Origin of the sequence: Streptomyces sp. NPDC090106 (assembly GCF_044747265.1) — a bacterium.
In the GTDB taxonomy this organism is placed as follows: Bacteria; Actinomycetota; Actinomycetes; order Streptomycetales; family Streptomycetaceae; genus Streptomyces.
This window is the reverse complement of sequence record NZ_JBIVDS010000020.1, coordinates 56,823-140,256: the sequence shown is the minus strand read 5'-3', so window position 1 is coordinate 140,256 and position 83,434 is coordinate 56,823. Positions and strand designations below refer to the sequence as shown.

At 71.6% G+C, this 83,434-nt stretch carries 80 protein-coding genes, 1 rRNA gene and 1 riboswitch (1 of these 82 running past the window's edge); of the genes, 51 read left to right on the top strand and 30 right to left on the bottom strand.

Translation table 11 applies throughout. The features are described 5' to 3' along the window. The 11 genes from rrf to ACIPSE_RS42920 form a co-directional block, all read left to right on the top strand. Window positions 1-95 (top strand): 5S ribosomal RNA (gene rrf, locus ACIPSE_RS42970); the annotation flags it as partial. 107 nt (window positions 96-202) lie between these two features. Continuing rightward, on the top strand, window positions 203-811 hold the full coding sequence (locus tag ACIPSE_RS42965) for a CDP-alcohol phosphatidyltransferase family protein (RefSeq protein WP_401674585.1): 609 nt from the start codon (window positions 203-205) through the stop codon (window positions 809-811). Window positions 812-925: 114 nt separating this feature from the next. Further along, window positions 926-3,421, top strand: coding sequence for a sugar phosphate nucleotidyltransferase (locus tag ACIPSE_RS42960; protein ID WP_401674582.1), 2,496 nt, complete (start codon window positions 926-928; stop codon window positions 3,419-3,421). Between the two features lie 107 nt (window positions 3,422-3,528). Beyond that, entirely contained in the window at window positions 3,529-4,434 is a 906-nt protein-coding gene (locus ACIPSE_RS42955; RefSeq protein ID WP_401674579.1) for a DUF881 domain-containing protein, read from the top strand. Further along, entirely contained in the window at window positions 4,431-4,763 is a 333-nt protein-coding gene (locus tag ACIPSE_RS42950; RefSeq protein WP_003988855.1) for a small basic family protein, read from the top strand. The genes ACIPSE_RS42955 and ACIPSE_RS42950 overlap by 4 nt, the downstream gene beginning before the upstream one ends. A gap of 5 nt (window positions 4,764-4,768) precedes the next feature. Further along, the gene (locus ACIPSE_RS42945) at window positions 4,769-5,602 is read left to right on the top strand and encodes a DUF881 domain-containing protein (RefSeq protein ID WP_401674576.1); all 834 of its coding nucleotides are present in this window, start codon (window positions 4,769-4,771) and stop codon (window positions 5,600-5,602) included. A gap of 61 nt (window positions 5,603-5,663) precedes the next feature. Then, window positions 5,664-6,542 (top strand): FHA domain-containing protein, encoded by an 879-nt coding sequence (locus ACIPSE_RS42940; protein WP_401674575.1) that lies wholly within the window; start codon window positions 5,664-5,666, stop codon window positions 6,540-6,542. An 18-nt stretch (window positions 6,543-6,560) separates the two neighbouring features. Next, on the top strand, window positions 6,561-7,298 hold the full coding sequence (locus ACIPSE_RS42935) for a MerR family transcriptional regulator (RefSeq protein ID WP_401674572.1): 738 nt from the start codon (window positions 6,561-6,563) through the stop codon (window positions 7,296-7,298). 77 nt (window positions 7,299-7,375) lie between these two features. Beyond that, window positions 7,376-7,849, top strand: a complete 474-nt coding sequence (locus ACIPSE_RS42930) for a bifunctional nuclease family protein (protein ID WP_004002801.1) — start codon at window positions 7,376-7,378, stop codon at window positions 7,847-7,849. Between the two features lie 230 nt (window positions 7,850-8,079). Further along, window positions 8,080-8,742, top strand: coding sequence for a MerR family transcriptional regulator (locus ACIPSE_RS42925; RefSeq protein WP_401674569.1), 663 nt, complete (start codon window positions 8,080-8,082; stop codon window positions 8,740-8,742). Between the two features lie 70 nt (window positions 8,743-8,812). After that, complete coding sequence (locus tag ACIPSE_RS42920; protein ID WP_401674566.1) at window positions 8,813-10,195, top strand: DNA polymerase IV; 1,383 nt, start codon at window positions 8,813-8,815, stop codon at window positions 10,193-10,195. A gap of 70 nt (window positions 10,196-10,265) precedes the next feature. Here ACIPSE_RS42920 and ACIPSE_RS42915 read toward each other — a convergent pair whose 3' ends face one another. After that, on the bottom strand, window positions 10,266-10,637 hold the full coding sequence (locus ACIPSE_RS42915; RefSeq protein ID WP_401674563.1) for a PRC-barrel domain-containing protein: 372 nt from the start codon (window positions 10,635-10,637) through the stop codon (window positions 10,266-10,268). A 126-nt stretch (window positions 10,638-10,763) separates the two neighbouring features. Then, window positions 10,764-10,859, top strand: a riboswitch (glycine riboswitch). A gap of 177 nt (window positions 10,860-11,036) precedes the next feature. Here ACIPSE_RS42915 and gcvP point away from each other — a divergent pair. Beyond that, a complete protein-coding gene (gene gcvP / locus ACIPSE_RS42910; RefSeq protein WP_401674560.1) occupies window positions 11,037-13,922 on the top strand; it encodes an aminomethyl-transferring glycine dehydrogenase in 2,886 nt (961 codons plus the stop codon). Between the two features lie 98 nt (window positions 13,923-14,020). Here the strand turns inward: gcvP and ACIPSE_RS42905 are convergent, their stop codons facing one another. The 3 genes from ACIPSE_RS42905 to ACIPSE_RS42895 form a co-directional block, all read right to left on the bottom strand. Continuing rightward, window positions 14,021-14,443, bottom strand: a complete 423-nt coding sequence (locus ACIPSE_RS42905) for a TOBE domain-containing protein (protein WP_401674557.1) — start codon at window positions 14,441-14,443, stop codon at window positions 14,021-14,023. Window positions 14,444-14,508: 65 nt separating this feature from the next. Beyond that, complete coding sequence (locus tag ACIPSE_RS42900; RefSeq protein ID WP_401674554.1) at window positions 14,509-15,024, bottom strand: hypothetical protein; 516 nt, start codon at window positions 15,022-15,024, stop codon at window positions 14,509-14,511. A gap of 1,164 nt (window positions 15,025-16,188) precedes the next feature. Continuing rightward, complete coding sequence (locus ACIPSE_RS42895) at window positions 16,189-18,201, bottom strand: amino acid transporter (RefSeq protein ID WP_401674551.1); 2,013 nt, start codon at window positions 18,199-18,201, stop codon at window positions 16,189-16,191. A gap of 507 nt (window positions 18,202-18,708) precedes the next feature. On the opposite strand from ACIPSE_RS42895, the gene kdpF reads away from it, so the two are divergent. The 6 genes from kdpF to ACIPSE_RS42865 are packed head-to-tail and all read left to right on the top strand — an operon-like array spanning window position 18,709 to window position 26,478. Beyond that, window positions 18,709-18,798: a K(+)-transporting ATPase subunit F gene (gene kdpF, locus ACIPSE_RS42890; RefSeq protein WP_016434100.1), complete on the top strand. Its 90-nt coding sequence runs from the start codon at window positions 18,709-18,711 to the stop codon at window positions 18,796-18,798. A 32-nt stretch (window positions 18,799-18,830) separates the two neighbouring features. Next, on the top strand, window positions 18,831-20,495 hold the full coding sequence (gene kdpA, locus ACIPSE_RS42885; protein WP_401674597.1) for a potassium-transporting ATPase subunit KdpA: 1,665 nt from the start codon (window positions 18,831-18,833) through the stop codon (window positions 20,493-20,495). Then, a complete protein-coding gene (kdpB, locus tag ACIPSE_RS42880) occupies window positions 20,492-22,618 on the top strand; it encodes a potassium-transporting ATPase subunit KdpB (protein WP_401674548.1) in 2,127 nt (708 codons plus the stop codon). Before kdpA ends, kdpB begins: the two co-directional genes overlap by 4 nt. A 5-nt stretch (window positions 22,619-22,623) precedes the next feature. Continuing rightward, on the top strand, window positions 22,624-23,256 hold the full coding sequence (locus ACIPSE_RS42875; RefSeq protein ID WP_401674545.1) for a potassium-transporting ATPase subunit C: 633 nt from the start codon (window positions 22,624-22,626) through the stop codon (window positions 23,254-23,256). Window positions 23,257-23,260: 4 nt separating this feature from the next. Continuing rightward, the gene (locus ACIPSE_RS42870) at window positions 23,261-23,944 is read left to right on the top strand and encodes a response regulator (protein ID WP_401674542.1); all 684 of its coding nucleotides are present in this window, start codon (window positions 23,261-23,263) and stop codon (window positions 23,942-23,944) included. 2 nt (window positions 23,945-23,946) lie between these two features. After that, window positions 23,947-26,478, top strand: a complete 2,532-nt coding sequence (locus ACIPSE_RS42865; RefSeq protein WP_401674539.1) for a DUF4118 domain-containing protein — start codon at window positions 23,947-23,949, stop codon at window positions 26,476-26,478. Between the two features lie 144 nt (window positions 26,479-26,622). Here ACIPSE_RS42865 and ACIPSE_RS42860 read toward each other — a convergent pair whose 3' ends face one another. Then, entirely contained in the window at window positions 26,623-27,234 is a 612-nt protein-coding gene (locus ACIPSE_RS42860) for a universal stress protein (protein WP_401674537.1), read from the bottom strand. Window positions 27,235-27,498: 264 nt separating this feature from the next. Between ACIPSE_RS42860 and ACIPSE_RS42855 the strand changes: the two genes are divergently transcribed. The 6 genes from ACIPSE_RS42855 to ACIPSE_RS42830 all read left to right on the top strand — a co-directional run bounded on the left by ACIPSE_RS42855 (window position 27,499) and on the right by ACIPSE_RS42830 (window position 33,671). Then, on the top strand, window positions 27,499-27,834 hold the full coding sequence (locus ACIPSE_RS42855; protein ID WP_401674534.1) for an SAV_915 family protein: 336 nt from the start codon (window positions 27,499-27,501) through the stop codon (window positions 27,832-27,834). Beyond that, on the top strand, window positions 27,831-29,153 hold the full coding sequence (gene lysA / locus ACIPSE_RS42850) for a diaminopimelate decarboxylase (RefSeq protein WP_401674531.1): 1,323 nt from the start codon (window positions 27,831-27,833) through the stop codon (window positions 29,151-29,153). Before ACIPSE_RS42855 ends, lysA begins: the two co-directional genes overlap by 4 nt. 306 nt (window positions 29,154-29,459) lie before the next feature. After that, entirely contained in the window at window positions 29,460-30,758 is a 1,299-nt protein-coding gene (locus ACIPSE_RS42845; RefSeq protein WP_401674594.1) for an extracellular solute-binding protein, read from the top strand. 6 nt (window positions 30,759-30,764) lie between these two features. Further along, the gene (locus tag ACIPSE_RS42840) at window positions 30,765-31,763 is read left to right on the top strand and encodes a carbohydrate ABC transporter permease (protein WP_401674529.1); all 999 of its coding nucleotides are present in this window, start codon (window positions 30,765-30,767) and stop codon (window positions 31,761-31,763) included. After that, window positions 31,760-32,587: a carbohydrate ABC transporter permease gene (locus ACIPSE_RS42835; RefSeq protein ID WP_401674526.1), complete on the top strand. Its 828-nt coding sequence runs from the start codon at window positions 31,760-31,762 to the stop codon at window positions 32,585-32,587. The genes ACIPSE_RS42840 and ACIPSE_RS42835 overlap by 4 nt, the downstream gene beginning before the upstream one ends. A gap of 49 nt (window positions 32,588-32,636) precedes the next feature. Next, the gene (locus tag ACIPSE_RS42830) at window positions 32,637-33,671 is read left to right on the top strand and encodes an endo-1,4-beta-xylanase (protein WP_401674524.1); all 1,035 of its coding nucleotides are present in this window, start codon (window positions 32,637-32,639) and stop codon (window positions 33,669-33,671) included. 99 nt (window positions 33,672-33,770) lie between these two features. Here the strand turns inward: ACIPSE_RS42830 and ACIPSE_RS42825 are convergent, their stop codons facing one another. The 3 genes from ACIPSE_RS42825 to ACIPSE_RS42815 form a co-directional block, all read right to left on the bottom strand. Further along, window positions 33,771-34,850, bottom strand: a complete 1,080-nt coding sequence (locus ACIPSE_RS42825; RefSeq protein WP_401674523.1) for a LacI family DNA-binding transcriptional regulator — start codon at window positions 34,848-34,850, stop codon at window positions 33,771-33,773. A 207-nt stretch (window positions 34,851-35,057) separates the two neighbouring features. Beyond that, window positions 35,058-35,264: a DUF5999 family protein gene (locus ACIPSE_RS42820; protein ID WP_388377161.1), complete on the bottom strand. Its 207-nt coding sequence runs from the start codon at window positions 35,262-35,264 to the stop codon at window positions 35,058-35,060. Window positions 35,265-35,598: 334 nt separating this feature from the next. Further along, window positions 35,599-36,183, bottom strand: coding sequence for a hypothetical protein (locus ACIPSE_RS42815; RefSeq protein ID WP_401674519.1), 585 nt, complete (start codon window positions 36,181-36,183; stop codon window positions 35,599-35,601). Window positions 36,184-36,745: 562 nt separating this feature from the next. Here ACIPSE_RS42815 and ACIPSE_RS42810 point away from each other — a divergent pair. Beyond that, entirely contained in the window at window positions 36,746-38,263 is a 1,518-nt protein-coding gene (locus tag ACIPSE_RS42810; RefSeq protein WP_401674517.1) for a glutamate--cysteine ligase, read from the top strand. Window positions 38,264-38,266: 3 nt separating this feature from the next. Here ACIPSE_RS42810 and ACIPSE_RS42805 read toward each other — a convergent pair whose 3' ends face one another. Further along, entirely contained in the window at window positions 38,267-40,039 is a 1,773-nt protein-coding gene (locus ACIPSE_RS42805) for a substrate-binding and VWA domain-containing protein (protein WP_401674514.1), read from the bottom strand. A gap of 186 nt (window positions 40,040-40,225) precedes the next feature. On the opposite strand from ACIPSE_RS42805, the gene ACIPSE_RS42800 reads away from it, so the two are divergent. Then, window positions 40,226-41,026, top strand: a complete 801-nt coding sequence (locus ACIPSE_RS42800; protein ID WP_401674511.1) for a CPBP family intramembrane glutamic endopeptidase — start codon at window positions 40,226-40,228, stop codon at window positions 41,024-41,026. A gap of 15 nt (window positions 41,027-41,041) precedes the next feature. On the opposite strand, the gene ACIPSE_RS42795 is transcribed toward ACIPSE_RS42800, so the two are convergent. After that, window positions 41,042-41,851: a PhzF family phenazine biosynthesis protein gene (locus tag ACIPSE_RS42795; RefSeq protein WP_401674508.1), complete on the bottom strand. Its 810-nt coding sequence runs from the start codon at window positions 41,849-41,851 to the stop codon at window positions 41,042-41,044. Window positions 41,852-42,004: 153 nt separating this feature from the next. Here ACIPSE_RS42795 and ACIPSE_RS42790 point away from each other — a divergent pair, with 153 nt between their 5' ends. The 3 genes from ACIPSE_RS42790 (at window position 42,005) to ACIPSE_RS42780 (ending at window position 45,158) form a co-directional block, all read left to right on the top strand. After that, window positions 42,005-42,781, top strand: coding sequence for a cyclase family protein (locus tag ACIPSE_RS42790; RefSeq protein ID WP_401674506.1), 777 nt, complete (start codon window positions 42,005-42,007; stop codon window positions 42,779-42,781). After that, the gene (locus ACIPSE_RS42785; protein WP_401674503.1) at window positions 42,778-44,406 is read left to right on the top strand and encodes a thiamine pyrophosphate-binding protein; all 1,629 of its coding nucleotides are present in this window, start codon (window positions 42,778-42,780) and stop codon (window positions 44,404-44,406) included. The genes ACIPSE_RS42790 and ACIPSE_RS42785 overlap by 4 nt, the downstream gene beginning before the upstream one ends. Window positions 44,407-44,534: 128 nt before the next feature. Next, the gene (locus tag ACIPSE_RS42780; protein ID WP_401674501.1) at window positions 44,535-45,158 is read left to right on the top strand and encodes a PadR family transcriptional regulator; all 624 of its coding nucleotides are present in this window, start codon (window positions 44,535-44,537) and stop codon (window positions 45,156-45,158) included. Between the two features lie 91 nt (window positions 45,159-45,249). Here ACIPSE_RS42780 and ACIPSE_RS42775 read toward each other — a convergent pair whose 3' ends face one another. Then, window positions 45,250-45,678, bottom strand: coding sequence for an SRPBCC family protein (locus ACIPSE_RS42775; protein ID WP_401674498.1), 429 nt, complete (start codon window positions 45,676-45,678; stop codon window positions 45,250-45,252). A gap of 114 nt (window positions 45,679-45,792) precedes the next feature. Then, window positions 45,793-45,981, bottom strand: coding sequence for a hypothetical protein (locus ACIPSE_RS42770; protein ID WP_401674600.1), 189 nt, complete (start codon window positions 45,979-45,981; stop codon window positions 45,793-45,795). Window positions 45,982-46,144: 163 nt separating this feature from the next. Here ACIPSE_RS42770 and ACIPSE_RS42765 point away from each other — a divergent pair, with 163 nt between their 5' ends. Next, on the top strand, window positions 46,145-46,711 hold the full coding sequence (locus tag ACIPSE_RS42765) for a Clp protease N-terminal domain-containing protein (RefSeq protein WP_401674495.1): 567 nt from the start codon (window positions 46,145-46,147) through the stop codon (window positions 46,709-46,711). Window positions 46,712-46,804: 93 nt separating this feature from the next. Continuing rightward, window positions 46,805-47,809, top strand: coding sequence for an EamA family transporter (locus ACIPSE_RS42760; protein WP_401674492.1), 1,005 nt, complete (start codon window positions 46,805-46,807; stop codon window positions 47,807-47,809). 9 nt (window positions 47,810-47,818) lie between these two features. On the opposite strand, the gene ACIPSE_RS42755 is transcribed toward ACIPSE_RS42760, so the two are convergent. Together ACIPSE_RS42755 and ACIPSE_RS42750 are read right to left on the bottom strand one after the other, a co-directional pair. Further along, the gene (locus tag ACIPSE_RS42755) at window positions 47,819-48,451 is read right to left on the bottom strand and encodes an FMN-binding negative transcriptional regulator (protein ID WP_401674491.1); all 633 of its coding nucleotides are present in this window, start codon (window positions 48,449-48,451) and stop codon (window positions 47,819-47,821) included. Then, entirely contained in the window at window positions 48,451-49,125 is a 675-nt protein-coding gene (locus ACIPSE_RS42750) for a pyridoxamine 5'-phosphate oxidase family protein (RefSeq protein ID WP_401674488.1), read from the bottom strand. Before ACIPSE_RS42750 ends, ACIPSE_RS42755 begins: the two co-directional genes overlap by 1 nt. Before the next feature lie 52 nt (window positions 49,126-49,177). Here ACIPSE_RS42750 and ACIPSE_RS42745 point away from each other — a divergent pair, with 52 nt between their 5' ends. Next, window positions 49,178-50,509, top strand: coding sequence for an aminotransferase class I/II-fold pyridoxal phosphate-dependent enzyme (locus ACIPSE_RS42745; RefSeq protein ID WP_401674486.1), 1,332 nt, complete (start codon window positions 49,178-49,180; stop codon window positions 50,507-50,509). A gap of 128 nt (window positions 50,510-50,637) precedes the next feature. Here ACIPSE_RS42745 and ACIPSE_RS42740 read toward each other — a convergent pair whose 3' ends face one another. Beyond that, the gene (locus ACIPSE_RS42740) at window positions 50,638-51,645 is read right to left on the bottom strand and encodes a DMT family transporter (protein WP_401674484.1); all 1,008 of its coding nucleotides are present in this window, start codon (window positions 51,643-51,645) and stop codon (window positions 50,638-50,640) included. A 74-nt stretch (window positions 51,646-51,719) separates the two neighbouring features. Here ACIPSE_RS42740 and ACIPSE_RS42735 point away from each other — a divergent pair, with 74 nt between their 5' ends. Continuing rightward, the gene (locus ACIPSE_RS42735; RefSeq protein WP_401674482.1) at window positions 51,720-52,622 is read left to right on the top strand and encodes a LysR family transcriptional regulator; all 903 of its coding nucleotides are present in this window, start codon (window positions 51,720-51,722) and stop codon (window positions 52,620-52,622) included. Window positions 52,623-52,656: 34 nt separating this feature from the next. Here the strand turns inward: ACIPSE_RS42735 and ACIPSE_RS42730 are convergent, their stop codons facing one another. Continuing rightward, the gene (locus ACIPSE_RS42730) at window positions 52,657-53,124 is read right to left on the bottom strand and encodes a pyridoxamine 5'-phosphate oxidase family protein (RefSeq protein ID WP_401674480.1); all 468 of its coding nucleotides are present in this window, start codon (window positions 53,122-53,124) and stop codon (window positions 52,657-52,659) included. Window positions 53,125-53,278: 154 nt separating this feature from the next. Here ACIPSE_RS42730 and ACIPSE_RS42725 point away from each other — a divergent pair, with 154 nt between their 5' ends. Beyond that, entirely contained in the window at window positions 53,279-53,929 is a 651-nt protein-coding gene (locus ACIPSE_RS42725; protein WP_401674478.1) for a cysteine hydrolase, read from the top strand. Here ACIPSE_RS42725 and ACIPSE_RS42720 read toward each other — a convergent pair. Next, window positions 53,916-54,392, bottom strand: a complete 477-nt coding sequence (locus ACIPSE_RS42720; RefSeq protein WP_401674475.1) for a Rieske (2Fe-2S) protein — start codon at window positions 54,390-54,392, stop codon at window positions 53,916-53,918. The genes ACIPSE_RS42725 and ACIPSE_RS42720 overlap by 14 nt on opposite strands. Before the next feature lie 220 nt (window positions 54,393-54,612). Here ACIPSE_RS42720 and ACIPSE_RS42715 point away from each other — a divergent pair, with 220 nt between their 5' ends. The 7 genes from ACIPSE_RS42715 to ACIPSE_RS42685 all read left to right on the top strand — a co-directional run bounded on the left by ACIPSE_RS42715 (window position 54,613) and on the right by ACIPSE_RS42685 (window position 60,698). Next, window positions 54,613-55,368, top strand: a complete 756-nt coding sequence (locus ACIPSE_RS42715; protein WP_401674473.1) for a HipA family kinase — start codon at window positions 54,613-54,615, stop codon at window positions 55,366-55,368. Continuing rightward, window positions 55,365-55,814 carry a DUF3037 domain-containing protein gene (locus ACIPSE_RS42710; RefSeq protein ID WP_401674470.1) on the top strand — a complete coding sequence of 150 codons (450 nt, stop codon included), beginning with the start codon at window positions 55,365-55,367 and terminating at the stop codon, window positions 55,812-55,814. The genes ACIPSE_RS42715 and ACIPSE_RS42710 overlap by 4 nt, the downstream gene beginning before the upstream one ends. 150 nt (window positions 55,815-55,964) lie before the next feature. Then, window positions 55,965-56,726, top strand: coding sequence for a 3-oxoacyl-ACP reductase FabG (fabG, locus tag ACIPSE_RS42705; protein ID WP_401674467.1), 762 nt, complete (start codon window positions 55,965-55,967; stop codon window positions 56,724-56,726). A 30-nt stretch (window positions 56,727-56,756) separates the two neighbouring features. Next, window positions 56,757-57,524, top strand: coding sequence for an SDR family oxidoreductase (locus ACIPSE_RS42700; protein ID WP_401674465.1), 768 nt, complete (start codon window positions 56,757-56,759; stop codon window positions 57,522-57,524). Window positions 57,525-57,713: 189 nt separating this feature from the next. Continuing rightward, window positions 57,714-59,294, top strand: coding sequence for an ABC transporter substrate-binding protein (locus ACIPSE_RS42695; RefSeq protein WP_401674463.1), 1,581 nt, complete (start codon window positions 57,714-57,716; stop codon window positions 59,292-59,294). 90 nt (window positions 59,295-59,384) lie between these two features. After that, window positions 59,385-60,068, top strand: coding sequence for a uracil-DNA glycosylase (locus ACIPSE_RS42690; RefSeq protein ID WP_401674460.1), 684 nt, complete (start codon window positions 59,385-59,387; stop codon window positions 60,066-60,068). A 105-nt stretch (window positions 60,069-60,173) separates the two neighbouring features. Further along, window positions 60,174-60,698 (top strand): hypothetical protein, encoded by a 525-nt coding sequence (locus tag ACIPSE_RS42685; RefSeq protein ID WP_401674457.1) that lies wholly within the window; start codon window positions 60,174-60,176, stop codon window positions 60,696-60,698. A 37-nt stretch (window positions 60,699-60,735) separates the two neighbouring features. Here ACIPSE_RS42685 and ACIPSE_RS42680 read toward each other — a convergent pair whose 3' ends face one another. Next, the gene (locus ACIPSE_RS42680) at window positions 60,736-61,227 is read right to left on the bottom strand and encodes a hypothetical protein (protein WP_401674455.1); all 492 of its coding nucleotides are present in this window, start codon (window positions 61,225-61,227) and stop codon (window positions 60,736-60,738) included. A gap of 112 nt (window positions 61,228-61,339) precedes the next feature. Then, window positions 61,340-61,852, bottom strand: coding sequence for a DinB family protein (locus tag ACIPSE_RS42675; RefSeq protein ID WP_401674452.1), 513 nt, complete (start codon window positions 61,850-61,852; stop codon window positions 61,340-61,342). A 172-nt stretch (window positions 61,853-62,024) separates the two neighbouring features. On the opposite strand from ACIPSE_RS42675, the gene ACIPSE_RS42670 reads away from it, so the two are divergent. Further along, the gene (locus tag ACIPSE_RS42670) at window positions 62,025-62,930 is read left to right on the top strand and encodes a Gfo/Idh/MocA family protein (RefSeq protein ID WP_401674449.1); all 906 of its coding nucleotides are present in this window, start codon (window positions 62,025-62,027) and stop codon (window positions 62,928-62,930) included. Here the strand turns inward: ACIPSE_RS42670 and lnt are convergent. The 5 genes from lnt to ACIPSE_RS42645 form a co-directional block, all read right to left on the bottom strand. Then, window positions 62,854-64,419 (bottom strand): apolipoprotein N-acyltransferase, encoded by a 1,566-nt coding sequence (gene lnt, locus ACIPSE_RS42665; RefSeq protein WP_401674447.1) that lies wholly within the window; start codon window positions 64,417-64,419, stop codon window positions 62,854-62,856. The two genes, ACIPSE_RS42670 and lnt, sit on opposite strands and share 77 nt — an antisense overlap. Window positions 64,420-64,491: 72 nt before the next feature. Next, window positions 64,492-64,977: a nuclear transport factor 2 family protein gene (locus ACIPSE_RS42660; RefSeq protein WP_401674444.1), complete on the bottom strand. Its 486-nt coding sequence runs from the start codon at window positions 64,975-64,977 to the stop codon at window positions 64,492-64,494. A gap of 63 nt (window positions 64,978-65,040) precedes the next feature. Further along, window positions 65,041-66,210, bottom strand: a complete 1,170-nt coding sequence (locus ACIPSE_RS42655; protein WP_401674442.1) for an FAD-dependent oxidoreductase — start codon at window positions 66,208-66,210, stop codon at window positions 65,041-65,043. A 134-nt stretch (window positions 66,211-66,344) separates the two neighbouring features. Beyond that, window positions 66,345-68,003: a serine/threonine-protein kinase gene (locus ACIPSE_RS42650; protein WP_401674440.1), complete on the bottom strand. Its 1,659-nt coding sequence runs from the start codon at window positions 68,001-68,003 to the stop codon at window positions 66,345-66,347. Window positions 68,004-68,368: 365 nt separating this feature from the next. Then, window positions 68,369-68,548 carry a hypothetical protein gene (locus ACIPSE_RS42645; RefSeq protein WP_401674438.1) on the bottom strand — a complete coding sequence of 60 codons (180 nt, stop codon included), beginning with the start codon at window positions 68,546-68,548 and terminating at the stop codon, window positions 68,369-68,371. A 325-nt stretch (window positions 68,549-68,873) separates the two neighbouring features. On the opposite strand from ACIPSE_RS42645, the gene ACIPSE_RS42640 reads away from it, so the two are divergent. Beyond that, window positions 68,874-69,398 (top strand): hypothetical protein, encoded by a 525-nt coding sequence (locus tag ACIPSE_RS42640; protein WP_401674435.1) that lies wholly within the window; start codon window positions 68,874-68,876, stop codon window positions 69,396-69,398. A gap of 178 nt (window positions 69,399-69,576) precedes the next feature. On the opposite strand, the gene ACIPSE_RS42635 is transcribed toward ACIPSE_RS42640, so the two are convergent. Further along, the gene (locus ACIPSE_RS42635; RefSeq protein ID WP_401674433.1) at window positions 69,577-70,452 is read right to left on the bottom strand and encodes an undecaprenyl-diphosphate phosphatase; all 876 of its coding nucleotides are present in this window, start codon (window positions 70,450-70,452) and stop codon (window positions 69,577-69,579) included. A gap of 279 nt (window positions 70,453-70,731) precedes the next feature. Here ACIPSE_RS42635 and ACIPSE_RS42630 point away from each other — a divergent pair, with 279 nt between their 5' ends. The 3 genes from ACIPSE_RS42630 to ACIPSE_RS42620 are packed head-to-tail and all read left to right on the top strand — an operon-like array spanning window position 70,732 to window position 73,615. Next, window positions 70,732-71,898, top strand: coding sequence for a Gfo/Idh/MocA family protein (locus tag ACIPSE_RS42630; RefSeq protein WP_401674431.1), 1,167 nt, complete (start codon window positions 70,732-70,734; stop codon window positions 71,896-71,898). Next, the gene (locus ACIPSE_RS42625) at window positions 71,895-72,821 is read left to right on the top strand and encodes a PmoA family protein (RefSeq protein ID WP_401674429.1); all 927 of its coding nucleotides are present in this window, start codon (window positions 71,895-71,897) and stop codon (window positions 72,819-72,821) included. The genes ACIPSE_RS42630 and ACIPSE_RS42625 overlap by 4 nt, the downstream gene beginning before the upstream one ends. A 20-nt stretch (window positions 72,822-72,841) precedes the next feature. Then, window positions 72,842-73,615: an alpha/beta fold hydrolase gene (locus ACIPSE_RS42620; RefSeq protein WP_401674426.1), complete on the top strand. Its 774-nt coding sequence runs from the start codon at window positions 72,842-72,844 to the stop codon at window positions 73,613-73,615. Here ACIPSE_RS42620 and ACIPSE_RS42615 read toward each other — a convergent pair whose 3' ends face one another. Then, a complete protein-coding gene (locus ACIPSE_RS42615) occupies window positions 73,616-74,086 on the bottom strand; it encodes a winged helix-turn-helix transcriptional regulator (protein ID WP_401674424.1) in 471 nt (156 codons plus the stop codon). It abuts the gene before it with no gap. Window positions 74,087-74,230: 144 nt separating this feature from the next. Here ACIPSE_RS42615 and ACIPSE_RS42610 point away from each other — a divergent pair, with 144 nt between their 5' ends. Beyond that, window positions 74,231-75,403 (top strand): thiolase family protein, encoded by a 1,173-nt coding sequence (locus tag ACIPSE_RS42610; RefSeq protein ID WP_401674422.1) that lies wholly within the window; start codon window positions 74,231-74,233, stop codon window positions 75,401-75,403. 19 nt (window positions 75,404-75,422) lie between these two features. Here ACIPSE_RS42610 and ACIPSE_RS42605 read toward each other — a convergent pair whose 3' ends face one another. Then, window positions 75,423-76,196: a TVP38/TMEM64 family protein gene (locus tag ACIPSE_RS42605; RefSeq protein WP_401674420.1), complete on the bottom strand. Its 774-nt coding sequence runs from the start codon at window positions 76,194-76,196 to the stop codon at window positions 75,423-75,425. Between the two features lie 49 nt (window positions 76,197-76,245). Between ACIPSE_RS42605 and ACIPSE_RS42600 the strand changes: the two genes are divergently transcribed. From ACIPSE_RS42600 to ACIPSE_RS42590, 3 genes are all read left to right on the top strand, one after another. Next, a complete protein-coding gene (locus tag ACIPSE_RS42600; RefSeq protein ID WP_401674417.1) occupies window positions 76,246-76,968 on the top strand; it encodes a DNA alkylation repair protein in 723 nt (240 codons plus the stop codon). A gap of 284 nt (window positions 76,969-77,252) precedes the next feature. Then, window positions 77,253-78,422 carry an elongation factor Tu gene (tuf, locus tag ACIPSE_RS42595; RefSeq protein ID WP_401674414.1) on the top strand — a complete coding sequence of 390 codons (1,170 nt, stop codon included), beginning with the start codon at window positions 77,253-77,255 and terminating at the stop codon, window positions 78,420-78,422. Between the two features lie 65 nt (window positions 78,423-78,487). Next, complete coding sequence (locus ACIPSE_RS42590; protein ID WP_401674412.1) at window positions 78,488-79,333, top strand: spermidine synthase; 846 nt, start codon at window positions 78,488-78,490, stop codon at window positions 79,331-79,333. On the opposite strand, the gene ACIPSE_RS42585 is transcribed toward ACIPSE_RS42590, so the two are convergent. From ACIPSE_RS42585 to ACIPSE_RS42575, 3 genes are all read right to left on the bottom strand, one after another. Next, entirely contained in the window at window positions 79,295-80,599 is a 1,305-nt protein-coding gene (locus tag ACIPSE_RS42585) for an MFS transporter (RefSeq protein WP_401674409.1), read from the bottom strand. The two genes, ACIPSE_RS42590 and ACIPSE_RS42585, sit on opposite strands and share 39 nt — an antisense overlap. A gap of 53 nt (window positions 80,600-80,652) precedes the next feature. Next, entirely contained in the window at window positions 80,653-81,639 is a 987-nt protein-coding gene (locus ACIPSE_RS42580; RefSeq protein ID WP_401674406.1) for a hypothetical protein, read from the bottom strand. Between the two features lie 118 nt (window positions 81,640-81,757). After that, window positions 81,758-82,765, bottom strand: a complete 1,008-nt coding sequence (locus ACIPSE_RS42575; RefSeq protein ID WP_401674404.1) for a hypothetical protein — start codon at window positions 82,763-82,765, stop codon at window positions 81,758-81,760. Between the two features lie 232 nt (window positions 82,766-82,997). Between ACIPSE_RS42575 and ACIPSE_RS42570 the strand changes: the two genes are divergently transcribed. Further along, on the top strand, window positions 82,998-83,434 hold the 5' portion of the coding sequence (locus ACIPSE_RS42570) for a DUF4442 domain-containing protein (RefSeq protein WP_401674591.1). 1 nt of this gene lie beyond the right edge of the window; 437 of the gene's 438 nt are visible here — the first part of the coding sequence; the start codon lies at window positions 82,998-83,000; the stop codon is cut by the window's right edge — 2 of its three bases fall inside, at window positions 83,433-83,434.

Genomic DNA, 83,434 nt, shown 5'->3' with positions numbered 1-83,434 from the left:
AAACGCCCGGTTACATTCCGAACCCGGAAGCTAAGCCTCACAGCGCCGATGGTACTGCAGGGGGGACCCTGTGGGAGAGTAGGACACCGCCGAACTCCTTTTATAGCTCCGGCTCTTGGGCACACTGCCCGAGAGCCGGAGCTTTTTTGCGTTGATGTAAGGTCAGGGGGCATCGTAGGCACGTTTCACAGGAGGCCCCCGGGTGGAGGTCCAGGAGACTCGGGTTCAGACGGATCGGGTTCTCACCATCCCCAACATCCTCAGCATGGCGCGGCTCGTTGGTGTGCCGCTCTTCCTGTGGCTCATCCTCAGGCCCGAGTTCGGCGGCCCCAAGAGTGACGGCTGGGCCCTGCTGGTGCTCATGCTGAGCGGGATCAGTGACTACCTGGACGGCAAGCTCGCCCGGAGCTGGAACCAGATCAGCAGCCTGGGCCGGCTGCTGGACCCCGCTGCGGACCGGCTCTACATTCTCTCGACATTGGTCGGACTGACATGGCGCGAGATTCTGCCCATCTGGCTGACCGCGGCGCTGCTGGCGCGTGAGCTGGTCCTGCTGGTGATGGTGTGGATCCTCAGGCGCCACGGCTATCCGCCCCCGCAGGTGAACTTCCTCGGCAAGGCCGCCACCTTCAACCTGATGTACGCGTTCCCGCTGCTGTTGCTCAGTGACGGAAGTGGATGGCTCCCCTCACTCGCTGCTATTTTCGGATGGGCGTTCGCAGGGTGGGGTACAACGCTGTACTGGTGGGCAGGAGTGCTGTACGTGGTCCAAGTCCGCCGGCTGATCCGGACGGACGCCATGGCCGATTGAACTCGCCGATTGATGCGGTGAAGTGGCCCGATGGCCCGCTGCGGAAAAGTGCGGGACAATCTGGACGGGTGAAGTCGGCTAGACCGTCGTCTCTTAGAGGAGGACGCTTCCGACATGAAGGCCGTCGTGATGGCCGGAGGTGAAGGCACTCGCCTTCGCCCGATGACCTCAAGCATGCCCAAGCCGCTCCTGCCTGTGGCCAACCGCCCGATCATGGAGCACGTGCTACGGCTGCTCAAAAGGCATGGGCTCAACGAGACCGTCGTCACCGTCCAGTTCCTGGCCTCTCTGGTCAAGAACTACTTCGGTGACGGCGAAGAGCTCGGGATGGAGCTCTCTTATGCCAACGAGGAGAAGCCACTCGGTACCGCCGGAAGCGTCAAGAACGCGGAAGAGGCGTTGAAGGACGATGCCTTCCTCGTCATCTCCGGTGATGCGCTGACCGACTTCGATCTCACCGAGCTGGTGAACTTCCACAAGGAGAAGGGCGCGCTCGTCACCGTCTGTCTGACGCGTGTGCCGAATCCCCTGGAATTCGGAATCACCATTGTCGACGAAGAGGGAAAGGTCGAACGTTTCCTTGAGAAGCCGACCTGGGGGCAGGTCTTCTCGGACACGGTGAACACCGGTATCTATGTGATGGAGCCCGAGGTCTTCGACTACGTCGAGCCCGATGTGCCCGTCGACTGGTCCGGCGATGTCTTCCCGCAGCTGATGAAGGAAGGCAAGCCGATCTACGGCTATGTCGCCGAAGGGTACTGGGAGGACGTCGGTACCCATGAAAGCTATGTGAAGGCGCAGGCCGACGTCCTGGAGGGCAAGGTCGACGTCGAGATAGACGGCTTCGAGCTGTCGCCCGGGGTGTGGGTGGCGGAAGGCGCCGAGGTGCATCCCGACGCCGTGCTGCGCGGTCCCCTCTACATCGGGGACTACGCCAAGGTCGAGGCCGGCGCCGAAATTCGTGAGCACACGGTCGTGGGCTCCAACGTCGTCGTGAAGAGCGGGGCCTTTCTCCACAAGGCCGTCGTGCACGACAACGTGTATGTCGGGCCGCACAGCAATCTCCGTGGCTGTGTCGTCGGCAAGAACACCGACATCATGCGGGCGGCGCGGATCGAGGACGGCGCGGTCATCGGTGACGAGTGCCTGATCGGTGAAGAATCGATCGTTCAGGGCAACGTGCGGGTCTACCCGTTCAAGACCATCGAGGCCGGCGCCTTCGTCAACACCTCGGTCATCTGGGAGTCCAGAGGGCAGGCGCATCTCTTCGGAGCCCGTGGCGTCTCCGGCATCCTGAACGTGGAGATCACCCCCGAGCTGGCCGTGCGCCTCGCCGGTGCCTATGCGACCACGCTCAAGAAGGGGTCCACCGTCACCACTGCCCGTGACCACTCCCGTGGTGCGCGTGCGCTGAAGCGGGCGGTGATCTCCGCGCTCCAGGCCAGCGCCATCGACGTACGGGATCTGGAGAACGTGCCGTTGCCGGTGGCTCGGCAGCAGACGGCTCGGGGCAGTGCCGGTGGGATCATGATCCGGACGACGCCCGGGGTGCCGGACTCCGTGGACATCATGTTCTTCGACGGGCGGGGAGCCGACCTGTCGCAGGGCAGTCAGCGGAAGCTGGACCGGGTGTTCGCGCGGCAGGAGTACCGGCGGGCGTTCCCCGGGGAGATCGGGGATCTGCACTTCCCGTCCAGCGTGTTCGATTCGTATACCGGATCACTGCTGAGGAACGTCGACACGACCGGGATCGCCGAGTCCGGGCTGAAGGTCGTCGTCGACGCCTCCAACGGCAGCGCGGGGCTCGTGCTCCCCAGCCTGCTCGGCAAGCTCGGTGTGGACTCGTTGACGATCAACCCGGGGCTCGACGAGTCGCGGCCGACCGAGACCGGCGATGTGCGCCGGTCCGGGCTGGTGCGGCTCGGCGAGATCGTGGCGTCGTCGCGGGCCGCGTTCGGTGTGAGGTTCGACCCCGTCGGTGAGCGGTTGTCGCTCGTCGACGAGAAGGGGCGGATCGTCGAGGACGACCGGGCGCTGCTGGTCATGCTCGACCTGGTGGCCGCCGAGCGGCGCAGCGGGCGGGTCGCGCTGCCCGTCACCACCACCCGGATCGCCGAGCAGGTGGCGGCGTACCACGGGACGCAGGTCGAGTGGACGACCACGTCGCCCGACGACCTCACGCGGGTCGGACGGGACGACTCGACCATCTTCGGCGGCGACGGCAAGGCCGGCTTCATCGTCCCCGAGTTCAGCAGCGTGTTCGACGGTACGGCCGCCTTCGTACGGCTCATCGGGCTGGTGGCGCGGACGCAGCTCACGCTCAGCCAGATCGACGCGCGGATCCCGCGGGCGCACGTCCTCAAGCGGGACCTGGCGACTCCGTGGGCCGTGAAGGGGCTGGTCATGCGGCGGGTCGTGGAGGCGGCCGGGGACCGGTTCGTCGACACGACCGACGGGGTGCGGGTCGTCGAGACGGACGGGCGTTGGGTGATGGTGCTGCCCGATCCCGCCGAGGCCGTCACCCATCTGTGGGCCGAAGGGCCTGACGACGCCTCCGCGCAGGCCCTCCTCGACGAGTGGTCGGCCGTCGTGGACAGCGCCGGACGCTGAGAATCGCTCCACGCGCGCGTGCCGGACAAGTGTCCCCAAGGGGGCCTGTCCGGCACGCCGGTGGGGCCATTCGGAGGTAGTGGTCGCGACGTGCGACGATGTGCGGCATGCCGCAGCAGCCCCCCGTTCGGAGCACACCTACGCGCCCCCGGCGCCCGGACGCCTCCATGTCGCTGCTCACCAACGTCATGGACCACAGCCTCGACGACGGGTACGCCGAAGCGGCCGCACGCAAGAAGGCCGCGGGCGACGGCGGCATGCCGAAGACGCTGCGGGCGAAGCTCGGCCTGGCGGCCGGGCTGGTGCTCGCCGCCCTGGTCGTGACCGTCGGCGCGGCGCAGGCGCGCGTGGCGGCCCCCGTGGTGGCCAAGGAGCGCGAGGAACTGATCGACCGCATCGACGAGGAGACCGACGCGGCCGACAAGCTGGAGAAGTCCGTCGACCAGATCCGGGACGACGTCAGCGCCATGCAGCGCGAGGCGCTCCGGGACAGCGGCGGCAGCGGTCAGGCGGACCTGGTGGGTCTGCTCTCGGGGGCGACCGCCGTGCACGGCCCCGGGGTCAAGCTCGTCGTGAACGACGCCAAGGAGTCCACCACCGGGGGTGACGGCGACCCACGCGAGACCTCCGGGTTCTCCGACACCGGACGGGTGCGTGACCGGGACATGCAGCGGGTGGTGAACGGGCTGTGGGAGTCGGGCGCCGAAGCCATCTCGATCAACGGGCAGCGGCTGACGGCGCTCTCGGCGATCAGGGCCGCCGGTGACGCGATACTGGTCGACAACAGGCCGCTGGTGCCGCCGTACACGGTGCTGGCGGTGGGGGACGGGCAGAAGTTGAGCACGAGGTTCCAGAACAGTGCGGACGGGCTGTATCTCAACGCCCTCCAGGAGAACTACGGCATCAGGACGGCCATCTCCGTGGAGGGGGAGCTCCGGCTGCCCGCCGCAACGAGTGTGATCGTACGCACAGCACAGCCAAGCACCGAGAAATCCGAGAAGGGCACATCGTGATCGCCGTACTGGGCCTCGTCGTGGGAGTCGTGGCCGGCCTGTTGGTCCGGCCCGAGGTTCCGGCGGTCGTCGAGCCGTATCTGCCGATCGCCGTCGTGGCGGCGCTGGACGCCGTCTTCGGTGGTCTGCGGGCCATGCTCGACGGCATCTTCGACGACAAGGTCTTCGTGGTGTCGTTCCTGTCGAACGTCGTCGTCGCCGCGCTGATCGTGTTCCTGGGCGACAAGCTGGGCGTGGGTGCCCAGTTGTCCACCGGTGTGGTCGTCGTCCTCGGCATCCGCATCTTCTCGAACGCCGCGGCGATCCGCCGGCACGTCTTCCGGGCGTGAGGCCGATGAGCAACCAGGACGAGACGCCGGAGTACAGGCTGCGCCGGGAGCTGCCCGAGGAGGTGCCGGCGAAGGCTCCCGAGGTCCCGGCACCCCCGGTGGCCGCGGAGCCGGGCCTCACCGGCCGTCAGCGGCTGGCCCAGGGCCTGTGGCCGCCGCGGGTCAGCCGGGCCCAACTCATCGTCGCCCTGCTGCTGTTCGGCCTCGGATTCGGGCTGGCCGTCCAGGTCGCGTCCAACAGTGAGGGCGACAGCGCGCTGCGCGGGGCACGTCAGGAAGATCTTGTCCGCATCCTCGATGAACTGGATGACCGAACTCAGCGTCTAGAGGACGAGAAGGCGGGACTCGAGAAGCAGCGGGACGAGCTGGAGAACAGCTCCGACCAGGCCGAGGAGGCCCGCAAGCAGACGCTGGAGAAGGAGCGGCAACTGGGCATCCTGGCGGGCACGGTGGCCGCCCAGGGGCCCGGCATCACGATGACGATCGAGGACACGAAGGGGACGGTCGAGGCGGACATGCTGCTCGACGCGATCCAGGAGCTGCGCGCGGCCGGTGCCGAGGCGATCCAGGTGAACGGCGTACGGGTCGTCGCCAGCACCTACCTGACCGGCTCCGGCCAGAGTGTCAGCGTCGACGGGAACAAGATCGACGCGCCGTTTCGTTTCAAGGTCATCGGGAAGCCGCAGGATCTCGAACCGGCCCTCAACATCCCTGGAGGCGTGGTGCAGACTCTTGAGAAGGAGCAGGCCACCGTGACCGTCGAGCGGTCGACCAAGATCGTCGTGGACGCCTTGCGAGCGGCGAAGCAGCCTGACTACGCTCGGTCGTCCTCGGAGTGAACCGCGGGTGCATGGGCGACCTCCGCCCAGGGCATGAGGTTGCGGGGGGTCGGCGCACCGATTGGGTGGTGCGTGGTGGAAACTGTCTGGTGGATACGGACGTTGTGAGGATGTCGGTGTCGGCCGCTGTGTGCAGTCAGGGTTCGTCCTGCCCCACGGGCGGGTCTGTTTCGGTCAAGGGGAATCGCCCGTGAAGTTGTTTTCGAAGTTGTTCGGCAAGAGCGCGCGAGAGGGTAGCGACAACGCGAACGCGACCGCTCGTCATCGCGCACAGCCCGACGCGGAGGGCCAGCGCCCGTTGTTCCGGGACCAGGTTTCCGGTGGTCAGGGCGCGCCGTCTGTTGACCCTGCGCAGTCCGGCGGCATAGGTTTCGGGCAACCGTCAACCTCAACTACGGGTGGAGAGTTCATGTCGGCCCTGGTCTGTACGAGGTGCGGTAACCGCAACGCGGAGAACAGCCGCTTCTGCTCCAACTGCGGTGCTCCGCTGCGCGCCACGGCCGAGCGGCCCTCGGAGACGACCTCGACCATCTCGATCTCCGGGATCGAGGCGTACGACGCCGAGGTCACCGGCCAGACGCAGGTGCCCACGCTCTCCCCGGAGGCGCAGGCGGCCGTCGACGCGCTGCCGCTGGGCTCCGCTCTCCTGGTCGTGCGCCGCGGCCCGAACTCGGGCAGCCGCTTCCTGCTGGACGGCGACCTGACCACGGCCGGGCGTCATCCGCAGAGCGACATCTTCCTCGACGACGTGACGGTGTCGCGTCGGCATGTGGAGTTCCGTCGCCAGCCGGACGGCTCGTTCACCGTCGCGGACGTCGGCAGCCTCAACGGCACGTACGTGAACCGCGAGCGCATCGACTCGGTGCCGCTGAACAACGGGGACGAGGTTCAGATCGGCAAGTACCGGCTGGTCTTCTACGCGAGCCAGCGGGGCTACTGACCCCGTCAGGGAAGGTCCATGCTTCAAACACCCAGCGGCGGTGCCGGACACGGTACCGCCGCGGCGGACAGTGGACTCATGAGTATCGGCGCGGTGCTGAACCTGCTGCGCGACGAATTTCCCGAAGTCACCATCTCCAAGATCCGCTTCCTGGAGTCGGAGGGGCTCATCGAGCCGCGGCGGACCCCGTCGGGGTACCGCAAGTTCGGCGCGCAGGACCTCGAGCGCCTGAGCCACGTCCTGCGGATGCAGCGGGACCACTACCTGCCGCTCAAGGTCATCCGCGAGCATCTCGACGCCATGGCCCGCGGTGAGGCCGTCCCCCTGCCCCTGGTGGGACGCCAGCGGGACGGCGAGGGCCCGCCCGAGTACTTCGAGGCTCCCGCCGCGGCCCGGATCGGCCGCTCCGAGCTGCTGGCCGCCGCCGAGATCGACGAACGGGAGCTCGCGGAGTGGGAGTCCTACGGGCTCATCGCGCCGCTCCCGGACGGGGCGTACGACGCCGAGGTGGTCACCGTGGCGGCGCTCGTCACCGAGCTGGGGCGGTTCGGGATCGAGCCGCGGCACCTGCGGGCGATGAAGGCCTCCGCGGACCGTGAGGCGGGCCTCGTGGACCAGGTCGTGGCCCCGCTCAAGCGCCACCGCAACCCGCAGACCAGGGCGCACGCCGAGGCCCGTACGAAGGAACTGGCGGGGCTCACGGTACGGCTGCACGCGGCCCTGGTGCAGACCGCCCTGGGCGTACGGCTGCCCTGACGTTCGCGGACCGCGGATCGGGCGCCCGTTTCCGGCCCGACTACCCAAACGTCCCGGGCACGGCCTAGGGTTGCTGTGTGAACGAGCTCGATGTCGTAGGTGTCCGGGTCGAAATGCCCTCCAACCAACCGATCGTGCTCCTGCGTGAAGTGGGAGGCGACCGCTACCTCCCCATCTGGATCGGGCCGGGGGAGGCGACGGCGATCGCTTTCGCCCAGCAGGGCATGGCCCCCGCGCGACCGCTGACCCACGACCTGTTCAAGGACGTGCTGGAGGCCGTCGGTCAGGAGCTGACCGAGGTGCGCATCACCGATCTGCGGGAGGGCGTCTTCTACGCCGAGCTGGTCTTCGCCAGCGGCGTCGAGGTCAGCGCCCGTCCGTCCGACGCCATAGCGCTGGCCCTGCGCACCGGGACGCCGATCTACGGCAGCGACGGTGTGCTCGACGACGCGGGCATCGCGATCCCGGACGAGCAGGAGGACGAGGTGGAGAAGTTCCGCGAGTTCCTCGACCAGATCTCACCCGAGGACTTCGGTACCAGCAGTCAGTGACCCGGCCGGCTCGACAGGGGGTTCAGGCCGCCAAATGCAGGCATTTGCCAGCGGCGATTGAGAGCGTCCTGCGGCCCGCCCCGAGCGCATTCGGCTAGCCTTTCCCCGCGGATGGGTACGGCAAACCACTCCTAGGGTGATTATCACTCGGCTCGCCGAGTGTGGCGATCGTTGACGCACCCCGGGTGACTGCCTACCGTCGAGAAGGCAGGTCAAGGACGGAGGTCGGCGTGAGCAGCAGCGGCGACGGTACGGCTGGGGGTGCCCCCGGACGCAGTCTCGGGGCGAGTGGCCCGTACCCGCTTTACGGCAGCCCGTCGCAGGGCGGCCCGGCCGGTCATGCTCCGCAGCGACCGACGGCCGTGCCGAGCAGCGGCGGAGGGGCGGCGTCCATGGCGACCGAGGAGATCGGCTACCGCGGGCCCACGGCCTGCGCGGCGGCCGGCATCACCTATCGGCAACTCGACTACTGGGCGCGCACCGGGCTCGTCGAGCCGAGTGTGCGCTCCGCCCAGGGGTCCGGCACACAGCGGCTGTACAGCTTCCGGGACGTCGTCGTCCTGAAGGTCGTCAAGCGGTTCCTCGACACCGGGGTCTCGCTCCAGAACATCCGCACCGCCGTGCAGCATCTGCGCGAGCGCGGGTTCCAGGACCTGGAGCGGATGACGCTGATGAGCGACGGCGCCACGGTCTACGAGTGCACCTCGCCCGACGAGGTGCACGCGCTGCTCCAGGGCGGCCAGGGCATCTTCGGGATCGCCGTGGGCGTCGTGTGGCGGGACGTCGAGAGCGCGCTGTCGCAGTTGCACGGGGAGCGCGTCGACACCGGGGAGACGCTCGTCGGGCACAACCCCTCGGACGAGCTGGCGCGGCGCCGCAACCGGGCCGTCTGAACCGCTCCGGGGGTGACCCCGGGGTGCTGCGGGCGGGGCGTTGTCAGTGGTGTAGGGCAGCATCGGAGATGTGAGAACCGCACCCACGATCCTGCATCTCGACATGGATGCCTTCTTCGCCTCGGTGGAGCAGGCGTCCAAGCCGAGCCTGCGCGGGAAGGCCGTCGTGGTGGGTGGGCTGGGGCCGCGCGGGGTGGTGGCCACGGCGTCGTACGAGGCGCGGGTCTTCGGGGTGCATTCGGCGATGCCCATGGCGCAGGCGCGGCGGCTGGCGCCCAACGCCGCCTACCTCGTGCCGCGCTTCGGGCTCTACCGCACGATCAGCGAGCAGGTGATGGGGCTCCTGCGGGAGCTGTCGCCGCTCGTGGAGCCGTTGAGTCTGGACGAGGCGTTCGTCGATCTGGAGGCCGGTGGGACGGCATTCGACGAGGCGTCGGCGCGGGCGGCCGGGGAGAAGCTGCGCGGCGACATACGGGCCGTCACGGGGCTCACGGGGTCGGTGGGGCTGGCCGCGTCCAAGATGCTCGCGAAGATCGCGTCCGAGCAGGCCAAGCCGGACGGGCTGGTGCTGATCGACCCCGGAACCGAGCGGGCCATGCTCGGGCCGATGTCGGTGCGGATCCTGCCCGGGGTGGGGCCGGCCACGGGCGACCATCTTCGGCGGGCCGGGATCCACACCGTCGAGGAGATCGTGGAGGCGGGCGAGGACGAGCTCGTACGGCTGCTGGGCAAGGCGCACGGGCACGGGCTGTACGCGATGGCCATGGCGTACGACGAGCGGCCCGTCGTCGCCGAGCGGGAGACCAAGTCGGTGTCCGTCGAGGACACGTACGACGTGGACATCCATGACCGGACGCGGGTCGGCCTGGAGGTGCAGCGGCTGGCCGACCGCTGTGTGCGGCGGCTTCGGGGGGCCGGGCTGTCGGGGCGGACCATCGTGCTGAAGGTGCGGCGGTACGACTTCTCCACGCTGACGCGGTCGGAGACGCTGCGGGGGCCCACGGACGATCCGGCGGTGGTGCGGGAGGCCGCCGCGCGGCTGCTGGAGGCCGTGGACACGACGGGTGGGGTGCGGCTGCTGGGGGTCGGAGTGTCGGGGCTCGCCGACTACACGCAGGAGGATCTCTTCGCCCAGGCCGCGGAAGGGGTGGAGCTGGGGGAGGAGGACGCCGGGGAGGTCGTCGAGGACGGGGGTGAGGTCGCCGTCGAGCGGGTGTGGGTCGCGGGGCACGACGTGCGGCACGAGGAGTTCGGGCACGGGTGGGTGCAGGGGAGCGGGCTGGGGCGGGTGACCGTGCGGTTCGAGACGCCGGAGTCGGAGGTGGGGCGGGTCCGGACGTTCCGGGTCGATGACGTGGCGTTGGGGGTGGCCGAGCCGTTGCCGCTCGTGGCGGTCGAGTGCGGGGCGTCCGGCCTTCGGCCGGATCCGGGTTCTGCTCCGCATCACCCGTGACGGTGTTCGGGTGCGTGTGGTGAGTGGTCCCCTGCGGGCCCTCGAAGTCGGAGGCGGCCCCGGTCCGGGGCTACGGCTCGTCCGTGCCCGCCAGCCTGCCGAAGTCCCGGTCCGGGAAGGGCGGAGGCTCGGTCGTGTCCAGGCCGTAGTGGTGGTAGAGCTGGAGCTCCTGGTCGGGGGAGAGGTGGCGGCCCACGCCGAAGTCGGGGGCGTCCTTGATCAGGGCGCGCTCGAAGGGGACGTGGAGCGTGCCCTCGACCAGCTCGCTGGGCTCCAGGGGGACGAAGGCGTCCCGCGAGAAGAGCCCGGTGCGTATCGCGGCCCACTCGGGTACGCCGGTGGCGTCGTCGAGGTAGATCTCGTCGATCGTGCCGATCTTGGTGCCGTCGCGGTCGAACGCCTTGCGGCCGATCAGGTTGCGTGGATCGATGTCGGTCTGCACGGTCCCTCCACTCCAGTGGCTCTCGACTCGCTGCACATCCCCCAGCACTACAAAAGAGCAAATTGGATAAGGCGGCCACTCGAAGGCTTGTGCGTGAGGCTCGCTGGTAGGCTGGCAAGCGGCTGTCGACCCTGTGCGGGAGAGTCCTCCAGACTTCATCGGAGGCGCCGAAGGAGCAACTCCTCCCCGGAATCTCTCAGGCTCACGTACCGCACGGACGAGGTCACTCTGGAAAGCAGGGCGGGTGTCGTTGACCTCCGCCCTCACCGACGGTGAAAGCCGGTCACCCTCGGGCGACCGGTGAAGCTCTCAGGTCGAGATGACAGAGGGGGAGGCCGTTCGGGTACCAGCTCCGTGGTGCCCTTCGAAGGTCGCGTCAGACCAGGAGGCCTCCGCACTATGACCGCCGATCGCATTCCGCTCTCCCAGCTCGAGACCGGCATCCCCTTCGAACAGCGCCACATCGGGCCCGACCCGGAGGCGCGGGCCAAGATGCTCGCGCACGTCGGCTACGGCTCCCTCGACGAGCTCACCGCCGCCGCGGTGCCGGACGTCATCAAGAGCGCCGACGCCCTCGAGCTTCCCGGTGCCCGTACCGAGGCCGAGGTGCTCGCCGAGCTGCGGTCGCTGGCCGACCGGAACCAGGTGCTCGGCTCGATGATCGGGCTCGGCTACTACGGGACCTTCACCCCGCCCGTGATCCTGCGGAACGTCATGGAGAACCCCGCCTGGTACACGGCGTACACGCCCTACCAGCCCGAGATCTCCCAGGGGCGCCTCGAAGCGCTGCTGAACTTCCAGACCGTGGTCGCCGAGCTCACCGGGCTGCCCACCTCCGGTGCCTCCCTCCTCGACGAGGGCACGGCCGCCGCCGAGGCCATGGCCCTGTCCCGGCGCATGGGGAAGAACAAGAAGGGCCTCTTCCTCATCGACGCGGACACGCTGCCGCAGACCGTCGCCGTGATCGAGACCCGCGCCGAGCCGACCGGCGTCGAGGTCGTCGTCGCCGACCTCAGCGACGGCATCCCGGCCGACATCGCCGCCCGCGAGATCAACGGCGTCCTGGTCCAGTACCCCGGCGCCTCCGGTGCCGTACGGGACATCAAGGCCGTCATCGAGCAGGCGCACGGGCTCGGCGCGCTGGTGACCGTCGCCGCCGACCTCCTCGCGTTGACGCTGCTGCGGTCGCCGGGCGAGCTCGGCGCGGACATCGCCGTCGGCACGACCCAGCGGTTCGGTGTCCCGATGGGCTTCGGCGGGCCGCACGCCGGTTACATGGCCGTCCACGAGAAGTTCGCGCGGAGCCTGCCCGGGCGGCTCGTCGGCGTGTCCGTCGACGCCGACGGGAACAAGGCGTACCGGCTGGCGCTCCAGACGCGTGAGCAGCACATCCGGCGCGAGAAGGCCACCAGCAACATCTGCACGGCGCAGGTCCTGCTGGCCGTCATGGCCGGCATGTACGCCGTCTACCACGGGCCCGAGGGCCTCAAGGGCATCGCGCGGCGGACGCACCGCTACGCCACGCTCCTCGCCGCCGGGCTCACCGCCGGCGGGGTCGAGGTCGTGCACGGCGCCTACTTCGACACCCTGACCGCGCGCGTGCCCGGCCGGGCCGCGGCCGTCGTCGCCGCCGCGCGCGAGAACGGCGTCAACCTGCACCTCGTCGACGCCGACCAGGTCTCGATGGCCTGCGACGAGACGACCACGCGGGCGCAGCTGGCCTCCGTGTGGGCGGCGTTCGGCGTCGAGGGCGACATCGAGGCGCTGGACGCGGCGACCGGGGACGTCCTGTCCGGCGAACTGCTGCGCGAGGACGAGTTCCTCACCCACCCCGTCTTCCACCAGTACCGTTCCGAGACCGCGATGCTGCGCTACCTGCGCCGGCTCGCCGACCGGGACTACGCGCTGGACCGGGGCATGATCCCGCTGGGCTCCTGCACGATGAAGCTCAACGCGACCACCGAGATGGAGCCGGTCACCTGGCCCGAGTTCGGGCAGCTGCACCCCTTCGCCCCCGCCGAGCAGGCGCAGGGCTACCTCACGCTCATCCGCGAGCTGGAGGAGCGGCTCGCCGAGGTCACCGGGTACGACAACGTCTCCCTCCAGCCCAACGCCGGGTCGCAGGGCGAGCTGGCCGGTCTGCTCGCCGTCCGCGGGTACCACCGGGCCAACGGGGACGAGCAGCGGACCGTGTGTCTGATCCCGTCGTCCGCGCACGGGACCAACGCCGCGAGCGCCGTGATGGCGGGCATGAAGGTCGTCGTCGTGAAGACCGCCGAGGACGGCGAGATCGACGTCGAGGACCTGCGGGCGAAGATCGAGCAGTACCGGGACGAGCTGTCGGTGCTGATGATCACCTACCCGTCGACGCACGGTGTGTTCGAGGAGCACGTCGCCGACATCTGCGCGCAGGTGCACGACGCGGGCGGTCAGGTGTACGTCGACGGCGCCAACCTGAACGCGCTGGTGGGGCTGGCCAAGCCCGGCCACTTCGGCGGGGACGTCTCGCACCTGAACCTGCACAAGACCTTCTGCATCCCGCACGGCGGCGGCGGTCCGGGCGTCGGGCCGGTCGGGGTGCGCGCGCACCTCGCGCCGTATCTGCCGAACCATCCGCTGCAGCCCGCGGCCGGTCCCGAGACGGGTGTCGGGCCGATCTCTGCCGCGCCGTGGGGATCCGCCGGGATCCTGCCCATCTCCTGGGCCTACGTCCGGCTGATGGGCGGCGAGGGGCTCAAGCGGGCCACGCAGGTGGCCGTGCTGAGCGCCAACTACATCGCCAAGCGGCTGGAGCCGCACTACCCGGTGCTCTACACCGGGCCCGGCGGGCTCGTCGCCCACGAGTGCATCATCGACCTGCGTCCGCTGACCAAGGCGACCGGTGTGAGCGTCGACGACATCGCCAAGCGGCTCATCGACTACGGGTTCCACGCGCCGACCATGTCGTTCCCGGTCGCCGGGACGCTGATGATCGAGCCGACCGAGTCCGAGGACCTCGGTGAGCTGGACCGGTTCTGCGACGCGCTGATCGCGATCCGGGCGGAGATCGAGAAGGTCGGGTCCGGCGACTGGCCGGCCGAGGACAACCCGCTGCGCAACGCTCCGCACACCGCGGCGGCGCTGGGCGGGGACTGGGAGCACGCGTACACGCGTGAGGAGGCCGTCTTCCCGGAGGGGGTCTCGCCCGCCGACAAGTACTGGCCGCCGGTGCGACGCATCGACCAGGCGTTCGGTGACCGGAACCTGGTGTGCTCCTGCCCGCCGCTGGACGCCTACGACGACTGAGGCCGCCTCGTTTTCCAGGCTGGCCGGGGTTTCCGGGGTTTCCCGGTTTTCTGAGGTGCTGTGAGAAGGGCCCCGCTGCGGCGGGGCCCTTTCGCGTGTCAGGACGTGGCGAGGGAGACCTCGGTCGACTTGATCAGGGCGACGACCGGGGTGCCGGCCGCGAGGGAGAGGTCCGCGGCGGCGTCCTTGGTGATGGCCGCGGTCAGTTCGGTGCCCTCCACCGCGACCTTGACGGCCGCCATCGCGGCGCCGGTGGCCACCCTCGTCACCGTGCCGGGGATCTGGTTGCGGATGGAGAGGCCCCGCACCTGGCCGGTGGCCAGGGAGACCTCCGTCGACTTCACCAGCGCGCGCACGGCCGTCCCCGGGGCCAGACCGAGGTCGGTCACGGCCTCCAGGGTGATGGCCGCCACGAGGGTCTGGCCGCCGGCGAGACGGACGTTGACGGTCGCCATGACCTCGCCGGGCGTCACGGCGATGACGGTGCCGGGGAGTTGGTTGCGGATGCTCAGGCTGCTCATGGGCACCAACGGTAGGGCGCGGTGCCTGTTGTGTCGGGTATGCGGGTGAATGCGTCGCGTCGGCGTCAGGAGATGCCGGACGCCTTGAGCACGGAGAGCGCGGTCTCGTCGTCGATCTCGTGCCGGAGCTCTCGGAGTACGTCGGTGCCCTGGTCGAGGGTGCCGTCCGCGAGGGAGTGGCGGGCGCCCGTGTCCAGTTCGTGCCAGAGGAGGGGGTTGGCGAGCAGGACGTGGAGGTCCAGGCGGAGGCGGTTGCCGTCGGTGTCCCTGAGGAGCAGGTGCGTGGAGACGGTGCCCGACAGGTGGACGGCGACCAGGGCGTCCGTGTGGACCCGGTGGTGGGTCACCAGGCCGTCGACGGCCAGCCAGCCGGGGCCCGCGGTGACGCGGAGGGGGAGCAGGACGGCGCAGAGGACCGCGGACAGGGTGAGCCAGAGGAGGGCGCGGGTGGTGGTGAGGGTGCCGGCGTTCCAGTCGACGAGCAGGGCGGCGGAGGCGAAGACGAGAGCGCAGGTTGCCGCCAGGTGGGCGCCGCTGAGCCAGTGGCGGTCACCGATGGGGGTTCGGCCGGTCGGTCCCATGACGTGAAGGTAGGACCGGGCCGGGGCGACGGCAGGCGGGTTGACACGCTTCTGGCGCCGGGGGGATGGAAATTGGCGCGGTTCTTACGGGGTGGGGGCGGAGCGGGGACGCGGCGCGTGCACCGGGTTGGTGGGCGGGCGTGGGGGTCTTGAGGGAGGGGCGACGTGTGGGTGGGGTGGGGTCACTGGGTGGGGACGGGTGCGGGCGGGCGTGTGGGTGGCGTGCCTAGGTGGGGGAGAGGGACGGGTGCGAGGTGTGTGGGGCGCGGGCGCCTTGGCTGAGGAGGAGGTGTGTGGGCCGGGGGTTGTGGCGGGTGAGTGGGTGAGGGGGCGTGGCGAAGGAGGGGTGGGGGATGGTGCGTGGGGTGCCTTGGTTGGGGGTGGGGCGTGGTGCGTTGGGTGCCCCTGAGCGGGAGGGGTGTGGGCGGATGGCTGTGGGGGGGGCTTGGTGGGACGGGAGCGTGGGCGTGCAGGTGCCCCTGTGAGGTGAGGGTGAGGTGCGGCGTGGGTGCGTGGGTGCCCTGTAGGGGAGCGCGAGGTACACCCTCGCGGAGGTACACCCCCGCGTGGGAAGGGCTGGGCAGATGGCCGGGCGCGCGGGGTGGCTTCGTGGGGCGGGGAAGAGGCGTGGATGGGCGCGTGGGGTGTGCCTCGGTGAGGCGAGGGCTGGGCGCCTTGGTTGGTGCGTGGGGGCCTTGGAGGGGTGTGAGTTGTTCCGGTGCGGGCGGGGCGTGGGTAGGTGGTCGGGTGCTTGGTTTGGTGGGGCAGTGTGGGCGGGTGTGGGGTGTTCTGACGCAGGCGGGGCCGGGATCAGGTGCCTGCGGCCTTGGCGTGGGTGGCGGTGTGGGGTGCCTGAGTGAGACGGGGGCTGGGCGCCTTGGAGGGCCGTGAGTTGTTCCTGCGTGGGCGGCGCCTGGGCAGATGGGGTGCGCGGGTGGCTTCGGGGGACGGTGGCGCAGGCGTGGGGGTGGGGCCATGGCGTGCGTGGGTGCCTTGGAGGGGGAGCGTGGGGTGCTCCGGCGTGGGCAGACGGCCCGGTGTGGGGTGGCATGGCGGGGACGGGACGCGGGCGCGTGGGTGGGTCTCGGTGACCTGGGGCGTCGGCGCGCGGGTGGGGGCCTTGGGGGTGCAGGGGAGGGCAGGCGGCGGCCAGGTTGGGTGGGGTCAGGCTGTGTGGACCTTTGGGCGGTTCGCGCGGTCGGGTTCCGCTTCTCGGAGGACCTCTCGGGTGACCGGGGCGACCTCGCCCTGGCCGAAGAGGAAGAAGCGGAGGAAGTGGGCGAAGGGGCTGCCCTCGGTCCACTCCAAGTAGATGTGCGGGATGCGGTTCGTGGTGTCGCGGACGTGGAGGAGGAGCGCCGCGAGGGCGTTGGGGACGGAGGAGGACTCGACGGTCAGGACGCGGTAGCGCTGGTGCAGGACCTCGCCCCGGACCGTCAGACCGGCCTCGAACTCGGAGGGGTCGGTGACCGTGACCTCGACGAAGACGAAGTCGTCCTGCTCGGTCAGGTCGTTGTCCTGGCGGATCTGCTCGATCTTTTCGCGGTACTCGGCCCGGTCGCGGTTGTCGGGCTCGTTGGCGATGAAGCGGATCTTGCGGCTCGCCATGTCCCGGATGAAGCGGTCGGCCATCGGGTCGAGGGTCACGCTCGTCACGCGGAGTTCGAAGGCGCGGGCCAGCCGGGACAGGAGGGAGACCAGGATGATGCCCGCGATGAAGCAGGCGCCGATCTTGACGCCGTCGGGGCGCTCGATGACGTTGACGACCGTCGTGTAGAGGAACACCACCGAGATGACCGCGAAGCCGATCGTCCAGCCGCGCTGCCCCGCCTTGCGGGCCGCGATGGTCACCGCGATCGCCGCCGAGCTGATCAGCACCAGCACGCCGGTGGCGTACGCGCCGCCCTGGGCGTCGACGTCGGCGTCGAAGATCCAGGTCACGAGGAAGGCGACCAGGGTGAAGACGATCACCATCGGGCGGACCGCGCGGGCCCAGTGGGGGGCCATGCCGTAGCGGGGGAGGTAGCGGGGCATGAGGTTCAGCAGGCCCGCCATGGCCGAGGCGCCGGCGAACCAGAGGATGGCGATGGTCGAGATGTCGTAGACCGTGCCGAAGGCGCCGCCCAGGTACTCGTGCGCGAGGAAGGCGAGCGCGCGGCCGTTGGCCTGGCCGCCGGACTCGAACTCCTTCTCCGGGATGAGGAGGGTGGTGATGAAGCTGGTCGCGATCAGGAACGCGCTCATGATGAGCGCGGCCGTGGTGAGCAGCTTCTTGGTGTCCCGGATGCGGCCCGCCGGGTTCTCCTCCGTCTCGCCCGGGTCGCCCTTGACGTGCGGCATGACCGCCACACCCGTCTCGAACCCGGAGAGGCCGAGGGCGAGCTTCGGGAAGACGACGAGGGCGAGGCCGATCATCACGAAGACGTTGCCGTGCTCGGCGGTCAGGGCGGTCGACCAGTCGGTGACGACATGGCCCGCGGTGACGACGTGCCACAGGCCGACGGCCACGACGACGACGTTGAGCGCGAGATAGAGGCCCACCAGGGCCACGGCCACGCCGATCGCCTCCAGGAAGCCCTTGAGGAACACCGCGCCGAGCAGGGCGACCAGGACCAGGGTGATGAGCATCTGCTGGTCGTGCAGGGCGCTGTTCAGGTGGGGGTTCTCGACCAGGTGGGTCGAGGCGTCCGCCGCGGAGAGGGTGATCGTGATCAGGAAGTCCGTCGCCGCGAAGCCCAGCAGGGTCAGGACGAAGAGCTTGCCCTTCCAGAAGGTGAGGAGCCGCTCCAGCATCGCGATGGAGCCCTGGCCGTGCGGGCTCTCCTCCGCCACCCTCCGGTACACGGGGAGCGCGCCGGCGAGGGTGACGACGACGAGGACGATCGTCGCGATCGGGGACAGGAGGCCGGCGGCCAGGGCGGCGATGCCCGGCTGGTAGCCGAGGGTGGAGAAGTAGTCGACGCCGGTCAGGCACATGACCCGGTACCAGCGCTGGCCCTCGTGCTCCGGTGCCGTCCCCTTCTTCGCCTCCGGCTGTCCGTTCCCGTTGCCTTCGGGCGGCTCGTCGTTCCGCGGAGGCCGCCGGGTCTGCTGGTTCTGGCCCTTGGCCATGTCGGACAGGCCCTCCAGCATCCAGGCGCGCAGGCGACTGGGAGGAGGGTGTTCGGTGGTGGCCATCGGGGGCTCCAGAGGTGCGGGCGATCGGCGGTTCCGGTCGTCACTCGAACGGCCGGATCAGCGTAAGCAGAGAGTGATGTCAGGGCCCATGGATCCGAGGGGGTGTGGGCGTCAAGCTTCCGTTAAGACTCTGCCCGGGAGCGCCCGAACGTGCCTCCCGGGCGGCGAGAGCCGAGGTGACGGGCCTTTCGGCAGCGGGAGAGGCGTTCCGCCGGGCGGGTCGGGGCGCGTCGCCGGGGCGGACACCCAGCGTCATGGACAAGGGATTCCCGGGTGGGGCGGGGGTCTGTCGGGGCCTTCGCGTAAGAGCCGCGTCAAAGGGGCGCGGGGCGGCGTCAGGGAGCCGTCAACGGCGGCCGGATCCGGTCGCCGGCGTTGTTTCCTCGAAGCGTCCCTGTTCCACCGAACCTCACTCCAGGAGTTCACGATGGCCGATCTGGCCTTCGTCATCACCACGATCGCGTGCTTCGCGCTGGTGGCTCTCGTCGCCAAGGGGGTGACGAAGCTGTGACCGCCGAGAACATCGTCGGCCTCGTCGTGGCCGTCGCCCTGCTGGGCTATCTCGTCCTCGCCCTGATCTTCCCGGAGAGGTTCTGACCGTGACATCAGCTGCTGCCGCAGCGGGCGACATGGGTCCCGTACTCGCAGGCGTCCTGCAACTGCTCGCCCTGATGGGCGCGCTCGCGCTCGCCTACATACCCCTCGGCACCTACATGGCCGGCGTCTACTCCTCCGACAAGCACTGGCGCGTCGAGAAGTGGATCTACAAGGGCATCGGTGCCGACCCCGACACGGAGATGCGCTGGACCGCGTATCTGCGGGGTGTCCTCGCCTTCTCCGCGGTCGGGGTCCTCTTCCTCTACCTGCTCCAGCGGCTCCAGGGCGTGCTGCCCGGCTCGCTGGGCTTCGCCTCGATCGACCCGGACCAGGCGTTCAACACCGCCGTGTCCTTCGTGACCAACACCAACTGGCAGTCGTACTACGGCGAGCAGGCCATGGGTCACGTCGTGCAGACCGCCGGGCTCGCCGTCCAGAACTTCGTCTCCGCGGCTGTCGGCATCGCCGTCGCCGTGGCGCTGGTGCGCGGGTTCGCCCGCTCCCGGACCGGTGAACTGGGCAACTTCTGGGCCGACCTGGTACGAGGTGTCGTCCGCGTCCTGGTGCCGCTGGCGTTCGTCGCGGCGCTCGTGCTCGTCGCCTGCGGCGCGATCCAGAACTTCTCCGGCATCCACGAGGTCGGGCAGTTCATGGGCGGTTCGCAACAGTGGAACGGCGGCGCGGTCGCCTCGCAGGAGGCCATCAAGGAGCTCGGCACCAACGGCGGCGGGTACTTCAACGCCAACTCCGCCCACCCGTTCGAGAATCCGACGCCGTTCACCAACCTCTTCGAGATCTTCCTCATCCTCGTCATCCCCTTCGCGCTGACCCGCACCTTCGGCCTCATGGTCGGCTCGGTGAAGCAGGGGTACGCGATCCTCGCGACGATGGCCACCATCTGGATCGGCTTCACCGCCCTGATGATGTGGACCGAATTCGCCCACCACGGACCGGCGTTCGACCTCGCGGGCGGCGCCTACGAGGGCAAGGAGGTGCGGTTCGGGGTCGGCGGCTCGTCGATCTTCGCCACCGCGACCACCCTCACCTCGACCGGCGCCGTCGACTCCTTCCACTCCTCCTTCACCGGGCTCGGCGGCGGCATCACCATGCTCGGCATGATGCTCGGCGAGATCGCGCCCGGCGGCACCGGCTCCGGCCTCTACGGCATGCTGATCATGGCGGTCATCGCGGTGTTCATCGCCGGACTGATGGTCGGCCGGACCCCCGAGTACCTGGGCAAGAAGATCGGCGCCCGCGAGATGAAGCTCGCCGCCTGCTACATCCTGGTCACCCCGGCGCTGGTGCTCGTCTTCACCGCCTTCGCCATGGCCCTGCCCACCCCGGGCGACTCGATGACCAACAGCGGGGCGCACGGGTTCTCCGAGATCCTCTACGCCTACACGTCCGCCTCCAACAACAACGGCTCGGCGTTCGCCGGTCTGAACGCGGACACGCAGTGGTTCAACTCGACGCTCGGCCTGTGCATGCTCTTCGGCCGCTTCCTGCCCATGGTGTTCGTCCTGGCGCTCGCCGGTTCGCTCGCCGAGCAGAAGCCGGTGCCGGTCACCGCGGGCACCCTGCGGACCGAGAAGCCGCTGTTCACCGGCCTGCTGGTGGGCGCGATCCTCATCATCACCGGTCTCACCTACTTCCCCGCCCTGGCGCTGGGACCGCTGGCCGAAGGGCTGGCGTCATGACCACCGACATCACGCGTCACGACGTCGACGCAGAGAAGCGGGACCCCATGTCCACCTCCACCCTCGCGCCCCACCAGGACGCGCCCACCGGGCACACCGCCCCCGAGGGCCGTGTCGGAGCGGGCCTCTTCGACCCCAGGCAGCTGCTCAGGTCGCTGCCGGAGGCCTTCCGCAAGCTCGACCCGAGGGTGATGGTCAAGTCGCCCGTGATGTTCGTGGTGTGGATCGGGTCGGTGCTGACCACGGCCTTCTCCTTCACGGACCCGGGCGACTGGTTCGGCTGGACCATCAGCGCCTGGCTGTGGCTGACCGTGCTCTTCGCCAACCTCGCCGAGGCCGTCGCCGAGGGCCGCGGCAAGGCCCAGGCCGACACCCTGCGCAAGGCCAAGACCGACACCGTGGCCCGCAAGGTCGACGGGACCGTCGTCGCCGGCACCGAGCTGAGGATCGGCGACCTGGTCGTCTGCGAGGCCGGTGACGTCATCCCCGGCGACGGTGACGTCGTCGAGGGCGTCGCCTCCGTCGACGAGTCGGCCATCACCGGCGAGTCCGCCCCGGTCATCCGGGAGTCCGGCGGCGACCGCTCGGCCGTCACCGGCGGCACGAAGGTCCTCTCCGACCGGATCGTCGTCAAGATCACGACGAAGCCCGGCGAGACCTTCATCGACCGGATGATCAACCTCGTCGAGGGCGCGGCCCGGCAGAAGACGCCGAACGAGATCGCCCTGAACATCCTGCTGGCCTCGCTGACGATCGTCTTCCTGCTGGCCTGCGCCACCCTCCCGCCGCTCGCCGGCTACGCGGGCACGCACCTGACGCTGGTCGTGCTCGTCGCGCTCCTGGTGTGTCTGATCCCCACGACCATCGGCGCCCTGCTCTCCGCGATCGGGATCGCCGGCATGGACCGGCTGGTGCAGCGCAATGTGCTCGCCATGTCCGGCCGCGCGGTCGAGGCCGCCGGTGACGTCTCCACGCTGCTCCTCGACAAGACCGGCACCATCACGCTCGGCAACCGCAGGGCCGCCGAGTTCGTGCCGGTGCGCGGGACGACCGAGGCGCAGCTCGCGGACGCCGCCCAGCTGTCGTCGCTGGCCGACGAGACCCCCGAGGGCCGCTCCGTCGTCGTCCTGGCCAAGGAGAGGTACGGGCTGCGCGAGCGGGAGCTGGTGGGCGCGGAGTGGATCGAGTTCACCGCGCAGACCCGGATGTCCGGCGTGGACGTCGACGGGCGCCGCATCCGCAAGGGCGCGGCCGGTTCGGTCATCGCCTGGGTCCGGGAACGCGGCGGCGCCGTCGCCGAGGACGCGGACACGGCCGCGACCCGTATCTCCGAGGCCGGCGGCACCCCGCTGCTGGTCGCTGTGGAGGACGCGGACGGCGCCCGGGTGCTGGGTGTCATCCACCTCAAGGACGTCGTCAAGGAGGGCATGCGGGAGAGGTTCGAGGAACTGCGCCGCATGGGCATCAAGACCGTCATGATCACCGGCGACAACCCGCTGACCGCCAAGGCGATCGCCGAGGAGGCCGGGGTCGACGACTTCCTCGCGGAGGCCACCCCCGAGGACAAGATGGCCCTCATCAAGCGGGAGCAGGCCGGCGGCAAGCTCGTCGCGATGACCGGTGACGGCACCAACGACGCCCCCGCGCTCGCCCAGGCGGACGTCGGTGTCGCGATGAACACCGGCACGTCGGCCGCCAAGGAGGCTGGCAACATGGTCGACCTCGACTCCGACCCGACCAAGCTCATCGAGATCGTCGAGATCGGCAAGCAACTCCTCATCACCCGGGGCGCGTTGACGACGTTCTCCATCGCCAACGACGTCGCGAAGTACTTCGCGATCATCCCCGCGCTGTTCGCCGCCGTCTACCCGGGCCTGGACAAGCTCAACATCATGGGCCTGTCCTCGCCCGACTCCGCGATCCTCTCCGCGGTGATCTTCAACGCGCTGATCATCGTCGCGCTGGTGCCGCTGTCCCTGCGGGGCGTGCGCTACCGGCCGGTCAGCGCCGACCGGATGCTCCGCCGCAACCTCACGGTCTACGGCCTCGGCGGCCTGATCGCGCCGTTCATCGGCATCAAGATCATCGACCTGCTCCTCTCCCTCGTCCCCGGGATCGGCTGACCGTCATGAACAACTCCGTATCGAACACCGGCCGGTTGCTGTGGGCGGGGCTGCGCGCCCTGCTGGTACTCACCCTGGTGACCGGTGTCGTCTACCCGCTCGCCGTCACCGGCGTCGCCCAGGCCGCGTTCCACGGCAAGGCGAACGGCTCCGAGGTCACGGCGGACGGCAAGGTCGTCGGCTCCTCGCTGATCGGCCAACAGGGCTACAGCCTCCGGTACTTCCAGCCCCGGCCGGCCAACGGGCTCGGCGAGAACTCGGTCAACACCCAGTACAAGCTGATCCTCTCCGGCGCCACCAACCGCTCGGGCGACAACCCCGAACTGCTCCAGTGGGTCAAGGAGGCGAAGGCCGCGGTCGTCAAGGAGAACTCCACCGCCGACTACACGGTCGAGCCCTCGCAGGTCCCCGCCGACGCCGTCACGTCCTCCGGCTCCGGCCTCGACCCGGACATCTCCCCGGCCTACGCCGACCTCCAGGTCCACCGGGTCGCCGAGCGGAACGGACTGACCGTCGCCCAGGTGGAGAAGCTCGTGGCGGACCACACCACGGGCCGCACGCTCGGCTTCATCGGGGAGCCCCGGGTCAACGTCCTGGAGCTCAACATCGCGCTCAAGGCGCTGGCCGAGGGCGACTGAACCGATGACCCGCGTGCTGGTCGTGGAGGACGACCCCCAGCTGGTCAGGGCACTCGTGATCACCATGCGGGCACGCCGGTACGGAGTGGACGCGGCGCCCGACGGCGCCACGGCCCTCCGGCTGGCGGCCACGCGCCCGCCGGACGTGGTGATGCTCGACCTGGGACTGCCCGACATGGACGGCGTCGACGTCATCAGGGCCCTGCGCGGCCGGTCCCGGGTCCCGATCCTGGTGCTGTCCGCCCGGCACGCCGCCGGCGACAAGGTGGCCGCGCTCGACGCGGGCGCCGACGACTACGTCACCAAGCCGTTCGGTACGGACGAGCTCATGGCCCGGCTGCGGGCCGCGGTCCGCCGCACCGAGGACACCCCGCTCGCCCTCGGCACGACCCGGGTCGAGACGGCCGGGTTCACGATCGACCTGCTCGCCAAGAAGGCGGTGCGCCAAGGGCACGACGTACGGCTCACGCCGACCGAGTGGCAGCTGCTGGAACTGCTGGTCACCCGCCCCGGGCACCTGGTCACCCAGCGGTACCTGCTCCAGGAGGTCTGGGGCGCGTCCCGCAGCGGCCACACCAACTACCTGCGCGTCTACATGGCCCAACTGCGCCGCAAGCTGGAGCCCGACCCCGCGCACCCCCGCTATCTCATCACCGAACCCGGCATGGGTTACCGCTTCGAAGGGTGAACATGGCACGCGGCACGCTCCGCATCCATCTGGGCGCGGCACCGGGCGTCGGCAAGACGTACGCGATGCTGTCCGAGGCCCACCGGCGGGTCGAGCGCGGCACGGACTGCGTGGTCGCCCTCGTCGAGCACCACGGCAGGCCCCGCACCGAGGTGTTGCTGCACGGCCTGGAACAACTCCCGCTCAGGGAAGTGGAGTACCGGGGCACGTCCTTCACGGAGATGGACGTCGACGCGGTCCTCGCCCGCCGGCCCCAGGTCGCGCTCGTCGACGAACTCGCCCACACCAACGTCCCCGGTTCCCGCAACGCCAAGCGCTGGCAGGACGTCGAGGAACTGCTCGCGGCCGGGATCGACGTCGTGTCGACCGTCAACATCCAGCACCTGGAGTCCCTCGGCGACGTCGTCGAGTCGATCACCGGTGTCCGGCAGCAGGAGACCGTGCCCGACGAGGTGGTCCGCCGCGCCGACCAGATCGAACTCGTCGACATGTCGCCGCAGGCGCTGCGCCGCCGCATGGCGCACGGCAACGTCTACCGCCCCGACAAGGTCGACGCGGCCCTGTCCAACTACTTCCGGCCCGGGAACCTCACCGCCCTCCGGGAGTTGGCCCTGCTCTGGGTCGCCGACCGGGTCGACGAGTACCTCAACGCCTACCGCAGCGAACACGAGGTCGCGGCGATCTGGGGATCGCGGGAACGGATCGTCGTCGGACTGACCGGCGGCTCCGAGGGCCGGACGTTGATACGGCGGGCCGTGCGGCTCGCCGAGAAGGGCGCCGGCGGCGAGGTGCTCGCCGTGTACATCGCCCGCAGCGACGGCCTGACCTCCGCCTCCCCGAAGGAACTCGCCCTGCAACGGGCCCTGGTGGAGGATCTCGGCGGCACCTTCCACCATGTCGTCGGCGACGACGTGCCCGCGGCCCTCCTCGACTTCGCGCGCGGGGTGAACGCCACCCAGATCGTCCTCGGTGTCTCCCGGCGCAAGGCCTGGCAGTACGTCCTGGGGCCCGGCGTGGGGGCGACCGTCGCCCGGGAGTCGGGGCCCGACCTCGACGTCCATCTGATCACCCACGGCCAGGTCGGCAAGGGCCGGGGACTGCCGGTGGCCCGGGGCGCCCGGCTCGGCCGGGCACGGATCCTGTGGGGCTGGGCGACCGGCGTGCTCGGACCGGTCGCCCTGACCGCGCTGCTCGCCGGGGCCGCGCCCGAAGTCGGCCTCGCCAACGACATGTTGCTCTACCTCACGCTGACGGTCGCGGCGGCGCTCCTCGGCGGCCTGGCGCCGGCGCTGGCCTCCGCCGTGGTCGGCTCGCTGCTGCTGAACTGGTACTTCACCCCGCCCGTGCACACGCTGACCATCGCCGACCCGCAGAACGTCGTGGCCATCGCGATATTCGTCGGAGTGGCCGTGGCCGTCGCGTCCGTGGTGGACCTCGCGGCCCGCCGCACCCATCAGGCGGCGCGGCTGCGGGCCGAGTCGGAGATCCTGTCCTTCCTCGCGGGCAACGTGCTGCGCGGCGAGACCAGCCTCGAGGCGCTGCTCGAACGGGTCCGGGAGACCTTCGGGATGCGGTCGGTGGCGCTGCTGGAGCGGGCGGGCGACGTCGACCCGTGGACCTGCGCGGGCAGCGTCGGGCCGCGGCCGTGCCAGGACCCGGACGACGCCGACGTGGACGTCCCCGTCGGCGACCACATGGCGCTCGCGCTCACCGGACGGGTGCTGCCCGCCGAGGACCGCCGGGTGCTGGCCGCGTTCGCCGCGCAGTCCGTCGTCGTCCTGGACCGGCGCCGGCTCCGCGAAGAGGCCGACCGCGCCGCGGAGCTGGCGGAGGGCAACCGCATCCGCACCGCCCTGCTGGCCGCCGTCAGCCACGACCTGCGCACCCCTCTCGCCGGGATCAAGGCGTCCGTCTCCTCCCTGCGCTCCGACGACGTGGCCTGGTCCGAGGAGGACGAGGGCGAACTGCTCGCGGCGATCGAGGAGGGCGCGGACCGGCTCGACCTCCTGGTGGGGAACCTCCTCGACATGTCCCGCCTCCAGACCGGCACCGTCACCCCGCTCATCCGGGACACCGACCTCGACGAGGTGGTGCCGATGGCGCTCGGCGGGGTTCCCGAGGACAGCGTCGTGCTCGACATCCCGGAGACGCTGCCCATGGTCGCCGTCGACAAGGGGCTGCTGGAGCGGGCCGTCGCCAACGTCGTGGAGAACGCCGTCAAGTACAGCCCGGACGGCGAACCCGTCCTGGTCGCCGCGAGCGCCCTCGCCGGGCGGGTCGAGGTACGGGTCGTCGACCGGGGGCCGGGCGTGCCGGACGACGCCAAGGAACGCATCTTCGAGCCCTTCCAGCGCTACGGCGACGCCCCGCGCGGGGCGGGCGTCGGGCTCGGCCTCGCCGTCGCACGCGGTTTCGCGGAGGCGATGGGAGGCACCCTCACGGCCGAGGACACACCCGGGGGAGGGCTGACGATGGTGCTCGCCCTGCGGGGAGGGGAGGGACGCGAAGGGGTGTCGGCGGCGGAGGTCCCGTAGCCCGCTGGGCGGTGCCGAGTCCTCCCGGCACGCACACGGGCCCCGCCCGCGGTGCGGGCCTTCGGCCATCCGCCCCGGCCCCACGCCTCGGTGCCGCGGTCCAGCCTTCGGCCATCCGCACGGGCGGACCTTCGGGCGCACGCCCTAGCGGACCTTCGGCCACCAGCCCTGGCCCCTCGCCCCGGTGCCGCGGTCCAGCTCCCGGGTGTCCAGGCGCAGATGCCAGGTGTTGCGGCGGTGCGCGGTCGTCAGGTGCTGCTCCAGGGGGGACGGGGGCACCGCGAGGACCGGGCAGGCGGCGTGGGAGAGGCAGTAGCGGGTCACCGAGCGGTGGCAGGCGCGGTGCCAGGGGCTGCGCCGGCCCGCGCCGACGACCAGCACGTCGTTCTCGCGGTCGGCGACCTCCACCAGGGCGAGCCCGGGGGTGCCGTGCGCGACCAGGGCGCACATGCCCACGCCCGGGCCGGCGTTCCCGAACACGTCCGCGAGGATGCCGAGCAGCCGCTCCCGGGCCAGCCGCTGCCACACGTCGTGCGGCGCGGCCGGTGCCGGAGCGCGCCGGGCGACCAGGTCGCCGCCGCCGGGCGGCTGCCAGGCCAGTACCGGCCACAGCTCGGCCCGCCGGGCACGCGCCTCCTCGGCTGCCCGGGACAGGGCGGTGAGGCTGCCGGGAGAGCCGCTGACCCCCACCACGATCCGCGCACCGCGGGAGCCGGACGAGCCGGCTGCGCCTGGGGTAACGGGTGAGTCGGACATGTGTCCCGCCGTTCTGCGTGCGGGCCCGCGGGCGTTCCCGCGGGCGGCTACCGGACGGGTCCCATCCCACCTCCGGTGCCGGGCCCCCGGCCAGCCCGGGCGTCACTTCCTGGCGCTTCCCTGACGCCCCGCGTCAGCAACGCGTCAGAGCGCGGGGCGGCGGCGTCAGCGTCGCGTCAGGGGCCGGTCCGGACCCCGCAGGGGCGGGCATAGCGTCGAGGGCACGCCCTGGTGGGCGGCCCGCACCGACCTTCGGAGGAATCCATGACCGGCATCCTGTGCGACGACGACCCCGAACCCCTTGATCGGTCCCCGGCCGGAGCCCTGTTCGTTCCGGTCCGGCCGGGACCCTCGGGACACGTCGCGCGGCTGTTCCGCACCCCCCTCGGCGACCGTACGGCCGTCGGCTTCACCTCCGAGCGGCGGCTGGTCGCCACGCTCGGCGCCCGGCAGCCCTGGATCAGGCTCGCCGAGCCCGCGCTGCGGGCACTGACCGCGCCCCTCGGCGCCGTCATCCTCACCCTGGACCCCCCGTTCTCCGCGCCTGCGCCCACACCGGTCGAGTCCGTTCCCGCCGTGCGAGTCGAGGCCGTGCGATGACCGTCGTGCAGGAAACGGGCGTCGGCGCCCTCACCGTGTGGCCCGCCTCCACCACCGAACCCCGCCCCGGCGACCTGCGGGTCGAGGGCGTGGCCCTGGCCGAGGTCGCCGACCGCTTCGGCACCCCCGTCTACGTCCTGGACGAGGACGAGGTCCGCGACCGCTGCCGCACCTACCGGGACGCCTTCCCGGACGCCGAAGTCCTCTACGCCGCCAAGGCGTTCCTGTGCCGGGCGATGGTCCACTGGGTGGAGGAGGAGGGCCTCGGGCTCGACGTGTGCTCGGCCGGCGAACTCGAACTCGCCGTCACCGCGGGCTTCCCGGCCGAGCGGATCGTGCTGCACGGCAACGCCAAGAGCCCGCGCGATCTGGAGACCGCGCTGCGCCTGGGCGTCGGGCGGATCGTCATCGACAGCCCGTCCGAGATCGCCCGGCTGGCCGCCGCCGTGGGACCCGGCGGGCAGCAGAAGGTCATGGTCCGGGTCGTGCCCGGGATCAGCGCGGGCGGCCACGACAAGATCCGTACCGGCACCGAGGACCAGAAGTTCGGGCTCAGCATCTGCGACGGGTACGCCCAGCACGCCATCGCCCGCATCCTGGACCAGCCGCAGCTGCGCCTCACCGGTCTGCACTGCCACCTGGGCTCGCAGATCACCAGCGTCAAGCCGTATCTCGCCGCCGTGCGCCGGATGGTCGGGCTGATGGCCCGGCTGCACGAGCAGCACGGCCTCGTCCTGCCCGAACTCGACCTCGGCGGCGGCCACGGGATCGCCTACCGCCCGGGTGAACCGGCCCTGGATCTCACCTCGTTGGCCCGCAGGGTGCGCGCGGAGCTGGCGGACGCCTGCGCCTCGGCGGAGCTGCCGGTGCCCCGGCTCCTCATCGAACCCGGGCGGGCCGTCGTCGGGCCCGCCGGTGTCGTCGTCTACCGCGTCCTCGCCGTCAAGCGCACCGGATCGCACACCTACGTCGCCGTCGACGGCGGCATGAGCGACAACCCCCGCCCCGCGCTGTACGGCGTGCGGTACGCGCCCCGGCTGGCCGGGCGGCACAGTGCCGCGGCGCCCGCGCGGGTGACCGTCGTGGGGCGGCACTGCGAGGCGGGCGACGTCGTGGCCGCCGACGTCGAACTCCCCGGCGACCTGCGCCCGGGCGATCTGCTCGCCGTGCCGGTCGCGGGCGCCTACCACCTGTCGATGGCCTCCGGCTACAACATGGTCGGCCGTCCTCCGGTGGCCGCCGTGCGTGACGGGCAGGCGCGGCTGCTCGTGCGGCGCGAGTCCCTGGAGGACATCCGCGGCAGGGACGTCGGCCTCTGATCCCACCGGCTCCTCCCCACCGTGTCCCCGGCATCGGAAGCCGATGCCGGGGACACGGTCTTTTGTGCGGTTCTGCGCTCCGTAATGTTCGTTGCTGAAGCCGAATGTTTCGCTGCCCTGGGTGCCGGGCTGAACTCGGCTCACCTCCCTTGCGTGCGAAGAAGAAAGGGATTCGCCGTGTACGAGGGCTTGCCTCCCCTTGGGAGCTGTCTCTAGGGTGCGGCAGCAACGAAGCTTTCAGGATCAGTTCCGAAACTTTCGACGAGGACGGACGTGGACGCCGTCCCGTACCCCGAGGAGCGCATGATGGGCGACCCGGCACTGTCCCGCCGCGGCTTCCTGGCGGCGTCCGCCGCGGCCGGTCTGACGATGACCGCGGTGAGCGGCTGCGGTGGTGACGACTCCGACGGCGGGTCGTCCGACGGAACGACCACCGTCGAGTGGTGGAACATCTCCACCACCGAACCGGCCAAGGGCGTCTGGGCAAGCCTCGCCAAGAAGTTCGAGGCGCAGAACCCCAAGGTCAGGATAAAGATCGTCCAGTTGGAGAACGACGCCTACAAATCCAAGATGACGGCGCTGATCGCCTCGGGGAAGCTCCCCGACATCTTCCACACCTGGGGCGGCGGCGTGCTCAAGCAGCAGGTCGACGCCGGACTCGTCGAGGACCTCACCGACAGGACCAAGCCGTGGGCCGACGGCCTGCTGAAGGTCGCCAAGGAGCCGTACCTCCTCGACGACAAGGTGTACGGCATCCCGTTCGACATCGGCATGATCGGCTTCTGGTACAACAAGGCGCTCTTCCAGCAGGCCGGGATCGCCGAACCCCCCACCACCTGGGGCGCGTTCCTGGAAGCAGTCAGCAAGCTCAAGTCGAAGCAGATCACCCCGCTCGCCCTGGCCGGCAAGGAGAAGTGGCCCGGCATGTACTACTGGGCCTACCTCGCCATGCGCACCGCGGGCGCCGGCGCCCTCCAGAAGGCCTACGACGACCAGGACTTCACCGGCGCCGAGTTCGTCGAGGCCGGCACCCACCTCAAGACCCTCGTCGATCTCCAGCCGTTCCAGAAGGGCTTCCTCAACGCGGCCTACTCCACCCCCACCGGCCAGGCCGCCAGCGTCGGCAACGGCAAGGCGGCCATGGAGCTCATGGGCCAGTGGGCGCCCGCCGTGGAGGCCGACGCGGGCAAGGGACTCGGCAAGGACCTCGGCTTCTTCCCGTTCCCCGCGGTCGAGGGCGGAAAGGGCTCCCTCACCGAGGTGTTCGGCGGAGGCGGCGGACACGCCCTGCGCCGCGGAGCCCCCCAGGCGGCCGTCGACTTCCTGAAGTTCTTCGCCTCCGAGGCCACCGACCTCGAACTCGTCAAGAAGACCGGCGTGCTGCCCGTCGTCCCCGACGCCGAGAGCGCCATCACCGACCCCAACATCAAGGCCGTACAGACCCAGTTGAACGGCGCCACCGGCTTCCAGCTCTACCTCGACCAGGCGTACGCGCCCGCCGTCGGCCAGGAGGTCAACGACAGCGTCGCCGCGCTCATCGCCGGTTCCAAGTCCCCCGAACAGGTCGCCCAGTCGATCACGAAGGCCGCGAAGGAAGAGCAGTAGCACGCGATGACCTCCACGTTCCTCGCAGACAAGCGCAGCGGCCCCGACGCCGGTCCGCCGCCCCCGGACGCCGACGCGCGCCGGGGGCGGGCCCGGCGCCGCCTGCTCGACTGGCTGACGGCGATGGGGTTCCAGGTCCCCGCCCTGGTGCTGTTCACCGGGCTCGTGCTGCTGCCGATGCTGTTCGCGCTGTACGCCGCGTTCTTCCGCTGGGGCGGCTTCGGGATGCCCGAGGACTACGTCGGCGTCGACAACTTCACCGACCTCTTCCACAACCCCGTGTTCCTGGGCGACCTGTGGCGCTGCCTCGTCCTGGTCCTGCTCTCCCTCGCGATCCAGCTCCCCTTCGCGCTCGCCATGGCCGTCCTCCTCAACCAGCGGCTGCGCGGCCGGGCCGTCTACCGGATGCTGTTCTTCGCGCCCTACGTGCTCTCCGAGGCCATCACCGGCGTCCTGTTCAGCATGGTGTTCGCCCCGGACGACGGTCTCGCCGACCATCTCCTCGGCGGCATCGGCCTGGACGGCGTCGGCGGCGAGTGGTTCGCCGACCCCTCGTACGTCATGGCGACGCTCTTCATCGTCATGACGTGGAAGTACTTCGGCTTCCATATGATGCTCTACCTGGCCGGACTCCAGTCCGTGCCCAAGGAGTTGACCGAGGCGGCGCTGATCGACGGGGCCGGCCCCTGGCAGCGGTTCCGCAGCGTCACCCTGCCGCTGCTCGCGCCGACGATCCGGATCAGCGTGTTCCTGTCCGTCATCGGGTCGATCCAGCTCTTCGACCTCGTGTGGGTGGTCACCCAGGGCGGACCCGACCACCACTCCGAGACCATGGCCGTCACGATGTTCCAGTACGGCTTCAAGCGCTACCAGGTCGGCTACGCCAGCGCGATCAGTGTCGTCATGTTCGGCATCTGCCTCGTCTTCGCCCTCGCCTACCAGCGGTTCGTGCTCCGCCGCGACCTCGAAGGGGCCACCACGACGATGAGGGGGGCCGGGAAATGAGCCGCCGGAACACACGGTCACTGCCGTTGCACGGCATCCTCGTCCTCGTCGGCGCCCTCATGGTCGTCCCGCTCGTCTACGCCGTCCTGTCCGGCTTCAAGTCCACCGACGAGCTGTCCCGCAACCCCTTCGGGCTGCCCGAGCACTGGCTGACCGGGAACTACACGGACATCCTCGGCTCGGGCGACTTCTGGAAGCTGCTCGGCAACAGCACGCTGATCGCGATCGCCACGACCGTGCTCGTCGTCGCCGTGTCGGCGCTCGCCGCGTTCTCCTTCGCGCGGTTCGCGTTCCGGGGGCGGGAGGTGCTGTTCACCTTCTTCACGATGGGGCTGATGTTCCCCTTCGCGGTGGCCGCCCTGCCGCTGTTCCTGCTGCTGCGCCAACTGGGGCTGCTGGACAACCCGTTGGGGGTGATCCTGCCGCAGGCCGCGTTCGGGCTGCCGATGACCATCATCATCCTGCGGGCCTTCTTCCGCGAGATCCCGGGGGAGTTGGAGGAGGCGGCCACCCTCGACGGCTGCGGACCGCTCGGGTTCATGTGGCGGGTGCTGCTGCCGATGGCGCGGCCCGCGCTCGGCACGGTCTCGGTGCTCGCCGTCGTCACGAGCTGGAACAACTTCATGCTGCCGCTGCTGGTGTTCACCGACAACACCTGGTGGACGCTGCCCATCGGCGTCCAGCAGTTCCAGGGCCAGTACTCCGCCGAGTACGCGCGCGTCTTCGCCTATCTCGTCCTCGCGATGGTCCCCGCCCTCGCCTTCTACTCGGTCGCCGAACGCCAGCTCGTCGGCGGCCTCACCGCCGGAGCCACCAAAGGCTGACGGCCCACCCCGTACGGCTCACCCACCCCCGCACGTGAGGAGTCGCACCATGCGCACCCACCGTCTGAGACTCGCCGGCGTCGTCGCCGCGGTCCTGGTGGCGGTCACCGCCCCCACCGCCCAGGCCGGTCACCGGGACCCCACCCTCGCCGACCTCGCCCAGCGCCACGGCCGCTACTTCGGCAGCGCCACCGACAACCCCGAACTCGTCGACGAGCCCTACAAGGCCGTGCTGGGCTCCGAGTTCGACCAGATCACCCCCGGCAACGGCATGAAGTGGTACGCCACCGAACCCCAGCAGGGCGTCTTCGACTTCACCAAGGGCGACGAGATCGTCGACTTCGCCCGCGCCCACCACCAGAAGGTGCGTGGCCACACCCTGGTCTGGCACAGCCAGCTCCCCGGCTGGCTCACCGGCAAGGAGTGGACGGCCGACGAACTGCGGGCCGTCCTGAAGAACCACATCCAGACCGAGGTGCGCCACTACCGCGGCAAGGTCTTCGCCTGGGACGTCGTCAACGAGGCGTTCAACGAGGACGGCACCTGGCGCGACACCGTCTTCTACCGCACCCTCGGCCCCGGTTACATCGCCGACGCCCTGCGCTGGGCCCGCCAGGCCGACCCCAAGGTCAAGCTCTACCTCAACGACTACAACATCGAGACGGTCGGCGCGAAGAGCGACGCCTACTACGCCCTCGCCAAGGAGCTGAAGGCCCAGGGCGTCCCCCTCGACGGCATCGGCCTCCAGGCCCATCTGGCCCTCCAGTACGGCTATCCCACCTCGCTGGAGGAGAACCTGCGCCGTTTCGCGAAGCTCGGTCTGGACACCGCGCTCACCGAGGTCGACATCCGCATGATCCTGCCCGCGACCGAGGAGAAGCTCGCCCAGCAGGCCCAGTGGTACGCCGACCTGACCGACGCCTGCCTCGCGGTGCGGCGCTGCGTCGGCATCACCGTCTGGGACTACACGGACAAGTACAGCTGGATCCCCGCGTTCTTCGAGGGCCAGGGCGCCGCCCTGCCCTGGGACGAGCAACTCCTGCCCAAGCCCGCGTACTTCGCGATCCGGGACGCGCTGAGGTAGCCGTCCCGCGGTGAGACGCCCGGCGGCTGGGCAAGGAGGGGAGTCCGCCGGGACGCGACCCGGCCCGGCGGTGTGGCCCACCACCGGGCCGGAGTCGTGTCACAGAGCGCCGTACCGGCCCGAGGGCACCTGAGGGCCGGACTCCCGTGGGTCACAGGGGGCCGTGCTGGCCCGCACCACCAGCTCCGTGCCGAGTTCCACCCTCGGCGCGTCCGGCCGTTCCGCGCGCGCGAGCCCGAGCACGGTGCGCACGGCGAGCTTGCCCATCTCGGCGAGCGGCTGCCGTACGGTCGTCAACGGCGGCGCGGACCAACGGACTTCCGGAAGGTCGTCGAAGCCGACCAGGCTCATGTCCTGCGGCACCCGCAGCCCGCGCTGCCGCAGCGCCTCGATCGCGCCGAGCGCCATCTGGTCGCTCGCCGCGAAGACCGCGGTCGGCGGCCGGGGCAGGTCGAGCAGCGCGGAGCAGCCGGTGAACCCGGACTCGGGGCGGAAGTCGCCGGGGACGACGAGCTCGTCGTCGACGGTGAGCCCCGCGCCCTCCAGGGCCGCGCGGTAGCCGTCGAACCGGGCCCGGGAGCAGAGCAGCCGGGGCGGGCCCGCGATCATCGCGATCCTGCGGTGGCCGAGCGAGAGCAGATGCCGGGTGGCCGCCATGCCGCCGGACCAGTTCGCGGCACCGATCGTCGGGGCGTCGAGGGTGGGCGAACCCGCCGGGTCGACGACGACCAGCGGGACACCGAGGACGCGCAACTCCTCGTGCAGCAGGGGGTCCAGGTCCGAGGTGACCAGGATGACGCCGTCGGAGGCGCGGGCCCGCAGATTGCGCATCCACTCCCGGGCGTCCCCGGAACGGCCGTGGATCGCCGAGACCACCGTGCCCACCCCGGCCGCGTGCGCGACCTCCTCGACCCCTCGGATGATCTCCACCGCCCAGGGGCTGTCCAGGTCGTTGAAGACCAGGTCGAGCAGGGCGGCACCGGGTCCGGCGGCGGGGCGCCGGCGGTAGTCGTGCCGCCGCAGCAGCTCCTCGACCAGGGCCCGGGTGCGGGGCGAGACATCGGAACGGCCGTTGACGACCCGGGACACCGTGGGCACCGAGACCCCGGCCTGCCGGGCGATCTCGGCGATCGTGACGCGGCCGGCCGGCCCGGCGGTGCCGCCCTCGTCTGCTGCCAACTCCCCACCTCCGTCGACGGAGTGAAACTTCCAGAAGTGTTCCGGAAAACGACCGGGGAGGGGAGGGGATCGCGGCGGATCAGCGTACGGCGCCCGCGGCGCTACGCGCAGTGACCGGACCCGGACATGCGTCGGGGCCGGTTCGCGGCAGGGTGTCCGCGTCCGGCCCCTCTCGGTCTCCGGGCGGCCGTGGCCGTCCGGTGCGCCTCAGGCGGCGGTCATCACCTGTTCGGTGCCCAGTGGGCGGTGCGGGGCGATGATCTGTCCGTCGGGCAGGAGCTCACCGGTGTCCTCGAAGAGCAGAACGCCGTTGCACAGCAGGCTCCATCCCTGCTCCGGGTGGTGCGCCACAAGGCGGGCGGACTCCCGGTCGGCGGACTCTGCGGTGGGGCACGGTGGCTGGTGCTGGCACATGGGTGGGATCTTTCGCTTTGTCGTGGGTTTCATGGCCGCCCCCGTTGTGATAAGTCGGTCGGAACCAGTGTTGCCCCACGGGCGTCGATCCGCAGGGATTTGGCAGCACCGCTCCTCACAGGTTCATGACGCATCACCCGCGCGGACGGTTCATTCCAACTGAGCTGTCGCTTCGGGTGGTTCGCGATGGCCGGATAGAACTAGTCCGGATGGGTCGCAGGCGCTGAGAAGGCTCGTACGAGCCAGAGAAAGCTCGTACGAGCCATGGTCCCAGACGGGGGTCGACGTTCGATCGAGCGCGGCTCGTGCGCCGTTCGGGGTCCGGCCCGCGATCTCAGACGGGCTGGCCGAGGAGGCGCGCGGGCGTCACGCGGTGGGTGAGCACCGGGAGGAGTTCGGCGACGCGGTGCGGCCGGTGGGCGGCGATACCGGGTGGGGCGGGCGCGAGCGGCACGAGCAGATCGGTGGCGGCGGGGTGGCCGGCGGCGCCGTCCGCCGTGAGGTCGCCGTGCAGCCAGAGGGTCAGCATGTACAGGCCCGGCACCGACAGCAGGCGGGGCTGGTATGGCTGTTGCATCGTCTCCGCCTGGCGCAGCGCGCGTTCGGTGGAGGCGATGTAGGGGCCCTCGAAGAAGTGCGAGAAGGCCCAGCCGTCCGGGGTCGTGCGGGTGTCGGCCGCGGCCACCGCGCGCTCTCCGCAACGGATCAGGAACCGCCACCCGGCGAGACGGGTGGCGGACACCCCCGCGGCGGTGATGTCGTCCAGGACGTGCAGCGGCAGGGGGAGTTCGGGTGTGACCGGGCCCTGGGCGGTCCGCAGGGACGGGGTCCGGGCCTCGCGGACGGCGGTGGGCGAACCCAGTGCGGTGAGAACGGAGCGAAGGGCGGGCGCGGGGACCGGGGGCACATGCAGCGGCATGGTGGGTCGCCTCTCATTCGACAGGCACGGTGGCGCGAGGGCGTGGGCGGACGGCGCTGTCAGCTCGCGGGTGGTAGAGAGGCGGGGTCCGGGTCGGGGTGCGCGTGCTGGAGGAGCCGGGGGATGGGGTCTGCCGCACGTCACCTGACGGCAGGATCACTACGACCGTGGGCGCCAACCTTCTGCCTCGTTCGCGGAGTTTATACGACGCGTGTTCAGACGCTGTTTCGTCTAGCCGCTTCCGGGCTGTCGGGCAAGGGTTCTATCAGTCGGCGATACGCGGGAATCATCCCGAATCCGAGTCGGCCCCACGGCCGTGACCTCGATGAATGCGAAGAGTGCGGTCGGCCAATTGTCGTCGGCGTTTTTCACGAGATGTTCAGGGAACTCGGATCCGCACACCGACCCATGCCCGGTGAATGTGCCCCAGGTCACTTCCACCAGCGTAGCGGGCATGGGGTCGGCGCGGGACGTTATCGATCGCTTCCGCTGGGCATCATCCCACCTGACCCGGACACGGCGACCGATCTTCGGGGGTCGCCCTTCGAGGAGGGACGCTTCGATGGGGGAGAAGGTCGTGGCAGGTCGTTTCGACCTGTCGGATCGCCAGCACTACCGGGACAAGCTCCAGAAGTGTCTGACGGGTCTGGAGCGGCTGCTGGCCCAGAAGCGGTTCGACCGCCCGAGGAACCTCATGGGGCTGGAGATCGAACTGAATCTCACCGGCGCCGACGGGATGCCGAAAATGTTGAACGGGCAGGTACTGGAAAGGATCGCCAGCCGGGATTTCCAAACAGAACTCGCCATGTTCAATCTGGAAGTCAACATAGCCCCACACCCTTTGGGGGGCCGGGTATTCGACCGGCTCGCCGAGGAAATACGGACGGCGTTGGCATATGCCCACCGGAAAGCGGGTGAACTCGACGCGGGGATCGTGATGATCGGCATTCTGCCGACCCTCGACCGGGACGACCTGGTCTCCTCCAACCTCTCCGAGGTCGACCGCTACCGGCTCCTCAACGACCAGATCGTCGCCGCCCGGGGCGAGGACTTCACCCTCGACATCGACGGCGTCGAACACCTCGTCTGCACCTCGAAGTCCATCGCCCCCGAGGCCGCCTGCACCTCCGTGCAACTGCACCTCCAGGTCACCCCGGGCCGCTTCGCCGACGTGTGGAACGCCGCCCAGGCCGTGGCCGCCGTCCAGGTCGCCATCGGCGCCAACTCCCCGTTCCTGTTCGGGCGTGAGCTGTGGCCCGAGTCCCGGCCTCCGCTCTTCCAGCAGTCCACCGACACCCGCCCGCCCGAACTCCAGGCCCAGGGCGTACGGCCGCGTACCTGGTTCGGCGAGCGGTGGATCTCCTCCGCGCACGAGCTCTTCGAGGAGAACCTGCGCTACTTCCCGGCCCTCCTGCCGATCTGCGACGAGGAGGAACCCCTCGACGTGCTCGACGCCGGCGGTGTCCCCTCCCTCGCCGAACTCGTCCTGCACAACGGCACGGTGTACCGCTGGAACCGCCCCGTGTACGGCATCGCCGACGGCGTGCCCCACCTGCGCGTCGAGAACCGCGTCCTGCCCGCGGGCCCCACCGTCACCGACGTCATCGCCAACGCCGCCTTCTACTACGGCGTCGTCCGCGCCCTCGCCGAGGAGTCCCGGCCGGTCTGGACCCGGCTGCCCTTCGAGACGGCCGCCGCCAACTTCGACGCCGCCTGCCGGCACGGCATCGACGCCCGCCTCGACTGGCCCCGGCGCGGTCGCTACGGCGCCCCGGTCACGGTCGACGCCGTCACCCTCGTACGCGACGAACTGCTGCCGCTCGCCGAGGCCGGGCTGGACGCGTGGGGGGTGGATCCGGCGGACCGGGACCACTACCTCGGGGTCATCGACGAGCGGTGCAGGCGCCGTACCAACGGCGCGGCGTGGCAGTCGGCCACCTTCCACCGGGCGCTGGAGTCGGGGCTCGACCGGGGGGCCGCGCTGGCCGCGACGACCCGCAGATACAGCGAGCTGATGCATCTCGGGGAGCCGGTGCACACCTGGCCGGTGGGCCTGCCCGAGCCGGTGCCCCTCGGGTGAGGATCAGCGCCGGGCGCCGCCCTGGGCGCCCGCCGTCACGATCGCCTTGAGGATCACCTCGTGGATCTGCGCCGGGTCGTTGACCTGCTCGCCGGTCCCGCCGGTGATCCGGGCGATCTGGTCGGCCTCCTCGCGGTCCGCGTCCGGACCGACCGCGATCATGATCAGCGGCACCGGACGTTCGGGATCGACCAGCTCCTCCAGCCGGTCGAGCAGCGCGCCGCGTGTGATGCTGCCCGGGTCCTGGTTGACCCCGTCGGTCAGGACGACCAGAGCGTTGAACCTGCCCTCGGCGTACGAGGCGACGGCGTCCTTGTAGGCGGCGAGCGTCGTGTCGTACAGGCCCGTCGCCCCGCCGGGGACCGGGGCCAGGTCGCCGAACGCGGCGGAGAGCCGGTCGCGCTGGGTGCCGGAGCCCTTGGAGTCGCCCAGCCGGTCCGTGGGGACGAGGACGCGGTAGTCCTTGTCCCCGTCGAGCTTCGTGGAGAACTCCCACAGCCCGATCTCGTCCTCCGGGGTGAACGTCGCCAGCGCCTGGAGGAGGGACGCCTTCGTCACCTCCATCCGGGACCGGCCCGTGCCCGGCACCTGCTCGGACATCGACGACGACGCGTCCACCACCGTCGTGACCCGCGCGCTCTGCACGGTGATCGTCCAGGTGCCGAGCGCCTCCTGGAGCTCCGCCTCGGACGCCGGTTCCGCGGCCTCCCGCGCGTACGGCTGGGGCTTGTCGCCGCCCGCGCCCGTCACGAGCGTGCGCGGCACCTCGTCCCCGGAGGTGCGGAAACCGTGCTCGTGCAGCAGCTTCTGCTGCTCCGGCTTGCCCAGGTAGTTGACGAACCTGAGGGCCGCCCGGCTCTCGTCCGTGGTCAGCGCCGCCTGGTCGACGAGCGTGTACGGGAAGTCGAGGCGGGGCGAGCCGTCCTTCGGGTAGAAGAGGTCGAGGCCGTCCCCGTCCCCCGAGGCGTTGTACGCGAACGCCGCCTGCTCGCTCAGGATCAGCGCCTGGTTGCGCTTGGGGTTGCCCTGCTCGGTGCCCGAGGAGTCACGTGGCAGTGTGTCGACGACCTGCGTGTCGCTGTCGGAGGTGCGCTGCGAGAGGGTCTTCATCATCGCCGCGGCCTGGGTGTCCCCGCCCTCCAGCTGCCCGGCGGCCGAGGTGAGCCGACTCAGCGCCAGCAGCCCCGTCGCACTGCGCGCGGGATCGGCCGCGCCCAGCTTCAGCGAGTCGTCCGCCAGGGCCGCGCCCGCCAGCTCGATCCACGAGTACGTCTTCTCCGGCCAGCCCAGCGACTGCGCGGCCTGCGGCACCATCGCCACCCCGACCGGCGAGGAGGCGAAGCTGCCGACCGGCGTCACCTCGGTGGCCTTCGTGTCCGCCGCGACCCGGTCGACCCACAGCTCCGAGTCCGGCACCCACACCTGCGCGTCCGGCTTGCGGCCCGCGAGCAGGGTGTCCGCGACCTTGTATGCGTCGCTCGCCGTCACCGACACGTCCACACAGCGCCCGTCGGAGGTGAGGGCGTCGTCCCGGGCCCGGTCCGCCGCAGCGCTCAGGGCCGGGGCCATGTCGGGGGAGGCCGCGAACCGGAGCTTCACCGCGTCCTCGCGGCAGGAGGAACCGAAGGAGAGCAGTCCGCTCTGCACGGCCGCCGCGGCGCCGCCCGCGACGGTCAGGACGAGCACCGTCGCGACCGCCACCGAGCGGCGGCGGGCACGTGGACGGGGGTCGCTGCCGCCCGCCCCATACTGATCGGGCAAGCTGTGACGTCCCATGACGGTGGTGCCCCTCCCTGTCGGACCTGCTGGCGATCAGCCGGCCGTATGGCACGCGGTGGGAGGCACGCTCCGTACGGTGTCCGTCCCCCGACGGCCTGTCACGCACGATCTTCGTAAGTTCTTTCGAGGACCCTAGCGGGGCCGCACGGGGCATGGGACGGGATTACTGAATTGGAGTCAGGTGTGCAGGCAGAGACGGGTGCGGTGGCTGATTCCCTTCCGCCGGAGCGGTCCTCGCGGCGGATCCTCCGTGACGAGACACTGCTCGTTCTGGGGCTTTCGCTCGGTGCGAGCGGAGTGTCCGCCCTGATCAGTTTTGTCGGATCGGTCACCAAACCGGGCGGCCTCAAGGACCAGGCGGCGACCCTCAACGCCTCGGCCGCACCGGGCCGTCCCTGGCTCGATCTCGCCTGGCAGCTGTTCGGGATCGCCTCCTCCCTCGTGCCCGTCCTGCTCGTCGCGCACCTGCTGCTGCGCGAGGGCGGCAGCCTGCGCACCCTCGGCTTCGACCGCACCAGGCCGTGGTTCGACCTCGCCCGCGGCGCCGGGATCGCGGCGGTCATCGGCAGCACCGGCATCGCCTTCTACCTGGCCGCACGCGGTCTCGGCTTCAACCTCACGGTGGTGCCCGAGGCGCTGCCCGACGTGTGGTGGAAGTACCCCGTGCTGATCCTCTCGGCCCTCCAGAACGCGATCCTCGAAGAGGTCATCGTCGTCGGCTATCTGCTGCGCAGACTGGGCCAGCTCGGCTGGACCCCCGGCACGGCCCTGGTGGCCAGTTCCGTACTGCGGGGGTCCTACCACCTCTACCAGGGCATCGGCGGGTTCATCGGCAACATGGTGATGGGCGTGGTCTTCGTCTACCTGTACCGCAGGTGGGGCCGGGTGGGTCCCCTGGTGGTGGCGCATTCCCTGCTCGACATCGGAGCCTTCGTCGGCTATGCGCTGCTCGCGGGCCACGTTTCCTGGCTCCCCACGGCGTGATCCGTCCGCTCGGCCCTAGACCAGGAGTTCGCCCTCGATCGTCGTGACCGCCCGGCCCGTCAGGAGGGTGCGGGAGCCCTGGAGGGTGGTGCGGACCCGGCCGGAGCGCGGGGAGGCCTGGAGGCCGGTCAGGTCGTCGCGGCCGAGGCGGGCCGACCAGTGCGGGGCCAGCGCCGTGTGGGCGCTGCCGGTGACCGGGTCCTCGTCGATGCCGACGTTGGGGAAGAAGCACCGCGACACGAAGTCGTAGCCCAGCTCCGGGTTCTCCGCCCGGGCCGTGGCGATGATCCCGCGCGCGGAGAACGCGCCGAGCGCCTTGTGGTCGGGCCGCAGGGCGTGCACGGTCTTCTCGTCGGCCAGCTCGATCAGCAGGTCCCCGACGTCGGGCCCCGTGTAGAACGCGGCCAGCGGCTCCGCGCCCAGCGCCTCGGCGACCCCCTCCGGCAGCGCCACCGGGGTCAGCGGCGCCGTCGGGAAGTCGAGGGTGATCCAGCCGTCGTCGCCCGGCGTCGCGATGAGCACGCCGCTGCGGGTCGCGAACCGCACCGGACCCGTGTGCGCGCTGGTGCTGTGCAGGACGTGCGCCGTGGCCAGGGTCGCGTGCCCGCACATGTTCACCTCGGCGACCGGGGTGAACCAGCGCAGCGCCCAGTCGGCCTCGCCGCCCGCGGGCAGCCGGTGGGCGAACGCCGTCTCGGCGTGGTTGACCTCCAGGGCCACGCTCTGCAACCAGTTGTCGTCCGGGAAGGCGTCCAGGAGCAGGACCCCGGCCGGGTTGCCGGCGAACGGGCGGTCGGTGAACGCGTCGACGATTCGGATTCGCATGCCGTCGACGCTAGAGGCGCCGCGCGCCGCGGGCCAAGGCCAATTCGCGAGTCCTGGACCGATTTCCGGGCCGCGCCGGGATGCTGGACGCGCCCTGCGGCGGGTGCGAGGGTCGTCAACGCGTTCCGCGCCCACGACAGTCCGGAGGCCGTCATGTCCGTGCTCCAAGCCCTGTTGACCGCCCTGCGCGGCGGCTTTGTGGAGGTCGTCGACCTCACCGCGCCGCTCTCCGCCGAGACCCCCGTGATCCAGCTCCCCGAACCCTTCGGCCAGACACAGGTCTTCGCACTGGAGGAGATCAGCCGCTACGACGACCGCGGCCCCGCCTGGTACTGGAACAACATCCGCACGGGCGAACACACCGGCACCCACTTCGACGCCCCCAACCACTGGGTCACCGGCAAGGACCTCGCCGACGTGGCCTCCGTCCCGGTGAGCAGGCTGATCGCCCCCGCCGCCGTCCTCGACTTCTCCGAGCAGGCGGCGAAGGACCCCGACTTCCTCGTCGAGGTCGACCACATCAAGGCGTGGGAGGCCGAGCACGGACCCCTGCCCGACGGAGGCTGGCTGCTGCTGCGCACCGGCTGGGACGCCCGCTCCGACTCCCAGCGGGACTTCCTCAACGCCGACGGTGACGGCCCCCACACGCCCGGCCTGTCCCCGGAGTGCGCGCGCTGGGTCGCCGAGGAGTCCCCGGTGATCGGCCTCGGCACGGAGACCGTCGGCACGGACGCGGGCGCCGCCCACTCCTTCGAGCCCGCCTTCCCCTGCCACTCCCATCTCATGGGCAACGACAAGTACGGCCTGACCCAGCTCCGCAACCTTGCCGCGCTCCCCGCCACCGGAGCCCTCGTCCTCGCCGGACCGCTGCCGATCGTCACCGGCTCCGGCTCGCCCGCCCGCGTGCTCGCCCTGGTGGAGCGCTCGTGAAGGCCGCCGAGGCCGTCGGCCGCGCGCTGACCGCCGCCGGGGTCCACCAGGTGTTCGGTGTCGTCGGCTCCGGCAACTTCCACGTCACCAACGCGATGCTGGCCGCCGGTTCCCGGTTCGTCGCCGCCCGCCACGAGGGCGGCGCCGCCACCATGGCCGACGCCTACGCCCGTGTCAGCGGCACCGTGGCCGGGCTCAGCGTCCATCAGGGGCCCGGCCTGACCAACGCCCTGACCGGCATCGCCGAGGCCGCCAAGAGCCGCACCCCGCTCCTGGTCCTCGCCGCCGAGGCCACCCAGCCCTCCTCCAACTTCCATGTCGACCAGGAGGCGCTCGCGGTGGCCGTCGGCGCGGTGAGCGAACGGGTCACGTTCCCGCACTCGGCGGTCGACGTGGCCTGCGCCGCCGTCCGCCGGGCCCTGCACGAGCGCCGTACCGTGCTGCTCAACCTTCCGCTGGACGTGCAGGCCATGGAGGTGCCGGACACCGCCGCGATCGCGGCGGCCCCGCCCCCGCCGCGGGCCGCCGTGGAACCCGCGGAGGCGGACGTGACGGCCCTGGCCGCCGCCCTGGACCGGGCCCGCCGCCCGGTCTTCGTCGCCGGACGCGGCGCCCGCGACTCCGGCGAGGCCCTCGCCGCGCTCGCCGGCCGCCACGGCGCGCTGCTCGCGACCTCGGCCGTCGCCCACGGGCTGTTCCACGGCGACCCGTGGTCCCTCGGCATCTCCGGCGGCTTCGCCACCGACCTGGCCGCCGAGCTGATCCAGGGCGCCGACCTGATCGTCGGCTGGGGCTGCTCCCTGAACATGTGGACCATGCGGCACGGCCGTCTCATCGGCGACGACGCCACCGTCGTACAGGTCGACGACGACGCGTCCGCGCTCGGTGCCCACCGGGACGTCCACCTGGGGGTGACGGGGGACGTCGGGCGCACCGCGCGGCGGCTGCTGGAGCTGGCCGGGGAGCGGCGGCAGGGACTGCGCACGGACGAGGTCGCGCGGGCCCTCGCCGCCCGCGGCCGGTGGCGGGACGTGCCGCACGAGGACGAGAGCACCCGCGACCGGATCGATCCGCGCACCCTGAGCGTCGCCCTGGACGACATCCTCCCGGCCGAGCGGGTCGTCGGCGTCGACTCGGGCAACTTCATGGGCTACCCGAGCGCCTATCTCTCCGTCCCCGACCAGCACGGCTTCTGCTTCACTCAGGCCTTCCAGTCCATCGGCCTCGGCCTCGCCACCACGATCGGCGCCGCCCTCGCCCGCCCGGACCGGCTCCCGGTGGCCGCGCTCGGCGACGGGGGCGCGCTGATGGGCGTCGCCGAACTGGACACCGTGCGCCGGCTGGGCCTGCCGATGGTGGTCGTGGTCTACGACGACGAGGCCTACGGAGCCGAGGTCCACCACTTCGACGGCTTCCCCCTCGACACGGTCACCTTCCCGCCCACCGACCTCGCCGCCCTCGCCCGCGGCCACGGCTTCGAGGCGGTCACCGTGCGCGGGTCCGCCGACCTCAAGGCCGTCGAGGACTGGGTACGGGGACCGCGCTCCGCGCCGCTGCTGGTCGACGCGAAGGTCACCCGGGAGCGGGGCGCCTGGTGGCTGGAGGAGGCGTTCCGGGGCCACTGAGCCTCCATGAGGGCAGTCTCCGGCCGCTGCCGCCGAGCAAGGCTCCTGACCTGGGGCCTTGCCATGCGACACGTTCCGATATATCGTTGACGCATCGCGACAGATCAACGATGGATGGAGTGATGGCGATGCGTTCCCATGGATTCGAACGAGGACACCGTGGACCCGGCCCGCGTGGCGGCCGGGGTGGATTCGACGGCGCGCGTGGCGCCTTCGGGCCGTTCGGGCCCGGCGGCGGTCCGGGCGGCTTCGGGGGACCGGGCTTCGGTCCGGGGCCCTGGGGGCCGCGAGGGCGCGGAGGTCCGAGGGGGAGGGCGCGGCGCGGCGATGTACGCGCCTCGATCCTCGCCCTGCTCAGGGACCGGCCCATGCACGGCTACGAGATGATCCAGGAGATCGCCGAGCGCAGCGGCGGGGCGTGGAAGCCCAGTCCCGGCTCGGTGTACCCGACCCTCCAGCTGCTGGAGGACGAGGGCCTGATCACCAGTGAGAGCGAGGGCGGCAAGAAGCTGTACTCGCTCACCGACGCCGGCCGCACCGCGGCCGAGGAGGGCCCCGACGCACCCTGGGAGGAAGCCTCCCGAGGGGTGGACTTCGAGGCGCTCGGCGAGATCCGGCAGGCCGGCTTCGGTCTGATGGAGGCCTTCGGGCAGGTCTGGAAGACCGGCAGCAAGGAGCAGCGCGAGAAGGCGCTCGGCGTCATCAACGAGGCCCGCAAGAAGCTGTACCTGATCCTCGCCGACGAGGACTGACGTACCGCCGCAGGCCGGCGCACCACCCGGGAAGGGTGTCCCGCGGAACGCTCCGCGGGGCACCCTTCCCGTTCGTGTGTCTCCGTCCGCCTCAGCTCACCAGTCCCGAGAGCTTCTTCAGCGACTCGTTCAGGGCCGCGGTCCCCGAGTCCTTCAGCTTGCCCGCCATGAGCGACACCGCGGCGCCCGTGAACTCGCCGTCGATCCGCACCGTGGTGGCGTCCCCGTCGGGTGTGAGCGTGTAGCGCGTGGCCACCGTCACCGCCATCGGGCCCTTGCCCCTGATGGCGAAGGTCCGCGCGGGCTCCACCTCCTCGATGGTCCACTCGACCTCGGCCGGGAAGCCCATCAGCTTCATGTTCTCCTGGAAGGTCCCGCCCGCCTCCAGGGCCGCCGGACCGCCCTGCGGGAAGCTGGTGTGGGTGGCGTTCCATTCACCGTGGGAGGACCAGTCGGTGAGCTGGGTCCACACCTTCTCGGCGGGCGCCTCGATCCGTGCCTCCGCGCTGATCTCGGGCATGCGACCACCTCTTCGTCTCGGCCTGTGGTGTCGCGGAACGTAGCCGCAGGGATCGCAATACTCAATACTGATGAACCGTCAGAAAGTGTGGAGGGGCCGGGCGCGGATCGGCCCTCAGCCCACCAGCCGTATCAGCGCCGCGTCGAAGAGGTCCCACGCGCGCGGGAACGCGCTCTCGTCGTGGCAGTGCCACGCCTCCCAGAACAGGTCGGCGAGCAGCGCGTCCTCCGGGGCGTAGACCCGGTAGACGTACTGTCTCCCGTCGATGGCCGGCAGCGCCACCAGCCAGAACCTGCTCTCCATACCCGTCAGTGACGAACCCGGGGGGCACGGCGGTTGCCGGTGGGGCGTGAATACAGGCGGCGCGCGCCCCCGTGGGGGATACGGCGTGATCTCATCCGTAAGGAGGAGATTCCGGCCGGGGCCGTCCACTCTGCGTGGGACGCGAAGATGGTTCCCCTCGGGGATGCCCGGCGGCCGGGCGGCTGATGGGGTGGGGGATGTGCACTTCCCCATCCCCCGGCAGTCCGTGACCGAGCCGGGCGGCCACCGCGCGGACAACGATGCCAGGCTCGGCGAGGAGCTGGCAGCGGTCGTCTCCGGCGCCCGCCGGCGAGCGGTACGGGACGGCGACCGGCAGATCGACACCGCCCACCTGCTGCACTCCCTCCTGGAACACGACTCCGAGGCGCGCGCCGTCTTCGAGGACGGGCCGCAGCTCGCCCGGCTGCTCGCCTATCTCGTGCAGCGCAGCATCGGCTACGGCCTGCGCTGGCAGGGCAGCGTCGAGGACTCCGGCGCCGTGCCCGTGGTGGCCGTCACGGACGGCTTCTCGCCGCTGGCGGCCGGTGCCATGGAGTACGCCGTCGAGCGCGCGGTGGGCCGGGGCGGCGAGCGCGCCCACGGCGTCGACCTGCTCGCGGCCCTCGTCATGGACCCCGAGGCACGTGCCGTCGAGGTCCTCACGCACGCCGGTATCGACGTCAAGACGGTGCTCGGCGGGATCGAGCGGCGGCTGCCGGACGCCTGGTAGCGGCGCGGGCCCGTGGTGGCGGACCCGGTCGCGCGTCCACGCCCTGAGACAGGTGTCATAGGGGATGACGCTCATGTCGTCCCCTGTCATCATGTGCCGGTGCAGACGAAAGACAGCGGCGACGGCCACCAGGGACGAGGCGTCGGGCTCGGGCTCGCGCTCGTCTCGGCGGTCGCCTTCGGAGGTTCGGGAGTCGCGGCCAAGCCGCTGATCGAGGCGGGGCTCGACCCGCTCCACGTGGTGTGGCTGCGGGTCGCGGGCGCCGCGCTGGTGATGCTGCCGCTCGCCGTGCGCCACCGCGCGCTGGTGCGCAGCCGCCCCGCCCTGCTCGCCGGGTTCGGACTGCTCGGCGTCGCGGGCGTGCAGGCCTTCTACTTCGCCTCCATCTCCCGGATACCGGTCGGCGTCGCCCTGCTCCTGGAGTATCTGGCGCCCGCGCTCGTCCTCGGCTGGGTGCGGTTCGTGCAGCGACGGCCGGTGACCCGGGCCGCCGCGCTCGGTGTGGTCCTCGCCGTCGGCGGGCTCGCCTGTGTCGTCGAGGTGTGGGCCGGGCTGAGCGTCGACGCCCTCGGGCTGCTCCTCGCCCTCGGTGCGGCCTGCTGCCAGGTCGGCTACTTCGTCCTGTCCGACCAGGGAAGCGACTCCGGCACCGGCGCCCCCGACCCGCTCGGCGTCATCGCGTACGGCCTGCTGGTCGGCGCCGTCGTGCTCACCGTGGTGGCCCGCCCCTGGACGATGGACTGGTCCGTGCTCGGCGGCACCGCCGACATGAACGGCACCGACGTCACCGCCGCGCTGCTGCTCTCCTGGATCGTCCTGATCGCCACCGTCCTCGCCTACGTCACCGGCGTGGTCTCCGTGCGCCGCCTCTCCCCGCAGGTCGCCGGGGTCGTGGCCTGCCTCGAAGCGGTCATCGCGACGGTGCTGGCCTGGGTCCTGCTCGGCGAGCACCTGTCCGCGCCGCAGATCGCGGGCGGCGCGATCGTCCTCGCGGGCGCCTTCATCGCCCAGTCCTCCACCCCGGCCAGGACCACCCTGGAACCGATCGTGAGCGGCGGACCGGAGAAGGAGCTGTCCACCCCGTCGAGCGCCGCCTGAGCGGAGCGTTCAGCCGGTGCGGCGGCGCAGCAGGTGCTCGCGTGCCGCCGCGTCGCGCGGACCGGACCGGTCGGCGAGCCGGTCCGCGATCAGCCCCTGGATCTCCGGTGTGCGCCGCCCGCCGAACTTGAACTTGGCCCGCACCCCCGTGACGTCGAGGCGCAGCCCGCGAATGCCCGCCAGCAGACGCCCGTACGGCACCTCGCCGACCGCGGCCTCGGCCGAGCCTCCCCGCGGCTGATGGTGGCCGAGCTGCCGGTTGAGCAGCGCGGCCTTCAGCGCCGGGTCGTCCACCACATGCACCCGGCAGCGGAGCTGGACGGCCGCGTAGAAGCTGGTCGGCGTTCCGTGCTCGGACGGCTCGTCCGGGGCCGCCTGCCAGGGCCCCGGCACGTACACGTAGTCGTCGACCACGCTCAGCACGGCCACCGGGTGCGCCAGCAGCGCGGGCCACACCGGGTTCGGACGCGCGAGGTGGGTGACCGCCTCGCCGCGCCCGGCGTCGTAGGCGAAGTGCAGCGGCTGGACGAAGGGCGGTTCGCCGTCGAGGCCGTTGACGGCGAGCTGGCCGAAGTCCCTCTCCGCCAGCCAGTGCTGCCATTCGGCGTCGTCGCGGGGCGCGTCCCAGGGGTGGATCAGCATCAGCGGTCCGCGAGGTAGCCGGGGAGCGGGGTGCCGGGGGCCAGGTCCGGGTCGCCGACCGGGGCCTCGTACCCCGTGCGCAGCGGGACGACGCCGGCCCAGTGGGGCAGGGCGAGGTCCTCGGGCTCGTCGTTCACCCCGCCGGTGCGGCACTTCGCGGAGACCTCGTCCAGGTCGAGACGGATGACGGCGGTGGCGGCCAGCTCCTTCTTGTTGGCCGGCCGGGAGTCCCGCGACCGGCCCGCCACGACGTGGTCCACGAGCGCGTCCAGGGCCATCAGCTTCTCCTGCGGGTCCGTCACGTCGTACGCCGTGCCGTGCACCACCACGGAGCGGTAGTTGATCGAGTGGTGGAACGCGGAACGGGCGAGGATCAGCGCGTCGACATGCGTGACCGTCACGCACACCGGCAGCCCAGGGTCGGCCTGGCCGGTCATCCGCAGCGGGCGCGAACCCGTCGACCCGTGCAGGTAGAGCCGCTCGCCGACCCGGCCGTAGAGCGTCGGCAGGACGACCGGCGCGCCGTCGCGCACGAAGCCGAGATGACAGACGTAGGCCGCGTCGAGTATCGCGTGCACGAGCTCCTTGTCGTACGCGGCCCGGTCCGCGGAGCGGGTGGGGACGGTGCGGTCGGTGGGCGTGTAGGCGGTCCGGTCGGACGCGGTCCCCTGCATGGCGGTCTCCGTCGAGTTGCGCGGCATATTGCACTAGTGCATAATCTGGTTTGTGCTAGAAGGATATCGGATCGAAGGCCGCCGCGCAGCCGACATCGCGGCGAGCGTCGAGCGCGCGGTGGGTACCGGAGAGCTGGAACCGGGACAACTGCTGCCGCCGATGCGGGAGTTGGCGGGCGAGCTGGGCGTGAATCCCAACACGGTCGCCGCCGCGTACCGCACCCTGCGCGAGCGCGGGGTCATCGAGACCTCGGGGCGCCGCGGCAGCCGGGTGCGGCCCAAGCCGGCCACGACGGCCCGCGAGTACATCCGGGTGGACGTGCCCGAGGGGGTGCGGGACGTCGCCGACGGCAACCCCGACCCCGCGCTGCTGCCCCGGCTGGGACCCGCGTTCGCGGCGGCGGCCGAACACAACGACCGGGAACCCGTGCTGTACGGGGAGGCCGCCGTGGAGCCGGAGCTGGCGCGACTCGCGCGGGCCGCGCTGGACGCCGACGGGGTACCGCAGGGGCCGCTGGCCGTGGCCTCCGGTTCGCTCGACGCGATCGAGCGCGTGCTCGCCGTCCATCTCAAACCGGGGGACACCGTCGCCGTCGAGGACCCGGGGTGGGGCAGTCTCCTCGACCTGGTCCCGGCCGTCGGGCTGCGCGTCGCGCCCGTCGGCGTCGACGACGAGGGGCCGCTGCCCGACGACGTGCGCCGGGTGCTGGAGGCTGGCGCCCGCGCCCTGATCGTCACCGACCGCGCGCAGAACCCGACCGGCGCGGCCGTCGGCGCGGAGCGCGCGCGGGCGCTGCGCGCCGTGCTGGCCGACCACCCCGAGGTGCTGCTCGTCGAGGACGACCACGGGCACGGCATCGTCGACCTGCCGCTGCACCCGCTGGCCGGTGCCACGCGGCACTGGGCGTTCGTGCGGTCCGCCGCCAAGGCGTACGGGCCCGATCTGCGGCTCGCCGTGTTCACCGGGGACGCGGTCACCGTGGACCGGGTGCGGGGGCGGCAGCGGCTCGGGCCCGGGTGGGTCAGCCGGATCGGGCAGCGGGCGCTGGCGGAGCTGTGGGCGCGAGGGGCCGTCGATCCCGTGCGGGTCGCGGCGGCCTACGCCCGGCGGCGGGACGCGTTGATCTCGGCGCTGGCCGAGCGGGGGGTCGCCGCGCGCGGGCGCAGCGGGCTGAACGTGTGGGTGCCGGTGCCGGACGAGACGGGGGCCGTGGCCCGGCTGCTGCACGCCGGATGGGCGGTGGCGCCGGGGGCGCGGTTCCGGATGGGGGCGGGGCCGGGCATCCGGGTCACCGTGGCCACGTTGCAGGAGGGCGAGGCGGGGGCGCTGGCCGCGGCGATCGCGGAGGCGGTCGGGCCGGGGGGTGGACGGGGACATGTGTAGGTGAACCTGTGGACCGGTGGGCCTGTGGGTGCGGGGCGTCAGGGGTTCGCCCCCGCCGCCCCTGCCCCGTCCTATCCCCGAGGGCTGCCGCCCTGGACCTCCGCTTCGGCCCTGAAGGGGCCTCCTCCTCAAACGCCCGACGGGCTGGGAGGGGTCGCCTCTTGGCGGGGCCCCGTCCTCGGGCTCCGGACGGGCTGGGGAGCCGCAACCTGCTGGACGGGCTGATGAGCCGTGACCTGTCCGCGGGGCGCCGGCTGTCGCAGCTGGGTCAGTGCCGCCCCCGCCAGCACGATCACCGCGCCCACCGGTGTCGACCAGCTCAGTGACTCGTCCAGCAGGGCGACCCCCGCCGCCGTGGCGATCACCGGGATGAAGTACGTGACCATCTGGGCCGTGGTGGGGCCCACTTCGGCGACCAGGCCGTACTGGACCAGCACGGCCAGGCCGGTGCCGAGGGCGCCCAGGGCCGCGATCGCGAGGAGGGGGCCCGTCGCGAAGCGGGTCGGGAGGTCCGTGAACAGCGGGGTGACCAGACCCAGTTGGAGGGTCGCCAGCAGCAACTGGGCTCCCGTGAGGGAGAGGTGGGAGTGGCGGGAGCCCGCCAGGGTGCGGCGGACGTAGATCCAGCCGATCGGGTAGCTGAGGGAGGCGAGCAGTGCCATCGCGGTGCCCCGGGCGTCGAGGCCGTCGAAGCCCTGCCAGGCGCCCAGCACCGTCAGGACGCCGAGGAAGCCCAGGCCGAGACCGGCGACCCGCACCCGCGTAGGGCGGTCCTCCGACAGGGCGACCAGGGACAGGGTCATGCCCCACAGCGGGGACGTGGCGTTGCAGATGCCCGCGAGCGTGGACGGGATGGTCAGTTCGGCGTAGGAGAAGAGGGAGAACGGGAGGGCGTTGAGGAGGGAGGCCGCGACCGTCAGATGGGCCCAGGTCCGCGCGCCCCGGGGCAGCCGCTGCCGCTTCACCGCCATCGCGACCACCAGCACCGCCGTACCGAACAGGAGCCGTCCGAGGGTCACCTGGAACGGGGCGTACGCGTGGGTGCCGACCTTGATGAGCAGGAAGCTGAAACCCCAGATCAGGGCCAGGGCGGCGAAGCGGAGGCGCCAGGGCAGGGGCGCGGTGCCGGTGGTCATGCGGACCACTCTGGCCCCCGTCACCTCGTAGCACAATCGAGAATTCCAGCGCGGTATCTCGTAGCATTGCTTACATGTTGAATCTGGAGCGGCTGCGCACCCTCGACGCCCTCGCCCGGCACGGCTCGGTCAGCGGTGCCGCCGAGGGCCTGCACATCACGACCTCGGCGGTCTCGCAGCAGATGTCCAAGCTGGAGCGGGAGATCGGCCAGCAGCTCCTCGCCAAGAACGGGCGGGGCGTGCGGCTCACGGACGCCGGGCGGCTGCTCGCCGACCACGCGGCCCGCATCCTGTCCCAGGTGGAGCTCGCCCAGTCCGATCTGGAGGCGCAACGGGGGAAGGTGGTCGGGGAGTTGCGGCTCGTCGCCTTTCCGACCGCCTTGCGGGGGCTCTTTCCCGCCGCGCTGGCGGCTCTGCGCCGCGACCATCCCGCGCTGCGCCTGCGGTCGCGGGAGCTGGAGCCCGAGCAGGGGGTCGACGCGGTGCTCCGCGGCGACGCCGATCTCGCCGTCGTCCTCGACTGGTACAACAAGCCGCTGCCCATGCCCGAAGGGCTCGCCCAGGCGCCGATCCTGGACGACCCCGTGGAGATCGCCATGCCCCACGGCCATCCGCTCGCCGGCCGCGACGAGGTCGATCTCGACGACTTCGCCGAGGACGAGTGGGTCGCCTGGCCCGAGGGCGAGTTCTGCCACGAATGGCTGCTCTACACCCTGCGGACCAAGGGGATCGAGCCCGTCATCGCCCATCGCGCGGAGGAGCACCACACGCAACTCGCGCTCGTCGCGGCCGGGTTGGGCGTCTGTGTCGCTCCCCGGCTCGGCCGCGACCCGATGCCGGCCGGCGTCCGTGCCGTCCCCGTGCGCGACCGCGTCCACCGGTACGTCTATGCCGTGTGGCGCGCGGACGGCGACCGCCGCCCCTCGATCAGGGCGGCGGTGGAGGCGCTCCAAGGGGTCGGTGCACGCGTCCGGTGACCGGTCGTCCCAGGGATCTGGTGGGCAACCCGGCCTAGAGAGCCGACAGTTTGCGGAAGTCCCAGGACACGACCTTCTCCGGGGTCAGCCGCATCCACGCGTGGCGGCCGTCGTGCGGCATCTCCTCCAGGCCGAAGTTCTTCCGGGCGAACAGCGTCTCCGGCACGTCGAGTTCGGCGCGCAGCTCACCGGTGCGCGGCGCCTCGCCCACGAACTCCACGGCCCCGGACAGCTCGACACCGCGCAGCTCGTCGTACTCCTCTCCGGTGTCGATGACGATCGCGACGCGCTGGTCGCGGCGCAGGTCGGTCCAGCGCTTGCTCTTGACCACCGAGTACAGCCACAGCGAGGTGCCGTCCCAGGCGAACCAGAGCGTGCTGACATGCGGGGCTCCGTTCGCCGAGACGGTGGCGACCCGGCAGGTGCGCTGGGTGGCGAGGAACTCGTCCAGTTCACCCGGCGTCATCATGATCTTGCGGCCCCGGCGCTGAGTGACGGTCATACGGCCCCCTCTTCCTTCTCCCACGTCGTGCCAGAGGTGATCCTCTGACATCACGTCAGAAAAGGACGCCGGGCCAGGATGCGATGTCTTCCGTCCATGCGCAATGGTGGCTACGCTCGCCCGCTCCGGCCGTCGCGACGAGGGGGAACGAATCATGGCAGCAGGCGAACGGCTCAGCGCGCTCCTCGATCCGCCCTCCACCGTCCTGCTCACCGTGGAGTGCCAGCAGGGTGTCGTCGGGGTCGACAGCGCCCTGCCCGAACTCGCCAAGGAGGCACGGGCGTCCGGCGCCCTCGCCAACGTGGCCCGGCTCGTCGACGCCGCCCACGCGAGCGGCGTCCAGGTGATCCACGCGATCGCCGAACGCCGCCCCGACGGCCGGGGCGCCAACCACAACGCGCGGCTGTTCCACGCCGCCGAACGGCTTCCCGTCCAGCAGCTCACCGGTACCGCCGCGGTGCGGGTGGCACCCCCGATCGAGGTCACCGAGGAGGACTTCGTCGTACGGCGGCTGCACGGGCTGTCGCCCATCCATGGCACCGACGTCGACGCCCTGCTGCGCAACCTGGGCTGCCGCACCCTCGTGATCGCCGGGGTCTCGGCCAACGTGGCCGTGCCCAACGCCGTGTTCGACGCCGTCAACCGCGGCTACACCGCCGTCGTGCCCTCCGACGCGATCGCGGGCGTGCCCGCCGACTACACCCCCGCGATGATCCGCAACACCCTCGCATTGGTCGCCACGGTCGCGACCACGGACGAGGTGGTGGGCTGTCTGCGAGGTCCGCGCCGGGTCACGCGAGGCTGATCGAGTCCCCCGACACGCTGATCTCCACCGAGTCCAGGGGAGTGGTGGCGGGACCCTTCTTCACGCTGCCGTCGAGCACCGAGAACTCGCTGCCGTGACAGGCGCAGGAGATCGTGTCGCCCGCGAGGTCCTTCATCGGACATTTCTGGTGCGTGCAGATCGTGGAGAAGGCTTTGTAGTCGCCCGCCGTCGGCTGCGAGACCACCACCTTCGCGTCGGTGAAGACCTTGCCGCCGCCCTCGGGAATGTCCGCCGTCGCCGCGAGCGCCGAGCCACCGCCGGAGCCGGTCTCGGTCGTCGCGCCACCACCGGCGGCGGCATCGCCCTGTTCGGTGGACGAACCCGACGCGTCGTCCCCCGAGCCGCACGCGGTCAGCGCTGCCGCGAGCCCCACCGCGCCGACCGCCGCCACGACGGATCGGCGGTTCGGTCCCGACGACGGCTGAACTGTTTCGCTGGTCATGCTGACGTTCCTTCCGGTCTTTTCGTGATGTGCCGAGAGGTACGGTCCGTTCGGACCGGCTGTTCAGACCACGTCGAAATCCTGACCCCGTCTCGCCGGGAGGTGGGTAAAGGGGAGCTGTCGGTCCCCTGTCGATCGCTGTCGCACGGCTGTCGGAGTGCCGGCGAACGGCTGTCGACCCAGGCCGGGAACCGGGCGCGGACGCCAGTAACCTGGGGCGATGCTCAAGGAAGCCATCGCGACCCGCTACATCACGCCCCTGCGTGAGGGCGGCTCGCTGCCGGGACTCGTCGAGGCCGACGACCTCGGGACGTACGTCATCAAGTTCACCGGCGCCGGACAGGGCCGCAAGACGCTCGTCGCCGAGGTGGTGTGCGGCGAACTCGCCCGCCGCCTCGGGTTCCGGATGCCCCGCCTGGTCACCCTGGACCTCGACCCCGTGCTCGGCCTCGGCGAGCCCGAGCAGCAGGTGCAGGACCTGCTCCGGGGCAGCGGCGGCACCAACCTCGGCATGGACTTCCTCTCCGGCGCGATCGGCTTCGACCCGCTCGCCTTCGAGGTGGACGCCGAGGAGGCCGGGCGGATCGTCTGGTTCGACGCACTCGTCAACAACGTCGACCGGTCCTGGCGCAACCCCAACCTGCTGATGTGGCACGGCGACCTGTGGCTCATCGACCACGGCGCCACCATGATCTGGCACCACAACTGGCCCGGCGCCGAGACCTCCGCGGCCCGCCCCTACGACGCGGCCGACCACGCCCTCGCCCGCTTCCGGCCCGACGTCACGAGCGCCGCCGCGCGCCTCGCGCCGCTGGTCACCGAGGACCTCCTGGCCGAGGTCACCGCCGAGATCCCGGACGTCTGGCTGACCGGCGAACCCGGCTTCGACACCCCGGACGACCTGCGCCGGGCCTACGCCCGCCCGCTGCTCGCCCGCGCCGCCGACGTCCACCACCGCATCAAGGGGATCTCATGAGCGAGCGCCACATCCACATGGCCGGCAGCGTCGTCGAGCGCCACATCATCAAGGGCGGCCAGGGCGGCGGCCGGGACGTCTTCGAGTACGTCCTGCTGCGCGTCGTCCCGCGCGTCGAGCGCGGCGAGTGCATCAACGCGGGCGTCCTCGTCTACTGCCGCGCCAAGGGGTACGTCGGCGCCCGCGTCCACCTCGACGAGGCGCGGCTGCTCGCCCTCGACCCGCGCGCCGACGTCGCCGGGATCAGGGCGGCGCTGGCTGCCGTGGAGGGCGTGTGCGGCGGCCCCGGCACCGCCGGACAGGCCGCCGGGGACGACGCCGGGCGGCGGTTCCGCTGGCTGGTCGCGCCCCGCTCCACCGTCGTCCAGCCGGGTCCCGTGCACACCGGACTGACCGCCGATCCGGCCGCCGAGGCGGAGCGTCTGCTGGACCTCCTGGTCAGATGATCGGCCGGCCGGGGCACGGGTGATGGATCACACCCGGGGCGCGTGGCGTTGACACCGGGTGCCAGGGCTTCTAGCGTCACGTCTGCCGAGGTACTAAGCGGTCGCTCACCGATCGGGCCGCACATTCTTCAAGGGCGAGGAGAAGCAGCAATGTCCACCACTGAGCAGCGGGTAGCCATCGTCACCGGCGCCGCGCGCGGCATCGGTGCCGCCACCGCCGTACGACTGGCCGCCGAGGGCCGCGCGGTCGCCGTGATCGACCTCGACGAGGCCGCCTGCAAGGACACCGTGGAGAAGATCGTCGCCGCGGGCGGCAAGGCCGTCGCCATCGGCGCGGACGTCTCCGACGAGGCCCAGGTCGAGGCCGCCGTCGCCCGCGTCGTCCAGGAGCTCGGCGCGCCGACGATCCTCGTCAACAACGCCGGTGTCCTCCGCGACAACCTGCTGTTCAAGATGAGCGCCGCCGACTGGGACACCGTCCTCAACGTCCATCTGCGCGGCTCCTTCCTGATGACGAAGTACGTGCAGAAGCACATGGTCGACGCCGGGTTCGGCCGGGTCGTCAACCTGTCCTCGTCCTCCGCGCTCGGCAACCGCGGGCAGGCCAACTACTCGGCCGCCAAGGCGGGTCTCCAGGGCTTCACCAAGACCCTCGCCATCGAGCTCGGCAAGTTCGGCATCACCGCCAACGCCGTCGCCCCCGGCTTCATCGCCACCGAGATGACCAAGGCCACCGCCGACCGTGTCGGCATGGGCTTCGACGACTTCAAGGCCGCCGCCGCCACCCAGATCCCGGTGCAGCGCGTCGGCGAGCCCGAGGACATCGCCAACGCGATCGCCTTCTTCACGAACGAGGCCGCCGGCTTCGTCTCCGGCCAGGTGCTGTACGTCGCCGGCGGACCGCTCGACTAGGGCATCGGGACCAACCAAGGGATCTGGAACATGACTTCGGTGGAACTCCCCGAACTCTCCGGCAAGGTCGCCCTCGTCACGGGCGCCAGCCGCGGCATCGGCTACGGCGTCGCCGAGGCGCTCGTCGCCCGCGGTGACCGTGTCGTCATCACCGGCCGCAACGAGGACGCCCTCAAGGAGGCCGTCGAGCAACTCGGCGCCGACCGCGTCATCGGCGTCCCCGGCAAGGCCCACGACGAGGCGCACCAGGCCGTGGCCGTCGAACGCGCCATGGAGACCTTCGGGCGCGTCGACTTCCTGGTCAACAACGCCGGGACCAACCCGGTGTTCGGCCCGATCGCCGACCTCGACCTGAACGTGGCCCGCAAGGTGTTCGAGACCAACGTGATCTCGGCGCTCGGCTTCGCGCAGAAGACCTGGCACGCCTGGCAGAAGGACAACGGCGGCGCGATCGTCAACATCGCCTCCGTCGCGGGCATCGCGCCCTCGCCCTTCATCGCCGCCTACGGCGTCAGCAAGGCCGCCATGATCAACCTGACCCAGCAGCTCGCCCACGAGTTCTCGCCCGGGGTCCGGGTCAACGCGATCGCCCCGGCCGTCGTGAAGACCAAGTTCGCCCAGGCCCTGTACGAGGGACGGGAAGCGGAGGCCGCGGCCTCCTACCCGCTGGCCCGTCTCGGTGTGCCGTCCGACATCGGCGGCGCCGCGGCGTTCCTCACCTCCGCGCAGTCCGACTGGGTCACCGGTCAGACGCTCGTCGTGGACGGCGGCATCTTCCTCAACGCCGGCGTCGGCTGAGTTCTCCCGCTCCGCCCACGGGCCCCGTTGACATCGACGGGGCCCGTGTCCACGTCCAAAGGCCGCATAGACGGCGGACGGTGGCATCGCGTGCGGCCCCGCAGGACGCCTGTGACCGAATCGGTTCTGTGAGCCTGGCGCTGCGGTATGTTTTGCCAACTCTCGGCACAGCATTCGAGGAGCAAGCACGTGTTCAAGCGGAACCGGTACCTGCCGCCTCTCGCGGCCCTCGTGTCCATATCGTCGGTGGCCGGGTGCGGGGTGTTCTCCTCGGACTCCGCCGGCGACGGCGGGCCGATCGTCGTCGGGACCACCAGCGCCCCGGCCACGCTGGACCCCGCGGCCTCCTGGGACAACTCCTGGGAGCTGTTCCGCAACGTCTACCAGACGCTCCTCAACTACAGCCCCGGCGGCGCCGACCCGGCCCCCGACGCCGCGGAGCGCTGCGCCTTCACGGACGCGTCGAGCACCGAGTACAAGTGCACGCTGCGCGAGGGCCTCACGTTCTCCAACGGGCACACGCTGGACGCCAAGGCGGTCAAGTACTCGATCGACCGTATCAAGAAGATCAACCTGAACGGCGGCCCCGCCGGTCTGCTGGGCACCCTCTCCGAGGTCCGGACCAGCGGCGACCTCGACGTCGTCTTCAAGCTCAACCAGCCGGACGCCACCTTCCCCCTGGTCCTCACCACGCCGGCCATGTCGATCGTGGACCCCGAGGACTACGAGGCCGGCGCCGTCCGCGAGGACGGCAGGATCAGCGGCTCGGGTCCGTACACGCTCGACTCCTACAAGGAGGGCGAGAAGGCCGAACTCGTCCGCAACGACCGCTACAAGGGCATCGCGGACCTCAAGAACGACGCCGTCACCATCCGCTACTTCCAGCAGTCCGACGACCTGGTCAAGGCCCTCAAGGACAAGGAGATCTCGGTCGTCTACCGGGGTCTCGGCGCCGCCGACACCGTCGACATCGAGTCCAACCAGCGCGAGCAGGGACTCCAGCTCCTGGAGAACCCCACCACCGAGATCAGCTACCTGGTGTTCAACCCCAGCGACCCGTGGGCCGCGAAGCCCGCCGTGCGCAAGGCCATCGCCCAGGTCGTCGACCGTCCCGCGCTCGTCCACAACGTCTACAAGGACACCGTCGAGGCGCTGTACTCGATGGTCCCGGCCGGCCTCACCGGCCACACCACGGGCTACTTCGACGACTTCGGCACCCCCAGCGTCGCCAAGGCCAAGAAGATCCTCACCGAGGCCGGCATCACCGAGCGCGTCCCGCTGACCCTCTGGTACACCACCGACCGCTACGGCTCCACCACCAAGCCCGCCTTCGAGGAGCTGAAGCGGCAGCTGGACGGCTCCGGCCTCTTCACGATCACCCTCAAGAGCCGCCCCTGGAAGACCTACGTCGAGGGCTACCAGAAGGGCGAGTACCCGGTGTTCGGGCGCGGCTGGTTCCCCGACTTCCACGACGCCGACAATTTCATCGCGCCGTTCGTCGGCGAGCAGAACGCCCTCGGCACCCCCTACGAGGCCCCGGAGATCACCGGGAAGCTGCTGCCGCAGTCCCGCGCGGAGAGCGACCGCAGCGCGGTGGCCGAGCAGATCGAACAGGCCCAGCAGATCTTCGTGGACGACGCCCGGCTGCTGCCCCTGTGGCAGGGCAAGCAGTACGTGGCCGCGGACGAGGAGATCGCCGGGCTGGAGAAGGTCATCGACCCGGCGACGATGATGACCATGTGGGAGCTGTACCGCAAGACGAGCTGGTAGCGCGCGGGTTCACCGGTCGCGGGAGCCGTTGTCAGTGGTCGCCTGTAGGTTCTGAGACCTGAAGCGACCGCACGACATAAGGACGTTGACGTGACCGACACCGCCATGCTGCCCGAGTCCTGGCACGGCGTGCTGGGCGACGAGCTCCAGCAGCCCTACTTCAAGGAGCTGACCGAGTTCGTCGAGAAGGAGCGGGCGAACGGTCCGGTCTTCCCGCCCCGCGACGAGGTCTTCGCCGCGCTGGAGGCCACCCCGTACGACCAGGTCAAGGTCCTGATCCTCGGTCAGGACCCGTACCACGGCGAGGGCCAGGGCCACGGGCTGTGCTTCTCGGTCCGTCCCGGGGTGAGGACCCCGCCCTCGCTGCGCAACATCTACAAGGAGATGAAGGAGGAGCTGGGTACGCCGATCCCCGACAACGGCTATCTGCTGCCCTGGGCCCAGCAGGGCGTCCTGCTGCTCAACGCGGTGCTGACCGTCCGCTCCGGTGAGGCGAACTCGCACAAGGGCAAGGGCTGGGAGAAGTTCACCGACGCGGTCATCCGCGCGGTGGCCGACCGGCCCGACCCGGCGGTCTTCGTCCTGTGGGGCAACTACGCTCAGAAGAAGCTCCCCCTGATCGACGAGAGCCGCCATGTCGTGGTGAAGGGCGCCCACCCCTCGCCGCTGTCGGCGAAGAAGTTCTTCGGCTCCCGCCCCTTCACCCAGATCAACGAGGCCGTGGCCGCACAGGGCCACGAGGCGATCGACTGGACGATCCCCGACCTCGGCTGACCCGCCGCGGGGCCGCCCTGCGGGGTCGGCCCCGCCTCGCCTGGATTGCCGGTGCCTGCGGTTAGCGTCGAACGCGACCAGGACCGTTGAGGTGTGGAGGACACGGTGGCGGAGCGACAGGAGCAGACGGCGCCGGATGCCGTGATGTCACGGATCGGGCAGGTCGTCATGCTGCATCACGCGGGCGACCGCGAGGAGGCCCGCCATCGCTTCCTCGACCTGTGGGCGGAGATCGGCGAGGACGGCGACCCGCTGCACCGCTGCACCCTCGCCCACTACATGGCCGACGCCCAGGACGACCCCTCGGACGAACTCGCCTGGGACCTCAGGGCGCTGACCGCCGCCGAGGAGCTGACCGACGACCGGCTCGCCGAGCACGAGGGAACCCTCGCGGTCCGGGCCCTGTACCCCTCGCTCCACCTCAATCTCGCCGCCGACTACGTCAAGCTCGACCGGGCCGGGGCCGCCCGCACCCATCTGCGCCGGGCCCGCACCGCCGCCGGGGCCCTGGCCGACGACAGCTACGGCGACGGCGTCCGCGCGGCGATCAGCCGCCTCGAACTCCGCCTCGGCGACGACGGCACCCCGGACGGCGACGGCTGGACCCCGGCCCCCAGACAGCACCCCTGAGCGGCGCCCGCCCTCACCGCCGGTGGCCGGACAGGCGTCAGCGCTGGTACGTCTGCTCGCAGATCCGGGCCTCCGCGCTGTCCTTGCGCCAGCCCCCGTACTCCTTCGCCAGCCCGCACACGTCCGGGTTCCCCGGCACGGCCGTCGCCACGTCCGGGAGCTCGACGCGCGGCTGCCGGCCCTCACGCGTGCCGGGGTGCTCGGGGTGGACCGGATGCCGGGGCCGTTCCGGCCGCGCCTCGGGGGCCGCCCGCTCCGGGGCCCGCGCCGCGGCGGAGGGTGTGGCGGGGCCGGCCGGAGGAGCGCTCGGCTTCGCATCCTCGGAGGGGCCCATGAGCTCCAGGGCCTCCCGTGCCGGAGCCTGCACGATCTGCGGCTCCGCCGGGCCCTCCGGACGGGGCGCCGACGACAGGGCTGGCCCCGCCGGAGGCTGCCCGGTGGCGGGTGGGCGCTGGACCGTCACACAGCCCGAGAGGGCCGAGACAGCCACGGTGACCAGGAGCGCTGCGGTCGTCGTCGTTCGATGCACCCGCGCAACTCTGCTGGTTCACGCCGGTTTTGAGGCGGCGGACAAGCGCAGGTTGCCCCGCACGGGTGATCTCCGGCCCCGTACGGAGGGGCCGCCCTCCCCGAGGATGACGTCAGTCGCCGGTCGAGCCGTCGACGCGCTCGCGCAGCAGATCGGCGTGGCCGTTGTGCCGGGCGTACTCCTCGATCATGTGCGTGTAGATCCAGCGCAGGCTGAACCGCTCCCCGGTCCGCCGGTGGACGCCCTTGGACATGTCGTCCAGGCCGAGGCCGGCGGCGTTGCGGCGGGCGCCGGCGATCTCGGCCCGCAGCGTGGCGTGGGTGTCCTCCCAGGTCTCCGTCCCGGAGAGATGGAAGTCGCCGTCCGGGTCCTCCTCGGTGCAGTAGAGAACGCCCTGGTCGTCGTCGAGCAGGATCTGGTGGAACCAGAACCGCTCCACCTCCGCCATGTGGCGCGCCAGCCCCATCAGGGTCAGTTCGGAGGGCTCCACGGAGGCGGTCCTGAGCTGGGCGTCGGTCAGGCCCTCGCACTTCCACACCAGCGTCTGCCGGTGGTAGTCCAGCCAGCCCTCCAGCATGGTGCGCTCGTCGGCGGTGGTCGAGGGCTCTCGGCGTTCGGTCGTCATGACGGCATCGTCGCCCAGCCGCCCGGCCTTGACCAGCCAGTTTCCGGGAACCGTGCGGGGCGTCGACCGGCGAGGGGGCCGTGACCTGCGCGGGCGCCGCGGCCGGGTGCGGCAACGGCGGCCGGCCGTATGCTTCCTTCCTGTCAGTCGGGGCGAACGTCAGGGAGACTCAGTGAAGGTCGGCTGCATCGGACTCGGCGACATCGCGCAGAAGGCCTACCTGCCGGTCCTCGGCGCCCTCCCCGGGGTCGAACTCCACCTCCAGACCCGTACGCCCGCCACCCTCGACCGGGTCGCCGACGGACTGCGGCTGCCGCAGGGGCAGCGGCACCGGGACCTCGACGCGCTGCTCGCCGAGGGCCTCGACGCGGCCTTCGTGCACGCGCCGACCCCCGTCCACCCGGACATCGTGGGACGGCTGGTCGAGGCGGGCGTGCCCACGTACGTCGACAAGCCGCTGGCGTACGAACTGGCCGATTCGCAGCGGCTGGTGGAGCTCGCGGAGGGGCACGGGGTGTCCCTGGCCGTCGGGTTCAACCGGCGCTTCGCGCCCGGCTACGCGCAGTGCGCCGACCACCCGCGTGAGCTGATCCTGCTCCAGAAGAACCGGATCGGGCTGCCCGAGGAGCCCCGGACGATGATCCTCGACGACTTCATCCACGTCGTCGACACCCTCCGTTTCCTGGCGCCGGGCCCCGTCGACGACGTGACCGTGCGCGCCCGGGTCAGGGACGGGCTGCTGCACCATGTCGTCCTCCAGCTCGCCGGGGACGGCTTCACCGCGCTCGGGGTGATGAACCGGCTCAGCGGCTCCGCCGAGGAGATCCTGGAGGTCTCGGGGCAGGACAGCAAGCGGCAGGTCGTGAACCTGTCCGAGGTCGTCGACCACAAGGGCCAGCCGACCGTGCGGCGCCGCGGGGACTGGGTCCCTGTGGCCCGGCAGCGCGGCATCGAACAGGCGGTGCTGGCGTTCCTGGACGCGGTGCGCGCGGGGAAGGTCCTCAGCGCCCGGGACGCGCTGGCGACTCATGAGCTGTGCGAGCGGGTGGTACGTGCCGTTCGGGAGCAGGCCTCCTGAGCCGCAGCGCCCGCACCCCCTGGAGCGCGCACCAGGCGCCCAGGATCAGCAGCGCCGCGTGCGCGGGCCAGTCGCCGTACCGCACGTACGGGGTGACACCGGTCGCCAGGGGCACGTCGAACACCGCCTGCGTGCTCGCGTCGGTGGGGACCCAGGAGCCGACGCGCCGCCCCTCGGGGCCGTAGACCGCGGAGACCCCGGTCAGGGTGGCGTGCACCATCGGGCGGCCCGTCTCGGCGGCGCGCAGCGCGGCCAGCGAGGCGTGCTGCTCGGGGGCCCAGCTGTGCTGGAACGACGACGTCGCCGACTGGGCGATCAGCACCTCGGCGCCGTCCTCGGCGAGATGACGGCTCATGTCGGGGAACGCCGACTCGAAGCAGACCATCGGGCCGATCCGCAGTCCGTGCCCCACGTCCATCACGACCTGCCCGGTGCCGCGCCGCCGGTCCTCGCCGGCCGCCTTGCCCACCGAGGTCGCCCAGCCGAGCAGCGACCGCGCGGGCACGTACTCGCCGAACGGCACGAGCCGCATCTTGTCGTAGCGGTCGCCGGTCAGCCCGTCGGGGCCCACCAGCACCGAGCTCTTGTAGATGCCGGGCTTGTCGGAGCGTCGCGCGTCCACGTTGACGAGGATGTCGGCGCCCGTCCCACGGGACAGGGCGGCGAGACGGTTCGCGAGGTCGGGGCGGTCGCCCAGGTCGAAGCCGACGCTGCTCTCGCCCCACACGATCAGGTCGACGTCCCGCCCCGCCAGCCGCCGGGTCAGCTCCTCCTCGCGGTCGAACCGCCGGTCGCCGCTGTCCACCCCGTCGACGACCCCCGGCTGCACGACGGCGATCCGCACCCGCCCGTCGGCGTCCGGCCGGGGCGACCACGCCCAGGCCGCCGAGGCCGCGACGGCGGTGGCGACGAGCCCGCTCACCGCGGGGACCCGGGCCCCGCGGTCGCTCACCAGGACGGCGACGCACACGTTCACGGCGACCACCAGGAAGCTGATCAGCCACACCCCGCCCACCGAGGCCAGCCGCAGCGCGGGCTCCACCTGCCACTGGCTGGAGCCGAGCATGCCCCACGGCCCGCCGAGCCCCTCCCAGGACCGCACGAGTTCGACCAGCAGCCAGCCCGACGGCAGCACCGGCAGCGCCCCGAGGACCCGGCCCGCGGACCCGAGGAAGTGACGGACCAGCCACCCCCACGGCGCCCACAACGCGCCCAGCAGCGCCGCGATGACCAGCGTGAACACATGCAGGCTCGGCAGCAGCCAGTGGTGCATCCCCAGCATGAACCCGAACCCGCCGCACCAGCCGTCGTACGCCGCCCGCCGCCCGGTCGGCGCCGAGCGGGCCAGCAGCAGCCACGGGACCAGCGCGACGTACGCGAACCACCACAGGGAGGGGGCCGGGAAGGCGAGCACCGGCAGGGCGCCGGCGAGCGCGGCGAGCGCTGAGCGCCGCCAGGGGGAGGCGAGCCAGTTGCCGAGCGTCTCCATACGGCGCCTCCCTACCCCGTGCGTCCCTCCAGTGTGCGCGGTCGCGACGCCCCGGGGACAGAGGGCGTCCGGTCAGTTGATCACGGGCGCGGGGCGCGGACCGGGAAGGCGCCGCCACTTCTCCTCGACGACGACCTCCCGCAGCCGCCAGCCGTCGTGCGTGCGCAGCATGGCGAACGCGTACCGGCCGCCGCACACGAAGTCGGGAGCCGTCGAGGCGGTCCCGTCCCGGGCCATCCGCATCGGGTTGACATAGTCGGCCGCCACCCGGGCCGTGTCACCCGTGTCGTGGTCCCACTGGCCGAAAGTGACCTTCCGGTTGACGATCAGATGCTGCCGCATCGGGAACAGCAGCATGCTCTCCGCCAGCCACGCGGCGATCTCCCCCGCGTCCCCCTCGACCCCGCCCGCCGAGCGGTAGTCCGCCCGCCCGCCCGCGGCGAACAGCCCCCGGTACGCCGTCCAGTCGCCGTCGTCCACGGCCCTCGCGTAGTCGGTGACCACCTCGTCCACGGCCAGCCGGTCCATCACGGTGGCGAGCTCCACACGCTGCGTCATCGGCTCAGTGTTGGGCATGGGACGAGCGGGGCCAAGAGGCGTGCGACGACAATCGGCCCCCGCTCACGCGCCGGGACCTTCGAACCCCCACGCCGCCGCGTGCGGGCCGAACCGGTCCTTCGCCGCGAAGGCCCGCAGCCGGGCGTCGCGCGCGTCCGCCCCCGGACCGTCCGGCAGGTGGTAGTCGCCGCCCGCCCGCGCCGAACTCGCCTGCACCGCATGGGCGGTGGGCAGCCGCCGGGCGACGTACTCGTGGAGCGCGTCCGGTACGTCGGCGGAGGTGGCGCCGATGAGGGTGTCGCCCAGCACGGCCGCGTCCATGAGGGCCTGCGCGGCGCCCTGTGCCTGGAACGGCGTCATCGCGTGGGCGCTGTCCCCCAGCAGCGTGATCCGGCCGCTGTTCCAGCGCTCCAGCGGGGCCCGGGTGTAGATGCCGTAGCGCAGCACCTGCCCCGCGCGTTCGAGGAGCGCGCGCGGCCGGGGGTCCCAGCCGGCGAACGCGGCGAGCTGCTCGCCCGGCTCCGCGCGTGCGGTCCAGGACTCCTGCGCCGCCGTGTCGGTCTCGAACACGCCGACCACGTTGAGGAGTTCGCCCCGGCGCAGCCGGTAGTGGACGAGATGGCGGCGCGGTCCGAGCCAGCCGGCGTACGGCGGCAGGTCCAGATCGGCGACCTCGTCCGCCGTCAGCACCGCCCGGTAGGCGGCCGTGCCCGAGAACACCGCGTCGTCCGCGCCGAACAGCCACTGGCGCACCGGGGAGCGGATGCCGTCGGCGGCCACCACCAGGTCCGCGTCGAGACGTTCACCGTCCGCCGTCGTTACGGACGCCGACCGCTCGTCCTGGTCGACACCGGTGACGGCGGTGCCCAGACGCACCGAGGCGCGGGGGACCGCACCGGCCAGTGCCGTGTGCAGGTCCGCGCGGTGCACCTGGAGATACGGCGCCCCGAACTCGTCCTCCGCCTCCCGCCCGAGGGGGAACCGGCAGATCTCCGTCCCGTCGGACCACCTGCGGAAACTCACGTACGGCGGCCGGTGCGCCCATGCCTCCACCGCCGCCAGCAGCCCCAGCCGGCGCAGCACCCGGGTGGCGTTGGGGGCGAGCTGGATGCCCGCGCCGATCTCCCCGAACCGCGGCGCCTGTTCGACGAGCGTGACCTCGCACCCCGCCCGGCGCAGACTCAGTGTCGCGGCCAGCCCCGCGATGCCCGCACCCACGACGATCACCCTCATGCCAGGCCCCCCGTTCCGACTGGGTCGAGAGGTTCAGGGTGACCGGGGCCGCCGAACCCGGCAACGAAGAGGGCGGAGTTGTGACACCGGGGGCGGGGGTTTCGGTCAACCACCCGGCCCTGCCGTCCTCCCCCCTACCCCGACCGCGGTTCCGAGGCCGTGAAGCGTTCGAAGCCGGCGTGGAAGGCGGTGCCCTCGGGGTCGGTCGTGTTGTAGTGGAACGCGGAGACCCCGCAGCCCCGGCCGGTGAAGGCGGCGCCCGTGTACGAGGCGACGCGGGTCCCGTCGACGGCGAGTTCGACCTCGATCCGGCCCGCACCCGCCGGGGTGCAGGTCATCGTCATGTCGATCGGCTGCCGGCTGGCCAGCTCCAGCCCCAGGTCCCGCAGGTCGACCTCGACGACGCGGTCGTGCTGGAACTCCCCCTGGTGGTGGAACTCCCGTACGATCAGCGCCTCCTGGCCGGTCGTCAGATAGGTCGACCAGCGGGACCCCTTCGCGTAGTCGCCGGAGCCGTTGCACCAGAGCCCGACCCCGCCGTCACCGCCGTACCACTCGGTCCGGGTGCTCAGCCGGACGGCGAACGTGGACGGTTCGAAGGGGGCCTGCGGCCACACCTCCAGCTGGGGCCGCGGGTCCACCAGCATGGTGCCGCCCTGGTGCGTGACCCTTCCCAGGGCGGGGTCCTTGTGCGTCCAGTCGCCGGAATCGGTCAAGTCGTCCGTGTAGGTGAGGGGTTGACGCGCCGGGGCGGTCACGGAGGACGCGGTGTCCGCGCCCTTCCCACCGCCCTCCCCGGACGATCCGCCGGAGGTGGTGCTGAGCACGACGGCCAGCAGCACGGCCACGGCGGCACTTCCGGCGGCGAACCCCCACAGCCGCAACTGCTTGCCGCTGAGCCCGGATCCGGAGCCGCCGCCGCTCGCGGGTTCGGCCACCGGCGGGGTCCGCGGTTGCGGGCGCGGCCCCGACTCGGTCGGGGCGTTCTCCGGTGTGCCGGCCCCCTCCGCCGTCCCCGCGAGCCGGGCCACCAGCCGCGCCGCGGTGGGGCGTTGCGCCGGATCCTTGCGCAGACAGTCCGCGACGACCGAACGGACCGGCTCCGGTACGGCGGTGAGGTCGGCGTCGCGGGTGCAGACGGCGACGAGCACCTCGTAGTCGTTCTCCCCGGCGAAGGGGTGCCGTCCGGTGGCCGCGAAGTACAGCGTCCCGCCGAGGGAGAACACGTCGGAGGCGCTCGTGACCGCCAGCGACTGGACGTGCTCGGGCGACATGTACGCGGGGGAGCCGAGCACGCTGCCCGGTGTGGTCAGCGCGGACTCCAGCAGGCGGTCGTCGCGGGCGATCCCGAAGTCGATGATCCGGGGGCCGTCCGGGGAGAGCAGGATGTTGGACGGCTTGATGTCCCGGTGCACGACACCCACCCGGTGCACCTGCGCGAGCGCGTGCGCGACGGCGAGCGCGAGGGACTGGAGCCGTCCGGGCGGCAGGGGGCCGTTCTCGGCGACGTACTGGTGGATCGTGGGCCCCGGGACGTACTCGCTGACGATGTACGGGTGTCTTCCGGACAGGTCGGCGTCCAGGACCCGCGCGGAGGCGAGTTCACCGACCCGGCTCGCGGCGCCGAACTCCCGCCGTACGCGGGCCAGTGCGATGCCGTCGTACTCCTTGCCCGGCAGCAGGAACTTCACGACGACCTGCCGCCCCGTCCGGTCCCGGGCGAGCCACACGACCCCCTGCCCGCCCCGGCCCAGCTCGCGCTCACAGACGTATCCGCCCTCGGACACGTGCATTCGAGGATCCATGCCCCCGCCCCCAGCCCCGCCCCCGGTCCATGGCCGCGTCCAGCGTATCGGCGCTCCGGGCGCCCGGCAGGGCTGTCGGCGGGGTCCCCGGCGGGTGGACGGGGCACGCCGTGGTGGAGTGCGCCCCCTGGGAGGGCGCGAGGTGCGGGGGTGCGAGGGGCGTGCGGACCGTGAGCAGGGGGAACGGGAGCCGACGCCTGGCAAGGCGCCTCAGGGGACGAGTCCGGTCGCGTCTACGCCGGTTGAGGTCGTCGCCCGGTCGACTCGGCGTATCCGGACCGGCGAGAGCTCGGACCACTGGACCTCGGTCCGAGCGGCGATCGACGCCCCTCAGGCGAGGCTCGACCGGGTCTCTAGGCGGCCTTGATGACGTCCCCGCGGATCGCGGCGGCCCACTCGACCACCAGCAGCTCGTATTCCTCGCGTTCCTGCGACGACAGCGAGCCGTGCGCCCGCAACCACAGGGCGCGGATCTGCTCGTTCACTTCGGCAGCGGACCGCACGGAACCAGAGGCCATTGAATGGGGGGACATGCGGACAAGCCTAGGGGCAGGAACTGACACTGCGCTACCGAACCGCTACGCACAACCTATGCGATGCGTCACGGCCTTCACCAGGCGAACAACCGTGCGGGACCTCGGATGTGATCATCCATCAGCTCACCCCGTCACGGGCCGCCTGACGCCGCCGCGCACCGGCCCGGACGGCGGTGGTCCGGTGGAAGGGCGCTATCGCGCCTCGCCGCCGACCGACCTCTCCGGCGCACCGGAGCTCGAAACGGTGAACCTTCCCTCCGTCGCCCCGTCTCAACATCATCCGGCTTATAGCCTGCCGATCCAGCACATCACCGGGGGGACCATGACGAATGAACAGCCCGAGAAGACCGCCGTCCCGGCGCCGCCGGACGTGCCGCCTCCACCGGCCGAACCGCCCGGCCCGGTCGCACCGCCGAAGAAGAGGCTGAGCCCACGCATGGCCGGGCTCGCCGGATTCGCCGTCGGGGTCGGCCTGATGGGCGGCCTCTGGGCCCTCGTCGCCAGTGACCCCGGCGAGCCGGACACCTTCACCATGAAGGGCGACTTCGCTCTCACCGAGAAGGCCTCGTCCGACGGTGACGGCGGTTGCGAAGGCTCGTACGACTCCGGGTACGACGACATCTCGGAAGGCACCAGCGTCACCGTGTACGGGGCGGCCGGCGAGGTCGTCGCCACGGGGAGGCTCGGGGAGTCCGAACTCATCGGCACCAGTTGCGTCTTCGACATCGCGGTCGTCGACGTGCCCAAGGGTGAGAAGTTCTACAAGGTCGAAGTCTCGCACCGCGGCACGCTGCAACTGTCCGCGGAGGAGGCCGAGAACGGGGAGCTCGCGGCCAGTCTCGGTTAGCCCGACGCGGTTGTGCCCCGGCCGTCGCTCTCGGCCGGGGCACGGACGGATCGGTTCGGCACGTGCCGTCCACCGGTCGTCTCCCGGGCACGGGCAGACGACGCCGACGCACGGCTGGGAGGAACCGCCGCTGGAACCCGCGGCCCGTCGCGGCGAAAACCCCGTCGCCGCGCCCGTGTCAGCCCGCCGACTCCGCCGCGTGCGGGCTCAGTACGCCCATGCTGACCAGGACGATGATGAGGATGCCCAGGGCGATCCGGTACCAGACGAACGGCATGAAGCTCTTGGTGGAGATGTACTTCATGAACCACGCGATGACCGCGTAGCCGACGAGGAAGGCGATGATCGTGGCGAAGATCGTCGGGCCCCAGGAGACGTGGCCGACCTCCATCGCGTCCTTGATCTCGAACAGGCCCGAGGCCAGCACCGCCGGGATGGCGAGGAGGAACGAGTAGCGGGCCGCGGCCTCGCGCTGGTAGCCCATGAAGAGGCCGCCGCTGATCGTCGCGCCGGAGCGGGAGACGCCGGGGATCAGGGCGCAGGCCTGGCAGAGGCCGAAGATGAGGCCGTCGCGGACGCCGAGGTTCTCCAGGGACTTGCGCTGCTTGGGCGCCCGGTGCTTGCCGCCGGACTCGTCGCGTGCGGCGAGGCGGTCGGCGATGCCGATGACGATGCCGACCACGATCAGCATCGTCGCGGTGATGCGCAGATCGCGGAACGGCCCCTCGATCTGGTCCTTCAGCGTCAGTCCCAGCACACCGATCGGGATGGAGCCGACGATCACCAGCCAGCCCATCTGGGCGTCGTGGTCGCGGCGCATCTCCTTGTTCGTCAAGGACTTGAGCCAGGCGAGGACGATCCGCCCGATGTCCTTGCGGAAGTAGATCAGCACGGCCGCCTCGGTGCCGATCTGCGTGATCGCGGTGAAGGCCGCGCCGGGGTCCTCCCATTCGGCGAAGGCCGCCGTCAGCCGCAGATGCGCGCTGGAGGAGACGGGGAGGAACTCGGTGAGCCCCTGGACGAGTCCGAGGATGAGCGATTCAAACCAAGACATGAAAGTACGGAGTCCAAGCGCTGATCGTGAAGGAGCACGGGCACACCGGGCCGACCGGCCGCGGTGATCACAGGTGTGGAGGGCAGCCTAGCGTCCGACGGTGACAGCCCCGGCACAGGGTCGCCGCCGGGCACCGGTGCGCACGGTGGACGGGCTGTTGACCAGGCAGGGTGCCGCCGCTTAGGTTGCGCGAGGGGAAAGCGCTTGCTGGCACGGGCACCGTGGCGCGCGGGTGCTGACCGCCGGCCGCCGTTCGTCCGAGGAGAGCTGATCCCGCCCATGTCCGACCTCACTCCCCTCACTCCTCTCACCCCGCTCCCGCCCCTCGACGGCCGCCGCGTCCGCGTGGCCGTCGTCGGCACCGGAGCCATCGCCCGCGACTCCCATCTCCCCGCGCTCGACAAGCTCGCCTCCCAGGGCGAGACGGAACTCGTCGCGGCGGTCGACATCGACGCCCGCTCCGTCGAGGAGTTCTGCGTCTCCAACGGCATCCCGCACGCCTATACCGACCTGGACCGGATGCTGCGCGAACAGCGCCCCGACCTGGTGATCATCTGCACCCCGCCCACCCTGCACCGCGACCAGACCGTCACCGCGCTGCGCGCCGGGGCGTGGGTGTGGTGCGAGAAGCCGCCCGTGCCGACGCTCGCGGACTTCGACGCGGTGGAGGCGGAGGAGGGCACCGAGGGCGGGCCGTACGCCTCGATCGTCTTCCAGCACCGGTTCGGCTCCGGCACCCGGCATGTGGCGCGGCTGCTCGCCGAGGGGGCCGTGGGCCGCCCGCTCGTCGCGCACTGCCAGACCACCTGGTACCGCGACACCGCCTACTACGCGGTGCCCTGGCGGGGCCGCTGGGCCACCGAGGGCGGCGGGCCCGCGATGGGGCACGGGATCCACCAGATGGACCTGCTGCTCGACCTGCTCGGCCCGTGGAGCGAGGTCCGCGCGATGGCCGGACGGCTCGTGCACGACGTCGAGACCGAGGACGTCTCGACCGCCCTGCTCCGCTTCGAGAACGGCGCCATGGCGACGGTGGTCAACAGCGTCCTGAGCCCCGACGAGGTCAGCCGCATCCGTATCGACTGCGAGCGGGCCACCATCGAGCTGACCCATCTGTACGGGCACTCCAACGCCAACTGGCGGATCACCCCCGCGCGGGACGTGCCGGAGGAACTCGCGGCGGCCTGGCAGGACTTCGGCCCCGACGTGCCCAGCTCGCACCTGGAGCAGCTGCGCGAGCTGATCGCGAGCATGCGCGCCGGGCAGCGCCCGCGCAGCAGCGGAGCCGACGGGCGCACCAGCCTCGAACTGGTCGCCGCGCTGTACCGGTCGGCGTTCACGGACACCACCGTGCGCGCGGGCGAGATCGGCCCCGGCGACCCGTTCTACACCGCCATGCACGGCGACGCGCCCGGCTGGGCCCCCGCGGCGGAGACCTCCGCATGAGCGGGCTGCGCGTGGTCCACGCCCACGGCGACCGGATCGTGGTGAGCGACCCGGCGACCGGCGTCGAGCTCCTCTCCTACGTCTACCGCCCGGAGGCGGCCTGGGAGGCGCCCAAGCCGTACATCCACCCCCTGCGCACGCTCGCCGGCGATGTCGTCACCGACTACCGGCCGAGCGACCACCGCTGGCACAAGGGCCTGTCCCTGACCGCCTCGCACCTGTCGGGCGCCAACCTCTGGGGCGGCAACTCCTACGTGCACGGCGAGGGGTACCTCCGACTTCCCGAGCGCGTCGGCTCGATGGCGCACGTCGCCTTCGACGAGGTAGCCGCGCACGACGGCCGGGTCGTCATCGCCGAGCGTCTGACCTGGCACCCCTACGACGGACGGCGATGGGCCGACGAGGAGCGCCGGGTCGAGATCCACGACGTGGACCACTCGTCCGGTTCCTGGGCGCTGACCTGGACGAGTGCGGTCACCAACCGGCGCGACGAGCCCCTGCGGTTCGGCAGCCCGACCACCGCGGGCCGCGAACTCGCCGGGTACACCGGCCTGTTCTGGCGCGGCCCGCGTTCCTTCCGCGACGGCCGGATTCTCGCCCCGGACGCCGAGGGCCCGGGTCTGCTGGGCGCCCAGGCCTCCTGGCTGGCCTTCTCCGGCGAGCACGACGGCACGGACGGTCACGCCACCCTCGTCTTCGAGCACGCCCCGCAGAACGACCACCTCGGGACGGCGGGCGCGCACCCGGCTCACTGGTTCGTGCGCAACGACCCCTTCGCGGGCGTCGCCCCCTCCTGGGCCTTCTACGACGAGCTGGAACTCGCCCCCGGCGAGACCCTCACCCGCCGCTACCGGATCGTCGTCGCGGACGGTGCCTGGGAGCGCGAGGAGATCACGAAGTACCTCCGGACGCGTCCCTGGTGAGGTCTGTCTAGCCTGGAGGCATGGCCACGGTCCGGGTGGGCGGTGTCCGGGTCGTCTACGAGCGGGCCGGGCAGGGGGCGCCGCTCGTCCTGGTGCACGGGGCCGGGGACGACGGGCGAGTGTGGGGGCCGCAGGTCTCCGCGTTGCGGACCGACTTCACGGTCGTGGCCTGGGACGAACCAGGCGCCGGGCGTTCCTCGGACCTGACCCCCGGGTTCGGCCTCGGCGACTACGCGGACTGTCTCGCCGCGGTGATCTCGGACGCGGGGTGCGGACCGGCGCACGTCGTCGGGCTCTCCTGGGGCGGCACGGTCGCGCTGGAGCTGTACCGGCGCCGTCCGGACACCGTCCGCACCCTGGTGCTGGCCGACACCTACGCGGGCTGGAAGGGCTCCCTGGCGCCGCAGGAGGTGGCCGCGCGGGTGGCCGGCGTCCGGAGCGCCCCGCGCGGTGCCGGAGTGCCGACGGCCGGACTCTTCGCCGGTGAACCGCCCGCCGCCCACGTCCCGTTGCTCGACGCGATGGCACGCGCCGTACGGCCGGACACGCTCGCCGCGCAGCTCGCGATCATGGCCGGGGCCGATCTGCGGGACGTGCTGCCCACGATCGCCGTGCCGACGCTGCTGCTGTGGGGCGAGCGGGACGCGCGCTCGCCCCTGGGGGTGGCCCGGGCGTTCCGGGACGCGGTGCCGGGTGCCGAGCTCGTCGTCCTTCCGGGGGCGGGGCATCTCAGCAATCTGGAGGCGCCGGAGGGCTTCGACGCGGCCGTGCGCGGGTTCTGCCGCACGCGGTGATCAGGCCGCCGTGGGGCCCGTCACCGACCAGCCCGGGAGCTGGGGGTGCGCGGTGAGGTCCTCGTGGCGCACCGGGTCGCCGCAGGCGCGGCAGGTGACGGTGGGGACGAGTTCGTGGCCGCAGGAGTGCTCGACGACCATGGGCCGGTCGCCGTCGCCTCGCAGGTGCCGGTCGCCCCAGGCCATGAGGGTCAGCAGGACCGGCTCCAGTTCCAGGCCCGCCTGCGTGGGCCGGTACTCGAAGCGCTGCGGGCGCTCGCTGTAGGCGCGCTTGGTGAGGACGCCGGCGTCGACCAGGCGCCGCAGCCGCGTGGCGAGGATGTCGCGCGGGGCGCCGATGTTGCGCACGAGCTGGTCGAAGCGGCCGTTGCCCAGGCACACCTCCCGCAGGACGAGCAGCGAGTACTTCTCGCCGACGAGCGCGAGGGCGTCGGCGATGGAGCAGGGGCGCGGGTCTTTGGGGGCGGCCATGACGGCAATTCTAGGGGAGGGTTTGATTTTCCAACTCACCGAGCTATGGTGAGTTGGGATTTCCTACTGACCAGTAGTCCGGCACCGGCCCGCGGTCCCGCACCGACCCGTGGTCCGCTACCGACCGACCGTGGAGGCCGCACCATGCGAGACGCCGTGATCGTCGAAGCCGTACGCACCCCGATGGGCAAGGGCAAGCCGGGCGGCTCCCTCGCGCACGTCCACCCCGTCGAACTCCTCGCCCACACCCTGCGCACCCTCGTCGAGCGCTCCGGCGTCGACCCCGCGCTCATCGACGACGTCATCGGCGGCACCGTCGACCAGGTCGGCGAGCAGGCCATGAACACCACCCGGTACGCCGCCCTGTCCGCGGGCTTCCCCGAGACCGTCCCCGCGACCACCGTGGACCGCCAGTGCGGCTCCTCCCAGCAGGCCGTGCACTTCGCCGCCCAGGGCGTCATCTCCGGCGCGTACGACCTCGTCGTCGCCTGCGGCGTCGAGTCGATGAGCCGCGTGCCCATGTGGTCCAACGTGCCGCCCGGCAAGGACCCCTTCGGCCCCGGCGTCGCCGCGCGCTACCCGGAGGGACTCGTCCCGCAGGGCATCAGCGCCGAACTCATCGCCGCCAAGTGGTCGCTCACCCGCGAGCAGATGGACGCGTTCGCGGTCGCCTCCCACCACAAGGCGGCCGAGGCCTGGCGGAGGGGCCTGTTCGACGCCGAGGTCGCACCCCTGGACGGGGTGGCCCGCGACGAGTGTGTCCGGCCGTCCAGCACGACCGAGATCCTCGCCGGCCTCAGGCCCGCGTACCACGACCCGGCCTTCGCCGAGCGGTTCCCGCAGATCGAGTGGAACGTCACCGCGGGCAACGCGAGCCCGGTCAACGACGGCGCCTCCGCCGTCCTCATCACGTCGAGCGAGACGGCCGCCCGGCTCGGCCTGCGCCCGCTGGCCCGCCTGCACAGCTTCGCCGTCACCGGCTCCGATCCGCTGCTCATGCTCACCGGGGTCGTACCGGCGACGGAGAAGGTGCTGCGGCGGGCCTCGCTCACCCTGGACGACATCGACCTGTTCGAGGTCAACGAGGCGTTCTCCAGTGTGGTGCTGGCCTGGCGGCAGGAGACGGGCGCGGACCTCGCCAAGGTGAACGTGCACGGCGGAGCCATCGCGCTCGGGCACCCGCTCGGCGCGAGCGGCACCCGGCTGACCACGACACTCGTCCACGCCATGCGGGAACGCGGGGCGCGGTACGCGCTGCAGACCATGTGCGAGGCGGGCGGACTCGCCAACGCGATGGTCCTGGAACGCGTCGAGTGAGGGACCGTCCGCCCGGCGCTCAGCGGCCCCGCAGGTGGTGCCGCTTGCGCCAGGCCACCACCGCGCCCGCCACACCCGGCACCGCGATCGCGGCCATCGAGATCAGGAACACCGGGGACGTGGGTGTCGACGCGCTCGCGCCCGCCACCACGTACGCCGCCGTGTTCGGGACGCAGCCGAGGGCGGTCGCCAGCAGGAACGGCCCGTAGCGCATCTCCGAGACGGCGGCGCAGTAGTTCGCCGCCTGGAAGGGCACCCCGGGGAACAGCCGGACCGCCAGCATCGAGCGGAAGCCGTGGCGGCTCAGCTGGCCGTCCGCCGCCTTCAGCCACCGGCCGCGCAGCATGGGCCGCAGCGCCGCCTGGCCCAGGACCCGGCCCAGGGCGAAGGAGAGCCCGGCCCCGATCACCGTGCCCGCCATGGCGGCGCCGATGCCGAGCTGGGAGCCGAAGAGGGCGCCCGCGGCGAGGTTCAGCAGCGGGCGCGGCACGAACGCCACCGTGCACACGCCGTAGGCCGCGGCGAAGACCAGGGCCGCCGCGACACCGCCGAGCTGGGGCGGCCAGCCGTCGGCGAGGAGCCGCTGCGGCTCGAACAGCAGCACGCCGGTCGCACCGGCCGCGAGCAGCACGACGAGCAGGGACAGCCGGGACCACGGCGAGAGCAGCGCTCTCGTGCAGCGGGCGGTCGGACCCGGCGGCACGGCGGCCGGCAGGGCCATGGCGAGCTCCGTGGCGGCGACCCGGGGCGGGGCCGTGGCGGTGCCCCCAGAGCGGTTGGTGGCATCGAGCATCCGGTGACACTAACCGACCGATGTGTGTGATCGCCGTATGGTTCGTCTCATGAGCGTCACAGGTGTGGGATCTCTCTCCCTGCCGCACAGCGCCCTCGCGGACACCGTCCTGGAGCGGCTCACCGCCGAGTACGGCGCCGCGGCCGACCCCGCGCGGGCCGCTCCCATGCGGGCCTACATGAAGGACGTGGCCCCCTTCCTCGGCTTGACCGCACCCGTGCGCCGCACCCTGTCCCGCACCGTCCTCGCGGGCACGCCCCGCCCCGACGAGCGGGACTGCACGGCCGTCGCCCTGCGCTGCTGGCGGCTGCCCGAACGCGAGTACCAGTACTTCGCCGTCGACCTCCTGCGCCGCCACGCGCGCGTGCTGTCCTCCGGCTTCCTGCCCGTGGCCCGTCACCTGGTGAGCACCGTTCCCTGGTGGGACACCGTCGACCTGCTCGCCGCCCATGTCGTCGGCGCCCTCGTCGAGGCCGACCCGGCCCTGAAGACCGACATGGACGTCTGGATCGGCGACGACGACCTCTGGATCGCCCGCACCGCCCTCCTGCATCAGCTCCGCTCCAAGGACCGCACCGACACCGAACGCCTCTTCGCCTACTGCGTCCGGCAGTCCGGGCACCCCGACTTCTTCATCCGCAAGGCGATCGGCTGGGCGCTGCGCGAGTACGCCAAGACCGACCCGGAGGCCGTCCGGGAGTTCCTCGCCCGGGAGAAGGGCCGCTTCGCGCCGCTGTCCGTGCGCGAGGCGCTGAAGAACATCGGCGCCTGAGCACGGCGGCGCACGGCATCGCGTCCGAGGCGCCCCGCACCGGGAAAAACCATTCGACGTGCGGCAGGGCGTCGGCAATGATCGGCGTCATGTTCCGGCACGCCTTCGTCCTCGCAGCATCCGCGGTCGCGGATGCACCGAAGGCTGCCGTGCCCGTCTTCCTGACGGCCGTCGACGGCGCCCGAAGCTGACCCTCTCCGGACAGTCCGGCGGACCCCGCAGGGGGAGGGTCGGCGAGTCCAGGGGTCCCCACGCCACTTTCGAGGCTTCGAGGAAGACCAGCCATGCCCAAGACGGCATACGTGCGCACCAAGCCGCATCTGAACATCGGCACCATGGGTCATGTCGACCACGGCAAGACCACTCTGACCGCCGCCATCACCAAGGTCCTCGCCGCGCGCGGCTCCGGCACGTTCGTCCCGTTCGACCGGATCGACCGCGCCCCGGAGGAGGCCGCCCGCGGCATCACCATCAACATCGCGCACGTCGAGTACGAGACCGACACCCGCCACTACGCGCACGTCGACATGCCGGGCCACGCCGACTACGTCAAGAACATGGTCACCGGGGCCGCGCAGCTCGACGGGGCGATCCTCGTCGTCTCCGCGCTCGACGGGATCATGCCGCAGACCGCCGAGCACGTGCTGCTCGCCCGGCAGGTGGGCGTCGACCACATCGTCGTCGCGCTCAACAAGGCCGACGCGGGCGACGAGGAGCTCATCGACCTCGTCGAGCTGGAGGTCCGCGACCTGCTCACCGCGCACGGCTACGGCGGCGACGCCGTACCCGTAGTCCGCGTCTCCGGGCTCAAGGCGCTGGAGGGCGACCCGCGGTGGACGGCGTCGGTGGAGGCGCTGCTCGACGCCGTGGACACCTACGTGCCCATGCCGGAGCGGTACCTGGACGCGCCGTTCCTGCTGCCAGTGGAGAACGTGCTCACCATCACCGGCCGGGGCACGGTCGTCACGGGCGCCGTCGAGCGGGGCACCGTCCGGATCGGCGACCGCGTCGACGTGCTCGGCGCCGGGGTGGAGACCGTCGTCACCGGACTGGAGACCTTCGGCAAGCCGATGGACGAGGCGCAGGCCGGTGACAACGTGGCGCTGCTGCTGCGGGGCGTGCCCCGGGACGCGGTGCGGCGCGGACACGTCGTCGCCGCGCCGGGCAGCGTCGTGCCGCGACGCCGGTTCTCGGCGCGGGTGTACGTGCTGTCGGCGCGCGAGGGCGGGCGGAGCACCCCGCTCGTCAGCGGGTACCGGCCGCAGTTCTACATCCGCACGGCGGACGTCGTGGGGGACGTCGACCTCGGCGAGATCGCCGTGGCCCGGCCCGGCGACACCGTACGGATGACCGTCGAGCTGGGGCGGGACGTGCCGCTGGAGACCGGCCTCGGGTTCGCCATCCGCGAGGGCGGACGGACCGTCGGGGCCGGCACGGTGACCGCCGTCGAGTGACGGCGGACCGGGGGGCGTGGGGGCGATGGCCACCACGCCCCCCGGGTCACGGGCACAATTGCCCGGTGACCGACCCGATACCCGTCAGCCGAGCCGTCGACCACGGCTTCGCCAAGCTGATGCCCGACGTCGACCGCGACCGGGCCTGGCTCCTCACCGTCGACGGCGCGCCCCAGTCGTACGTCGACCTCGACGAGCCGACGCATCTGGAGTTCGAGTACGCGCGCCGCCTCGGGCACGTCCTGGACACCGTCGCCGCGCCGGGCCGTCCGCTCGACGTCCTGCACCTCGGCGGCGGGGCGTTCACACTGCCCCGGTACCTCGCCGCCACCCGGCCGGGCTCCCGGCAGGACGTCGTGGAGGCCGACCGGGGGCTGCTGGACCTGGTCGTGGAGCATCTGCCGCTGCCGGCCGGCGCCGGGATCGCGCTGCACGCGGCGGACGCCAGGAGCTGGCTGGAGGCGGCGCCCGACGACTCGGCGGACGTCCTCGTCGCCGACGTCTTCGGCGGCTCGCGCGTCCCCGCGCACCTCACCTCGGCCGGTTACGTCCGGGAGGCGGCACGCGTGCTGCGGGACGGCGGCTGCTACCTCGCCAACCTCGCCGACTCCGCGCCCTTCGCCTTCCTGCGCTCCCAGCTCGCCACCCTCGGCGCCGTCCTCCCGGAGCTGGCGCTCATCGCCGAACCGGGGGTGCTGCGCGGGCGCCGGTTCGGCAACACCGTGGTCGTCGCCGCCCGGCACCCCGTCGACCTCGCCGCGCTGGCCCGGCTGACCGCCGCCGACGCGTTCCCGGCCCGTGTCGAGCACGGCCCGGCGCTGCGGAACCTCATCGGCGGCGCGCTGCCCGTGCGGGACGAGGACGCCGTACCGTCACCCGAGCCCCCCGACGGGGCGTTCGGCGTCGGCTGACGCGGAAGCGGGCGCGGGCGCCGGGGCGGCCCGGACGACCGGCTTGGACACACGGCGCAGGTTGCGCACGTCCGGGACCAGCAGCACGGCCGCCGTCACCAGCGCCACCAGGGCGGAACAGCCCCACAGCGCCTCGGAGCGGCCGAAAGCCGACTCCGCCGGGCCCGCGAGCGCGGTCGCCAGCGGGACCATCGCGACGGAACCGAACCAGTCGTACGCGGAGACACGCGAGAGCTTGTCCTCGGGGATCTCCTGGTGCAGCGCGGTCATCCAGGAGACGCCGAACACCTCCAGCGTCACCCCGGTCAGGAACATCACCGCGCACAGCACGCCCACCGGGGTCGGGATCGCCAGCGCCGCCGAGGGCAGGGCCAGCGGGAAGACGCACAGGACGCCCGAGAGCAGCAGCCGGCGCGGCTTCCACCGGGTCATCAGCAGCGCGCCGCCGACCGTGCCCGCGCCGAAGAACCCGAGCGCCAGGCCCCAGGGCCCCGCGCCGCCGAGATGGTCGCGGGCGACGAGCGGACCGTAGACGGCGTCGGCGGCGGCCACCACGGCGTTCGCGATCGAGAACTGCACGACGATGCCCCACAGCCAGGGCCGCCCGCTGACCTCCTGCCAGCCCTCGCGCAGATCGGCGAGCAGACCGCCGCCCGCACCGCGCACCGGAATGTGGCTGACGTCGAGGAAGGACCGCAGACTTCCGGCCACCGCGAAGGCCACCGCGTCCGCCGCCAGGACCCAGCCGGGGCCCACCGTCGCGACCATCGCGCCGCCGAGCGCGGCGCCGCCGAGCGCCGCTCCCTGCATCGCCATCCGGAACACCGCGAACGCCCGCCCGGCCTGCTCGCCCGAGACCGTCGACAGCAGCATGCCCTCGGCGGCCGGGCTGAAGAACGCCTGCCCGGTGCCGCCGAGCGCGGTCAGCAGCATCATCTGCCACAGCCGCGGCTCGCCGGTGAGCACCAGCACCGCGAACAGGCCCTGCGACACACAGTTGAGGGTGTTCGCGGCGACCATCACCCGGTGCCGCGGCAGGCGGTCCGCCACCGCGCCGCCGATCAGCAGGAACACCACCAGCGGCAGCGTCCGCGCGGCGGCCACCAGGCCCACGTCACCACCGTCACCGCCGTTCTCCAGGACGGCGAAAGCGGCGGCGATCAGCGCGCCCTGGCTGCCCAGGTTGGTGATGAACGCGGCGGAGGTCAGCAGGCTGTAGTTGCGGCCGGCCCACTCGGGCCGGCGCCGGGAGGCGGAGGAGGTCACCGCCCGACTATCCCCGCACCCGCCCTCCGGATGCAAAACCGTTTCCGGCCAGGTCAGCCGGTCGGTTCGCCGTACAGCCTGACCGTGCTGAGGATCTGCTTCACCGTCGCGTCCGGCACCTCGTCACCGACGCCCTTCGCCCCGTGGAGGGTCCAGGAGACGAAGTCACCCACGGAGTTCTTGAACGCGAACGTGGTCGCCTTGCCGTCGGTGTCGCACTTGCCGGTCTTCTTCACACCCGTCGAGTAGGTCGTGGCGACACTGCCCTCGACACCCGAAGCGCTCGTGTACGCGGCCGGCTTGCCGATGGTGAGCAGCTTCTTGGAGGCCGCCTTCTGGTCGGTGTACCCGCCGAAGACCCACCACGCGGAGTCGTTGCGGGCCACGTCGGCGGTGTCCTTCGCCCCGTTCTGGCCCTTGGTGCCGACCACGGCCAGGGCGCTGTCGCTCGTCGTGCCGTCCTTGTCGTCGTCGGACGTGCACCACTTCTCCTGGAGGTAGGCGGGTGCCGACATCCCGATGAGGACCGAGCCGTCGCCCTTCTCGGCGTCCTCGAAGCCGATGAACGTGCCCGGCGACTCGACCTGCCAGTCGGCCGGTACGTCGAAGGCTGTGCCCCACTTGGGGTTCACCACGACCTTCCAGCCGTCGATCGTGGCCTGGGGCCCGTCGCCGCCCCGCGGGTCGTCGTCTCCGCCCGGGCTCGCCGTGGTGGAGGCGGTGGGGGAGGGGGACGGGTCGCCGCCGCCCGCCTGCTCGTTCCTGTCGCCGCCGAGCACCAGGTACCCGGTGACCCCGGCCGCCACGACCACGGCCAGGGCGGCGACGATCGCGGTCACGCGGGTGCGGTTGCCGCCGCCCCCGCCCTGCGGCGCCTGCGGGGTGCCCGGGGTGTCCCACTGGGTCGGCTGCGAGTACGGGCTGGGCTGTTGGTAGCCGGCCTGCTGGTACGGATTGGGTTGCTGGTACCCCGGCTGCTGGTACGGGTTCTGGTCCTGCGGGTTCTGCTCGCCCCCGGGCGGCTGCTGTCCTGGCCACATGGCCAAAAACCATAACCGGGTCCGTGTGTACCTGTCAGGGGGCCCATCCTGTGGACAGCGACCCCCTGTCCGCAGGGGGCGTCTCTCCTGGACGGGACCCCTGCCGGCCGGGGTCCCGTCAGCCGGTCGGGTCGCCGTGCAGCCGGACCGTGCCGAGGATCTTCATGATCGTCTCGTCGGGCAGCTCGTCGCTGACGCCCGTGGCCCCGTACAGGTTGAACGCCACGAAGTCACCGGTCGAGTTCTTGAACCCGAACGTCACCGCCTTGCCGTCGGAGGCGCACTTGCCCTTCTGCGGAGTGCCCTTCGAACGCGCCCAGGCGAGGCTGCCCTTGACGCCCGAGGTCGTCGTGAACGCCTTCGCCTTCTTGTCGTAGGTGATGGTCTTCTTGTCCGGCTGCGTGTAGCCGCCGTAGACCCACCAGGCGACCTGGTTGACGGCGACCTCGTCGGTGTTCTTCGCGCCGTTCGCGCCCTTGGTGCCCGCCGCGGCCAGCGCCGTGTCGTCCGTGTTGCCGTCCTTGTCGTCGTCGGACGTGCACCACTGCTCCTTGAGGTACGCCGGAGCGGACATGGTGATGATGGGCTTGTCACCGGCCTTGGCGTCGTCCTCCTCGAAGCCGATGAGCATGCCGGGCGACTCGACCTGCCAGTCCGCCGGCACGTCGAAGGCCGTGCCCCACTTGGGGTTGATGACGACCTTCCAGCCGTCGATCGTGGCCTTCTCGGCCTCGCCGCCGCGCGGGTTGTCGTCGGAACCGGAGGCGGAGGCGCTGGGGTCGCTCTCGGTGGACTTCGACGGCGACGCGCTCGCCTTCTTCCCCGAACCGCCGTCGGCCTCGTCGTCCTTGTCGCCGCCGAGCACCAGGAACCCGGTGACGCCCGCCGCCACGACCACGGCGAGCGCCGCCACGATCGCCGTGACCTTCGTACGGTTGCCGCCGCCCCCGCCCTGCGGCGCCTGCGGGCCGCCCGGCGTGTCCCACTGCGTCGGCTGCGAGTAGGGGCTGGGCTGTTGGTAGCCGGCCTGCTGGTACGGATTGGGTTGCTGGTACCCCGGCTGCTGGTACGGGTTCTGGTCCTGCGGGTTCTGCTCGCCCCCGGGCGGCTGCTGTCCTGGCCACATGGGCAGCCACCTTAGTAGCGGCTGTGCATCGATTCGGTCACCGCCCCTTATCGGGGTCGTAGCAACTCGGGATGCCTCGGGACGCCTCGGGAGTGCCTGCCCGCACCGCGCGCGGCATCCGCCCGGCGGTCGTGCCCCTCGCCCGGGAGGCCCGGCGGTACGACGATCGCCGCACCGTCCTGGTCACGCCAGGCTACCCGTGGGTAACATGCCTGCCATGAGCGCAGAACAGATGTCCATCGGCGAGATGCTCGCCGCCACGGTGCCCATGGCCCGGACCCTGAACCTGGAGTTCCTGGAGACCACGCCGCACAAGGCCGTCGTCGCCCTGCCGGACCAGAGCGAGTACCACAACCACGTCGGCGGACCGCACGCCGGCGCGATGTTCACGCTCGGCGAGACCGCCAGCGGCACGATCGTCCTCGCCGAGTTCGGGGACCAGCTCGCGCGTGCCGTGCCGCTCGCCGTCCGTGCCGAGATCTCCTACCGCAAGCTGGCCATGGGCGCCGTCACCGCGACGGCCACCCTCGGCCGCCCGGTCGCCGACGTCGTCGCCGAACTGGACGCGGGCGAGCGCCCCGAGTTCCCGGTGGCCATCGAGATCCGGCGTGCCGACGGCGCGGTGACCGGCGAGATGACGGTCGTCTGGACGCTGCGGCCCAACAGCTG

Coding starts and splice junctions, on each gene's coding strand:
- ACIPSE_RS42960 (WP_401674582.1), top strand. CDS start 926: ATGAAGGCCGTCGTGATGGCCGGAGGTGAAGGCACTCGCCTTCGCCCG.
- ACIPSE_RS42955 (WP_401674579.1), top strand. CDS start 3,529: ATGCCGCAGCAGCCCCCCGTTCGGAGCACACCTACGCGCCCCCGGCGC.
- ACIPSE_RS42945 (WP_401674576.1), top strand. CDS start 4,769: ATGAGCAACCAGGACGAGACGCCGGAGTACAGGCTGCGCCGGGAGCTG.
- ACIPSE_RS42935 (WP_401674572.1), top strand. CDS start 6,561: ATGCTTCAAACACCCAGCGGCGGTGCCGGACACGGTACCGCCGCGGCG.
- gcvP (WP_401674560.1), top strand. CDS start 11,037: ATGACCGCCGATCGCATTCCGCTCTCCCAGCTCGAGACCGGCATCCCC.
- ACIPSE_RS42905 (WP_401674557.1), bottom strand. CDS start 14,443: ATGAGCAGCCTGAGCATCCGCAACCAACTCCCCGGCACCGTCATCGCC.
- ACIPSE_RS42900 (WP_401674554.1), bottom strand. CDS start 15,024: ATGGGACCGACCGGCCGAACCCCCATCGGTGACCGCCACTGGCTCAGC.
- ACIPSE_RS42895 (WP_401674551.1), bottom strand. CDS start 18,201: ATGGCCACCACCGAACACCCTCCTCCCAGTCGCCTGCGCGCCTGGATG.
- kdpA (WP_401674597.1), top strand. CDS start 18,831: ATGGGTCCCGTACTCGCAGGCGTCCTGCAACTGCTCGCCCTGATGGGC.
- kdpB (WP_401674548.1), top strand. CDS start 20,492: ATGACCACCGACATCACGCGTCACGACGTCGACGCAGAGAAGCGGGAC.
- ACIPSE_RS42875 (WP_401674545.1), top strand. CDS start 22,624: ATGAACAACTCCGTATCGAACACCGGCCGGTTGCTGTGGGCGGGGCTG.
- ACIPSE_RS42870 (WP_401674542.1), top strand. CDS start 23,261: ATGACCCGCGTGCTGGTCGTGGAGGACGACCCCCAGCTGGTCAGGGCA.
- ACIPSE_RS42865 (WP_401674539.1), top strand. CDS start 23,947: ATGGCACGCGGCACGCTCCGCATCCATCTGGGCGCGGCACCGGGCGTC.
- ACIPSE_RS42860 (WP_401674537.1), bottom strand. CDS start 27,234: ATGTCCGACTCACCCGTTACCCCAGGCGCAGCCGGCTCGTCCGGCTCC.
- ACIPSE_RS42855 (WP_401674534.1), top strand. CDS start 27,499: ATGACCGGCATCCTGTGCGACGACGACCCCGAACCCCTTGATCGGTCC.
- lysA (WP_401674531.1), top strand. CDS start 27,831: ATGACCGTCGTGCAGGAAACGGGCGTCGGCGCCCTCACCGTGTGGCCC.
- ACIPSE_RS42845 (WP_401674594.1), top strand. CDS start 29,460: ATGGGCGACCCGGCACTGTCCCGCCGCGGCTTCCTGGCGGCGTCCGCC.
- ACIPSE_RS42840 (WP_401674529.1), top strand. CDS start 30,765: ATGACCTCCACGTTCCTCGCAGACAAGCGCAGCGGCCCCGACGCCGGT.
- ACIPSE_RS42835 (WP_401674526.1), top strand. CDS start 31,760: ATGAGCCGCCGGAACACACGGTCACTGCCGTTGCACGGCATCCTCGTC.
- ACIPSE_RS42830 (WP_401674524.1), top strand. CDS start 32,637: ATGCGCACCCACCGTCTGAGACTCGCCGGCGTCGTCGCCGCGGTCCTG.
- ACIPSE_RS42820 (WP_388377161.1), bottom strand. CDS start 35,264: ATGTGCCAGCACCAGCCACCGTGCCCCACCGCAGAGTCCGCCGACCGG.
- ACIPSE_RS42815 (WP_401674519.1), bottom strand. CDS start 36,183: ATGCCGCTGCATGTGCCCCCGGTCCCCGCGCCCGCCCTTCGCTCCGTT.
- ACIPSE_RS42810 (WP_401674517.1), top strand. CDS start 36,746: ATGGGGGAGAAGGTCGTGGCAGGTCGTTTCGACCTGTCGGATCGCCAG.
- ACIPSE_RS42805 (WP_401674514.1), bottom strand. CDS start 40,039: ATGGGACGTCACAGCTTGCCCGATCAGTATGGGGCGGGCGGCAGCGAC.
- ACIPSE_RS42795 (WP_401674508.1), bottom strand. CDS start 41,851: ATGCGAATCCGAATCGTCGACGCGTTCACCGACCGCCCGTTCGCCGGC.
- ACIPSE_RS42790 (WP_401674506.1), top strand. CDS start 42,005: ATGTCCGTGCTCCAAGCCCTGTTGACCGCCCTGCGCGGCGGCTTTGTG.
- ACIPSE_RS42780 (WP_401674501.1), top strand. CDS start 44,535: ATGCGTTCCCATGGATTCGAACGAGGACACCGTGGACCCGGCCCGCGT.
- ACIPSE_RS42775 (WP_401674498.1), bottom strand. CDS start 45,678: ATGCCCGAGATCAGCGCGGAGGCACGGATCGAGGCGCCCGCCGAGAAG.
- ACIPSE_RS42770 (WP_401674600.1), bottom strand. CDS start 45,981: ATGGAGAGCAGGTTCTGGCTGGTGGCGCTGCCGGCCATCGACGGGAGA.
- ACIPSE_RS42765 (WP_401674495.1), top strand. CDS start 46,145: ATGCCCGGCGGCCGGGCGGCTGATGGGGTGGGGGATGTGCACTTCCCC.
- ACIPSE_RS42755 (WP_401674491.1), bottom strand. CDS start 48,451: ATGCTGATCCACCCCTGGGACGCGCCCCGCGACGACGCCGAATGGCAG.
- ACIPSE_RS42750 (WP_401674488.1), bottom strand. CDS start 49,125: ATGCAGGGGACCGCGTCCGACCGGACCGCCTACACGCCCACCGACCGC.
- ACIPSE_RS42740 (WP_401674484.1), bottom strand. CDS start 51,645: ATGACCACCGGCACCGCGCCCCTGCCCTGGCGCCTCCGCTTCGCCGCC.
- ACIPSE_RS42735 (WP_401674482.1), top strand. CDS start 51,720: ATGTTGAATCTGGAGCGGCTGCGCACCCTCGACGCCCTCGCCCGGCAC.
- ACIPSE_RS42730 (WP_401674480.1), bottom strand. CDS start 53,124: ATGACCGTCACTCAGCGCCGGGGCCGCAAGATCATGATGACGCCGGGT.
- ACIPSE_RS42725 (WP_401674478.1), top strand. CDS start 53,279: ATGGCAGCAGGCGAACGGCTCAGCGCGCTCCTCGATCCGCCCTCCACC.
- ACIPSE_RS42720 (WP_401674475.1), bottom strand. CDS start 54,392: ATGACCAGCGAAACAGTTCAGCCGTCGTCGGGACCGAACCGCCGATCC.
- ACIPSE_RS42715 (WP_401674473.1), top strand. CDS start 54,613: ATGCTCAAGGAAGCCATCGCGACCCGCTACATCACGCCCCTGCGTGAG.
- ACIPSE_RS42710 (WP_401674470.1), top strand. CDS start 55,365: ATGAGCGAGCGCCACATCCACATGGCCGGCAGCGTCGTCGAGCGCCAC.
- fabG (WP_401674467.1), top strand. CDS start 55,965: ATGTCCACCACTGAGCAGCGGGTAGCCATCGTCACCGGCGCCGCGCGC.
- ACIPSE_RS42700 (WP_401674465.1), top strand. CDS start 56,757: ATGACTTCGGTGGAACTCCCCGAACTCTCCGGCAAGGTCGCCCTCGTC.
- ACIPSE_RS42675 (WP_401674452.1), bottom strand. CDS start 61,852: ATGACGACCGAACGCCGAGAGCCCTCGACCACCGCCGACGAGCGCACC.
- lnt (WP_401674447.1), bottom strand. CDS start 64,419: ATGGAGACGCTCGGCAACTGGCTCGCCTCCCCCTGGCGGCGCTCAGCG.
- ACIPSE_RS42660 (WP_401674444.1), bottom strand. CDS start 64,977: ATGACGCAGCGTGTGGAGCTCGCCACCGTGATGGACCGGCTGGCCGTG.
- ACIPSE_RS42655 (WP_401674442.1), bottom strand. CDS start 66,210: ATGAGGGTGATCGTCGTGGGTGCGGGCATCGCGGGGCTGGCCGCGACA.
- ACIPSE_RS42650 (WP_401674440.1), bottom strand. CDS start 68,003: ATGCACGTGTCCGAGGGCGGATACGTCTGTGAGCGCGAGCTGGGCCGG.
- ACIPSE_RS42645 (WP_401674438.1), bottom strand. CDS start 68,548: ATGTCCCCCCATTCAATGGCCTCTGGTTCCGTGCGGTCCGCTGCCGAA.
- ACIPSE_RS42640 (WP_401674435.1), top strand. CDS start 68,874: ATGACGAATGAACAGCCCGAGAAGACCGCCGTCCCGGCGCCGCCGGAC.
- ACIPSE_RS42635 (WP_401674433.1), bottom strand. CDS start 70,452: ATGTCTTGGTTTGAATCGCTCATCCTCGGACTCGTCCAGGGGCTCACC.
- ACIPSE_RS42630 (WP_401674431.1), top strand. CDS start 70,732: ATGTCCGACCTCACTCCCCTCACTCCTCTCACCCCGCTCCCGCCCCTC.
- ACIPSE_RS42625 (WP_401674429.1), top strand. CDS start 71,895: ATGAGCGGGCTGCGCGTGGTCCACGCCCACGGCGACCGGATCGTGGTG.
- ACIPSE_RS42620 (WP_401674426.1), top strand. CDS start 72,842: ATGGCCACGGTCCGGGTGGGCGGTGTCCGGGTCGTCTACGAGCGGGCC.
- ACIPSE_RS42615 (WP_401674424.1), bottom strand. CDS start 74,086: ATGGCCGCCCCCAAAGACCCGCGCCCCTGCTCCATCGCCGACGCCCTC.
- ACIPSE_RS42610 (WP_401674422.1), top strand. CDS start 74,231: ATGCGAGACGCCGTGATCGTCGAAGCCGTACGCACCCCGATGGGCAAG.
- ACIPSE_RS42605 (WP_401674420.1), bottom strand. CDS start 76,196: ATGCTCGATGCCACCAACCGCTCTGGGGGCACCGCCACGGCCCCGCCC.
- ACIPSE_RS42600 (WP_401674417.1), top strand. CDS start 76,246: ATGAGCGTCACAGGTGTGGGATCTCTCTCCCTGCCGCACAGCGCCCTC.
- tuf (WP_401674414.1), top strand. CDS start 77,253: ATGCCCAAGACGGCATACGTGCGCACCAAGCCGCATCTGAACATCGGC.
- ACIPSE_RS42580 (WP_401674406.1), bottom strand. CDS start 81,639: ATGTGGCCAGGACAGCAGCCGCCCGGGGGCGAGCAGAACCCGCAGGAC.
- ACIPSE_RS42575 (WP_401674404.1), bottom strand. CDS start 82,765: ATGTGGCCAGGACAGCAGCCGCCCGGGGGCGAGCAGAACCCGCAGGAC.